Consider the following 115,343-nt stretch of genomic DNA (forward strand, 5'->3'; position numbering starts at 1 on the left):
GTGGAGGCGGCGCTGGCGCGGCCGCGGTCCATGTCGCGTTGCGCGGCGTTGCCGCCGCCTACGCCCTGGAACGCATTGTTTCGGTCGCTTTGCCGCGCGCTCGCGTGGTCGGCGCGGCCGCCGGCGCCGGCGCCCGCGCCCGCGCCCTCACCACGGCCATCACGGCCATCACGGCCATCGCGGCCATCGCGGCCAGCCCCGCCGTCACGCCCGTCGCGTCTGTCGCTGACAGTGTCACGCCCGTCGCGTCCCTCGCGTCCCTCGCGTCCTTCGCGGCCATCTCGTCCGTCACGGCCATTGCTCCCTTCCCGCCCACGAAAATCGTTCCGGCGGTCCGCCCCCGCGACGTTGTTGCCATAGCGCTCCCGCGTGGCGCCGTCGCGATACGCGACGCCCTTCCGGTGGCTGGCATCGTGCTTCCACTTGCCCCCCTCCACCTTGGTCCCATTGAAGCTGCGATCGATGTTGGTCGCGCGGTTGACGTCTATGTTGACGTCCCCGCCGCCCCAGTTGCAGTTCGAGAAAATCGCCCCCGCCGCCGCGAGGCCGACGCCCCAGGCAAACCCCGTCATCAGCGCCCCGCCGGGGTAGTACGCGGGATACGGCGGCCAATAGTAAGGCGGATACGCCGGCGCGCTCCATCCGCCGTACACCACCGTCGGGTTATACGCCGGCACATAGATGACCTGCGGATTGGTCGGCTCGACCTTGATGATCGTGGGCGTCGCACTCGCGGGAGGCGCGCTTTCGACAACGACCTTCTGCTGCTCGTTCGACTGCAGACTCCCGGCGTCGCGCGCCTTCGCGCGCAATCGCTGCACGGCGGCCAGCACGTCACTCTCCTGCCCCAGGAACGCATCACCGAGTTTCTGGGTCCAGTCGAGCTTGTCGCTCATCGGTTCGAGGATCTGCGGAAACGCGACCAGCGACTTCACGCTGACATCCCACGGCTGGTCCTGCGCCGCCTTCACCGCGGCATCGCCCTTCGCGTTAGGATTGGCCTTGACCCAGCGTGCCGCCTGCACGATTTCCAGCGGATACGTCGAAGCCATGAGCACCTGCGACAGCACGCTGTCCGGATACAGGGCGATGGGCGCAACGAGTGCCTCCAGTTCCTCGGGCTTGAATGGACGCGACGCGGCGTCCGCGGCCTGTCCATGCGCGGCGCCGATAGCGAACCCGATGGCGATCGATACGTAACCAAACAGGCAACGCCGGAGCCATCGCATCGCGCACGATGATCGAGTCAGCCCCGCGTGATTGAACGCCATGGCTTCCGCTCCTCTCCTCTATTGGATGCGTCCATGTCTCGCATGGGGCACGGTATTGTTGGAATTACATATAGGTGTCGCGTCCGCAATGGACAATGGAACCTTGGTCCAATGGGAACGGCGCGAGGCGATGTCGGCCGCTTGGTCTGCTTCCGCACAGAACCATGGGAGGCATGCCACTAACCTGACTCGCCAACGAACTGCCTGGGGGCAACCCGATGCGCGAGAAGCCACGCCGCAGCATGCGTGAGGAAGGTGTGTTCATCCGGCCGGAGGCGATGACGATGCGGCCCAGCCCCATCGAACCGGGCTGGATCCATCGCGGTACGCCGGTAACGCGCAGCGGCGACCACTCCGCCGCACGCGACAACTTCGCGTGGACATCGGTATGGGATTGCACGCGTGGCACGTTCGAGTGGCATTTCGATATGGACGAGACCGTCTATATCCTCGACGGCAGGGTCCGCGTGACGGACGCGTACGGCAGCACGCACACGCTTACCGCCGGCTCGATCGGTTACTTCCCCGCGCACACCACGTGGCTGTGGGAGGTGGACCACTACGTTCGCAAGGTGGCATTCCTGCGCCGCGAAGTGCCGATCGGCCTCCGTTTCGCCACGCGTCTGTTTTCGAGGCTGAACCTCGGCAAACGCGTGCGGAGCCGCCCGCGCGATCCGGACGCTCCACGCTTCCGCCGCTCCACCGCGGCACTCATCCTGATGTCGCTGGCGCTATAGCCAGCCGCCGACCTCGCTGTCAGACAAACGCCGACATCAACTTGTAACGGCCACGCCTACGATGGGTCCATTGTTACCCACTGCCCTCCGTCCGCGCAGTTGCCCGGGCCTTGGAGCGTCACCTAGGATCGTCTTGGACAAGACAGAAGGGCATACCTCGCAGCCCTACCGGGGCTACACGCTCCGTGTACTGGTGTACCGGCCCGCTTCGCAGCAGGATCCGAACTGGGGCTACGAAGTCGTCGTACTGGACGACGAGGGCAGCCTCATGAGCGGTCCGCACTTCCCGTTGTCCGGCTATATCACCCGAGGCGCCGCCGAAGACGCCAGCAGCCGCCGCGGCCGCCTTGCCGTCGACGTGCTGCTTGGCGAGTTGTAGCGCTCGACCCTGCTCGCCCCCCGGCGCCGCTCACCGGCGTTGCTCACCGGCGTTGCTCACATTCGGCAGCGCTTGTCCTCTCCGCGGTGTGCATCGACCATGGTCATCTCTACCGGTCGAAGATCGCCTGCAGTGCCGCGGCATCGCGTGTTTCCTGCAATGCCAGCATCAGGAGGATGCGGGCCTTCTGCGGGCTGAGGTTATCCGCGAAGACGGCGCCCGCCGCCTTCAGGGTCTGTCCGCCGCCGACGAAACCGTATGACGGCTGGACGCGTCCGTTCTGCACGCGCGTGGAAATCACCACCGGCACGCCAGCATCGATCGCTTCGCGAATCGCCTCGTACATGGGCTCGTTCACGTTCCCGAAGCCCAGTGCCTGGATGACGAGCCCCCTGGCCCCGAACCCCACGGCGGCCCGGATCAAATCGCCACTGGCTCCGCCGAACATCGGAATGATCTCGACGCGCGGCAGCGGCGCCGCACCGATCTCCATATACTGCCGCCGCGTGGTCGTACGCGAGATCACGATGCGGTCTGGATCGATGAGGCCGAGCACGCCAAAATCCCCGGACTTGAAGGTCTCCACGTCGGCCGTGTGGGTCTTGGTGACCTCCCGCGCCGCATTGATCTGATTGTTCATGGCGATCACCGCGCCAAGCCCCCGCGTATTCGGCGCCGCGCAGATACGCGCGGCGTTGAGCAGGTTGCGCGGCCCATCGAAGTCCGGCGAGGAGGCATTGCGCTGGGCGCCGATCAGCACGAGCGGTTTGTCGCCCCGCACCGTGAGATCGAGAAACCAGGCGGTTTCCTCGAGCGTATCGGTGCCGTGCGACACGATCACGCCCGCCACCTCCGGCCGTGCCAGCGCGCCTTCCACGGCCCGCTGCAGCGACACCCACCGCTCACCATCCATATAGTCGGATGGCACGTTGGAGAGATTGTTGACCTCGAGCCGCACAATCTGCGAGATGCCGGGCACGATGGCCACCAGATCGTCGCCGGACAGCGCGGGCACCGGCGCATTCCGGACGGGATCGATCTTCATGGCGATGGTGCCGCCGGTCGAGATCAGTTGGCACAGCGGCAGGCTAGTGGAGGCAGAGGTCATGGGAGGTGCCAATCGGGTAGAAGGACGGATGCGCCGCAATGTGTCGCGATGTGGGGCACAAGCGCGCATGCCAGGGGCGATCCTACATGGATCACAAAAAAATATCTGCTCGAACGCATTCGCAAGATCCGCACAACGCTCGCCAGACCCGCTGCACTGACAACCTGGCGAGCTATCAAAGTTCCAGCTGCACGTCTCCCTCCGGCTTTGCGCAGCACAGCAGGACCGTGCCGTCGGGCGGTGGAGACAGCGGTTGAGGCGCGTATCGGATCTTGCCGTCCAGCAGGTTGGCGCGGCAATTGTGGCAGACGCCGGTGCGGCATGACCATCGTACGGGGACCGCGCAGGCTTCGGCGAGGTCCAGCAGGGCCGTGTAGCGGTCGCTCCAGTTGACGCGCAGGCCGCTGCGGACGAAGGCGATCGTGGGACCGTCGCCGGGGGGGCCGTCGGGAAGGTGCGGGGCGATGGATGGCGCGCTCGCGGGGTTGTCCACGCGCGCGTTGCGCCCGATCTCCGCGCCGAAGATTTCCTCGTGGATGTGTTCGTCCGGCACGCCCCATGCGCGCAGTTGCGCGCGCATGTCGCGCAGAAACGGCAGCGGTCCGCAGAGATAGAAGTTCGCCTCGCGCGGCACGCCATCCGCCTGCATGCGGGCGACCGACAGACGGCCTTCGAGGTCGAAGGCTTCCCCGGCGCGGTCCTCGTCGCCCGGGCGGCTGTAGGCGACATGCGTCCTCATGCCGGGACACCGGGCCGCGAGCGCGCGCAGTTCTTCGCGGAAGGCGTGGTGCCGGCCATCGCGCGCGCCATGAAACCACCAGACCTGGCGCGCCGGGCCGGCATCTTCCGCCAGCGCATACAGCATCGCAAGCATCGGCGTCACGCCGATTCCCGCGCTGACGAGTACCACGGGCGCCTCGCCCGCCGCAAGGCCGAACGCGCCGCGCGGAGCGCTGACGTCAAGCGTCATGCCGGCGGCCGCATGTGCGTGGAGATAGCGGCTGACCACGCCGCGGTCCTCGCGTTTGACGCTGATGCGGTAGGCGTTCGCGAACGGCGCATGCAGCGCCGGATCGCCCGATAGCGAGTACATCCGGATCTCGTCGGCGCCGCCCTTGCCCGCTCCCGCCCTGACCGCGATATGCTGGCCGGCGCGCCAGGGCGGCAACGCCGCGCCATCGGCCGCTTCGAGCCAGATCGATGTCACGTCTTCGCTTTCGGGCACCGTGCGCGCGACGCGCATCGCGCGGAATCCCGCCCAGGCCAGCGCCGGCTCGCTCGGATCGAGCCCCGCGTTGCCGCCCGCGCTCTTCCCCTGCGCGGCGAGCAACGACTCGAACGATTGACGCCATCCCGGGCTCAGCGCGGCAATCCGCAATACCTTGCGCAGCGACGCTTCGGGATGCGCGTCCGTATAGAGCAGGCGGTCCACCTCCGTCACGGACATTTGCCCGGGCCCTTTCGCGAGCAGCACGATCTCGTCCCCCGCGCCAATCTCGCCCTCGCGGATCACGCGCATGTAGAAACCGGGCCTGCCATGCGTGACCACCAGCGCGGGCAACTCGGGATGCGCCATGCGAATGCCGAGCCGATAGCAGGTCACGCGCGGCTGCGACACCTCGAACTCGGCGGTGCCGATGCGATAGCGGTCGCCGATGCAGACCTCCGCATCCTCGAGCCCCTCCACCGTGAGGTTCTCGCCGAACTGGCCATATTCGTACTGGTCGCGCCCCAGAAACTCGTTCCAGAAGCGGTACGACGACATCTGGTACACCATGACCGCACGCTGCTCGCCGCCGTGCCCCTGCAGATCGGTCTGCGCATCGCCATCGATGTTCAGACGCCGCGCCATGACGCGGCCGGACACGGGCGACTTCCAGATCGATGTGCGAACCGTGCGGCCCTGCCACGCGACCTCGGTCGTCTTGCCGACATTGACGGATAACAACGTGGACATGGCGCACTCCAGAACTCGGACCTTGGACCGCAGCGGCGGCGTCAATCAGTATATGTACAGCGCCCGATTCCCATGCACGGAGATTTACAGAAGCTTGACACCGGAAGCCCGCCTCTTGACACAGGTTCTACCCGCACGCGCATAACCTCGATGCAAACCACTCTCGAGACAGTCATGGGCGCCACCGTCCTCTGGTATCGACTTCTGCTGGCCGGGCTTGCCGTGGTCTGGCTGATCGTCCTGCTCTTCTTCCAGTATCGCCTGATGGACAGCCTCGGACGCCGCGAAAAGGAGGCGCTCCCCACGCCCTCATCCATGCCGCCGACGCCCGCCCGCCCACCCGCCCGCCACGGAGATTAGCGCGCAAAGTGACGTTCTGCCGTCTAAGATGGAACATGGTGGGCGGGCTAGTCGGGTCATCGCAGACTCATCGGCCCGCCCGAATGTTCAATCGCCGCAGTGGCCACAGTCGCCACAGTTGGCGCAGACGCAGGACGCATGCATGGATAGACAGGCTCCCGTAGCAGCTTCACCCACCCAGGCGCATTCGCGGCTCGTCATCGGCGCCGTCACGCTCTGGACCGTGTCGATGGTGTTGGTCATTACGTTTCTGTTCGATACCTGGCCACACGAGTGGCTCGACGACGAGCAGCGGGAACCGTGGTTTCATGCGGTCGTGGTCATCGTGCTGACGCTGCTCGCGTTCTTCTGCAGCCATCTGCATCACCACGTCGTGCATGAACGCGAACGGCGGGCGCATGCGAAGGACGGAGACGAGCGAGAGCAAAAGGACGAGCGCGAAACCAGGGGCGAAGGCATCGTTTTCAAGATTTTCGGCTCATGGTGGGGCATCGCCATCGTCTTCGTCATTCCCACCGCCGCCTATTTTGGCGCCCACACCCTGCATTCCCCGCTTCCCGAGCCCGCCATCTTCGTCATGGCGGTGGTGGCCATCTACGTCGCCGCGGAACACTACGCCTCGTTGGACAAGCAGCGCGAAGATCTTCGCTGGGTCACCGACGAACTCGGCAAGCAGGTCACGAGCATGCAGAACGCTCTGGGCGCGCGCGATGGCCGCACGCGCATCTACGCCGCCTATTGCCAGCCGCCCGCAACGGGCGGGCATGGCGGTCCGATTCACGCGATCTACCGGTCGTTCGATATCGACAGCGAATGGCTCGCGTCGGGCGACTGGGCCGCCTACATGGCATCGCCGCAAACGACATCGCTCGTGGGCGCTCTCCGCAGTGGCGATCGCCGCGCGGTGCGGATCGTCACGCCGCCCATTGCCTCGGCGGTCCGTGACGCGGTGGAAGCCGCGGACCGCTTTCACAACGTCATCGGCCTGCTTTGGCACTGGCTCGCCCTGCACCGGTTTCAGGTCGAGCGGGCAGCGGCCCCGGAAGGCGGAACATTCGACTTCCGCGCGGCCATCGCCGATACGCCACACTGGGTTCACGCGGTGGACGGCAAGGTGCTGCAGATCGCCGGCGAGTATCCGCACGAATTGCGCGTCAAGGACATGACCTTCGACATGGGGGACATGGCGCCGCGATTCGCGGCGTGGGTGCGCGAGGAGATCGACACGCTGTGCGCGCGCGGACAGGACGCGCGGGCATATCTCGGCACGATGCTGGATGGGGGCGCCACCGACGCCGATGCCATCATGGAACGGCTCGGCTGGCCGCAGTGGGCCATGCACGCGGGCACGCGATACGGCATCGGGCAAAGCCCGGAAGAACTCCAGCCCAGGTTCAGGAGCCTCATCGAGGCGTTCCAAAACATTGCCGGCGGCACGGCGCGCGGATGAACGTCAGCCGCGCTGGGCAAACACCTGGCGAATCGTACGCGCGAGGTCCTCGATCGAATACGGCTTGCTGAGCAGCACGACGCCCTCGTCGAGCCGCCCGTCATGGAAGATCTCGTCGCGCGTGTAGCCGGATGCGAAGATCACCCGGGCGTTATAGGGCGGCCCGCCCGCGATGCGCGCCAGTTCGCTGCTGCGCACGGTGCCGGGCATCACGACATCCGTAAACAGCAGATCGATGCCCTCGGTCTGCTGCAACACCGCCAGTGCGGCGTCGCCATCCTTCGCCGACATCACGCGATGACCCAGTTGCGCCAGCATGTCGATGGCCGATAGCCGCACGTCCGCATTGTCTTCGACGACGAGCACCGTCAGTTCGCGCGGCATATCGCTGACCACCACGCCCTCATCGTCCGGCGTGTCTTCCCTGTTAGTGCGCGGGAAGTACAGCGACACGGTCGTGCCCTTACCCACCGCTGTCCGCAGGTCGATATGACCCTGACTCTGCTTCACGAAGCCAAAGACCATGCTGAGCCCAAGGCCCGTACCATGGCCTTCGGGCTTGGTCGAGAAAAAAGGTTCGAACGCACGCGCCTTGACGTCTTCGGTCATTCCCGGACCGCCGTCGATCACGGAGATCCGGACGTACTCGCCGGGCGGCAGATCGGGGCCACCGTTGACGGGATCGTCCTCGGTCCGGACGAGATTGGCCACCTCGATGCGTATCGCGCCCGCATCGCGCAGCGCGTCGCGCGCGTTGATGACGAGGTTGAGCAGCGCGCTTTCGAGTTGCGTCACATCGGCGTAGAGGTTCCATGCACCGTCGGGAATGCTGACGTCTAGCTGGATGCTTTCGGGTACCGCGCGCCGCAGCAGGTCGGACATGGCCTCGGCCATGCGCGCGGGGCTGACGACCGTCGGGCTGAGCGGCTGCCGCCGCGCGAAGGCCAGCAGTTGCTGCGCCAGCTTGGCGCCACGGGCCACCGCCGCGTTGGCGGCCTTGATGCGGTCCTGCGACCGTGCATCGTCGCCTACGCAGAGCTTGAGCAATTGCAGGTTCGAGGAGATGACCTGCAGCACGTTGTTGAAATCGTGCGCGACGCCGCCGGTGAGCCCACCGACAGCCTCGAGCTTCTGCACCTGCCGTAAACGGTCTTCCGCGGCGGCGCGCGCCTTCACTTCGAGGCCGACACGTTCTTCGAGGTTCTGGTTCAGCAGATACAGTGCCTGCTCGGCTTCCGTCCTGGCCTGCTCCGCCAGCACGCGCTCCGTCGTCTCGAACACGATAGCGATGACACCCGCCGGCACACCGGCCTCGTCGACGACGGGGCTGTAATGCAGGTCCATCCAGACGTCTTCCGGCTGCCCGTTGCGGTGAAGCACCAGCGGCTTGTCGCGATACGACAGCACGCCGCCCGCGAGCACGGTGTCCACGACATGCCGGTTGAATGCCGCGACCTCCGGCCATCCTTCTTCCACCGGCTTGCCAAGCAGGAACGGGTGTCGTCCGCCCGCGAAGACCGAATACGCGTCGTTGTAGATCATCGTTCCGGCCTTGCCCCACAGCATGACGAGAGGCACCGGACAGCCAAGCAGCATCTGGATGTTGGCGTTGAGGCTGCCCGACCACCCGCTTCTAGCGCCGAGTTCGGTGTCCTGCCAGTCGAAGGCGGCGATACGCCGGGCCATCTCTCCGTTCCAGCCCGGCGAAACGGTCTGGGAGGAAGGCCAGGCTGCGGGTACGGTCATGGTCGAAAGTCGAGGCGTGGATCCCCGCACTATACCGGCTCCAGGCGCCGCAGCCTGTCGGAACACCGCCGATAACACGCCATCAGTCGTTGCCGACCTTCTTGTTCAGGTCGCGCGCCATCTGCAGATGGTGTTCCAGTTCGGGCAGATGCTTGGCCGCAAAGGCCTTCACATCGGTGTCCTTTGCGTTCTGCGAGGCTTCGCGGAACATCTTGACGGTGCTTTCGTGCGCCGCGACGCCGATCCGGGTGCTGTAGAGCTTGTCGAACTTCGCGCCGTCCAGGGCGCCGAGGGCCTTCAGTTCGCCCTTCTGCACGAGCGACGGCTCGGTCGGGGGCGTGTAGCCCTTGGATTTCGCGAGCGAGGCGAGTTCGTCACCGACCTTCGTGTGGTCCTGGATCATGCGTGAGGCGAATGCCTTGACGTCGGCGTTCGAGGACTTTTGGTTCGCAAGCTTGCTGCCCTCGATCTCGGCATGGCCGCCCTGCGCCGCATTTTCTAGGAACGTGCGATCGCCGCGCGCGAGTTCGCTGGATGCGCTGGCGCCGGAAGACGACATCGCATTGGGCGATCCCGTTCTCGGCGTGGTGCTGCCGGTGCCCTGGGCGCCCGCCGTGGCGGTGAACATGAGCGCGCTGGCCGCGACGATGGATGTGATCACGTGGGATGCTGTCATAGGAGGCTCCTTTGTCGGTATGAACGTGAGACGCACGTCATACGCAAAGGCCGTTCCCGCCACTGCGGCCTCGCAAGCTGGCCCCGCAGCGCGGTGAAACGCTGGGCAACCGCCCGCATGGCCCGTCAACGTGGGCCAGTAAAAATTTCACCGGCCCCGTTGCAATCTACACGCGCGGGGCCTGAGGCCTTGCCCGCCGGGGCTTCCTGTCAGGACGCCTGCCGGGCGCCACGGCGATCAAGCATATTGCGCGCCGCCGGCGGCATCGACCACGACCCCGCTCAGGTACGACGCGCGCGCCGAAGCCAGGTAGACCACGAGGTCGGCCATCTCCGAAGCACGCGCCGCGCGGCCGAACGGCAGGTGTTCCAGCATCTCCTGCCAGCGCGATGCGTCGCCGAACTTCTCCTGCGCGCGCGCCTTGTAGAGCGTCACGAGCCGGTCCGTTTCCGTGGGCCCCGGATGGACGCCGACCACCCGGACGCCGCGCGTTGTCGACCGCGCGCCGACCGCCTTGGTAAAGGTCGTCAGCGCCGCGTTGCCAGCGGCGCCGCACAGATAGTCGTAGCGCGGCATCTCGGCCGCGATGCCAATGACGTTGACGATGACCCCCGACCCGCGGTCCATCATCTTCGGCAGCGCCATGCGCGTCGTTTCGATGTAGCCGAAGACCTTCAGCTCCCACGCCTGGCGCCACTGGGCATCGCTCATCGCGGTGAGCCCGCCGCCGGGAATCGCGCCCGCATTGTTGACGAGCACGTCGAGCGCCCCGAGGCGCGCGTCCAGCGATTGGCGGACATCCGCGTCGGACAGGTCGCCGACGAACGTATCCACCTTTGCGCCATGCTTGTCCGCGAGCGCGCGTTGCGCGCGCGTCGTGGATTCCGCCGAGGTGCCGGCGATCGTGACATCGGCGCCCTCCGCGGCAAACAATGCCGCGCAGGCGAATCCGATGCCCCGGCTGCCGCCGGTAATCAAAACGGACTTTCCCTTGAGTTGCAGATCCATCGTGGCGTCTCCTGTGCCGGGTCGAGAGCCGACATCATGCCTCGATCGCCCGCATGCTGCAGGGCGGCCCCCTGCAGGGCGCCTCCCTGCAGGGCGCGCCCCCAATGCTCAGGCGGGCGAGCGCACCGACGGGCGGTCGTCCACGCGCGCCTTCCACGCATGCAGATGTCCGTACGACTCGGCCACCGGAATCTGCGCGAACCCTGCGAACAGCAGGCCCGCCCACACCGTGATATCGGCCATCGAGAACGCTTCGCCGGCCACATAAGGCTGACGGCTCAGCACGTCGTCGAAGTACCGCATGCCGGCCTCCGCCCGCTCGCGCTCGCGGCGGCCCCAGACCTCCCGATCGGCCCATTCGGGACTCTTGTACGCCCGCAACGCGTCGCCCAGGCCCGGCGTTGCGTGGTGGAAATAGACGCCCACGGCATCGATCAGTTGCGACTCCGCGCGCTTCTGCATCATGTGGATCACGCCCTTGTCGCGGGGCGTGCGGCCCGTCAGCACAGGATTCCCGTCGAGGTTATCAAGGTATTCGGTGATCGCCGTGCATTCCGAGAGGTACGTGCCATCGTCGAGCTGAAGGACAGGGACGGTGCCCGTGGGATTGATGGCGAGGAAAGGCGGCTGCTTGTGTTCGGCGGCGGGCAGGTCGACCTTGACGAATTCGACGCGATCGGCGAGGCCTTTCTCGGCGAGGACGATGCGGATGCGTAGCGGGTTCGGGAAACCGGGAATGTCGTAGAGTTTCATGAAGTGCCTTTTCGTTTACTTTGATATTGATACTTACCTATCGATAAGTCGGTAAACAGCGTAAGGGCAAATTCCGTCACGCGTCAAGCTTACTTAGCGCTAAGTCATTCGCTACAATGCCGCATGGCTACTAGCGATACAAAGCAACGCATCCTCACGATCGCCCGCGGAATGGTCCAGGCGCACGGGTACAACGCGCTGAGTTTTCGGGACATTGCACAGGAAATCGGCATCAAGGGACCGGCGGTCCATCACCACTTCACGACGAAGGGCGACCTTGGCGCCGCGCTTGCGCGCACCTACACGGATGACGCGATTGCCTTGCTGGAAGACCTCCTCCTCACTTCGCATTCGCAACGCGAGGTGTTCGATCGCTATATCGCGGTGTTTCGCGCCGCGCTGGAAAACGGCAACCGGATGTGCCTGTGCGGCATCATGTCGGCCGAACTCGAGGACCTGCCCGAGCCGGTCCGGGTGGAGGTGAACCGCTTCACGGACGTCAACATCGCGTGGCTCACGCGCCTGCTGGCGCTCGGAGGGGACGCGGGCGCCGACAAGGTCCCCGAGGATGCCCGCCGCCGGCGCGCGCTGGCGATCTTCACGGCGATCGAAGGCGCGCAACTGGTGGCGCGCGGCCACCGCGACGTGGCCATGTTCGACCGCGTGATTGCAGCGTATCGGGAAGCCGGCCTCTGCCCGTAGCGCGCCGCCGTTCGTTTTGCAGGCTGCCGCGCCTGCCGCGATGCGTCTTGCTTTGTTGCATTCGCATGGATGTATCGGCTTGGCGCTCTGGCGTGGCATCGCGGAAGCGCTCAACCTAGGCAGGCCGCCTATCTACGACCATTATCGCTCGCCCATGCCCCCCAACCGTCCGTCCAGCGATGTCCGCCGATCCGCTTTCCCAATGGCTGCTCTTGCTGGCGGCCCGGTGCACGCTTAGCGGCTCGCTCCACGCGAGCGGCGAGTGGGCGGTGGCGTTCAAGACGGAGACCGCCCAGATCAATGTCGTCACCGAGGGCGAGGCGTGGCTGGTCCATGAGGCGCTCGAGACGCCGATCCGCCTGCGCACGGGCGACGGCTTCATGCTCACGCGCGTAGGCGCCTACGGGATCTGCAGCGATCCAACGCTGAGCCCCCAGCCCGCCGCCGAAGTGTTCAAGGCTCGTCGCGGCGTCATCGAAGGGGCCGGGGGGACGACACGCGGGTCCCGGTGCCATATGGTCGGCTGCGGGCTGACGCTCGATACGCTCGACATCCAGTTCCTGACGTCCACCCTGCCCGAGGTGGTCGTGGTACACGGCGCGGACCCGAGCGCGGCCTCGATGCGCTGGCTGATCATGCGGCTGCGCGACGAACTCGCCTCGCCCACGCCCGGAGCCGACGCCAGCCATGCCCTGCTGGCGCAGATGCTGTGCATCGAAACCATTCGCTACTGGTGCCGCCACGCGGCCGAGACCGGTTTGCTCGCGGCATTGCGCGACGACCGTATCGCGGCCACGTTGCGCGCGATGCATAGCGACCTCAAGCGGCCCTGGCATGTGGACGAACTCGCCGCCATCGCGGGGATGCGCCGCGCGGCGTTCGCGACCCGCTTTCGGCGACTGACGGGCGTGGCGCCGCTCGAATACCTGCTGCGCTGGCGCATGCGCGTGGCCGCGCACGCGCTGAACGGGCGGGCGACCCCGATGCAGCGCATCGCCGCGTCCGTCGGCTACGTCTCCGACAGTGCATTCCGCCTCGCCTTCCAGCGCGTCTACGGCGTCCCGCCGTCGGATTACCGCCTCGTTGGCGACGACCCCAACCCTGACGAACTTCCGCCATGACCGAATACCTGCTCGACCTCGCCACCCCAGCCGATGCCGATGACATCGTCCGCATCGTCAACGGCGCGTATCGTGGTCAGAACGGCACAGCCGGCTGGACCTCCGAAGCGGGCCTGATCGCGGGCCAGCGCACCGATGCCACGCAGGTCGAGCGGCTCATCGGCGCCGGCAATCCGACCGTGCTCGTCATGCGCGATGGCGACACCGGGCGCATCGTCGCGACGGTATGTGCGGACCGGCTCGCGGCGGACCGCACCGAACTCGGCATGCTATCGGTCGACGTGGCATGGCAAGGCGGCGGCGCCGGCAAGCGGCTGATCGCGCTGACGGAAGCGTGGCTGCGCGAGCGGGGTGTCACGATGGCAAGCATGACGGTGGTCCATGCGCGCACCGAGTTGATCGCCTGGTACGGGCGCCAGGGGTATCTGCCGAATGGCGAGACCGTAGCGTTTCCGTATGACGACCCTGCCGTGGGCCGGCCCCTGCGCGACGACCTCTACTTCGTCGTGCTCGAAAAACGGCTGTAGCCATTGTTCGACTCGCATCGTTCGATTTACTTAACAATGTGTGAAGCGTTCGTGCATTGAATGCACCCCCCGGCACTCATACACTTGGGCCATCCACCGAGAGGAACCCAGTCATGAGCGTCACCGCCTACACCGATAACCGCCAGGTCGGCCACTTCATCAATAACGAACACGTGGCCGCGCTGAGCGATCGCGCCCAGCCCGTGTTCAATCCGGCCACAGGCGAGACCGCGCGTACTGTCGCGCTCGGCGGCAGCGCCGAGGTGCAAGCCGCCGTGGCGGCGGCCTCGGCCGCGTTCCCGGCATGGGCCGATACGCCGCCGCTGCGCCGCGCCCGGGTGATGCAGCGCTTTCTGCAGTTGATGAACGAGAACCGCGACCAGCTGGCCGCGATCATCACCGCCGAGCACGGCAAGGTGTTCTCCGACGCGCAGGGCGAAGTCACGCGCGGCATCGAGGTCATCGAATTCGCATGCGGCATTCCGCAACTGCTCAAGGGCGACTACACCGATCAAGTCAGCACCGGCATCGACAACTGGACGATGCGCCAGCCCCTCGGCGTCGTGGCCGGCATCACGCCGTTCAACTTCCCGTGCATGGTGCCTTGCTGGATGTTCCCGGTGGCGATCGCCACGGGCAATACGTTCGTGCTCAAGCCCAGCGAGCGCGACCCCAGCGCCAGCCTGTTCATGGCGGACCTGCTCGCCCAGGCCGGCTTGCCGAAGGGCGTGTTCAACGTCGTACAGGGTGACAAGCAGGCCGTCGATGCGCTGATCGATCATGACGACGTGCGCGCCGTCAGCTTCGTTGGCTCGACCCCCATCGCGCAGTACATCAGCGAGCGCTCGGCCGCGCGCGGCAAACGCGTGCAGGCCCTTGGCGGCGCGAAGAACCACCTCGTGGTGATGCCCGACGCGGACGTCGAGCGTACCGTCGATGCACTGATCGGCGCCGCGTACGGTTCCGCCGGCGAGCGCTGCATGGCCGTTTCGGTGGCGGTACTCGTGGGCGATATCGCGGACCGCATCATGCCCGTGCTCGTGGAGCGCACGCGCGCCCTCGCGATCGGCAACGGTATGGACGACAAGTCCGAAATGGGCCCGGTCGTCACGCAACAGGCCAAGGAACGTATCGAAGGCTATATCGGGCTCGGTGTGGAAGAAGGCGCGCGGCTGCTCGTGGATGGCCGCAACCTGCGGATTCCCGGCCATGCGGATGGCTTCTTCGTTGGCGGCACGCTGTTCGATCACGTCACGCCGTCGATGCGGATCTACAACGAGGAAATCTTCGGGCCGGTGCTGGGCTGCGTTCGCGTGAAGGATCTCGGCGAGGCGATCGACCTGATCAATGCGCACGAATTCGGTAACGGCGTGTCCTGCTATACCAGCGATGGCGGCGTGGCGCGCGAGTTCTCGCGCCGCATCCAGGTGGGCATGGTCGGCATCAACGTACCGATTCCCGTGCCGATGGCCTGGCACGGGTTCGGCGGCTGGAAGCGCAGCCTGTTCGGCGACATGCATGCCTATGGCGAAGAAGGCGTGCGCTTCTACACGAAGCAGAAGTCGATCATGCAGCGGTGGCCGCAGAGCATCGACAAGGGCGCCGAGTTCGCGATGCCCACGTCCAAGTAAGCCATACGCGCGACAAACACATTGACGCACTGTTCAGCAGAGCGAACAATGGGCGAATGGCAAACGATAACAAAGACATCGGCGGGTCGCATGTCGAGACCCGCTGGTCGCTCGTCTATTCCCTCGTCGTGCTGGGCGAACTCGGCAGCTACACGGCCGCCGCCGCGCGCCTTGGCCTCAGCAAAAGCGCGCTGAGCCAGCGCATCGCGGAACTGGAACGCGCCGCCGGCGTGGCGCTCGTTCGACGGACCACGCGCAGCATGCGGCTGACCGAGGCGGGCCAGCAACTGGCCGATAGCACGCGCGCGTCGTTCGAGGACATCGAGCGGAGCTTTGCCGGCGTGCGGGATCTCGTGGGGGAACCGCGCGGACTGGTGCGGGTCACCGCGCCGGTCGCGCTGGGCCGCCAGCAGATCGTGCCGCGCATACCCGCGTTCCTGAAGACCTGCCCCGACGTCCGCATCGAACTCGAACTGTCGGACCGGCTGTCCTCCCTCGTGCAGGAAGGCTTCGACCTCGCCATCCGCCATACCGCCGCCGCGCCCGATACGCATGTTGCCTGGACCCTGTGCCGCACGCATGCGGTGCTCGTGGCCTCGCGCGAATATCTGAAGCGTCATGGCACGCCCACCTCCCCCGAGGCCCTGGCCGACCACGTCTGCCTGCCCTACTTCCGGCGCGGCGAAACGCCCGCCTGGAGCTTCGAGCCCGTGCGCGGCGGCGGCGCGCGGCGCAACGTGCCGATCCGCGGCAGTTTCTCGGCGAACAACAGCGAAGTGCTGCGGGAAGCGGCCTTGCAGGGGCTCGGTATCGCACTGCTGCCGGACTTCTCCGCTCAAGAGGAGTTGCGGGCGGGACGGCTGATTCAGGTGCTGCCCAACTGGCGTTCGGCGGGCGCGTTCGGCAACCACCTCTTCGCGATCCGCCCGTACAGCCCCTATGTGCCGCTGGCCGTGCGCGCGTTCGTCGACTACCTGCGGCAGGCGCTGAAGGACGGCTTCAAGACCTCAAAATAAATTTCGCGATCGATGGAATAGGCGGTTTCGACGGTTCGTCCTACTGGCAGACAGCGCAAGACACGACTGTTTGCCGACTCTCGAAAGGAACGATCATGAACCTCCAACGCTCGCTTGTGTCCACCGCGGCCACCTTGGCCGCACTCTCCGCCTTTGGTGTCCTCGGCTTCACGCAAGCCGCCTCCGCGCAGGAAAAGCCCGCGCCGATCAAGAACGTGGTGCTGGTGCACGGCCTGTACGCCGATGGATCGAGCTGGGAAAAGGTGATTCCCATTCTCCAGGCGAAAGGCCTGCACGTGACCGCCGTGCAAAATCCGACCACCTCCCTCGACGCCGACGTCGATGCCGTCAAGCGCGCGCTTGCGCTGCAGGACGGTCCGACCGTGCTGGTGGCCCACTCGTATGGCGGCATGGTCATCAGCGAAGCGGGCGTCGACCCCAAGGTGTCCTCGCTGGTCTACATTGCGGCGCGTGCCCCCGATGCCGGCGAAGACTACCCTGCACTGACCAAGAAATTCCCCGCCGCGCCGGCCGGTGCGGGCCTGCAATGGTCGGGCGATTATGCAAAGCTGTCCGAACAGGCCTTCGTGAAGGACTTCGCCGGCGATCTGCCCGAGGCGCAGGCCCGCGCCTACTATGCGGTGCAGCAGCCGATGGGACGGCCGATCACGATGGCAAAGACCACCGTCGCGGCATGGCGCCAGAAGCCGTCCTGGTATGCCGTCTCGACCGAAGACCGCACGATCAACCCGGATCTCGAGCGCTTCATGGCCAAGCGCATGGGCGCCCATACGATCGAGCTCCCGGCCAGCCACGTGTCGCTGCTCTCCCGCCCGCAGGAGGTCGCCAACCTGATCCTGCAGGCGGCGGGCCAGCCGGCCAATTGAGCCGCCTTCCCGCGCCGATTATGAAGCTGGCTTGCTAAGTCTTTGAACCGGGTAACCACTTCCCAGTGCCGTGACAGTCTCGTAGGATGCCGGGGGGCCCGAATGTGGCCCTCCCATCCCTGCACGAGACACCATGACCACCACACTAAAAATCAACGGTCAGGTCCATGAGGTGGACCTTTCCCCCGATACGCCCCTGCTGTGGACGCTGCGCGATTCGCTCGGCTTCACGGGTACCAAGTTCGGCTGCGGCATGGCGCTCTGCGGTGCCTGCACCGTCCATGTCGACGGCCAGCCCACGCGCTCCTGCGTGACGCCGATCTCGACGATCGCCAACAAGTCCGTCAACACGATCGAGTCCGTCGAGAACGATCGCGTCGGCAAGGCCGTTCAGGATGCCTGGGTCGAACTCGGCGTGGCGCAGTGCGGCTACTGCCAGGCCGGTCAGATCATGACCGCGACCGCCTTCCTCAAGAGCAACCCGCGCCCCACCGATGCCCAGATCGTGTCCGCGATGAGCGGCAACATCTGCCGCTGCGGCACCTATACGCGCATCAACGCGGCCGTGAAGCGCGCGGCCGCCACGCTGAACGGGAGGAAAGCATGAGCACCGTCATGACTCCCGAGCGCCCGTCGCGCCGTGCCTTTCTCCAGGCTGGCGCCGCACTCACGCTGGCCGTACAGGCCGGCGGACTGGTGTCGCTGGCCCATGCGGCGGATGCCAAGAGCGGTCCCAAAAAATACGGCGGCGACGCCATGCCCGGCGGTGTGGTCGATAACCCGCTGGTCTTCGTGTCCATCGCGACCGACGGCACCGTGACCATCGTCGCGCACCGCGTGGAAATGGGCACCGGCGTGCGGACCAGCCTGCCGATGGTGGTCGCCGACGAAATGGAAGCCGACTGGACGCGCGTGAAGATCGTGCAGGCGGACGCCAACGAAGCGCGTTACGGCAGCCAGAACGTCGATGGCTCGCGCAGCATGCGCCATTTCCTCACGCCGATGCGCCGCGTGGGCGCCTCCGCGCGGCAGATGCTCGAAGCCGCCGCGGCCGCTCAATGGGGCGTGCCCGTCGGCGAGGTCCAGGCCCGCAATCACGAGGTGCTGCACACCCCCAGCGGCCGCCGCCTGGGCTTCGGCGAACTGGCCGAAGCCGCCGCGAAGCAGCCCGTGCCGGCAGCGAACACGCTCGTGCTCAAGAAGCCCGAGCAGTTCCGCTACATCGGCAAGGGCAAGATCCTGCCGACCGACAGCCGCGACATCACGCGTGGCCGCGCCACGTATGGCATCGACGTACGCCTGCCCGGCATGGTGTACGCGGTCATCGCGCGCCCGCCGGTCTACGGCGGCAAGGTCAAGAGCTACGACGCCACCGAGGCCCTGAAGGTGCCCGGCGTGCAGCGCGTGGTCGAGATCAAGCCGTACGACGGTCCGCCGCTGTTCAACCCCGTGGGCGGCATCGCCGTGGTGGCGTCCAACACGTGGGCCGCGATGCAGGGCCGTGCCGCGCTCAAGATCGACTGGGATAACAGCGGCACGAAGAACGCGGATTACGAGTCGGCCGCGTTCCGCACCGCGCTGCAGGCCGCCGCGAGCCAGCCGGGCAAAGCCATGCGCAACGACGGCGACGCGCTCGCGACGCTGTCGGCCGCGCCGGCCGCGCGCAAGGTCTCGGCCGAGTACTACATCCCCCACCTCGCGCACGCGTCGATGGAATCGCCGGTGGCTACCGCGCGTTTCGTGGATGGCAAGTGCGAGATCTGGGCGCCGTCGCAGGCGCCGCAGGGCGCGCTGGAGAGCGTGGCCAAGCACGTGGGCCTCGACCCGAAGGACGTCACGGTCCACCTGACGCTGCTCGGCGGCGGCTTTGGCCGGAAGTCGATGGCCGACTTCATCTCCGAGGCCGCGCTGGTGTCGAAGGCGCTTGGCGGCACCCCCGTCAAGCTCCAGTGGACGCGCGACGACGACATTCGCCACGACTACTACCACACGGTATCCGTGGAGCGGCTCGAGGCCTCGCTCGACAACGGCGGCAAGCCGACGGCGTGGCTGCATCGCTCGGCCGCGCCGACCATCGCCTCCACGTTCGCGGTGGGCGCCGAAGGCAAGGCCGACTTCGAAGCGGCGATGACGGCCATCAACGTGCCATACGTGATCCCGGGCATCCGGCTCGAATCGGCCAACGTGCCCGCGCACGTACGGATCGGCTGGTTCCGCTCGGTCTCGAACATTCCGCATGCGTTCGCGGTGCAGAGCTTCGTCAGCGAACTCGCCTACAAGGCGGGCCGCGATCCGAAGGACTATCTGCTCGATCTGATCGGCCCGCCGCGCCGCATCGATCCGACCACGCTCTCGGACAAGTGGAATTACAACGAATCGCCGGAGGTATATCCGCTGGACACCGGCCGCATGCGCCGCGTGGTCGAGGAAGCCGCCCGTCGCGCGAACTGGGGCCGCAAGCTGCCGAAGGGCCATGGTCTGGGCATTGCGATGGCGTACAGCTTCGTGACCTATGTGGCCACGGTGGTCGAAGTGGCCGTCGATGCCAAGGGCGAGATCACGATTCCGCGCGTCGACATGGCCATCGACTGCGGCCCGCAGGTCAACCCCGAGCGCATCCGTTCGCAGGTCGAGGGCGGTTGCGTGATGGGCGTGGGCCTGGCGATGCTGGGGGAGATCACGTTCAAGGACGGTAGCGTGCAGCAGAGCAACTTCCACGACTTCGAGGTGCTCCGCTCGCATATGGCCCCGCGCGCCATCCATACGTGGCTCGTGGGCGGCGACTTCGACGTGCCCGCCGGCGGTGTCGGCGAGCCGCCGGTGCCGCCCGTGGCGCCCGCGCTCTGCAACGCGATCTTCGCGGCGACGGGCAAGCGCATCCGCTCGCTGCCGATCCGCGACCAGCTCACCCGGACCTGACACGGCTCGAATATGGGTCCGAGAACGCCGCGGCGCACCTGCCGCGGCGTTTTTTTTATGCCTTTTTGCAATGTTGCGTGTCGTTCGGGCCGCCAGATACAAAGGGACACAGGGACCCGCCCAACGTTGTCCATAATCGCCTCAACCCCTGTCATCCATGAGGCAAACCATGAAGCGAACCCTGATTCTGGCCAGCATGATCCTGTCGGCATTCACCGGCGAGCTGCGCGCGACCGCCGCGTGCCGCTGGGTGCCCGCCAGGGCGGCGTCCGTGCAGCCGCGCCGCGACTATCGCAAGGAGTCCCATCATGCGTAACGCCATCCGTGTCGCGCTCGCCGCCGCCGGCGTGGCCGCGCTCTATATCGTTGGCGCCGGCGCCAGCATCGGCAGTCCTACCGTCGGCGATCAGGGCAAGGCGCCCGAATTCGCCGGTATCGAGAAGTGGCTGAACTCGCAGCCGCTCACGATGGCGCAACTGCGCGGCAAGGTCGTGCTCGTCGATTTCTGGACGTACTCGTGCATCAACTGCGTGAACACGCTGCCGTACGTCAAGCAGTGGAACGAGAAGTACAAGGACAAGGGGCTCGTGGTCGTCGGCGTGCATACGCCCGAGTTTCCGTTCGAGAAATCCACGGCCAACGTGGAAGCCGCGATCAAGCGCTTCGGCATTACGTATCCCGTCGCGCAGGACAATAACTACGCGACGTGGTCCGCCTATCGCAACCAGTATTGGCCCGCCACTTACCTGATCGACGCCGATGGCAAGATCGTCTACAAGCACTATGGAGAAGGCGCGTACGGCGAAACCGAATCCGCGATCCAGAAGCTCTTGTCCGAACGCAAGCCGTAGGCTACCGCGGGGGCGTCAGGGCTCGCCGAGGGCGCCGCTGGGCCGCATGGTGGCGCTCTCGAGCAGCTTTTCGTGGATGTACGCGTGCAGCAGGATCGCCTCGCGTTCACCGCAGCCGTCGAACGCCACGCCCACGCAATGGAACGGCGCTTCGGCGATCCCATCCGTGTCTTCCCGCGTAAACCCCGTGATGGAGAACTTCGACTTGATGCCCGCCGCGCGCAGCGTGAAGTCGAGCCGCACCTCGCGCCCCGGCTCGGACAGCGCATTGCTGGCCGTATTGATCGATGCGCCGCCGAGGCTGATGTCGGTGAGCAGCACCGTCTGCGGCGAGAGGCTGCCATCGGCGACGGTCAGCTTGGCCACCACGCGAACGGGCACGCGCACACTGCCGCGCATTTCGCGCGTATCGACGTTGACGATGTCGGCCAGCATCCAGTAAGGAAATGGCGTGCGCGACGTCGCATGGACGCGCGCGGAGAAACTCAGGATGCTCGTACCGGTGAAGCCGCGGAACAGGACGGTGTCGCCATCGGTGACGTCGGCCGGCTTGCCCGTCAGGTTCGGCCACGCGATGAAGGCGGCGCCTTCGGCAAACCCGATCAGCCGGCTGACCGCCGCGCGGCTGGCGTCACCGGGGCGCTTCACGTGCAAGAGCGTCCCCACGGGCAGCCCATAGCGGTCGTGCCACGGCGAGGCGGCCTCGTCCGCGCCGAGGGGCGCCATATCGTCCGCCCAGAAGCAGCGGCCGGCCTGAAGCACCATCCGGCGTTCTTCGTCGGTCTGGAAGACGGTGCCCTCGTCGGCCACCGGAAACCCCAATTCGTCGACCAGGGCTGATTTCAGGGGCTTGCCCAGTTCGATGTCGTCCGCCTGAACCTCTTTACGCATAGAAAGCATCCATTCGCCATTCGTGCCGCGCCCGCGTGCGCCTCATCCATAACTCTAGCAAACTCGGATGGCCGTTTGGGCCAGCTTGAAGTGGGGGGACCGGTCACCGGCCGGCCATGCCATCGAGCACCTTCGCGGCGGCGAGGTGCTGCGGAATGGGCAATCCCTGCCGGGCGTTCTCGGGCGCGATCTGCACGCCCTGGGCGCTCCCGCGTGCCGCAAGATCGTTGCCCTTGCCATAAACGTCGCGCGTCACGTTGCCCACCTCGGTATCGGAGAGGTCCGCGCCGGCCAGCAGCACCGCGGCAGTGGCGATCGTCGGCACGGGCTCGTCCTGCTCCGAATACGCGCCCTTGACGATCGTGTAGGGAAAGTAACCGCGCTGCGTCGCGGCCAGCGCGTCGATGCCGGCCTTGTTCAGCGGCAGCAGCCGGATGCCGTCATCGGCGAGCATGTCGCGCACGCTATCCGCTGGCACGCCGATGATCTGCACCACGGCATCGACCGCATTGGCGCGCAGCGCCACCAGCGCATCGCCGATGTCGAGATCCTGCGGCACGATGTCGGGCAGCGCGAGCCCATGCGCCTGCAGCACGCGCACTGCCGTGGTCCGCGACGCCGAGCCCCGCGCCCCGATCGCAATGCGCTTGCCGCGCAGGTCCGCCATCGCCCTGACCGGCCCGCGCGCGCTGACGAGCACATGTACGGCCTCCGGATACAGGCTGCCGATGGCACGCAGCGCGCTGTACGGACCGCTCTCGGCGAACGCGCCTTTGCCCTCGTAGGCATCCAGCGCGGCGTCGCCCTGCGCAAGCGCGAGGGAGACGCGGCCATCGCGCAGCAGACGCAGGTTCTCTTCGCCGCCATGCGTGACCAGCGGCACCGCTCGGACCTTCGACGTCGCGGCCATCGCCTGCGCCAGGCGCAGGTACTGGCCATGCTCGGCGCCCGCCGCGATGGCATAGCCCGCGTCGAGGCGCGCACGCCGCGCCTGGATCGTCGCGTAGGCCGCCTGCAATTCCTGCTGGATCACAGCCTGTTCCGCCGGCGAGGCCGATTGCTGCGCGGCATCGACAACCTTGCGCATCGCGTCGAGGATAGCGGTGGGGCCCTGCGTGGCGTTGGTCGCGTACGCCGGGGCTTCCGCTGGGCGGTAGCCACCCGCCGCCACGGCCACCCAGCTATCGCCTTCGCGCCGATACAGCGCGGTGCCATGCGCGCGGATGATGTCGCCGGCCTTGTTGCCGCCGGAGGTGATGCCGCTGATGCCTTTGGGGCCCGCGCCGAGCGCGGAGACCAGTCCAGCCACGCCGGGTGCGTCCCATGCGCCGAAGTCGAAATCGCGCTTGAGCCGCAGGTCGGTGTCGAAATAGACGATGCGCCGCGTTTCGCCGGACGGCGCCTTGATGTCGGCCTGCGAGCCACGCCGCGCGAAGTCGGCGACTTCGAGGGTGCCGGGCGGCAGCGCCTGCGCGAGGCGTTCGTCCATGCCCTTACGCAGCGCGCCCGTATCGGGACCCCCGCCGCAGGCCGCAAGCGATAGGGCCACCGCGACGAAGGCCACGCAACGCAGGACGGTGGCTGGCATGATCAACCTCCCATGAACGGCAGCGCGAGCATGACCGTCAGCACGAACGCGTTCATCAGGTCGACGAAGAACGCGCCGGCGAGCGGCGCAATCAGATAGCTGCTCGGCGCGGGACCATGGCGCGCGGTGATCGCGGCCATGTTGGCCATCGCGGTCGCCGTGGAACCCATGTTGAAGCCGATGAACGCGGCCGACGTGACCGCGGCCTCGTAGTCGCGCCCCATGAAGCGAAAGCACACGAAGATCACGTAAAGCACGATGAAGACCACCTGCATCGCGATGATCAGCAGGAACGGCCCTGCGGAACGCGCCACGTCGACGACGTCGAGCGCCATCATCGTCATGACGAGGAACAGCGACAGGCAGGTGCTGGAGATCAGATCCGCCGCGCGGTCGTCCCACCGCACGCCGACGAACGGCAGCAGGTTGCGCAGCGCGATACCGGCCATCATGCACCACAGGAAAGACGGAATCGTGATGGCGCCACCGGAGAGCCGTTCCGCGAGCCAGCGGCTGGCGACCACCGCCGCCAGAATGCCGGCAAGCGCGCCGACGACCGCCACAGTCGAGATTGGCGAGGCGGACTCTCGCTCGCTGGCGACGGCGGCGTCGTCGGCCGCGGACCGCAGGCCGTACTTGCCGATCAGGTACTGCGCCACGGGTCCCGCGATGATGCCCCCGACAATCAGGCCGATCGTCGCCACCGTCATCGACAGCTCCATCACCTGCTGCAGGTTGTTGATCTCCGCGAAGCGCTCCGCATACGCGGCGCCGGTGCCGTGCCCGCCGACCAGCGTGATGGACCCGCCGACCAGCCCGAAGATCGGATGAAGGTCGAGCGCCTTCGCCATCGACACGCCCACCAGGTTCTGCACGAGGATGTACGGGAACAGGATGATGAGGAAGATCACGAGCGCGCGGCCGCCCCGACGCAGCATGCGCAGGTCCGCGGTCAGCCCCACGCCGCCGAAGAACATCAGCAGCAGCGTCGGCTTGATGCTCTGCTCCATCGTGATCTGGAACCCGCTGGTGGCATAGGCCAGCGACGCCAGCACCGCGAACAGCAGCCCGCCCGTGATGGGGTCCGGGATGTTGTAGCGGGACAGCACACCGACACGCCGATTGATCAGCGCGCCGATGAGCAGCATGACGAGTGCGGCCAGCAAACTGGCGACGGGTTCGAGTTTCATCGGGAAATCTCCCTTGTTCTTCGTTCTCGAACGGCGCATCAGTCTGGCGGCGCCGCGTGTGGACCCTATGGTGACCATAGGGCGCATGCGCCGTCTTTGCAACCCGACTTTATTTGACCGGATCAGCGATCCAGAGGTCAGGCGAGCATCGGTACCGCGCGGCCAACGGGCAACTGAAACGATGCCACCGTGCCACGCAGCACGCCTGCCTGTTCCTCCAGCGCCTGCGCCGCCGCCGCGGCCTCTTCCACCAGCGCGGCGTTCTGCTGCGTGACCTGATCCATCTGGTTCACGGCATGGCTCACCTGCTCGATGCCGGCCGACTGCTCGACTGACGCGGCGCTGATCTCGCCCATGATGTCCGTCACGCGGCGGACCGCCTGCACGACCTCGCCCATCGTGGTGCCGGCCTGATCGACCTGACGCGTGCCCGCCTCCACGCGGCTCACGGTGTCCTGGATCAGCGTGACGATCTCCTTGGCGGCCGTGGCGGAGCGCTGCGCGAGCGCGCGCACTTCGCCCGCCACCACCGCGAAGCCGCGGCCCTGTTCACCGGCCCGCGCAGCCTCCACCGCGGCGTTGAGCGCAAGGATGTTGGTCTGGAACGCGATGCCTTCGATCACGCTCGTGATGTCGCCAATTTTCTTCGACGCGGCATCGATCTCGCCCATCGTGTCCACCACGCGACGCACCGCCTCGCCACCGCGCGCGGCGGTATCGGACGCATCGACGGCAAGCTGGTTGGCCTGCTTCGCGTTGTCAGCGTTCTGCCGCACGATCGAGGTCAGTTGTTCCATGCTCGACGCCGTCTGCTGCAGCGCGCTGGCCTGCTCTTCCGTGCGTTGCGACAGGTCCTGGTTGCCGGCCGAGATCTGCCCGGTCGCCGTGGCAATCGCCTCGCTGCCCCCGCGCATGGTCTGGATCGTCGAGATCAGGCCCTGCTGCATCTGTTGCAGACCACGCAGCAGGCGGCCCATTTCGCATTGCGTGGTCGCGTGAATCGACCGCGTCAGATCGCCGCGCGCGATCTCGTCGAAGCTGTCGAGCATGCGTGCGAGCGGCACCGAGATCGCGCGCTGCAGGCCAACCGCGCAGGCAACCGCGGCCAACAGGCCGATCGCGATCGCTGCGGCCACGAGCCAGAGGAACTGCTGCGTGCGCGAAGTGGCTTGCGTGTAGAGCGCCTCCGCCTGCTTGCGCTGTTCGCCCTCGAGCTCCTCCATGACGGCGGAGAGGCCCGCGTTGCGCGGCGGCACGATGTTCATGATGATATTGTCGGCCGTGGTCGTGTCGCGCGCGCGCAGCGCCGTGAACAGCGGATCCAGCCCTTCCCTGAAGTACGCGGCACGAATGCCGTCGACCTTCTCCGCGAGCGCCTCCTCCGCCGGCGACATCGGCAGCGCCAGGTAGGCCTTCCACGCTTCGTCCGACTTGGCGCGGTACGCCTGCGCCTTGTCCACGGTGGCCATCGCGTCGGCGGCATCGGGATGCAGCATCACGCGGTCGAGCGTGGTGCGCACCACGGTCAGGTTGAGCTGGGCGCGCGCGACGTACGCCATCGCGGCCATCTCCTTGCCGTAGATCTCCTTGATATCGCGGTCGGCGGATTGCATGCCGACGGCACCGATGACACCGACGCTGGCCAGCAGCACCGCCAGCAGGACCAGCGCCGCGTTGAGTCGAAGCCGAATGGAAAACCTGTTGAACATGATGAGCACCTGTTACGTGGACTTACGTGCGTAACGGCGTAAAACGGGCGCACTTTAGCGCCAACGTCTGTAATGTATGGTCGGCAGCGCGAAATCGCGCCGCTCGGGGTACGATGGCAACCATTTCTGACCGCCGCCCCGATCATGAAGCGCCAATTCGACGACCTCCAGCTCGGCAGCATCGAACTCTTCAATCTCGCCGCGGAACTCAGCAGCTTCTCTGCCGCGGCCGTGGCCGCCGGCGTGACCCCCGCCGCGGTGAGCCGCAGCGTGTCGCGGCTCGAGGAACGGCTCGGCGTCCGGCTGTTCGTGCGGACCACGCGTCAGATCCGACTGACCGACGAAGGCCGCGCCTATTACGAACAGGCCCGCGTGGCGCTCGCCCAGCTCGTCGATGCCGAACGCATGGTCAGCGGCCAGCATGCCGCGCCGTCCGGCCGGCTGCGCATCAGCCTGCCGACACCCTATGCCCACTATCGCGTGCTGCCGGCCCTGCCGGAATTCCGCAAGCGCTATCCGGATGTCGAGATGGACGTCCACATCAGCAACCGCAACGTGGACTTTGCCGATGACACGTTCGACCTGTCGATACGTGGCCGCGCGCCGGACGATTCGACGCTCATCGCGCGCAAGCTGGAGGATGCCGAGATGGTCGTCGTCGGTACGCCGGCCTACCTGAAGAAGGCGCCGCCGCTGAGGTCGCTCGACGACCTGGCCGCGCACGAATGCATCGGCTTCGACATGCCGAGCAGCGGCCGCCGGCTGCCGTGGATCTTTCAGGTGGATGGGGAAACCATCGAAGTCGCCACCACCGGCACCTACCGGACCGGCGAGGACGCCCTGGGCGGCGCCACCCTGGCGCGCGCGGGCGCCGGGCTGTTTCAGACCTATCGCTTCGTGGTCGAGCAGGATCTGCGCGACGGGACGCTGGTGGAGGTGCTAAAGGACTTCGGGGGCAGTTCGCGGCCATTCGTGCTGCTCTATCCGCACGCGCGCCATCTTTCCAGCCGCGTGCGCGCGCTCGTCGACTTCCTCGTCGAGAAATTCTCGGACTAAACTTCGCCTTGACTTAAGTATCTCGATATACGAATATAAATTCCATATCGATCTTATTTAGAGATCATTATGGACCTCACCGAAGTCGAGATCTTCCGCGCCGTGGCGCAGGAACAGAGCGTCACGCGTGCCGCGGCGGTACTCGATCGTGCCCAATCCAACGTGACCACGCGCGTCAAGCAGCTCGAAGAGTCGCTGGGCGTATCGCTGTTCCGCCGCGACAGCAAGCGGATGATCCTCACGCCCGAGGGGCAGCGCTTTCTTGGATATGCCAACCGCCTGCTCGCGCTGGCCGAGGAAGCGCGGCAATCGATGCAGCAGGTCGTTCCCACGGGGCGGCTGCGCGTCGGATCGATGGAAGCGGCGGCCGCTAGCCGCCTCACCCATCCGCTGGCCCGCTTTCACAAGCAATGGCCCGACGTGGAGATCGAACTCCAGACCGGGACCACGCAGTTCCTGACCGACGCCGTGGCCGCCCATCGCGTCGACTGCGCGATCGTCGCCCATGCGCCAGCGGATACCGACAGCGATGGCGACACCGACAGCGCGCCGACATTCGCATCTGGCCTCGCGGGCACCTACCTGTTTACCGAAGACCTCGTGCTCGTGGTTCCGGCCAGCCACAAGCGCGTGCGCCGTCCATCGGACCTGACGATTCGCACGCTCGCCGCGTTCTCGCGCGGCTGCACGTATCGCCAGTGCGCGCTCGACTGGCTCGCCAGCGAAGGCGACCGCCCGCAGCACGACATCAAGGTGCTCGAGATGTCTTCGTATCACGCGATGCTCGCCAGCGTCAGTGCCGGTGCCGCGGTGGCGATCGTCCCGAAGTCGCTGCTGGACCAACATCGGTATGCGCTCGACGTACAGACCGTCAGCCTGCGCAAGGTGCCGTCGTACCTGATCCGCCGCGAGGGCTATGACACGGTCGCGTACACGGCATTCCTCGAGGAGCTGCAGCGTGTCTAGGCTCCCGTCCGTCACGCGGGCCGCGTCCGGCGCGGCCTCCGCCCCCGCCAAGGCGTCCCAACTCGGCGCCACCATCGCCGCGATGCTGGCATTGTCCGTGGCCATGGGCTTCGGCCGGTTTGCCTTCACGGGCATGTATCCGATCATGGTGCGCGACCATCTGCTGACCGTCGATGGCGGCTCGTGGGCGGCTTCCGGCAACTACGCTGGGTATCTGCTCGGCGCGCTGCTCGCGTCGCGCATGCCGACCGCGCGCGCGGCGGGCATCGCGCGCATTGCGCTCGTCGGCACCGTGCTCGCCCTGCTCGCGCTGGCGCTGCCGATGCCGACCGGCGCGATCATCGTCATCCGTCTCGTCGCGGGCGTGCTCAGCGCATTCGGCCTCGTCGCTGCCGCGGTCTGGCTGTTCTCGCACGTCGGCAACCATCGCGGCGCGCCCCTGCTGTTCGCGGGCGTCGGCGTCGGCATACTCGCCTCCGCTGAAATCATCGCGGGCGGCAACGTCGCGGGCTGGTCCAGTCCCGCGATGTGGATCGCGTTGTCCGTCGCGGCCGCCGCGTTCGTGCTGATCGCCTGGCCCGCCCTCGGGCGGGCGTATCCGCAAACCGGCGACGCGGCCGCGCACCACGCCGGCATCCCCGGACTCATCGGTCCCTGGGCCCTGATCGCCGCGTATGGGCTGGCCGGCTACGGCTATATCGTGACCGCGACCTATCTGCCGCTGTTCATCCACGATGCGCTGGGCCATATCGACCCCATTCACGTGTGGGCAGCCTTCGGCCTCGGCGCGGCCCCGTCCTGCTTCGCCTGGCATGCCGCGCACGAACGCTTCGGCACGCGGCGCGCGCTGTCGGTCAATCTGCTGCTGCAGGCGTTCGGCGTCCTGCTGCCCGTGCTCGTACCGTCCTCCGCGGGCTACCTGGGCAGCGCGGTGCTGGTCGGCGCCACGTTCGTGGGCACCACGACCATCGCGCTGTCCGCCGCGCGGCATGTCGCCCACCGCGTTAACTTCAACCTCGTTGCCGTGCTTACCGCCGCCTATGGCATCGGCCAGATCGCGGGGCCGCTGGCGTCCACCGCGTTGATGAGCCAGTCGCACAGCTTCACGTGGCCGCTCGTCAGTGCCGCCGGCGCGCTCGTCGGCGCCATCGTCTTCTGTTTTCTCTGATCCTGCATCGCTTATCGCTCGCGAGTCCATCATGTCCCTGCCCAATCCCCTGCTCTCCCGTCTCGGCATCGCGCTGCCGATCATCCAGGCCCCGATGGCGGGCGTCAGTACGCCGGCCATGGCGGCCGCGGTGTCCAACGCTGGCGGTCTCGGATCGCTCGGCGTGGGCGCAACCAATGCCGCGGGCGCGCGCAAGGTCATTCGCGAGACGCGCGCGCTGACCGGCAAGCCCTTCAACATCAACCTGTTCTGCCATCCGCCAGCGGTCGCGGATGTGGCGGTCGAGCGCGCATGGCTCGATTACCTCGCTCCGGAGTTTGCGAAGTGGGGCGCGGAGCCCCCGACGCGGCTCGCGGAAATCTACAAGAGCTTCGTCGCGGACGAGGAGATGCTGGAGATGCTGCTCGAGGAAAAGCCCGCCGTGGTCAGCCTGCATTTCGGGCTGCCGCGTCGCGAATGGCTGGACCGCCTGCACGCGGCCGGCATCTACCTGATGGCGAGCGCGACCAACCTCGCGGACGCGCGGCGGATCGAGGACGCCGGTGTCGACGCGATCGTCGCGCAGGGCGTGGAGGCCGGGGGTCATCGCGGGATGTTCGATCTGAACGCGGTGGATGAAGGCCTCGGCACGATGGCGCTCGTGCGTATGCTCGTGAAGAACGTCGGGCTGCCCGTCATCGCCTCGGGCGGCATCATGGACGGCGCCGGCATCGCGGCGGCGCTCGCGCTGGGCGCGCAGGCCGCGCAACTGGGCACGGCGTTCGTCACGACGACCGAGTCGGCGGCCGATGCGGCCTATCGCAACGCGCTGCTCTCCGGCGCACCGTTCCGCACGGCGTTCACGCGCTCGATCTCGGGCCGCGCCGCACGCGGCATCCACAACCGTTTGATGGCGCTCGGCGAGGCGCCCGGCCATCCGCGCGTGCCCGACTATCCGATCGCGTACGACGCCGGCAAGTCGCTGCATGCGGCGGCCAAGGCCAAGGGCTCGGCCGACTATGCGGCGCAGTGGTCAGGACAGGCTGGTTCGCTCGCGCGCGCCATGTCGTCGGCCGAACTCGTGGCGACGCTCGCCTCGGAACTCGAGGGCACCATCAAGGCCCTGCGCGGCTGACGTGCCCACCCGTGGGCAATGCGGTTGGAGCTAGGCAGGCGACGCGACATGAAAAGCGGGCAGCACGTCCCGCGCGAGTTCGTCCATGACCTCGCGCGGCGGCCGTGGCGAGTCCGTGAGGTTGAACGCGACGTGATGCGTGCCCGCGTCGCGCATCGCCGCGAGCAGATCGACGAGGGCCCGCGCGCCCGTGCGGTAGCCCAGGGCCATCGGCACGGGCGGTTCGTCGCGGCGATCGCAGAGCTCGAGCCTCGTGGCCACGCCGAATGCCCGGAATTTCCCCGGCGCCCCGCGCTCGGCCGCATTGCGCCACATGCGATAGCGGTCCCGCTGCGCGTCGGGGTCGCGATGGTAGGTCATCCACCCAATGGCATGGCGGGCGATCCAGTCCACGCTCTGCCCGCCGGAGCCCACGGCAAGCATCGGCACCGGCGCCGGCAGCCGCGGCAGGAGGTGGAAGTCCGGCGCGTCGTCGATCTGCCCTTCCGGCCGCCGGTCGGGCACCACGCGCGAAGGGTGATCCAACGCCGCCGCCACGGTCTCCCAGTGCATGCGAAACAGATCGCGGCGCGCGTCGGTGTCCTGTCCGAACGCCGCGTACTCCGGTGGCCGGTCGCCCGAGCCGAGCCCCAGGATGAAGCGGCCACCCGACAGGTTGCTCACCGAGACCGCTCCTTTCGCGATATGGAGCGGGTGCCGCAGCGTGAGCACCACCGCGCCGCTCACGAGCGCGATGCGCCGCGTGCGCGCCGCCAGCGCGCCAAGCAGGACCCACGGGTCGAGATGACCGACGGGATCGGGATACGCGTCGCTGTTCAGCGGCACGTCCCGGACCCACAGCGCGCGAAAGCCCAGCGCGTCCGCGTGTTCGGCCAGCGCCAGTTGCTCGCCGAAGTCCGCGACGATCTCCCCCTTCCCCAGTAGCGGCAGGACGAGCCCGACGGACAACCGGTCCGGCTGGAAGACCCGCGCCTCGGCGGGTATCGCATCGCGCGCGGTGCTGGACGACACGTTCGACGACATGGTGCATTCTCCTGACGGTGACTCATGGAAGCCTATACCACGAGGTTGCCGCCGAGGTATTCCCATTCCGCGTTGGTGGTGGCATCCACCGGCGGTTCGGACAATGTACCCGGCACGTCGGTCCTCAACCGGAAGTACTCGAAGGTGCGGGCGGTCGGATGCGCGCGCACGAAGACCTCGCCCGCCTTCCCGTCACTGGTGTCCGGCAGCCACGCGCGTATCCGCGCGGTGGCCTCGGCCGCCGTCGGCAAATCGTGGCCGAGGTGTTCCCAGTTCGCGTTGTCCCGCCCGCCGATGGGCAGGTAGCCGTACTGCCCCTGCCGGTCGAGCGCGGCCAGACGGGCGAATTCGACGCGGTTCGTGTGCGGATTCACGTACGCGTAGATGTCGCCGACCGTACCCTGGCGTCCTTTCTCGCCCCACCGGCCCGTGCCAAGCACCTGGCGGGCGAGCTGCAGCGCTTCCGCCTGCATGCCGTACCGCTGCAGCATGGCGAACACCCACGGCCAATATTCGCTCTGGCGCGCCTGCATTTGCGTCCCTAGCACAGTTCCCACTAGCCATTCGCGCTGTTCGGCGTCGAGCACGAACACACCGCCGCCCCGATCTTGCTGGCGCAGCGGGGACGCGATGCCCATCCGGGCGTCCGTCGCTAGCCCCGACGTCAGCAGGACCTGCTCGTCCAGATCGCGATCGCCGTGCAACAGTGCGCGGGCGTCGCTCGCCTGCCGCCGCCGGTGCGGATAGAACGCGCGCATGACCAGTGCATTGAACAGCTGGTGGGGGCTTCGGCCATCGATGCGCTGCGGCTCCGCCCGCCGGTAGCCCGCGACGGACCGGTAGACGAGCGGGCGCGCCGAGGTGGCACCGGCGGCGATGGTCCCACTGCCGGGCGCCGGATGACGCAGCTGATAAGCATCCATGCGCCGCGCCTTCCGGCTGCCGGTCTGGGTGGAGCGGGATTCCGGCGCGCTGCCATACGCCACGAGCCGCGCGCCCTCGGTCATGTCGTCAGCGCCATCGACAAGCGCGGACTGCTCCTGCCGGTAGCTCGGCACGGGGGCCATCTCCCTGATCGCGGCACCCGGCAGCGGCCTCTCCAGCAGCATGATCGCGACGTCGCCAACGGGGCCGATGCGCCGCGGATATCGCACGAATCGGGCGCGCACGGCGCCGGCATCGGTCAGGACGAAGGCGGAGCGGCGGTGGGAGACGCGCGGCGCGCAGGAGCCCGCGGTCAGCATCACGCGCGGGGCGATGAGCGTGCCTCCGCAATGGGGCTGGCTCAACGACCACCGCACGATTTGGCCTGGCGGCGGCCCGACGGGGGACCGCGCGGAGGGAGGCGTGACTGCGTGCCGCTGCTCCTGCTCCTGGGCATGCGCCTGCGCCCCGACGGAGACCGGCACTGCCACGCCGCTCATCGATAGCAGCCATGCAACGTGAAATCGTCTGAGTGTCACCACGAATACTCCCGGTTGGTTGGGAAAGCCGTCCGTGGGGAATGCCGGCAGCGTTCTGGGGCTGCGTGCGGGCGACAGTCTGGCACCGGCGTGCGGGCGATCGGATGACGCCGATCAAATCCACCGGCTTACGCGTGCCCGTCTTTCGTTGGGTATGCAGTAAATGCATGCAAATCAGCGGCGTGCGATGCGACGGGTGCCGTGCATCCATCAAACAATCCGGTTACGCCTGCGCGATACAATACGGGCCCTCCCATCGATTCCCATACCGCGATGCCGCTGTCGAATCCTGAAAGCTGGCGCGGCAAGGCGCTGCTCGGGGGCTATCACGATCAGCCCGAAAAGGAGCAGGCGGCGCTGCGGATCGCGCTCGGCGCGGTGGCGCTCGTGCTCTATATCGGCTACACGCTGATGTACCCCACCGCCGCCAACATCGCCACTGTCGCGATGGTCGCGCTGTACGTGCTGTTCGGCGTGCTCAGCTACATCGTGCTGTTGCTCCAGCCGGGGCGCTCGAAATGGCGGCTCGCGGTGACTACCTGCATCGATCAGGGCATGGTCGTCGCCGCCCTCCTCATCGGCGGCCGGTCCGCGCTGCCGCTGCTGTTCGTCGTCTTCTGGTTCCTCGTGGGCGCCGGCTGCCGCTATGGCAAGGGTCCGCTGGCCCTCTCGTGCGCGGTCACGGTATTCGGGATGTCCGCGCTGATGGCAGTCGAGCCCTGGTGGGTGGCCAACCGTCCCGCCGGGATCGGCCTCGTGCTCGGCGTGGCCGCCACCTCGCTTTACCTCTATGTCCTCGTCGACCGTCTCGAACGCCGCGCCGCGACCGATGGGCTGACCGGCCTGCAGAACCGCACGAGCCTGGACCGCGCCATCGAGCGCGCGCAGGCCACGCTCAGGCTGCAGGGGGGCCATGCCGCGCTGCTGCTCATCGACCTCGACGGCTTCAAGGAAGTCAACGATTCGTTCGGGCATGCGGTCGGCGACGAACTGCTGCTGCACTTCGCCCGCATGCTCGCGCGCGGCGCGCAGCGCGGCGACACCATCGCGCGGCTCGGTGGCGACGAGTTCGTCGTGCTGTCGGTGACCGCACAGACCCGCGTGCAGGCGCGCGCGCTGGCCAGCATGATTCACGCGATGCTCGACGGCATGCGCCAGGTCGGCGGCCACGCGGTGACCATTTCGGCGAGCATCGGCATCTGCATGCTCGACGGCGCCAACACGCGGGAAGACAACGATGTGCGCACCGTGATGAAACAGGCCGACCGCGCGATGTACCTCGCCAAGGAGCTGGGCAAGAAGCGCACGGCGTTCGCCGACGAGCTCGCGCAGAACGACGCGAGCATGAACCAGCCGCCGCGGACGCGCTCCGCGGTGCTGCGCCAGCGCGGATGACCGAAAACGCTCGCCTGCGCCTCACGCTGGAGAACTATTGCCAGCGTTTTCGCCTGACGCTGCAGGCGATCGGCGAAGGCGTCATCGTGCTCGATGCCGCGGGGCGCGTCGACTATCTGAACCCCATCGCCGAGCAACTGACGGGGTGGAGTCTCGACGAAGCGCGCGGCCGGCCCAGCGAGGTCGTCTGCCGCCTCGTGGACGAACACACCCGCCTCAGCCTGCGGCGCGCGGTGCGCGATGCCGTTGCCCATGGCACCTCGCGCACGATGCTGGGCCGCGCAATCCTGCAAAGCCGCCATTGCCTCGAACACCGCGTGGAGGTGGCGGCCGCCGCGATTCCCGATGTCGGCGATGCCGACATGGCTTCCCCCGGCGCCTCCCTCGGCGGCGTGCTGACCTTCCGCGACGTGTCGGAGCAATACCGGCTGGGCCGCGAGATGGAATACCGCGCCACGCACGATACGCTGACGGGCATCATCAACCGCGATGAATTCGACCGCCGGCTCAATGCCACGCTCGCGGAGGCGCGCGCCTCGCACCTCCAGCATGCGCTGATGTTCATCGACCTCGACCAGTTCAAGCTCGTCAACGACGCGGTGGGCCACGCGGCCGGGGACGAACTACTGCGCCAGATCGTGCGCGTGATCAGGCGATCGGTGCGCGCCACGGATGTCATCGCGCGGCTCGGCGGCGACGAGTTCGGCGTGGTGTTCAGCCAGTGCTCGATCGAGTCCGCGCAGGCCATGGCCAACAAGATCTGCCGCGACATCGATCAGTTCCGCTTCCAGTTCGCGGGCCAGCGCTTCCACGTCGGCGCGAGCGCGGGGCTCGTGCCCGTCGACGAGCGCTGGACCACCTCGGCCGCGCTGCTCCAGGCGGCGGACAGCGCCTGCTACGCGGCCAAGGCTGAAGGCCGCAACCGCGTCCACACCTACCTGCCGGCGGACGAAATCGTCGAGGCGCATCGCGAGGAAATGCAATGGGCCCGCCGCATCGAGACCGCGCTCGACCGCAACCAGTTCGTGCTGTACTGGCAGCGCGTCATGCCGCTGCAGATCGACAACTGCCTCGTGCATGCCGAACTGCTGCTGCGCATGGTCGATGACAACGGCAACCTCGTGAACCCCGGCGCGTTTCTCGGCGTGGCCGAGCGCTTCCATCTGGCCACGCGGATCGATCGCTGGGTCGTGCGCACCGTGTTCGCATGGATGCATGCCCATCGGGAGGAGCTTGACCACGTCGGCACGGTGGCGATCAATCTGTCGGGGCTGTCGATCGGCGACCGCGACTTCCATCGCTTCGTCAAGGCGCTGCTGGAGACGACGGCCTTCGACCACCACAAGATCTGTTTCGAGATCACCGAAACGTCGGCGATCATGAATCTGGCCGAGGCCTCGTCCTTCATCGGCAGCATGCGCGTGCATGGGGTGCGGTTCGCGCTCGACGACTTCGGCGCCGGCGCCGCGTCGTTCGGCTACCTGCGCAACCTCGACGTCGATTACCTGAAGATCGACGGGCAGTTCATCCGCGGCCTGTCGAGCGATCGCGTCAATCAGGCTACCGTGCGCTGCATCCGGGACGTGGCCAATATCACCGGGCAGTTCACCGTGGCGGAGTTCGTGGAGACGGAGGCCGTGGAATCCCTGCTGCGCGAGATCGGCATCGACTTCGCGCAGGGATACCTGCGGCACCGGCCGGCGCCGCTGGCCGACATCTTCGCGCTCAGGGTCTGACCGCGCCGAGCAGCCACGCGCGGAACAGCGCGAACGGCGCGTAAGCTTCCCGGTTGTTCGAGACCACGAGGTAGTAGCCGTTGCCGCTCAGGTCAGCCTGTGCCGCGAACGCATTGACGAGCGTGCCCGCACGCAGTTCGTCCTCGACCAGCACCTTGGGCACGAGCCCGATGCCCATGCCCGCGGAGACCGCCTGGATCAGGTGCGACGTGACGTCGAACTGCGGGCCGAGCTTGAGGGCGTCGCCCGTATAGCCATGCTTGGAGAACCAGTCGCGCCAGGCCGTCGGCCGCGTCACGACCTGCAGCAGCGGATATCGCAGCAGGTCGTCCACGGTGCGGATCGGCTCCTGGCGCGCCACGCGGGGACCGATCACCGGCACCATTTCCTCGTCCACCAGATGATGGGCCCGCACGCCGGGCCACTTGCCGTCTCCCACGACGATCGCGGCGTCCATGCCGGACTCCTCGAGGTCGAGGTAGGTCCGCGCGTGGACGTGCACAAGCACCTCGGGATGTCGCGCATGGAATTCCGGCAGCCGCGGCATCAGCCATTTGCTGCCGAACGTCGGCAGGACGGCGAGGTGAAGCGTACCGCCGCCCGCCTGGAACGCGATGGCCTGCAGCGTCGCGCTGCGGATCCGTTCGAGCGGGCCCGCCAGTTCCCGCCGGTACATGCGGCCGACGTCCGTCAGCACCACGCGCCGGCCGATGCGCTGGAACAGCGGGACGCCCAGCAGTTCCTCGAGTGCCTGGACCTGACGGCTGACCGCGCTCTGGGTCAATGACAATTGCTGCGCCGCACGCGTGAAGCTCTCGGTGCGGGCCGAGGCTTCGAACGCGAGCAGCGAGGACATGGAAGGCGTGAGCCGTCGTGGATTCATTTCCATGGGTTCATTCCAAAAACTCATCAACAGGGCAACAATTTGTCGCTTGTTGCCGGTCCCGCAAGGCTCGCAAAATGCTCGCACAGTATAAGACGCCGAGACATCCCCCTTCCTGCTCCCCGATTCTCACCCCATCTCTCACCCCCATCTCTTACCCCCAGCCAAGAGGCCCCTCACATGAACGCACCGCATGAAGCCAGCGCCCTGGGCGCGTCGCGCCCGCCGTCCGACTTCGACCCCGTGGAATGGCAGACCCGCGTCGACCTCGCGGCCTGTTACCGCCTGGTCGCGTTGTACGGCATGACCGATCTGCTCTACAACCACATCACCGCGCGTATCCCGGGCACGCCCGACCATATCCTCATCAATCCGTATGGCCTGATGTACGAGGAGATCACGGCGTCCAGCCTGCTCAAGATCGACCTCGACGGGAATATCCTCGACGGCGGCAACGGCTCCTATGGCGTCAACCAGGCCGGCTACGTGATCCACAGCGCCGTGCACGCGGCACGCCACGACGTGCAGTGCGTCATCCATACGCATACGCGCGCGGGCTGCGCGGTCTCCGCGATGCAGTGCGGCCTGCTGCCGCTGACGCAGACGTCGATGCGCTTCGCCCATATCGCGTACCACGACTACGAAGGCGTGGCGCTAGACCTCGACGAGCGCGCGCGCATCGTGCAGGACCTCGGGCAGCTCGATGCCATGATCCTCCGCAACCATGGCCTGCTGACCGTCGGCGCGAGCGTCGCGCGCGCGTTCAACGCGATGTACTGGCTCGAGATGGCCTGCAAGATCCAGCTCGACGCCATGCATGGGACCAAGGACCTGATCATCCCCAGCGAGGCGGTGGTCGAGAAGACCTACAACCTCTATCAGCCTCATGTCCGGCGTCCGTTTGGCGAGTTCGAGTGGCCGGCGATGCTGCGGCAGCTCGACCGGCGCGATCCGTCGTACCGCACCTGACGGGAGGCTGCCGATGGCCAAGGTCTATCCCGAAACGCCCGACGCACCGCGCTGCCTGGCGCCGTCGGCTGACGTCGCCCCCCCTTCGTTCGAAATCCCCCATCTGGCGTGCGATACCCACGCGCACGTGGTCTCCGACGATCCCGATGCGTATCCCGTGGTCCCGTCGCGCAGCTACACGCCGGTGCCGAGCCCCGAGTCCGCGTATCTCGGCATGCTGGCCGCAACCGGCATGACGCGCGGCGTACTTGTGCAGATCAGTGTCTATGGCACCGACAACCGCTACATGCTCGAGGTGCTTGCCCGGCATCCCGGACGCCTGCGCGGGGTCGCCGTCGCCGCGCCGGACGTGTCCGAGCGGGAGCTGGCACGCATGCACGACGCCGGCGTGCGCGGGCTGCGGCTCAACGTGCTGTTCGGCGGCGGCGTAAGCCTGGATGCGATGGAGACGCTCGCCGCCAGGATCGGGCCGATGGGCTGGCATTTGCAGCTGTTGCTCGACGCGCGGCAGTTACCCGAGCTGATGCCGCGCGTACGCAAGCTCACGCTGCCCGTGGTCGTCGACCACATGGGGCACATGCCGGTATCGCTCGGCATGTCGCATCCGGGCTTTCAGGCGTTGCGCCATCTTGTCGCCGACCACGGCTGGTGGACCAAGCTGTCAGGCGCCTATCGCACTGGTACGCGCCCGGGCTTCGATGACGTCACGCCGTGGGCGCAGGCGCTGATCGAGGCCGGGCCCGACCGCGTGGTGTGGGGCAGCGACTGGCCGCATGTCGCCGTCGCCGATATGCCGGACACCGGAGCGCTGCGCAATCTGCTTGCGAAGTGGGCGCCCGACGCGGCGATGCGCCACCGCATCCTGGTCGCCAATCCACAGCGGCTCTACGACTTTCCGGAGGCCTGACACCCGAACTAGCAATGCCGTACCCGTAGCGCACACATAACGACAAGGAGCAGCACGTGGAGACAACCGAGCATGTGGAAACTAACGGCGCGCATCCCGCGGCGCAGCGTTCGCAGTGGAACCTCGCGTGGTATCGCGGGCTGAACCTGGAAGGCAGGCGCGCATTCCATGCCGCGTTCGGCGGCTGGGCCGTCGATGCCTTCGATTTCATGGTGTTCAGCTTCGTGATTTCGTCGCTGATCACGGTCTGGGGCATCGATCGCGGCACGGCGGGCCTGCTCGGCACGGTAACGTTGCTGTTCTCGTCGATCGGTGGCTGGATCGCCGGCATTCTCGCCGACCGGTATGGCCGGACGCGCGTGCTGCAGGGGACGATCCTGTGGTTCTCCGCGTGCACGGTGGCCATCGGCTTCGCGCAGAGTTTCGAGCAGGTGTTCGTGCTGCGGGCGTTGCAGGGACTCGGCTTTGGCGGGGAGTGGGCGGTGGGCGCGGTGCTCATCGGCGAGATCATCGCGCCAAAGGATCGCGGCAAGGCCGTGGGCGTGGTGCAGAGCGGATGGGCGGTGGGCTGGGGGCTGGCCGCCATCGCGTACAGTGTCGCCTTCTCGCTGCTGCCGGAGCAGATGGCGTGGCGGTGCCTCTTCTGGATCGGCGTATTGCCTGCGTTCCTCGTGCTGTACGTGCGGCGCCATGTGAAAGAGCCGGAGATCTTCCTGCGGATCAAGGCCGCCGAGCGTGCTGGGGGCGCCGGCGGTGCCGAGGGGGATGACACGGCGCGGAAGTCGTCCGCGTGGGCCATCTTCTCGCCGTCGCTGCTGCGCACGACGATCGTCGCGTCGATTCTCTGCACGGGCATGCAGGGCGGCTACTACGCGATGTCGACCTGGCTTCCCACCTATCTCAAGGTCGAGCGCCATCTGTCGGTGCTGAATACGAGCGGCTATCTGCTCGTCATCATCCTCGGGTCGTTCTGCGGCTACGTCGGCGGCGCCTATCTGACCGACTTCTGGGGCCGGCGCAAGAATTTCATCGTGTTCTCGGCGCTGTCGGTGGTCAGCATCTATCTGTATCTGCGGCTGCCGCTGACCAACACGCAGATGCTGTTCCTGGGCTTTCCGCTCGGCTTCTCGGCGTGCGGCGTGTTCAGCGGCGTCGGCGCATACCTGACGGAGCTCTATCCGTCCGCGAACCGCGCGAACGGGCAGAGCTTCACCTACAACTTCGGACGCGGCATCGGCGCCCTCTTTCCAAGCCTCGTCGGCATGCTCAGCCAGACCACGAGCCTCGCCACCGCGATTGCCATCTTCGCCGGCACCGCCTATGGGGCCGTACTGCTGATGACGCTGTTGCTGCCGGAGACGAAGGGACAGGCGCTCGAGTAGCGCCGGGTAGCGTCGGGTAGCGCCGGTGTGTCGCGATCAGGCTGCGAGCGCTTCCTGCCCGGCCTGCTCGCGAATGCGGGCGGCGAGGTATTCGGCGTCGCGGGCGATGCCCGAGAAGCGGCCGGATCCCCAGGTGTGAAGCCACGGCAGGCCCAGGAAGTACAGGCCCGGCACGGGCGTCACGCCGCGCTTGTGGCCGGGGTAGCCCTTCCCGTTGAACACCGGCGCGTCCAGCCAGCCGAAGTCCGGACGGAAGCCGATGCACCAGACGATGGCGCCGATATTGGCGCGCGACAGGTCCAGTGCGGTGCGCTCCTCCGGTGGCGTCCACACAGGCTCGTAGACCGACCCCGGCGGCGCATCGATGTCGTGTCGCGCGATGTGCTTGTCGATGCCGGCGTTGATGCGGTTGTACGTGGCATCGGCATCGTCGAGATTCTCCCGCAGGTTCGGCGCGAATCGCAGCATCCCGTACTGATAGTCCTCCAGCGCGCCAAAGAGCTCCATGCCTTCGCTCGCGAACTTGCGCAGGTCGATGTCGCGCCCGCCGTCGCGGCCCGTCACGTAGTGATTGGTGTTGTCGCGCACGCCCTCGCGCAGCGGATGCTCCTCCACGGGCATGTCGTAGTACTGCATGTCCGCAAGCCAGTCCACCACGTCGCGGCCGCGGTAGAAGCGCGCGCAGCGCGGCGCCTGCCCCACGGCCAGATACACCTTGCGCCCCGCGAGATGCAGGTCCTCCGCGATCTGCGCGCCGGACTGCCCGGAGCCCACCACCAGCACGGCACCTTCCGGCAGCGCCTGCGGATTGCGATAGTCGGCGGACTGGATCTGCCTGATGCTCGACGGCAGCCGCTCGGCCATGCGCGGCACGATGGGCGTGTGATAGCCGCCCGACGCCACCACGACCTGATCGGCCGTGAAGTCGCCACCGCTCGTGCTCACATGGAAACCGCCGCCCTCGCGCCGCGTGACGCGCTGCACCGCCGTGTGCTCGCGCACGGGCGCATCGACCTTGCGGATGAAGGCGTCCAGGTACTCGACGATCTCGTCCTTTTTCATGAAACCGTGCGGATCGTCGCCGTCGTACGGATGCCCCGGCAGCGCGCACTGCCAGTTCGGCGTGACGAGGCAGAACGCGTCCCAGCGCTGCTCGCGCCACGTATGCGTGACGGTCCTGGCCTCCAGCACGAGGTGATCGATCCCCGCGCGCTGCAGGCAATAGCTCATCGAAAGCCCAGCCTGTCCTCCGCCGACGATGATCACGCTGTAGTGATCGCTGTCTTGACTCTGATTCGTTGCGGACATGTCCCGTCCTCCCTTGTTTGTTGATTGGCGTCCGGTATCAGCGACCGAAACCGAGAAATTTCACTGTGGCATCGGGCTGCGCGGCATAGCGCTCGGCCGTCGCCTCGATCTGTGCGAGCTGGTCCATCGCCGACGAGCAGGAATAGCCATAGCGCTGCCGCACACGCTCGGACGCGGCACCGAGCGCGGCGCGCGCCCGCGCCAGGAAATCGTCGAGCGGGTATTCGGCGCCAGCCTCGAAGTGGGACTCGACGACCGTCGAGGGCGAATAGCAGGTGGCCTCGGTCTGATCGGGCCAGGCGATGCGAAAATAGGTCACAGGCATGAGAAGTTCCTCAAGGGGCTCAGTCGTGGTGCTCGGGCGGGACGATGAACGGATCGCGCGCGAAGTCCCAGAGCAACGTCCGGTCGTCGTCACCGTCATGGACGGTCACGCGCGCGCCATGGTCGATCGCACCGATGTCTTCGCAGGCAAGCCCCCGCGCGCGAAACCGCGCGGTCACCGCCTCGACGTGCGAAGGCGACACGGCAAGCAGAAAGCCGTAGCTCGGAAACGCCGCCAGCCAGCGCGCCATCGGCACATCGTCCGGCCGGGGTATGCGCGACAGATCGATGTCCGCGCCGACGCGCGAGCATTCGAGCAGCATCAGCGCCGTACCCAGCGTGCCGGCCATGCTGATGTCCTTGGCCGCCGCGCAGAGGCCCGCTTCGGCAATCTCCGGCAGCAGTTCCAGATCGTCGCGCAGGCGCCCGGCGGGCGCCTCGGTCGAAGCATTCCAGTACGGGTACGGCTCGGCGAACGCCCCGCGCAAGTCCACCGTCATCAGCAGCCGGTCTCCGGGACGCGCGGCAAAGCTCGACAGCAGCCGCTGCGCGCGGCCGAGGATGGCCACCGCGAGCTGGCCGTGATCGCTGCGCGCATTACTGTGTCCGCCGACGATCGGCACGCCATAGGCGGCGGACGCCGCGGCCATGCCGGCCAGCACCTCCTTCGCGCCATCGATCGTCTCGCTCCAGATCGCATCGACCACGGCGAGCGGGCGGCCGCCCATCGCGTAGACGTCGCTGATATTGACCATGACCGCGCTGTAGCCGGCGAACCACGGCATCGCGCGAATGAAATCGCTCACCATGCCTTCGATCGCGAAGAGCAGATAACCGCCGGCCCCATCGTCAATGGCCGCGCAATCGTCGCCAACCGCAACGGCCTGATCGAGATCGGCCACGCCACCGGGCAGCGCGCGGCCGAGCGACGACAGCATGCCCGCGATATCGGCCTTGTGGCCGAACCCGCGGCTCGCGCGCAGCGTGGACACGATCTCCTGCACGTTCATGCCGCGCTCCGCCCCGGCGCGGTAAAGCCGACATGCGGCGTCGTGCACGGCGGATAGTACGCAAGGTCCGCCTCCATCCGATGATGCGGACGGCCGAGCAGCGTCTCTTCCCCGAGCGACTGCCAATGCAGGCGGCGGAACAGCGGCTCGTTCTGGCTCTGCACGTGCGCGAGGAAGCGGCGGCAGCCCATCGCGTGCGCGCTGCTCACGGCCAGGCGGATCAGCGTGGCGCCGATCTTGCCCTGGTTGCGGAACGCCGTATCGACGGCAAGCCGGGAGCCGTACCACACGCCGGGCTCGCTTTCGTGAATGCGCACGGTCCCGACCACTACGTCTGCCTTGCCCGTTTCGCTCTTGACCGCCACGAGGAGCTGCGCCATCTCGTCGATGTCGTCGCGATCATCGCTATCGAAAATGCCCTGCTCCGCGCAGAACACGGCGCGGCGCAGGCGCATGGCCTCGTCGGCTTCCCACCGCGACGTGGCCCAGCGAATGCGAAACACCGTTTCCACGGCTGCCGGTGCCGCTGTGGGTGCCGGCGTCAATGCGGATGCGGGCACCTCCACACACAGATCTTCCATCATGCCGCCATCTCCTCGTACGACGAAAGCGACGAGCACGCGCCGCACTTGCCACAACCGGCCTTGATATCGGCCGACCGCATGCCGCCCGCGCGCACCATCGCGCCGAGCGGTTCCAGCACCGACTTCATGAACGCGGGCGTCGGCGCGGGATGATCCTCGAGCGGCGTCCCGCTGATCGGCACGAATGGCACGACGAACGGATACACGCCGATCTCGATCAGTTCGCGCGAGATGTCGAGAATCGCCTCGGCGGTATCGCCGAGGCCTGCGAGGATGTATGTGCTGACCTGGCCGCGGCCGAACACGGCCACCGCCGCGCGGAACGCTTCCATGTAGCGGCTGATCGGCACCGCGGCCTTGCCGGGCATGATGCGTTCGCGCACGGCCGGCGTGACCACCTCCAGATGCATGCCGAGCGTATCGACGCCGGACGCCTTCATGCGCTCGAACCACACGTCGTCGTCGGGCGGCTCGCACTGGGCCTGGATGGGCAGGTCCACGGCCGCCTTGATCGCGAACGCGCTCTCGCACAGGATCGCGGCGCCACGGTCCGGCGTCGGCGGTGTGCCCGTCGTCAGCACCATGTGCTTGACGCCGTCGAGCAGCACCGCCGCGCGGGCCACCTCGGCAAGTTGCTGCGGCGTCTTGCGGGCGATGGTGCGCCCGGCGGCCAACGACTGCCCGATCGCGCAGAACTTGCACGTCTTGCGGCGGCTTTCGTAGCGAATGCAGGTTTGCAGCACCGTCGTCGCCAGCACGTCGGCGCCGTGAAGCGTGGCGATATGCGAATAGGGCACGCCATCGAGCGTCTGCAGGCGCGAGAAGCGCGGCGCCTTCGGAAAGCTGATGTTGGCGATGGGAATGGTCCCGCGCATCAGTGCCGTCCTGCCCTCGGCATCGGGCGCCGCGGCGATATACGGCGAGTTCCACGCGGTACTCGTATGCACGGGCACCATGATCGTCACGCCATCGATGGTAACCGCCTTGTGGTCGGACGGCCCCGCTCCGCCACGCCGGCTCGATGCGCCGGCGCTCGGGTCCACGAGGCGCAGTCCCGACGACTGCAGTTCAGTCATCAACTGCCGGCTCGAGGCAGGCGTCATCTCGCTGATACTCATGTTGGGCGCTCCCGTGGAAGTTGGCGAATGCGGTGGACATCGGCGACGCCGTCGTGGCGGGCCGGTCGTTGATCGCAAGGCTCAGCAGTTCCGGCCGTGCGTAATGCCCGACCGAATCCATCATGCGTTTGCGCTTGGTGATCAGCGACATGTCGAGGTCCGCGATCACCATGCCCTCGCCCTCCTTGAGCGGCGCGGCCAGATGCTGGCCTTCGGGCGAAATGATGGCGGTGTTGCAACCGCCGCGCAGCGCCTTCTGCAGCGCGGGGTCTGTGGTGACGGAATTGATCTGCGCATCGGTCAGCCACCCCGTCGCGTTGACGACGAAGCAGCCCGACTCGAGTGCGTGATGGCGGATGGTCACCTCGATCTGTTCCGCGAAGATTGGGCCCACCAGCGAGCCGGGGAACTGGCTGCAATGGATTTCTTCGTGCTGCGTCATCAGCGCATAGCGCGCCAGCGGGTTGTAGTGCTCCCAGCAGGCCAGCGCGCCGACGCGGCCGATCGCCGTGTCCGCCACCTTCAGTCCCGCCGCGTCGCCCTGGCCCCAGATCATGCGTTCGTGGAACGTGGGCGTGATCTTGCGGCGCTTGAGCGCGAGGCGGCCGTCGGTATCGAACATCAGCTGCGTGTTGTACAGGCTGCCGTGATCGCGCTCGTTGACGCCGAGCACGATCACCATGCCATGGCGGCGCGCGCGCTCGGCCATGGCATGGGTCACGGGTCCGGGCACCACCACGGCCTGCTCGTACAGCCGCATGTGCTCGGCGCCCGACTGCACCGGGGGGCGAACGAACGAGAAATACGGGTAGTACGGCACGAACGTCTCCGGAAAGACGATCAGCTGTACGCCCTCGAGCGCCGCGCGGTCGATGGCCTCGCACACCTTGGCCAGCGTGTTCTCGCCGTTCTCCAGATCCGGCGAAATCTGCACCGCGGCAGCGCGCACTATGCGTTGTCGTGACATCTTGGGGTCCTCGTGGTGGTCAGGCTCGAACGGTGCGATCAGACAGTCCAGGTGTCGATGATCACGGCGTTGTCGCGGACGTGAAGCAGCTTGAGGTCCAGCACGTCGAGGGGATTGATCGCACGGATGCCTTCGATCAGGGACGGTTCGCCGTGACCATACAGCGCCTGCAGCGCAAAGCGGCAGGCGTAGACCTTACCGCCTTCGGCCATGAACTTGGTCAGCTGGTTGTTGAAGTTCAGATGGCCGGGGAACGCTTCGTCGCCGAGCGTGGGAAAGCCGCGCTGCACGCCGAGCGTGACGCCGGGGCCATACAGCAGGATCGATGTTTCGAAGCCCTTGCGCTGCAGCCGCGTCGCCTGGAGCATGTTCACGAAACCGATCGAGCCTTCGAACGCGACGGTGTGGAACGTGACAAGCGCCTTCTGGCCCGGCTCTGCCTTCACGTCCTCGAAGACCTTCTCTTCGTAATCGACAAAGTAGTCGCCTTTCTTGTGAAGCGGGGCGCTGACTGCGGGCATGGTGCTCTCCTCTGATGGTAGGGGTCGGATGACGATCGGCCAACGGTGCCGACGGCATGCCATTTCGCAACGCGCGTGCCATCTTCGGGCCGCAATCATGCGATCAAGAGCCGATCTTCCGCATGCGGCGGGATTGATTGCATCGGTGATTTTTCATGTCGCGGAAAGGTGCCGACATGGTCCATACATGCGCCCCGGAAATCGCCCGAAACCGGCCCGCACCAACGTGGACGCGGTGCGCAGCGACGGGGCATGCGGGACGGCGCGCACAGCACGCACGCACCATCATCGAGCCGATAAAGATGCGATCAAGATCGCGTGGATGATGGAATCAAGCGGCCTTGATCGCGCAATCGCTGGGGACGCGTTGCGGGCATGAAACCTGCACGCTGCGATCGCATTGATCCTGCCGTGGAGTGCATCGTGTCGAGTCTTGCCAATCATTGGCTCAAGCGTCTGGCGGAGAGCGACAAGCCCGCCTATCTGATGATCCCCGACATGATCGAGGAGGATCTGGCCAGCGGCCGCCTGCGCGCGCGCGATCGGCTGCCCGCGCTGCGAGACCTGGCCGACGCGCTGCGGCTCAACTACACGACGGTGGCGCGTGGCTATGCCGAGGCACGCAAACGCGGGCTGATCGATGCCAAGGCGGGCAGCGGCACCTTCGTGCGCGGCCGCGCGCCCGCGTTGCCATTGCAGGCGGGCACCGGCGCAGAGATGAGCATGAACATGCCGCCGGAGCCGCCAAACATGACCGTGCGCCTGCGGGAGGCCGCGGCCCGCATCCTCGGCGATGCCGATCCGTATACCTTGCTGCGCTATCAGGACTTCGGCGGCACGCCGGCCGATCGATCGGTGGCCACGGCGTGGCTGCGGCAGCGGCTGCCCGATTGCCGGCCGGATACCGTGTTGATCTGCCCCGGCATCCATAGCGCGCTCGTGGCGCTGGTCTCGCAACTCGCGCGGCCCGGACAGACCATCTGCCTCGATACGCTGGCCTACCCCGGCATCAAGGCGATTGCCGCGCAGCTCGGCGTGCAACTGCAGGCCCTGCCCTCCGACGATGAAGGTCCCCTCGGGCCGGCATTCGAGGCGCTGTGCCGCACGCAACTGCCGAGCGCGTTCTACATCAATCCGACCCTGCAGAACCCGAGCACGCGGACGATGCCGCAGGGCCGGCGCGAGATCCTTGCCGATATCGCGCTGCGCTATAACGTGCCGATCATCGAGGACGATGCCTATGGAATGCTGCCGCGCGAGGCGCCTGACCCGATGGCGCGGCTGGCGCCCGAGCTCACCTACTACGTGACGGGAATGTCGAAGACGTTCGGCGCGGGACTGCGCATCGCGTTCCTGTCCGCGCCGACGCCGCGGCAGGCGCAACGGCTCGCGGGCACGCTGCGCGCGACCACGGTCATGGCCAGCCCGTTCAACATGCTGCTGACCACGTCATGGATCCAGGATGGCACCGCGTCGGACATGATCGCGGCGATTCGGGCGGAGAGCATCGCGCGGCAGGACGTGGCGCGCGACGTGCTCGCGGGCCACGCCTACGATGCGGACCCCGAGGGCTTCCATCTATGGCTGCCGATTCCCGCCACGTCGGGCTGGCGTCCATCGGAGCTTGCGCTGCATCTGCGCTCGCGCGGCATCGGCGTGGTGTCGAGCGCGGCGTTCTCCACGGACGGCAACCCGCCCGATGCGGTACGCATCTGCCTGGGCGGCCCCAACGACCTCGAGGAAATGGAGGAATGCCTGCAGATCGTCGTCGATACGCTCGACGATCCGCATCACCTCCATACGGCCATGTTGTGACCGCTCATGCAGCGATCAAGCAACGATCATTCGCGTCCGGATGACGGTGGGATCTTCCATCAGCGACTGGACCCAGCCCGTCGGCGGCACCACGTTGATGTCCGTGATGGCATAGCCGATATCGCCTTCCGTCTGCAGTTGCTGCGCGACGATATTGGCGCCGATGTCCGCCACCGCCTGATTGAAATGCGACAACGCGCCCGGCCGATTGTAGTGAATGTTCAGGATGCGCGCGGGCGCCTGCAACGGCGCGGGCTGGATCTGCGGCAGGTTCACCGCGCCCACCGTCGCGCCCGTCTGGAGGAAGCCGATCAGTTTGGTCGCCACCTCGACGCCGATGTTCTCCTGCGCCTCTTCCGTGCTGCCGCCGACGTGCGGCGTCAGGATGACGTTTGGCTTGTCCTGCAGCGGCGACACGAAGGCATCGGCGTTGCTGCGCGGTTCCTCGGGGAACACGTCGATCGCCGCGCCGCCGATATGGCCTTCGTCGAGCGCGCCGGCCAGCGCCTCGATGTCCACCACCGAGCCGCGCGAGGCATTGATCAGGATGCTCCCGCGGCGCATGCTCGCGATGGCGGCGCGGTCGATCAGCAGCCTGGTCTGCGGCGTGGCCGGGACGTGCAGCGTCACGACGTCGGCCTGCGCGAGCGCGTCCGCGAGCGACGGCGCCGGAACGGCGGAGCCCAGCGAGAGGCGCGGTCGAATGTCGTGAAACACGACACGCATGCCCATGGCCTCGGCAAGGATGCCAACCTGCGCGCCGATATTGCCGTAGCCGATCACCGCCAGCGTCTTGCCGCGAATCTCGAACGAACCCTTCGCCGTCTTCTGCCATTGGCCACGATGGGCCGCACGGCTTTTCTCGGGAATTCGGCGCATCAGCATGATGGTCTGGCCGATCACCAGTTCCGCGACCGAACGCGTGTTCGAGAACGGCGCGTTGAACACGGGGATGCCCGCGTGCGCGGCGGCGGGCAGGTCGACCTGCGAAGTACCGATACAGAAGCAGCCGACGGACAGGAGATGGCGCGCGTGCGCGAACGTATCGGCGGTCAGATGTGTCGCGGAGCGGATACCCAGCAGCTCGTGCCGTTGCACGGCTTCAACGAGCGCGTCGCCGGCCAGCGCCTTGGGCTGGGTGGCGACGGTGAGCTGGGCCTGAGCCAGCGCTTGCTGCGCGCTGGCATGGATGTTTTCAAGAAGCAGGGCGCTGGTCATGGTGTTCCGGGAATCGATGTATCAGGAGAGGGGCGCCTGACAGAACATACCACCGACCGGTATCCGCGTTGGTGACAGGGGCATGGCGATCAGCGGCATTTCGCGGACGCCTCGCCCACATGCGCGCCCGGTCCCTGCGTGGCCATGATGTCCTCGGGATTCCTCAGCGGACACGCGCGCAGCGACAGGCAGCCACACCCGATGCAGCCATCGAGCTGGTCACGCAGCATCGTGAGCGCGCGAATCCGCGCATCGAGGTCGTCCCGCCACGCGGCCGATAGCCTGCGCCAGTCCGCCACCGTCGGCGCCTTGCCCTTCGGCAACTGTTCCAGCGCCTGCGCGATAACGGCCAGCGGCACGCCCATCCGCTGCGCGACGCGAATCACCGCGAGCCGCCGCAGGATGCCGCGCGCATACCGCCGCTGGTTGCCCTCGCTGCGCGTACTAAAAATCAAACCCTTCGACTCGTAGAAGTGCAATGCCGAGACGGCGATGCCGCTGCGCGCGGCGACCTCGCCCACCGTCAACGGATCGCGCGAACGCAGCTTGATCGACACCATGACAATCCCCTCATCCCGCAAAGTCGCAAAGTCGCAAAGTCGCTATCCTAGGCTATCGGCCCGCTTGACCTCAAGTGCGCTTGAGGTTCAATACTGCCTGATCGTCGTCAACACCCGGTCGCCCCCGGGCCCGTCATGAACGCATTCACGCCCCTGCCCCCGGCCTTCATGGACTTCATCAACCCGCCAGAGCTCTACGACCCGCGTCCCAACGGCTATTCCCACGTCGTGGTGACGCACACCCCCGCGCGCATCGTGCATATCGCCGGCCAGGGCGGCGAGGACGCGTCGGGCGCGCTGCCCCCCGACTTCGCGTCGCAGGTCGACCAGGCACTGCGCAACCTCCGCCATGCCCTGCAGGCCGCCGAGGCGGACATCGCCGACGTGGTCAAGATCACGGTGCTGATCGTCGATCATTCGATGGACCGGCTGCGGACGTTTTCCGCCGCATGGCAGGCGCTGCTGGGCGACTGGCCCGCCCCCGCCTGCACGCTGATTCCTGTGCCGCGTCTCGCACTGGATGGCATGTTGTTCGAGATAGAAGCGACCGCCGTGCTGCCAGTTTGAGGTTTTCCGGCACGATATGCCGGAAAGAGACAGCGCCTCAGACCAAAGCGGCAGTTTCTGCCGGCCATGCTTGCCTAGAATCGTCTGCACTACCAATGCATTCGACAATCAGGAGACAGGCATGGGCCATGCTGATCCGTTCGGGCTGCTCAAGCTCGACGCCGCCGAGGCCGCGCACGCCGCGCAACCCACGCAGACCGATAGCGATCCGCTGGAAACGCGCGAATGGACCGATGCGCTCAGCGGCGTGGTCGAGCATGCCGGTCCACAGCGTGCCGACTACCTGCTTGGGAAGCTCGGCGAGCATGCGAGCCATCTCGGTCTCGGCAAGCGCCCGCACCCCTACTCCGCGTACCAGAACACGATTCCGTCGCACGCGCAGCCGCCCTATCCCGGCAACCGCGCGATGGAGGAACGCCTGACCGCGATCATCCGCTGGAACGCGCTGGCCATGGTCGTGCGCGCGAACAAGGCCTACGGCGAACTGGGCGGTCACCTCGCCAGCTATGCCTCGGCCGCCGAGATCTTCGAAGTCGGCTTCCATCATTTCTTCCGGGCGGATAGCGAGGGCAGCAAGGGAGACCTCGTCTTCTTCCAGCCGCACTCGGCGCCGGGCGTCTACGCGCGCGCGTTCCTCGAGGGCCGCCTGTCGGAAGCCCAGCTCGGCCGCTATCGGCAGGAGGTCGATGGCGGCGGCCTGTGTTCCTATCCGCATCCATGGCTGATGCCGGACTTCTGGCAGTTCCCGACGGGCTCGATGGGCATCGGCCCCATCAGCGCGATCTACCAGGCGCGCTTCCTGCGCTATCTGGAGCATCGCGGCCTCGCGCGGACCGAAGGACGGCGCGTATGGGGCGTGTTCGGCGATGGCGAGATGGACGAACCCGAATCGCTCGCGGCCCTGTCGCTGGCCGCGCGCGAGAAGCTCGACAACCTCACGTTCGTCATCAACTGCAACCTCCAGCGCCTGGACGGTCCCGTGCGCGGTAACGGGCAGGTGATCAACGAACTGGAAGCGCTGTTCTCGGGCGCGGGGTGGAACGTGATCAAGGTGGTCTGGGGTTCGGAGTGGGATGCGCTGTTCGCCCGCGACAAGCATCACGCGCTGCTCAAGCGGTTTGCCGCGATGGTCGATGGCGAATATCAGACCCTCGGCGCGAAGGATGGCGATTACAACCTGTCGCGCTTCTTTCATCAGGACCCCGAGCTCAAGGCGCTGGTCGCGGGCATGAGCGCCGCCGACATCGACGGCCTGCGCCGTGGCGGCCACGATTTCCGCAAGCTGCACGCGGCGTTCCAGGCGGCCGCGGCCCATCCGGGCCGCCCGACCGTCATCCTCGCCAAGACCAAGAAGGGCTATGGCATGGGCGACGCGGGCGAGTCCCGCATGACCGCGCACCAGCAGAAGAAGCTCGACATCGATGCCCTTCGCGCGTTCCGCCAGCGCTTCTCGCTGCCGATCGACGATGCCGCGCTGGAATCGATGTCGTTCTACAAGCCCGCGGAAGACAGTCCCGAGATGGCGTATCTGCGCGAACGCCGCGCGGCGCTCGGCGGCTACCTCCCGCGCCGCTCGGTCGCCGCGCCGAGGCTCACGGTGCCGCCGCTCGACAGCTATGGCCGTTTCGCGCTCGAACCCGATGACCGCGAGGTCTCGACGACGACGGGCGTCGTGCGGCTGTTCACGAACCTCATCAAGGACCGCACGGTCGGGCCGCGCGTCGTGCCCATCGTCGCGGACGAGGCGCGCACGTTCGGCATGGCGAACCTGTTCCGCCAGATCGGTATCTATTCGCCGATGGGCCAGCTCTACGAGCCGGAGGACGCGGGCTCGATGCTGTACTACAAGGAATGCCGCGACGGCCAGTTGCTCGAGGAAGGCATCACCGAAGCCGGCGCGATGGCCTCGTGGACCGCGGCCGCCACGTCCTACAGCGTGAACGGCGAGCCGATGCTGCCGTTCTACATCTACTATTCGATGTTCGGCTTCCAGCGCGTGGGCGACATGATCTGGGCCGCGGCGGACCAGCGTGCCCGTGGCTTCCTGATCGGCGCCACCGCGGGCCGCACGACCCTCTCCGGCGAGGGGCTCCAGCATCAGGACGGCACGAGCCAGCTGGTCGCGGCCACCGTGCCGAACTGCCGCGCCTACGACCCGGCGTTCATCAGCGAGGCGGCCGTGATCATCGACCATGGCGCGCGGGCGATGCTCGACGAGCAGCGGGACGAGTTCTACTACATCACCGTCAACAACGAGAACTATGCGCAGGCCCCCTTGCCGGCTTCGGCGCATGCGGACGTCATTCGCGGCATGTATCGCTTCGGGGAGCGTGGCGCCGACACTGGCCGCGACACCGACGGCGGGACCCACGCCAGGGCGCGTGTACGGCTGCTGGGGTCGGGCCCGATCCTGCGCGAAGTCATCGCCGCGGCGGACCTGCTCGCGAAGGACTGGAACGTGCACAGCGAGATCTGGAGCGTGACGAGCTTTCCCGAGCTTGCGCGCGACGCCCGCGAGTGCGAACGCCAGCAGCTCTTCGGCGGCAATGCGGAAGCCCGCAGCCACGTGGCGCAATGCCTCGACGGCACGGCGCCGATCGTCGCGGCCACCGACTACGTGCGGGCGTATGCGCAGCTGATCGCCCCGTATGTCGAGGCGCGCTATATCGCGCTGGGCACCGATGGCTTCGGCCGCAGCGACACGCGCGGCGCGTTGCGCCGCTTCTTCGGCATCGACCGCCACCATATCGTGGTCAGCGCATTGCAGGCGATCGACCCCGCGCTGCACGCGCGCGCCATCGCGCAGTATGGGCTGCGCGCGGACGCGGCGGCGCCGTGGGAACGCTGACCGGCGCGCGAGGCGGCCGCGTCGGTACTAGAACTGATCGAGGGCGTCGCGAATGACGCCATTGCGCAGTTCGGCGGCCACCTCCAGATTCCTCGGCTGCAGCGAGGCCATGAGGTCCGCATAGACCAGTACCGGCGGCGCGAGGCCTGGCCGCGCCGGATCCTCGATCGCCGGATCCCAGAACGCCTCGAGGATTTCGATGGGTCCGTTGGGCTGAGGTTTGAGGCGATAGCGCGAGGCCAGCGCCTGCGTGCCCTGCCCCATGCGCGCAGGTTGCATGTAGATCGTCTGCCGCTGCTCCACGAGGCCCGCCAGATCGGTGGCGGCGCCCATCGCGAGCGCGGCGACCTCGCTGCCCCAGCATGCATCGAGCGCGGCCAGATCCTCTGGCGGAAGCGCCTGCCACCAGTCCGCCGCGGATGCCGCGAAGCGGCGCGGTTGCAGCCGTGGCCGCAGAATCGTCGGGAAATTGGCGACCCATTCGTCGAGCAGCCGGTCCGGCGCCGTCAGGCGGCGCTTCTCCTCCGCGCGGCCCTCGGTCCGGGCTTCCGGGCGGGTCTCGCCGCCCTCCGCGGGCGCTTCGGTCCGCGTTTCCAGCAACCAGCCGCGCGCGGCCAGGCCGTTGAACACCGCGCCCACCGAGCCGAGCGCGATGCCGCTGAGGTGCGCAATCTCGCGATACGTGGCCTGCAGCAGCGCGGGCCGGGACAACAATGCGAACACCATGCGCTGCGAACTGGGATTGCCCGTGGTCCGCATTGGGGGGCGGACGAGGCTGCCCGGCGGCGTTTGCCCGCACACGAACACGAACATGCCGGCCGCATCGAGGTAGGCGTTGCCGGCGGTATCGATGAACTGGAGCCCCATTTCGCGGCACTGCACCGCGAGTGCCGGCGTCAGGTAGGTCGTGATCAGCAGCCCGGCATCGTGGCTGTGCCCGCCCGGATGCATTCCGTGAGGTATCCCCTGAGGTGCCCCCTGAGGCGCCATGAGCTGGGCGTGAACGACCGAGAGGTCGGCCGAAGTGCGGACGGCGCGGCGGCACACCACGGCGAGGCGGTGCGAGACGTCGCCGTGGCGCAGGCCGACGGCGGCCGCCGACGCGGGCGCCGCGCCCTCGGCGGACTCGCCGCGGCTGGCACGGCGAATCCGCCGGATCCGGCCGTGAATGCCGGTGATCCGGTGCAGCGCGGCCAAGGCCGCCTCCACCCAGTCGATGTCGCCCGTGTTTTGCTCCATGGCTGCTCCCGCAGACTCTGTCGCCTGCCGGAAATCATGGCCGAAACCGGGCCGGTGTTCAACATTTACGCGTGTTCATATTTTATGAACAGCGTAAATTCCTGAACAAGTCTCGGGTGCGCGACATTTGAAGCGGACAACCGGCGCGGGATCAGTCCGTGATGTCCGACGTACGCGGAATGATCACGGCCTGCCCATGGAGCCGCCCCTCGTCATCGAAGAGCTGCCACAGCGTGGCCTCCTCGATCATGAAGCGCTTGCCGCTCTTGGTGATGCGCACCCCTTTGTAGCCGCTCTCGTAGCCGAGCGCCTGCACACGCTCGAGGAATCGCTGCCGCTCCTCGCGGTTGGGCGCCTCGGCCGACAGGCGCGAAGGCAGGCGTGTGATCTCGTCCCAGTCATAGCCGAACCGCGCCTGCGCGGCGCGGTTGCCATAGATGAACACGGGGTCCGGATCGGTGTTGTGGGCCAGCACAGCAAACGGTGCGTCGTCGTAGAGCCAAGCCGCGCCTTCGGCGGGGCTCATGTCGGCAGGCACGAGCGGCTTGCCGAGCAGGCGGGCATAGCTTTCCGTCAGGAGCCGATAGAAATCGAGGCTGTGAGGCAGCGGGACCTCGTGAAGCGGAAATTTTGAAGACGATTGTGAAGATGAAGACATTATGCGTGCGACCTGCGCGCCCGGTCAGTAGACAGGCCGCTACCTTACCAAATCCTGCAAGCGCGCCGCGCTGACGCGAGTGTCAGACAAACGCCGATCCCGCTATCGCCGTGCCTTGCCTAAAAATCCGGTATGGCGCCCAGCGAGGTGGCCCCTAGAAGAAAGGAGCGGAATCATGGCCAGGAACTATCAAGTCGTCTTCAACGACGGCTACTGGGATTTGCGTGTGGACGGCGTGCCTCGCGCCATCAGCCGTCACAAGTCGCGCGAGGAAGCTATCCGGGTCGGCACCGCCGCCGCGGAGCGGCTGAAGGTCGAACTGATGGTGGAACCCGACGACGACGGTTCCGACGATTCGGTGTCGGATCCCACGCTCGCCGCCGCCTGAGGTTTCCCCGAGTTCTCCCTCAGGAGTTGTTCTCCACCGGCGGTGCATCGGGATCCCGGTTGCCGGGATCCCGCAAATCGCGCTCGCCCACGCCCGGAGGAAACTCTCCCTTCGGCGCTTCCTTGGGTTTTCCATTGCCTTCGGACGGTTTTTCGCCCGCGGCGCTCTGCGCCCCCGGCGACGCGTTCTGAAGGTCGTCGTGCGCGCGGCGGCGGTCTCGGTTGCGGCGCCTGCGGGTACCTGCATAGGCAAAAGGCATGACTTCTCCCTGTTGATGATGTTATGGGTGGAGATGGCGCGATCCCCTCGCGTGCCGGCGTCCGGCGCCGGAAGGGATCGCGCGTCAGGCTTCGTCGATCAGGTTGCCGACTTCGTCGGCGTAGTGGTGCCGAGGTGCGGGTCGGTGCCTGCCGGCGGCTTGCCGTCGCTCTTGCCGGCCTCCATGCCGCTGCCGTAGCTGCTGGCGGTGGTGCCCGTGGCCGCGCCCGAGCTGCTGACGCCGCTCACGCGGCTCTGGCCCTGGTTTTGACCCGCGCTCTGCCCTTGCGACTGCCCTTGCGGCTGACCTTGCGGCTGACCCGGATTCAGTCCCTGCGACTGCCCTTGTGACCGCTGCTGGCCGCCGCTGCCGAAGCTGCCCTGTCCACCCTGTCCACGCTGACCGCCCTCCTCCCGCTGGACGCGCAGCAGGTTCTGCACGTCCTTCACGCCGAAGATATCGTCGGCGATATCTTCGATGCGGTACTTCTGCGTGCGGTCCGGCACCGTGCCCGTCAGCGTCACGACGCCGCTCGACACATTGACCTCGACCTCGCGGACATCGAGCCGGCTGCTGTGCGTCAGGCGTTCGCACAGGTCCTCGCGCACGCGCTCGTCGGAGCGCTGATAACCCTTCGGCGGCACGCGCTGCGCGCGCGACGCCGCCGAGCCGCCCGCGCCCCCGTAGCCGCGATTGAGGCCGCTGCGTTCGTTGGCGCCCGTGAATTGCTCGTAGGCGCGTTCGTCGTCGTGGCCATAGTCGTGCCCGTAGTCGCCGCGATAGCCGCCGCTATAGCCCCCGCTCGTACCGCCGCCCGAGCCACGGCCGTAGGCACGGCTTCCGCCGCTCATGCCGCCCCGGTCCCACTCACGTCCGGATTCGCGTCCGTAGGCGCCACCATAGCCCTGAACGCCCTGACCGTACCCCTCCCGTCCGCGCTGCCAGCCGCGTTCCTGCCCACGTTGCTGGCCACCATAACCCTGGCTGCCCCACGTGCGATCCTGTTCGAAATCGCTACCGTAATCGGCGTCATCGCCGTAGTCGCTCACGCCATACGCACCGCGATAATGGGTGCGCATATCGGGCTGCTGCCCCTGCGAGCGGCCCCACTGCGATTCGCCGCGGTCCCGGTCCGACCCGCGCTGGCCGGCTTCCCATCCGCCTTGCCTACCCTGCTGGCCGCGCTGACCCTCCCACGAACGGCCACGCTGGCCGCCTGCAATCCCGCCTGCATTCCCCCCTTCGTTCCATGCTTCACGACCCTGACCCCACTCGTCGCGAAGGCTGCCACGCTGACTGGTCCATTCGCTGCCATAGCCGCCGCTGTGGCCTGACGAGCTTGCATAGCGCTGCCCCTGGCCTTCGCCCTGGTGCCAGTCGCCCCACCGCTGGCGCGTGTCCTGCTGGCGCATGTCCTGCTGGCGTGTATCGCCGCCGCGGTCCTGTCGTCCCTGTCCTTCCTCGTACTGGCCATAACGCCCTTCGCCATAGCCCTGCTGCGCGGTGCTCTGTGGCTGCCCGCCACGGCGGTCCTGCTCCATGCGGCGCGGTTCGCCACCGTAGCCGAGGCGCTCCGGATACGCGTGTTCGAGCTCGTTGCCATAGCGCGCGTCGCGCGTCGCATCGTCCCGCGACGCGTTGCCCGCATCCCAATCGGAACCGCCGCCCTGCTGGCGCGCGCTGCTCTGCCAGTCGCTGCCGCCGCCCGGCTGGCGCTGGGACAGCCAGCCGCTGCTGTCCTGTTGCTGCTGCCGCTGCCACGCGCTGCCACCGCTCTGCTGCTGGCGGCCTTCGCGCGACCATTGGTTCGAGCCGCGATCGTCGTCCCGATCGTTGTCGCTGCCGCTGCCGCTGCCGCTTCCGCTGATGTTTCCGTACTGGCCTCGGTCGTTACCTTGGTTCATGAGAGTCTCCGCTGGTTACGTCGGTCGGAATAGCGCTCCCGCGATGGATGCGGGTCACGTCGTTCGTCAAGGCGAACGCAAGTTCCATACCCCGCGCGGCGCACCGCGATACGCCCTCCGATGCGATGCTTCACGCGTCGTTGCGTCCGCATGGCGCGCCGCCAACGGGCCGCGTTTTTACATGCCCGATATAAAAGCTGCATGCCCCCGAGGCCGCTTGCGCAACTGTAGTCACCGTCCTACAGGGGATTCAGGCAACGCCCTCGTGATCGCACAGGGGTGCGGCACATATCGTGGAATCACTGCCAGAACACACATGTTCCACAACAAAGGAGATGATCATGAAACGCATGCTCGCCACCACGGCGCTCGCCGTCAGCACCCTGTTCTGCCTGCCGGCTGTTGCTCAGCAAACCGCTCAGCAAACCGCGCCGACGTCGCCGATGCCGAGCAATCCGCCGGTGGAAGGCCCCAACGCCAACCGCGGCACCAATGCCGGCGTGCCGGGCAACCAGAACGATTCGACGAACATGACCACGCAGTCGCAACGCGATGCGCATGGCAAGTCGAAGAACACCGGCGCCCGCGCCAAGAAGCCGCGCCAGCAGGATGCCGCACCGTATTCGACGGCCGATGCGCCGTCGGGTCCCAAGGGCGATTCGCCCGATCCGGCGCCGAACAACAACAAGCGCTGATGCGTCGCTAACCGCTTCGCCCCTCGCCCCCCCTCGCCCGCCTCCCGCGGGCGATTTTTTTGCCCATTTTTTTTGCCCTCTTCTTGCTCTCTTTGCAACCCCCGGCGCACACGGCACACGAATTGCTCCGCTCACCCTACATGCCTTCCCATGGAGACGATATGAAGACAACCTGGGTCCTCGTCGCTGACGAGGCAATCGCGCGGATTCTCGCGTACGGAAAGTCGAAGACGCTCGAACCGGTGGAGGAACTGACCGATCCCGATGCCCATGCGAACAGCGCGGAGATGCGCCGGGACGCAGTGGGACGGCGCGCGGCAGGCGGCAATCCGCAAGCCGGCGCCACGGCATCCGCCTCGGAAGACCCGCTGCTACAGCACGCGGAAGTGTTCTCGAAGCGTGTGGCCGACGTACTTGGCAAGGCACAGCAGCAAGGGCGCATGGACAGCCTCATCCTGGTCGCGCCGCCGCGCTTTCTGGGCCTGCTGCGCAAGGCGCTGCCCCGGAACGCGGCCGATATCGTCCAGGCCGAACTGGACAAGGACTTCGTGCACTTCACGAATGACGATATCCAGGCGCGTCTGCGGCAGCTTGAACATCTGAAGTAAATAAAAAGAACCGTCCGCTGCCTCGGCGGCGGACGTTCCGCCCACCCTTTGTCGCCTACATTGGAAGTTCGCGGATTCGGAGACCCTCATGGAAGCATTGAGCCCCTCGCTGTCGCGATTGAGTCGTCACGCCCAGGCGTGCGCAGAGGCACTCTCCGCGGCTGCTGCCGCCGCCTCGGACCCGCAGGCGCGCGCCGTGCTCGCGCATCGGGCCAACATGCAGCGCTGCGCGGCCGGTGAACTAGCGACACGCGCATGCGCGTATCGCGACGACGCGGCAGCGGAGCCGTCACCGACGGATGCCAACAGCGCGAGACGGCGCGATGTCGCGCTGACACCGCCCAGCGACAACGGCGAACTGGCCCGTCTCCGCCACGCGGCGCAGCAGGTGGCGCGCGCCGCAGCCGCTTACGGCAGCGTGCTACGTGACCCGTTACCCGATCCGGAACTGCGGCTGCTGCTCGCTCACTATTATCGCGGTGCGACGGAGCTGCAGCGTCTGCTCGACAGTCGCGTCGCGGACTTCAAGCCGGCGCGGCAATCCGCCAGCGGTGTTCGCCGCAACAACAGTCCTTCGCCCGAGCTGACGCATCGCTCAGGCCACGGCGGCCCTCACGCCTGACGCTGCGCCGTCAGTTCCATCTGTGGCTGGTATGGGCGAATGACGAGCGCCACGAAGTCTTCATCGGACGGCGCCACGACTGCGTAAACGAGACCCGACATCACGAGCGCGACGTCGCTGAGCTGCGCGGCGATGCGCGCCGCCATGAAGTGCTGGATCAGATCCGGATCCGCCGATGCATCGATGGCACGCGCCGTGGTGGTGATCGTCTCGAGACAACGCTCCACGGCCTGGCACACAACGATGACCTCGTTGAGCGCGTGCCCCGTCTCCGCGGCCCGCACGAGCACCGACACCCCCGTGCTCGGCGTCGCGCGATGCCATCCCGACTTGATACGGAAGTCAGGCAGGTTGAGCCCCGCGCCGTCCTTCTGCGCCACGGCATTGAACTGCTGCACGAAGTCGCGCGGGCTGATCGACAGCAGTTGCTTTTCGACCGGCGTCGAGGACACGGCCACGCCCGAGGCGAGGCACAACATTGCGAAGATACTGGTGAGATGCATCGCGACTCCTCCTTCGCCTCGTTCGCCACGCCCGATCCTTCGAATTGATCATAGGCCCCATCGCGGATAAGTGGAAACCCTGATCGTCCAGCGGGGTCTATCTTGCATACGTGAGGCACCCGCGCCGTGTGGCATGCAACTTGCCGCTTCGGCCTTCGGTATTACCTTCGTTACAACGACAGCCAATACACAAGGAGAGCGCCATGAGCAAACACCGCCGCCACGACACCGCCGCCGACGTTACCGGCGCCAGCGATCCGGAAAGCATCCCGAGCACGCTCGATCCCAACCTCGATACCGAAGCCTTCGACCTCGAAGACGAGATCGACGAGATCGATCGCGAGAATCACGACCCCGTAGAGCAGGACAACCCGGAAGACGAGATTTTCGCGGATGTGCAGCGGGCCGCCGAAGCGATGCCAGCCGATACCCCCGCGGATCGCGCCGACCAGACCGACAAGCGCATGGAAAAACCGCCGCGTGCCGCCGATCTGGACCTTGACGAGGAGTAAAAAAAGGCCCTCATGACCGAGGGCCGTTGCACTGCGCTCGTTGTACTGCGCTCGTTGTACTGCGCTCGTTGTACTGCGCTCGTTGTACTGCGATTATTCGGAAGCCAGGACGCCGTATGGGCGCACGTGCAGCCGGTTGACCACCTCCGACACGCCGAACGTGTCATCGACGATGTCCTCGATCTCGTACTTCATGCGGCGATCCGTCACGTGGCCTTCCAGCGTGACCACGCCCGACTGCACGTCCACGGAGACCTCGCTCACGTCGAGGTGATCGCGATGGGCCAGCCGTTCGCACACGGCTTCGCGCAACCGGTCATCGCTGCGCACGTAATTCTTGGGTCCCACGCGCCGGAAGCCAGCGCGGTCCAGCGTGTGGCCGGCATACCCGCTGAGCCCGGCATCGCGCTGGTCACGCTCGTAGTCCCCATCGCCTCCGCCATAGCCGCCATACCCGCCATAGCCGAGACTGCTGCGCGCGCGCCTCTCATAGCCATTGCCACGGTCGTCGGCCCGGTCGGCGCGAAAGCCGCCGCCGCTCTGATGGGCGCGCTCATCGTAGTCGGCGCGGTGTGGCGTGCGACTGCCATACTGCCGGGCCGCATAGCCCTGCTCCCACTCACGGCGTCCACCGCTGCCGGCCGCGCCCGGCGCCGTCCGGCGCAGGTCGCCCTGCGCGCGCGTACCCGCCTGGTAGCCGTCCTCGTAGCCGCTGCTATAAGCGCTCACATAACCACGCGATTGCGGAGATTCCTGACGCGGCGCGTCGCCCTCGTAGCGGCCGGGGTAGTACACCGTGCCGCCGCGTCGCTGCGCGCCGGCCTCGTACCGTTGGCGGTCGCGGTCCTCCGGGCTGCCGAAGCGGCCCCGGTCGTTGCCGTATCGATCACGGTTTGGGTTCGATCGGTTCATGGATCTGCTCCTCCTGTTGACGGGATGAACAGTCCTGTGCGGCAAGTTTCGTACCGGCGCGGCCCGCGAAGTCATGCCGCGTATTGGGGCCAGCGATCCGCCGGCGGGCATGCAGTTTCTACATCCGATGCGTGCAAAACCCGTGCGGCCTTATCTATTTGCTCGCGGGCTGCACCGCCGCGCCTTCGCTCTCGTTGGTGATCAGACGCAGCCCGCTGGCGATTGCCGCGACCCCGGCAAAGCCCGCACCGAGTGCCAGCGCCAGCGTCGGACCATGATCGCCCGCGATGCCGAACGACAACGCCACAAGACCCGCGCCCGTCGCCTGGCCGAGCAGACGCGCGGTCGCGATCACGCCGCTTGCGCCGCCCGCGCGTTCGCGTGGCGCGCTCGACATCAGCGCCTTGAGGTTGGGCGACTGGAAAAAGCCGAAACCCGCGCCGCAGATCGACATGCGAATGCCGATATCGAGCGCGCTCGCATCGGCCGGCATCATCGCGAGCGAGGCCATGCCCGCGCACATCACGGCAAGACCCACGCCGCCGAGCAGCCCCGGCGGGTACTTGTCGGACATACGGCCGGCGATCGGCGCCATCAGTGCGACGACGGCCGACCACGGTGTCATCAGGAAACCGGTTTCCACCGGATTGCGGCCGAGCACGTGCTCGAAGTAAAACGGCAGCGACACGAATGCCAGGCCCTGCGCGGCGAACGAGCAGATGGCGGTGAGTGTCGACAGCGCGAACATGCGGCGCTTGAACAGATCGACGGGAAGCATCGGCGCCGGATGGCCGCGCTCGCGGCGCAGCATCAGCAGCAGCGCGACCACGAAGACCGCGGCGGCGATGGCGACATGTTCCGTCGGCGCGCGCTGCACCCCCTCCCCGAGTGCGAAGATCAGCGAGGCGAAGGTGATGACGTTGAGGATCGCGGCCACCGGATCGAAGCCATGCTGGCTGCGCGGCGTCTGCGGCAGCGATTTCCAGGCGATGGCCATCGCCAGCAACCCGATCGGCAGGTTGACCGCGAACAGCCATTGCCACGGGCCCATCGACAGGATGATCGACGCCACCGTCGGCCCGACCGCGAACGACACGCCGACGACCAGCGCATTGAGGCCGAGCCCGCGTCCCATGCGATGGGGCGGGAAAATCGCGCCGATCAGCGCCGCGTTGACGCTCATGACCGCCGCCGCGCCGATCCCCTGCAACACACGCGCCGCCGCCAGCGACGGCAGCGACCACGCCATCGCGCAGACCACCGACGAGAGAATGAACACCACGAGGCCGCCAAGATACACGCGCCGGTGGCCGACCTTGCCGCCGAGCGCGGCAAACGGCAGCAGGGTCGCGACCATCGCGAGCTGGTAGGCATTGATGATCCACACCGACGCGGCGGGCGTGGCGTGGATATCGGCCGCGATCGCGGGCAGCGCGGTGTTGGCGATGGCGGTATCGAGCGTGGCCAGCGAGACCGCGATCATGATGGCCGCCATGCCGCGCTTCTCGCGCGCGGTCATCGGCTTGTCTTCGGGCGTGGGCGCGGGCGTGGGCGCGGAGGTGGCGGTGTTCTGCACGATGGGGGCGAGTGTCGTAGGCGGTGAGGGACGGGAAATCCGTTGTCGGGTCAACGATTCCCAAACCGAACGATACGACAAAATCGGCCGCCTTGCAGGGTCGGTGGCCGGCATTTCCTGAATCTCACGCTTTGTCGCCGAACTCCCGCGAAACCCAGTCCATAAAGACGCGTACTCGTGGCGAGAGCTGGCGGCTGCGCGGATAGAGCAGCGATACGGGCATCAGCGGCGGCGGAAACCGCGGCAGCAAGGCCACGAGCGTCCCGCGCGCCAGGTCCTCGGCCACGCGATACCTCGGCACCTGGATGATGCCGAGGCCCAGCCGGCACGCGGCCGCCACGGTATCGGAGCCGCTCATCGAGACAGGCGATACGAGCATGCGCTCGCGCAGCGCGCCGTCCTCCATGAACTCGAGCGGCAGTACCCCGCCGGTAAGGCTGGACCGGAAGCCGATCATGCGATGGGCGTCGAGGTCGTCGAGCGTCTGCGGCAGGCCAAATCGCGCCACATAGTCGGGCGCGGCGCAGGTGACCTGCTCGAGCTGCGCGACGCGCCGCGCGATCATGTCGCTGTCCTGCGGCGTGCCGGCGCGCACCACGCAATCGATGCCCTCGCGCACGAGGTCGACGAGGCGGTCCCCCTCGCTGATCTGGAGTTCGATGCCGGGATAGCGCCCGAGAAACGCCGGTAGCCCCGGCAGCAGGAAATGCCGCGCGAGCTGGCCATGCACGTCCACACGCAGCACGCCCTTCGGCGTCGCACCCGCGAAGCTGGACTCCGCTTCCTCGAAGTCGGCAAGCAGGCGGCGGCACCGCTGGAAATACGCTTCGCCGTCCAGCGTCGCGCTCACGTGTCGCGTGGTCCGCTGCAACAGGCGCACGCCGAGACGCGCCTCCAGCTGCTTGATCGCATCGGTGACGGTCGACCGCGGGAGGTCGAGGTCCTGCGCGGCGGCCGTAAAGCTGCCGCGCTCCACGATGCGGACGAAGACCCGCATGGTGTCGATTCGGTCCATGCCGTGGGAAACCTTTCGAAGATGCGGCGGTATCAGTACCGCATCTGCACGTCGTCGACGCGATTGGTGCGGATATTGAACAGGCAGGTGTAGCGGAACGACATGGCCTCGTCGCTCGCATCGGGCTCGAAGGTGCCCTCGCCATTGACGCCCGCCTGGGTGGCGGACTGCTGATAGATGCGCTCGCGGTCCGGCATCATCATGATGCTGCCCGGCTGCGGATAACGGGTCTTGACCGCGTTGGCGACGACCTTCTCGCAGGCATTGCCCGCGGCCTCGAGCGTCGCGCGGCTCAGGCCGCCGTAGGCGCCCGAGCTACCGGGTGCCGGCGTGATGGTCGTCGACGGCGCCGGCGCCGGCGAAGGAAGGCGCTGCGGCTGCGATGGCGCGTCGAAGAAAGGCGTCGACGTGCAGGCGGCGAGCATTGACAGCGTCAGCGCCGATGCCAGCTTCAGTGTCGGCGTCAGCGCCGACTGCAGTGTGGACCGCGGTGTTGACCGCAGTGTGGACCGCAGTGTTGACTTCAGTGCCGGAGCGAGGCGGATAGGTGTACGCGGGGTGCGGGACATCTGGTCGTTCCAAGATCGTGGGCGGGAACCCGTGGACGTAAGCCCGGACCCATCGACTGTATGCCAGAAATGCCTTTGGAGCAACCTGACACCCGTTTACCCCCAAATCTTACGAACCCGTCATATGCGTGGCCGCGGAGGCGATGCGCGCGCGCGTACGTTCGCTGGCCGCCGGTCCCGCCGCCACGACATGGCGTCCCATTTTCAGCTGTTCGCCGCTGGCCGCATCGACCAGCACGGGGTCGACGGCCTGTCCCGTCTCGCGATCGACGAGCTGCACGCTCACGCCTTCGGGCGCGAAATACCGGTTACCCCACGCGAGCATCGCGAGCAGCACGGGACGGAAGTCGCGGCCGCACTGCGTCAGCACGTATTCGTATCGCGGCGGACGCTCTGAGTACTGGCGCTTCTCGAGCAACCCTTCCTCCACCAGCGCATTGAGACGCCGCGTCAGCATGTTGGGCGCGATGTCGAGGTTGCGCTGGAACTCGTCGAAGCGCGTCGTGCCATAGAACGCGTCGCGCAGAATCAGGATGCTCCACCACTCGCCCACCCGTTCGAGACTGCGGGCAATGGGACATTGCATGTTTCGGAATGTCTTGCGTTGCATGATGTTTGCGCTCCCCAGCGCGCCGCGAGCGACGCGCGCCTGTCGAAATGTTTTCCCCCGATGATACCTGCCCCGTCAATGCGCATCGGCGGAGGGCATCTTCGGTGGAACGACTTTTTTCATGAAGGGCACGACGAGCAGCGACAGTGCGAAGCCGATCATGATCACGAAGAACGCGTCGCTGAAGGTCTGCGTCAGCGCCTCGCGCAGCGTCAGCGCGGCCAGTTGCTTCCATGCCGCCGCCTGCGCGGCCACGGCGTCGTAGCCCAAGGCGATGAAGTTGCGCGCCACGCTATCGACGAGACCGGTCATCGCCTCGTTGGTGCTGTTGAGATGCTCGGCGAGGCGGAAGTAATGCAGATTCGTCCGATCGTTGATGATCGTCGCGCAGGCCGCAATGCCGATCGCGCCGCCGAGGTTGCGCATCAGGTTGAACAGGCCCGAAGCGAGCTTGAGCCGCTCGGGCGGCAGGCTGCCGAGTGTCAGCGTCACGATAGGCGCCACCGCAAACTGCTGGGCCGCGCCGCGCAGGGCCTGCGGCAGCAGCAGTTCCTGCCAGCCCCAGTCGTGCGTGATCGGCGTGAAGCACCACATCGACAGGCCGAACAGTCCCAGACCCACGACGAGCAGAATGCGCAGGTCGACGCGATTGCCGAGGTACGTGTACAGCGGGATCGATGCCACCTGGAACAGGCCCGTCGAGAACACCGCGAGGCCGATCTCCAGCGCGCTGAATCCGCGCACGCGTCCCAGGAACAGGGGCGTGAGGTAGATCGTCGCGAAGATGCCGATGCCCGTGATGAATGACAGCAGGCAACCGATCGCGAACGTCCGTTCCTTGAGCGCGCGGAGGTCGACGACGGGATTGGCATACGACAGCGTCCGCCACAGGAAGGCGACGCCCGAGATGCCCGCGATCCATGCCGTGGCGAGAATCGTGTCGTCGCCGAACCAGTCCCAGCGCGGGCCCTCTTCCAGCGTGTATTCGAGGCAGCCCAGGAACGCCGCGAGCAGGATCATGCCGAGGTAGTCGGCGCCGCGCAGCAGCTTGAGGTCGGGCTTGTCGATCTTGACGAACAGCGGCACCGCGACGGTCACGAAGATGCCGGGAATCAGGTTGATGAAGAACAGCCAGTGCCACGAGAAGTTGTCGGTGATCCAGCCGCCGACGGTCGGGCCCAGCGTCGGGGCCAGCGACGACAGGCCGCCGACGGTGGCGGCCGCGATCACGCGTTGCGGGCCGGCGAAGAAGACGAACGCGGTGGTAAAGACCATCGGAATCATCGAACCGCCGAGGAAGCCTTGCAGCGCGCGGAACGCGATCATGCTCTGGATGTTCCACGCGAGGCCGCAGAGCATCGATGCCACGGTAAAGCCCGCCGCCGATGCCGCGAACAACCAGCGGGTCGACATCACGCGCGCGAGCCATCCCGACAAGGGGATGACGACGATCTCCGCAATCAGATAGGCCGTTTGCACCCAGACGGTTTCGTCGGTGCCCGCGGAGAGGCCGCCGCCGATGTCGCGCAGCGACGCTGACACGATCTGGATGTCGAGCAGCGCGATGAACATGCCCACGCACATCGTGGCGAAGGCGAAGATCTTCGCGCCGGTGGACAGTTCGCTGGCCGGGACGATCTGCTTGATCGGCGCCAGCGGTATGGGCGCCCGCGGTGGCTGCGATGGCGCCGGCGCGACTGCCGCGCCGCTCATGATTTCACCTTGGTGTCGACCTCGGCGGTGACCGACAGGCCCGGCCGCAGTAGCCCCAGGCGCGCGTCAGCGTCGTCGAGCAGCACACGGACGGGCACGCGCTGCACGATCTTCGTAAAGTTGCCCGTGGCGTTTTCCGGCGGCAGCACGCTGAACTGCGCGCCGGTCGCGGGTGCGAGGCTGCCGAGGTGGCCGTGGAAGACGCGGCCGGGCAGCACGTCGGCGCGGATCGTCACCGGCATGCCGGGACGCATATGCGCGAGCTGGCTTTCCTTGTAGTTCGCGTCGATCCACAGGCCTTCCGCGGGGACCACGGACATCAGTTGCGACCCGCTGGCCGCATAGGCGCCGACGCGCGCGCGGCGGTTGCCGATGGTGCCATCGACGGGGGCGCGCAATTCGGTGTAGCCCACGTTGAGCCGCGCGAGGTCGCGTTCGGCGATGGCCTGGGCAAGCGCGGCCTGTGCCTGCTGTTTCTGCGTGCCGATGACGTCGAGCTGGCGTTCGGCGGCCACCAGCGCGGCTTGCGCCTTCTGGCCGTTGGCCACGGATTGCTTGTAGTCGGCGTCGGCTTTTTCAGAGCTTTGCGTGGAGACCGCCTGCTTGGCGACGAGACTCGCATAGCGGCGCTGGTCGTCTCTGGCCCGCACGGTCTCCGCATCGGTGGCCGCGACACCGGCGCGGGCCTGGCCGATGACGGCCTGCTGGAGGCGCTGGTTTGCATCGAGGTTGGCGAGCAGCGCCTGCTGCGCGGCCACGGCACCCTCGGCCCGCGCGAGCACGGCGCGGTAGTCGCGGTCGTCGATGCGGGCGAGCAGGTCGCCGGCGTGGACCGCCTGGTTGTCGGTGACGGCGACCTCGGTGATATAGCCCGCGACCTTCGTGCCCACGACCGTGACATCGCCGCCGACGTAGGCGTCATCCGTTTCCTCGACGAACCGGCCGGTCGTCCACCAGTGGGCGCCATAGACGACGACGGCGGCACCGGCGATCACCGCTACGGCGATGGTGATGAGGCGCTTTGCGCCGGGCCGGACACGCGAGGCATTGGCAGATTCCGAGGGCGCGCGCTCGGCGGCGGTGCTGGTCGTCATGGGCAGGTTCCTGTTCGGGGTTGCTATCAAGTTGAAAGTTAGTATAGAGTTGTTACTAGCACGATGCAAGTTACTCTATCGGATTGCCCATGAACCTGTCGTCGACCCCGCTTCCGTCCCGCGAGCCGCCTGAGGTGGCACATTGCGTCGCACCTTTCGTTGCACATTCCGTCGCACATGCCGTCGCGCCTTTCGCCGCGCCGGCGCCGGCATCGCCCGCCGAGGCAGACGCGCCGCAGACGTCGGCGGTGCCGACCGGGCCGGCTGGGCGGCCGCCGGGCCGCAACGCCCGCGCACAAGGCGCGTCGCGCGGGCGCGCCGACACAGGTGCGGACATAGGCGCCGATCGTGGCGGCGTGCTGCGTACCTTGCCGTGGCTCGCCGCGGCGGCGCTGGCGCTCGCCGGCTGCGCGGTCGGTCCCGACTATCGGCAGCCGGACCTCGCCCCATCGGCCGCGTACCCTCACGCCTACGTCCTCGCATCGCGTGCGGCGAGCGCGCCCGCGCCGTCGCTGGACACGTGGTGGCTCGGTTTCAACGACCCCACGCTGACCCGCATCGTCCAGCGCGCGCTGAACCAGAACCTCGACCTCGCGGCCGCCGTGGCACGCGTCGAGCAGGCGCGGGCGGTGGCGCAGGAGGCTGGCGCGGCGCTGCTGCCGCAGGGGAGTCTCGAGGCCGGCGTGCTGAAGCAGCGACGGTCGCTCGCCAGCCCGATCGGCAAGATTACGAACGCGCTGCAGGGCGACGGCCGGAGCGTCGCGCTTTATGACGTCGGCGCGGCCGCAAGCTGGGAGATCGACGTCGCCGGCGGGCTGCGCCGCGGCGCGGAGGCCGCCAGTGCGGAGGCCGAAGCCGCGGAAGCCGAGCATCTCGGCGTGCGCGTGACCGTCGCCGCCGAGGCCGCCGACGCCTACTTCCGCATTCGCGGCGCGCAACGACGCATTGCGATCGCCGAAGATCAGATCGCCACCAACGGACGCCTGCTGGAACTGGTGAGGCTGAGGCAGCAGGACGGCCTCGCCGCCATCCGCGAAGTCGCGCAGGCGGAAGCGCTCGTCGCACAGGCTCGCACGACGGTTCCGCCCTTGCGCATCGCACTGCAAACGCAACTGAACCGGCTCGACGTGCTGATGGGCGCGGAGCCCGGCACCTACGCGCGCGAACTCGACTCCGACGGCTCGGTAGCCGCGACCACCGCGGTGGTCCCCGCCATCTCCGCGGCGGAAGGCCCCGCCGCGCTGCTCCGCCGCAGACCCGACGTCATCGCCGCCGAACGCCGCCTTGCCGCGTCGAACGCGCGCATCGGCGTGGCCACGGCCGAGTACTACCCAAAGGTGTCGATCTCGGGCCTGCTGGGGTTCGAAAGCCTGCAGGCGAACACGCTGTTCACCGCAAAAGCCTTCCAGCCGACGGCAACGGCGGGGCTGCGCTGGCGGCTATTCGACTTTGGGCGGGTGGATGCGGAGGTGAAGCAAGCCAAGGGGGCCAATGCGGAGGCCCTGGCCCACTACCGTCAATCGATGCTGCGCGCGACGGAAGACGTGGAGAACGCCATCGTCACGCTGACGCAGCTGGAGACGCAATCCACGGAACTGGGGACCGAGGTAGACGCACACGTACGCGCGCGCAACGCGTCGGAGGACGCGTACAAGGGCGGCGCGGTCAGCCTCTACGAGGTACTGGAGGAAGACCGCCTGCTACTGACGGCCCGCGACGAACAGGCCCGCGTGGTCGCCGACAACGCGAGAGCCGCGGTGGCGACGTTCAGGGCATTGGGCGGGGGATGGTAAGAAGCGGAAGCCCTCTCCCCCGGCCCCTCTCCCCATGGGAGAGGAGAGAAATTCCTAAAACAAGTGGAGGGCCCGCGGCGTGTCGCGTGCTACGACACCACCTTCCTTGCCTCCCCCTCGGCAACTCGCCCCAACACCGGCACGAGCGCCGCCCCCGTATGGCTCGCCGCATTGCGCGACAACGCCTCCGGATCCGACGCGCCAACGATGGTGCCACCCCCGGCACCGCCCTCCGGCCCAAGATCGATGATCCAGTCCGCCTCGGCAATCACGTCGAGGTCGTGCTCGATCACCACCACGCTGTGGCCCCCATCGGTCAACCGATGCAACACGCGGATCAGCCGTGCTACGTCGGCCATATGGAGACCCACCGTCGGCTCGTCGAGCACGTACAGCGTGTGCGGCGCCTTCTGACCGCGCCGCGTGATGTCGTCCCGAACCTTCGACAGCTCCGTGACCAGCTTGATCCGCTGCGCCTCCCCACCCGACAGCGTCGGTGACGGCTGCCCCAGCGTCAGATAGCCAAGCCCCACGTCCTTCATCAGCTGCAAAGGATGCGCAATCTGCGTCAGGGCTCCGAAGAACTCGACCGCCTCGTCGATTTCCATCGTCAGCACTTCGCCGATATTGCGGCCACGCCAGGTAACGGCCAGCGTCTCCGGGTTGAAGCGCTGCCCATGACAAACGTCGCAAGGCACCTTCACATCCGGCAGGAAGCTCATGCCGATCGTGCGCACGCCCTGCCCCTCGCAGGCCGGGCATCGACCCTGCCCCGTGTTGAACGAGAAACGAGACGCGGTGTACCCCCGCGCCTTCGCCTCGAGCGTCTCCGCGAACAGCTTGCGAATCGCATCCCACACGCCGATATAGGTCGCCGGGCAGGAACGCGGCGTCTTTCCGATGGGCGTCTGATCCACCTCGAGCACCCGATCGATCGACTCCCACCCCGTGATCGACTCGCACCCATGCCATGCATGCTCGACGCTCAGCGACCGGGTTGCTGTCGGCTTTCCCGCCTTCTCGGCCGCCGCCCGCGCCCGGCGCGTCGCCGGCGAGGACATCACCGAACGTCCCACCGCATCGAGCAGATTGGCCATCAGCACATCCCGCGCCAGCGTCGACTTGCCCGAACCGGACACACCCGTAATGGCGACAAGCCGCGACAAAGGAATCCGCGCCGTCACGTCCTTCAGGTTATGCAGATGCGCCCCGCTCACCGTCAGCCACTGCTCGGGCTCCGCCACCTTGCCCGCCCGCGCCGGCCGCACGGCCCGCCGCGGCTGCAGCGGATGCACGATCGGATGCGCGAGGAACTGCCCGGTGGTCGAATCCGGCGCCGCGGCCAGCGCATCCGCGCCGCCCTGCGCCACCAGCGTGCCGCCGCGCTTGCCTGCCCCCGGGCCGATATCGATGATGTGGTCCGCCCGGCGAATCGTGTCCTCGTCGTGTTCCACCACCACCAGCGTATTGCCCTTGTCGCCAAGCTTGCGCAGCGCATCGAGCAGAATCTGGTTATCGCGCGGATGCAGACCGATGGTCGGCTCGTCCAGCACATAGCACACGCCCTGCAGATTGCTGCCAAGCTGCGCCGCCAGCCGAATCCGCTGTGCCTCGCCACCGGACAACGAAGGCGCCGCCCGATCGAGGCTCAGATACCCAAGCCCCACCTCCTCCAGAAACTGCAACCGGCTGCCGATCTCCGACACCACGTCACGCGCAATCTCCGCATCGCGGCCCGTCAGCCGCAATCCATCGACCCAGCGCCGCGTGTCGGACACGGTCCACTGCGCCACATCGGTAATGGCCTGCGCATCGAACGTGACCGCTCGCGAAACGGGATTCAGCCGGGCGCCGCCGCAATCGGCACACGGCGTATCGACCACGCCTTCGGGCTCCTGCTCCTCCGACGGCAGGCTCTGCTCGCGCCCGCGCTCATCGCTGCCGCCGAGCACCGTGTCGTCATAGACGGCCCGCTGCTCGCGCGTCAGCGACAGCCCCGTGCCCACGCACGTCGTGCACCAGCCATGCTTGCTGTTGTACGAGAACATGCGCGGATCGAGTTCCGGATAGCTTGTCCCGCAAACCGGGCACGCCCGCCGCGTCGAGAACACCTTGGTATCGCCGACATGACGCGTGCCATTGCCGTCGTGCAGCGCATCGTGCAGCCCATCGAGCGGCGCCAGCAGATGCATGACGCCCTTGCCGAGCTCGAGCGCCTGCCCGAGCAATGCGCGCAGTTGCGCCTCGTTGTCGGCGGAAATCACGAGATCGCCAACCGGCAATTCGATCGTATGTTCGCGGAATCGGTCCAGGCGCGGCCACGGGTCGACCGGCAGGAACTCGCCATCGACGCGCAGATGCGTATTGCCCCGCGCCTTCGCCCACTTCGCGAGGTCGGTGTACACGCCCTTGCGGTTGACGACGAGCGGCGCCAGCAAACCCACATGCTGCCCGCGATGATCGCGCAGCAGCTGCGCGGCAATCGACTCGGGGCTCTGCGACGTCACCGGCGCGCCGTCATGCACGCAATGCTGGATGCCGAGCTTGACGTACAGCAGCCGCAGGAAGTGCCACACCTCGGACGTCGTCGCGACCGTGCTCTTGCGGCCGCCACGCGACAGGCGCTGCTCGATCGCCACGGTCGGCGGAATGCCATACACCGCGTCGACCTCGGGCCGGCCCGCTGGCTGCACGATCGACCGCGCATACGCATTGAGCGACTCCAGGTACCGCCGCTGCCCCTCGTGAAACAGGATGTCGAACGCCAGCGTCGACTTGCCCGAACCGGACACGCCGGTAATCACGTTGAACTTGCCGTGCGGGATATCGACGTTGAGCGCCTTGAGGTTGTGCTCGTGCGCATTGACGATGCGCACCACGTTCTCACCCTCGATCGCGCGCCGCGCGCGAGCGGCCTGCAATGCGGTCTGCAAGGGCTTGCCCGCGTTGGCCGGATCTGCCGCTTCCGCGCGTTCCGCCGCCAGCGTACCGGACTCCCCGAGCGCCGCGTCATAGTGGATCAGCGCCTGACCCGTGTGCGACGCCGCGCACCGCTTGACGTCCTCGGGCGTGCCCACGCATACGACCTCGCCACCGGCATCGCCGCCCTCGGGGCCGAGATCGATCAGCCAGTCGGCCGCGCGAATCACGTCGAGGTTGTGCTCGATCACGATCAGCGAATGGCCGCCATCGAGCAGCTTGCCGAACGCGCGCATCAGCTTGGCGATGTCCTCAAAGTGCAAACCCGTGGTCGGCTCGTCGAACATGAACAGGCGCTTCGGCACCTTCGGCGCCTTTGTCACGCGCCCGCCGCGGCCAGCCGGGGCGGCCTGCGCCGTCTCCGCGAGAAAGCCCGCGAGCTTGAGGCGCTGGGCCTCGCCGCCCGACAGCGTCGGCACGGGCTGACCCAGCTTGACGTATTCGAGGCCCACATCGGCGATCGGCTCCAGCACGCGCAGCACGGCGGGATCCCCCGCAAAGAGCGCGGTCGCCTCGCTGACGGTCAGTTCCAGGACATCCGCCACACTCAACGCGCGCGCGGGTTCATTCCAGATGGCCCGGTTGATCTTGACCTCGAGCACTTCCGCGCGATAGCGCGTGCCATCGCAATCGGGGCAACGTAGGTACACGTCGCTGAGGAACTGCATTTCCACGTGCTCGAAGCCCGAGCCGCCGCAGGTCGGGCACCGGCCATCGCCCGAGTTGAAGCTGAACGTGCCCGCGGTATAGCCGCGCTGCAGCGCCAGCGGCGCCTTGGCAAACAGCTTGCGGATTTCGTCGAACGCGCCCACATAGCTCGCCGGGTTCGAACGCGCGGTCTTGCCGATCGGCGACTGGTCGACGAACACCACATCGTCGACCTGATCCGCGCCCGTCAGCGCGCGATGCGCGCCCGGCGTCTCGGTCGCCTTGCCGAAATGGCGGGCCATCGCGGGATACAGCACGTCCTGCAGCAGCGTGGACTTGCCCGAGCCGGAGACACCCGTCACACAGACCAGCCGCTCCAGCGGAATGTCCACCGTGACGTCGCGCAGGTTATGTTCGGTCGCGCCTTCCAGCATGATGCGGGGCGTCTGGCCATCGACCGGACGCGGCTGCCAGCTGGAGGCGTCGGCCACGCGCCGGCGGCCGCCGAGGTAGTCGCCGGTCAGCGTCCGCTCCTTGCGAATCGCCTCGGGCGTGCCATCGAAAATAATCGCGCCGCCGCGCTCGCCCGGACCGGGGCCCATGTCGATGAGACGATCGGCCGCGAGCATCACGGACGGATCGTGCTCGACGACCACGAGCGTATTGCCCGCATCGCGCAGGCGATGCATCGCTTCCACGATGCGGTTCAGGTCGCGCGGATGCAGCCCGATGCTGGGTTCGTCGAGCACGAACAGCGTGTTGACGAGCGAAGTGCCCAGCGCGGTGGTCAGGTTGATCCGCTGAACTTCGCCCCCGGACAGCGTGCGGCTCTGCCGGTCGAGCGTCAGATAGCCGAGGCCCACGTCGCACAGGTACTTCAGGCGCGTGCGCACCTCCGCCAGCAGCAGCTTGAGCGCATCGTCGAGCAGCGTGCTCGGCAGCGTCAGGTCGTCGAAGAACCTGCGGATGCGCGCGATCGGCATCAGCATCAGGTCATGGACGGTCAGGCCCGGCAGCGACTCCAGCTGGCTGCGGTCCCAGTCCACGCCACGGGGCAGGAAGCGGTCTGCCGGCGGCAGCACCGCGTCGGCGTTCGCCTTCGAGCCCAGGCGCCACAACATCGACTCGGTTTTGAGCCGCGCGCCGCCGCAGGTGTCGCACGGCGTGTAGCTGCGGTACTTCGACAGCAGCACCCGGATATGCATCTTGTAGGCCTTCGACTCCAGATAGTCGAAGAACCGCATCACGCCATACCACTGCTTGTTCCACTGGCCGTTCCAATCGGGCGAACCGTGGATGACCCAGTGCTTTTCCGCGTCGGTCAGCTGGCTCCAGGCCACATCGCGCGGAATGCCCGCCTTGGCGGCATAGCGCATCAGGTCATCCTGGCATTCCTTCCACGCGGGCGTCTGCATCGGCTTGATGGCGCCGTCGCGCAGCGACTTGCGCGCATCGGGAATGACGAGGCCGAGATCCACGCCGATCACGCGGCCAAAGCCACGACACGTCTCGCACGCGCCATAGGCCGAGTTGAACGAGAACAGCGCCGGCTGCGGGTCGGCATAGCGGATATCGCTTTCCGGGCTGTGCAGGCCGGTGGAGAAGCGCCAGACCGGGCCATCGCCCTCGTCAGTCACCACCTGCACGCTCACGCGGCCGGCGCCGCGCTTCAGCGACGCCTCGATGGCTTCCACCGCCCGCGCGCGCTCTACGTTGCCGATGCGGAAACGGTCGGCCACCACATCCAGCATCTTGCGGGCGCCCGTAGGGGATTCCACAATCCGCTGGCCATGGATGCGGGTATAGCCGCTCACCGACAGCCATTGCTGCACCTCTTCGTCGCTGGCCGACTCCGGCAGCTCCACGGGGAACGTCACCACGAGCCTCGCGTCGTGGAACGGCTGGCCTTCGGCCGTACGCGCGACCAGCTCTTCGTAGATTGTCTCGGGCGAGTCGTGACGCACAGGCAGCGCGGTCTGGCGGTCGAACAGTTCGGAGGCCCGCGCGTACAGCAGCTTCAGGTGATCGTTGAGCTCGGTCATCGTCCCGACCGTCGAGCGCGAGCTGCGCACGGGGTTGGTCTGGTCGATGGCGATGGCCGGCGGCACGCCATCGACCTTGTCCACCTGAGGGCGGTCCATGCGGTCGAGGAACTGCCGCGCGTAGGCGCTGAACGTTTCCACATAGCGGCGCTGGCCCTCGGCGTACAGCGTGTCGAACACGAGGCTCGACTTGCCCGAACCCGACGGACCGGTCACCACGGTCATCTGGCCGGTGTGAAGATCGAGGTCGACGTTCTTGAGATTGTGCTGACGCGCGCCGCGGATGCGGATGGTGCCGCCATGGGTGTCGGAATCTGACAATTTATCCACCAAATCAACTGGTTGAGATGAATTTCTGAAGTTGGGTATGAACTTGAAGCGGAGAAGGTTCCGTCCGATATGGGGCGGAATCACCCCGCTACTATACTGTATGTTCATACAGGTATCACGGGTGCCTTTTACGTTTCTTTCGCGCCGTGCAGGCCGGGCCTTGAGTACGCAACAATCCTGTTGCATCATGCCCTGCAACGACCCGGGGCCACATGAGATGCTCTCGGGCATCCGGTCGACCATGAGAATCCCGCCCCTGCTGCAGCGCCCCCTCACGCTACTCGTCCTGTTCGTCCTGATGGTGGCGGGTCTCTGGTGGTGGCTGCTTCGGCCGACCGAAATCATCGACACGGTGCCGGTCGCGCGCGGCGATATCGAATCGAGCGTGACGGCGCTTGGGATCCTTCAGCCGCGGAGCTACGTCGACGTGGGCGCCCAGGCGTCCGGAGCCATCCGGCGCATCCATGTCCAGCCCGGCGATACGGTCGCCAGGGGCCAGCTGCTGGTAGAAATCGACCCATCGGTGCAGCAGGCGCGCGTCGATGCGGACCGCGCCACGCTGGCCAGCCTGCGGGCCCAGCTTGCCGAACAGTACGCCCAGCGCGATCTTGCGCGGCAGCAGGCCGAGCGCCAGCGCAGCATGGCGCGCGACGGCTCCACGCGCGACGAGGACGTCCAGACCGCCGAGGCCGCGCTGCGCGTGGCGCTGGCCCGGATCGACAACCTGCGCGCGCAGATCGATGGCGCGTCGTCGGCGCTCAAGGGGGACGAGGCGCAACTGGGTTACACCCGGATCTACGCGCCGATCGCGGGCACGGTGGTCACGCTCGATGCGCGCGAGGGGCAGACGCTCAACGCCACCTATCAGACGCCGACGATCCTGCGGATTGCCGACCTGTCCGCCATGACCGTCTGGACCGAGGTCTCGGAAGCCGACGTGCGGCGCGTGCGGCCCGGCATGGGCGTCTACTTCACCACGCTCGGCGTGCAGGATGGCGAAGGCACGCCGCGGCGCTGGACCGGCAAGGTCCGCCAGATCCTGCCGGCGCCGCCGACGCCGGCAGGACCGACGCCTGCGGCGGGCGCGCCCGCGCCGGTGTCGCCAGCCGGCAAGGTCGTGTTGTACACGGTGCTGTTCGATGTCGATAACGCGGACCGCGCGCTGATGCCGCAGATGAGCGCACAGGTGTTCTTCGTCGCCGCGAGCGTGAGGAACGTGCTCGTCGCGCCGTTGCCCGCGTTGCAGCCGGTGAACGGCCAGCCGGGACGCTATACCGCCCGGGTGCTCGGCGAGGACGGCAAGGTGGCCGAGCGCCAGGTGTCCACGGGCGTGCGTGACCGTCTGACCGCCGAGGTACTGTCCGGCCTGCGCGAGGGCGAAAAACTCGTGACAGGCGTACGCTACGAGCGGGTGGCCGACGGGAGGTTCCGATGGTGACGGGCGTATGGTGAACACCGCCGAACGAGACCGGTTAGGTGACGGGTTAGGTGACCGGCTGGAGGACCGGCTTGGCCAACGGTCCGACGCCGTGGATAGCGCCGCCGATCGCCTGCGTCCGCCTGCGGCACAGGCGGGCGACGCCGCCCATCCGCCGGGGGCCGCGCCCCCGCCTGTCGCGCCCCTGATTGCCTTGCGCGACGTGCGGCGCGCGTACTCCGGGAGCGATGGCGGCCCCGCCACGGAAGTGTTGCGCGGGATCTCGCTCGACATCGCGGCCGGCGAGTTCGTGGCAATCGTCGGCGCGTCGGGTTCCGGCAAATCGACCCTGATGCATATCCTCGGCTGCCTCGACAGGCCGAGCAGCGGCACTTATCGCTTCGCCGGGCAGGATATTGCGCAGTTGCGCGCCGACGAACTCGCCTGGCTGCGCCGCGAGGCGTTCGGTTTCGTGTTCCAGGGCTATCACCTCGTGAGGTCGCTCGACGCGCAGCGCAACGTCGAAATGCCCGCGGTCTACGCCGGCGCGGGACTGGCCGAGCGGGAACGCCGGGCCGCCGCGCTGCTCGACCAGTTGGGCCTCGCCGATCGCGCGACGTTCCGTCCGGGTCAGCTGTCCGGGGGGCAGCAACAGCGCGTCTCGATCGCGCGCGCGCTGATGAACGGCGGCCACGTGATCCTTGCCGACGAGCCCACCGGCGCGCTCGACAGCCGTAGCGGCGCCGAGGTGGTGGCGCTGCTGCGCGAACTGGCCGATGCCGGCCATACGGTCATCCTGATTACGCACGACCGCGCGGTGGCCGCGCAGGCGCGCCGTATCGTCGAGATCCGCGATGGGCAGATCGTATCCGACAGCGGCGTGCGCGCGCCCGTCGCGCCGCGCGCGATGTTGCCCGCATCGCTCGACCCGCGCCGCTTCCGCGCGGCCATGACGGCGGGCACCGCGCATGGCGCGCGCCCATGGACCGACATGCGCGAAGCCTTCGCCGCGGCATGGACCGTGATGTGGACTAACCGCTTCCGTACCGCGCTGACGTTGCTCGGCATCATCATCGGCGTGGCGTCGGTGATCGTGATGCTCGCCATCGGCGCCGGCACGCAGGAAAAGGTCATCGCGAAGATATCGAGCTTCGGTACCAATCGCCTGTACGTGATACCGGGCGGCGACAACTCGCGGGGGCCGGGCGGCGTGCTGACGGAGGCCGACGTACGGACCATCCGGCAGGTCCCCCATGTCGTGGCCGTGACGCCCATCCTGCGCAACAAGGTCATGCTGCGCGCGGGCAATGTGGACGCGTACGTCAATGCCATGGGCGTGACGACCGACGTCCGGCGCGTGATGAACTGGAACGTGGCGCGCGGACTCTTCTTCACCGAGCAGGATGAACGTCAACTCGCGACGGTCGTGTTGCTCGGCAAGAAGACACGCGAGCGGCTGTACGGCGATGCCAGTCCCATCGGCGCGTATCTGCTGGTGAACAACGTGCCGTTCCAGGTTATCGGCGAGCTGGAGGAGAAAGGCGCCACGTCCGGCGATGCCGATGACGACGACATCGTGCTGATGCCCTATCCCACCGGTGCCCGGCGCGTGATTGGGACGACCAATCTGAACTGGATCACGCTGCTCGTCGACGATATCGACAATGCCGAGGAGGTGACCAAGGGCATCACGGCGGCGCTCGAGGCCACGCATCGCGTGCGGGACTTCCGCGTGTACAACCGCGCGGCTTCGGTTCGCGCGCAAACCGAGACGCAACAGACCATGACGATCATGCTGGGGCTGGTGGCCGCCATTTCGCTCGTGGTCGGTGGCATCGGCGTCATGAACATCATGCTGGTGACGGTGAAGGAGCGGACGCGCGAGATCGGCATCCGCATGGCGGCCGGCGCGCGGCAACGCGACATCCAGCGCCAGTTCCTGACCGAGGCGATTACGGTCACGTTGGTGGGCGGGCTGGCGGGCGTGCTGATCGGCGTGATCATTGGCGTGGCGCTGCTGCACTGGGAGGTACCGGTCATCTTCTCCGCCCGGGCGATGCTCGGCGCGTTTGCCTGCGCGCTGGTGACGGGACTCGTTTTCGGTTTCATGCCCGCCCGTCAGGCCGCGCGGCTCGATCCCGTGACGGCCCTTGCGAGCGACTGACGTGAAGCGACACGCCGATACCCCGCGCCGGTTGCGGGCCAGCATCGCGGCAACCGTCACCACGGCCACCGCCATCGCGCTCGCGGCGTGCAGCACGCCGCCATCCGGCGACGTCCCGGCGCTCGACGTCCCGGCAAGCTGGCGCAACGCGCCGAACGCCACGGACGGGCAGACGCCAGCCGACCCCGCCGCGCCGGCCGCCGCCATCGCCCCCGACTGGTGGCGCGCATTCGGCAGCGTCGAGCTGAGCGAGCTCGTCGCGCAGGCGCAGGCCAACAGCTTCGACGTCGCGGCCGCCGCCGCCCGCGTGCGGCAGGCGCAGGCGCAAGCGCGCATCGCGGGCGCCGCGCTGTTGCCCGACGTCAGCCTCGCGGCCAACGTGCAGCGTTTCAAGGAGCCGCAGGAAACCGTCTCGGGCTTCTACAACCTCCAGCTATTCGCGAGCTACGAGGTCGACATCTGGGGCGGCAACGCGGCGCTGCGAGATTCCGCCCGTGCCGCGCTGCTGTCCACGGCCTATGCCCGCGACGCCATTACGCTGACCGTCGTTGCCACCGTCGCCAACACCTACCTTCAAACCGTCGCGCTACGCGAACGCGTGACGATCGCGCAGCGCAACCTCGATAACTCCGAGCGCATCCTCGCGCTCGTCTCGTCCCGTGCCCGCGCCGGCGCGGCCACCCCGCTGGAGGTGGCGCAGCAGCGCGGCCTGGTGGCAACGCAAAGACAGGAACTCGCCCTCCGCACGCAGCAGTCCCGCGCGAGCCTCGCAACGCTGGCCACCGTGCTCGGACGGCCCACCGAAGGCTTCGACATCGCCGCCACCACGCTCGCCGGCATCGCCGCCCCCACTGCCGCCACCGGTGTCCCGAGCGAACTGCTGGCCCGCCGCCCCGACCTCGCGCAGGCCGAACGCGCGCTCGCCGCGGCGGATGCCGACATCACCGTGGCGCGCGCCGCCATGTTGCCCACGCTCACCCTCACCGCCGGCGCCGGTGCTGGCGCGGAGCACCTGCGGAACCTGTTCGACACCTCGCTCTACAACCTCGCAGCCGGCCTCGTCGTCCCGATCTTCAATGCGGGACGCCTGTCCGCGGGCCGCGACCTCGCCGTCGCGCGTCGCGAAGAACTGCTGGCGGCCTACCGCGGCGCCATCGTGAACGCGTTCGGCGATGTGGAAACCGCGCTTGCCGCCGCCGACGGCGTGGCCGCCCAGCGGGCCGCACAGGACGAAGCGCTTGCCCAGGCGAGTGAAGCGGTCAGGCTGGCGGAATCGCGTTACCGGGCCGGTGCGGAAACGCTGCTGACCCTGCTCGATGCGCAACGCACGCTCTATGCCGCGCAGGACCAGCAGATTCAGCTCAACCTTTCGCAACGGCAGTCGAGCGTGGCCCTCTACCGCGCGCTCGGCGGCGGCTGGCGGACCACGCCGTCCGAGAACACGCCCATTGCAACAGACAGCACGCGCTGCGGGCTTTGCAAATCTTGAGAAATTAATGGCGTGACGGCGATGCTTCGCCATCGCTCGAAGCGACGGCTTTTCCGTCCGGACGTTCACTGGCCCCCTCGGCAACGGCAAGTCGGCCCGCGTGAAGTGGCACGTCCCTTGCAGTAGTTGTAGCGCTTTGCAAACATTTCTGGAGTTCGTCTCACCATGGCATTGCAGTCCCCGATCGCACGCACCGTGATGGCGCGTGCCCGCACCACTCTGAACCTCCTGCTCGCCGCGGCAGGCGTCGCCGGCGCGCTCGCCGCGCCCGCCGCGCTCGCGGAATACCCGGAACGTCCGATCCAGCTGGTCCTCTCGTTCCCGCCCGCCGGCGCCACCGATGTGCTCGCGCGCGCCGTGGGTCAGCGTCTGTCGCAGGTCCTGCATCAACCCGTGGTCGTCGAGAACCGTCCAGGCGCCGGCGGTGCGATCGGGCTCGGTTACGCCGCGAAGGCCGCACCGGACGGTTACACGCTCTACATGGCCGCCGTGAGCAATGCCGCCATCGCCGCGGCGACGTACAGCAATCAGCCCGCCAACCTGTCGAAGGACTTCGTGCCCATCGCGGGCATCGGCACCGTGCCGCATATCCTCGTGGTGCCCGCCACGCTGCCGGTCAAGACCGTGCCCGAACTGGTCAAGTACCTGAAGGCCGCGCCGGGCCAGTACAACTTCGCCTCGCAAGGCTCCGGCACGCTCTCGCATCTGGAGTCCGAACTGTTCCGCCTGCGCGCCGGTGTCGACGTCATCCACGTCCCGTACAAGGGCAGCTCGTTCGCGATGCCGGACCTCATGGCCGGCCGCGCCGCGATGATGTTCGACAGCATCCCGTCCGCCCTGCCCCACGTGAAGTCCGGCAAGCTGCGCCTGCTCGCCGTGGCCTCCGACAAGCGCGTGAAGTCGCTGCCGGAGGCCCCGACCATGATCGAGGCTGGCATCCAGGACTTCCGCGCCGACAATCTGTTCGGGCTCGTCGCGCCGAAGGGCACGCCGCCCGCGGTGATCGAGAAGCTGGCCGCCGCGACCAAGACCGTACTCGCGATGCCCGACCTCGTCGACACCATGGATGCGCAAGGCGTGCAGATCGCCTATACGCCGAGCGACAAGTTCGGCCGCATGATCAACGAGGAAATGCGCGACTGGAGCAAGGTCGCCCAGGCCGCCAAGGTCAAGGTCGACTGACGTTCGACTGATACCGCCTGCAACGATCGCGTATGATCGTCCTTCGGCCTTCCCCCTTCGGGGAAGGCCGCCGCACTGGCCCCGCCACGGGGCCGTCGCCCGTTCATCTTCTCACCGCCACCGTTCATGACCACCTTCTGGGACTTCCCCTATCCGTCGCGCCGCGTCCCGGTGCTCGCCGATAACGTCGTTTCCACCTCGCAACCGCTCGCTGCCGCGGCCGGCCTGCGCATGCTGGCCAAGGGCGGCAACGCCGTGGATGCCGCGCTGGCGACCGCCATCGCGCTGACCGTCGTCGAACCCTGCATGAACGGCATCGGCGGCGACGCGTTCGCGCTGATCTGGGACGGCAAGCAGATGCACGGCCTCAACGCATCCGGCCGCGCGCCGCGCGCGTGGACGCCCGAGTCGTTCTCGAAGTACAGCGCCATGCCGCCGATCGGCTGGGATGCCGTGACCGTGCCCGGCGCGGTATCGGGGTGGCGCACCACGTGGGAGCGCTTCGGCTCGCTGCCGTTCGAAGACCTGTTCGAGCCCGCGATCGAATACGCGCGCAACGGTTACGTGGTCTCCCATACCGTGCATCGCCAGTGGCAGGCGCAGGTGCCCGTGCTCGAGGGTCAGCCCGGGTATCGCGAGGCGTTTGCCCCGCGCGGCCGCGCGCCGCTGCCCGGCGAACGCGTCATCTGCCCCGGTCAGGCGGAGACGCTCGAGCGCATCGCGCGCTCCAAGGGCGACGACTTCTATCACGGCGAACTGGCGAAGAAGATCGCCGACCATGCGCGCGCCACGGGCGGCCGCATCGACGAGGCCGACCTCGCCGCGCATCGCGCCGACTGGGTCGAGCCGGTCAGCATGCGCTATCGCGACGTGACGCTGCACGAGATCGGGCCGAACGGCCAGGGCATCGGCGCGCTGATGGCGCTCGGCATGCTGGAACACTGGGACGTGCGCGAATCGGGCCGCGACAGCGCGCGCACGATGCACCTGCAGATCGAGGCCATGAAGCTCGCCTTTGCCGACCTGCATGCCTATGTCGGGGACGTGGACGCCATGCGCGCCGCTGGCCGCGTCACACCCGAAGCGCTGCTCGATCCCGCTTACCTTGCCGAACGCGCCAGGGCGATCGACCCGGACAAGGCGTCGTACCCGGGCCCGGGCAAGCCGCATACGGGCGGAACCGTGTACCTGACCGCCGCCGACCGCAACGGCATGATGGTGTCGTACATCCAATCCAACTTCAAAGGCTTCGGGTCGGGCGTGGTGGTGCCGAACACCGGCATCGCGCTGCATAACCGCGGCTGGGGCTTCAATCTCACGCCGGGTCACGTCAACCAGGTTGCGCCCGGCAAGCGGCCGTTCCACACGATCATTCCGGGCTTTCTCACGCGCAACGGCGCGCCGCTGGCCTCGTTCGGCGTGATGGGCGGTTCGATGCAGGCGCAGGGACACGTGCAGATGACGAGCCGCATCGCGGACTTCGGGCAGAACCCGCAGGCCGCCAACGATGCGCCGCGCTGGCGCGTGCTCGACGACAACGTCGGCGTATCCGTGGAAGCCCACACCCCGCGCGAGACGCTCGAAGGCCTCCGCGCGCGCGGGCATGCGATCGAGACCGCGGCACCGGACAGCCTCGACTTTGGCGGTGCGCAGATGGCGATGAAGATGGAACACGGCTATGCGGCCGCGTCCGATTACCGCAAGGACGGCTACCCCGTCGGCTTCTAGGCGCTGACGGCTGGCCTCACGCGTGCGTGTGAGGCCAGAAAATCGCCATGACCATACCAAGCATCAGCGCCCACTTGAGCGTGTAGTACACGTTGCGGTTCCACGCCTTGAGCCGCTTGCCGACCATGCGCACCGCATAGATGTACTTGAACGCGCGATTGAGCCCGCCCGTCGCATCGCCGCCCTCGTTCGGCGATGCGGCCGCGCGCATGAGCGTGTCGCTGATCGCGCGATTGACGCGCTGCGCCCAGCCGAACCGCAACGGCCGCTCGATATCGCAGAACAATATGATCCGGTCGTGCGTGGTGCCATTCCGCGCATGGTGCAGGAACGTCTCGTCGAACACCACGTCCTCGCCATCGCGCCACGAGTAGGTTTCGTTATCGACGGTGATCGAGCACAGGTCGTCGTTTGGCGTGACCAGCCCCAGGTGATACCGCAGCGACCCCGCGTACGGGTCCCGGTGCGGAAACAGCTTCGCACCCGGCGGCAGCCGCGCGAACATCGCGGCCTTGACCGAAGGCAGGCTGTCGAGGATCGCCAGCGTGCGCGGGCATGCCGCGAGTGCGGACGGATGCGGCGTGTCGTACCACTTCAGATAGAAGCGCTTCCACCCCTGGCGAAAGAACGAATTGAAGCCGATATCGGTATAACCCTTCGCGGCCTGCAATCGTTCGGCCTCCGCCAGCGCGAGGGCTTCCGCGCGAATGGTTTGCCATTCCCGGCGAATGATCTCGAGCTCGGGGAAATGTTCGCGGCCGATGAACGGTGTGCGGGGCACGCGCGAGAACGCGTACGCGAATCCGTTCAGCGGCGCCAGGAACGTGGAATGATCGAACAGCTGGCGGAAGAAGCCATGGCGCGCCTTGCCCCGGAAGTGGGTGTAAAGGGCGCTGGCAATGAAAATGAGCAGGACGGCCCAACGCATGATGCAACCTCGACGACGGGATTTGCGAAATCCTAATGCCGTCGACAGCATTGCATCCTTGAAGTGCGCAGCTAGCGCGCGACGTTAGCGACGATAGATGGCGTTTTCGAAAGCGTTGCGCGATTGGTGAAATTTTTCGGGTCAGCCCAGCGGCAATGCCGTGCTGTACAGCACCTGCTTGAGCGCAAAACTCGACCGGATATTGGACACCCCCGGGATCTTGGTGATGTGGTCGATGATCAGCCGTTCGAGCGCTTCCACGTCGGGCACGATCACCCGCAGCAGGTAGTCCGCGTCGCCGGACATCAGATAGCACTCCATGACCTGCGGGAGCGCGGCGATGCGGCGCTCGAACGCGTCGAGCGTTTCGCGGCGTTGCTTGTCCAGCGAGATCTGGATAAACACTACGACCTTCAGCCCCAGCCGCCGCGCATCCAGCAGCGTCACGCGGCGCGAGATCACGCCCTGCTTCTCGAGGTTCTTCACGCGAGCCAGGCAGGGCGACGGGGACAGGTTCACGCGGCTCGCCAGCTCGACGTTGGTCAGGCTGCCGTCGCGCTGCAGTTCGCCGAGAATCCGGATGTCGGTGGCGTCGAGGTCGATGTCCAGCATGTTGCGCTTCCGAAATGAGGTTGACCGGCATTCTATGCTGGATTTGCGGTTTCAGGCCTTCGATTGCGGTCAATGCTGCGGTGCAAGGAACCCTAGACTTGCGGTTAAGGGATTTCCCTAACCACTCCACCGCAACGCGTCGTTTCCATCGGAGCCGCATCATGTCCGCCCACACCACCGCCGCCAGCGCCTCGCTGGGCGCCGGTATCCGCAAATTCCTGCCGTTGATCGGCGCCGTTGTCGTCTGGGGCGGCAACTGGCCCGTGATGAAGTACGGCCTGTCGCACGTCAGCCCACTCTGGTTCGCGACGGCGCGCTTCGGGTCGGCGGCCCTGTTGAGCGTGGTGGTGCTGGCAGTGCTCGGACGCCTGCGTTTCCCGACGCGGCAGGAGTGGCCCCTCGTGCTGGGCGTGGGCCTGCTGCAGATGGCCGCCTTCACGGCGCTGGCCTTGTGGGCGTTGCAATACGTCGCTCCGGGACGCGCGTCGGTCATTGCCTATGCCACGGCGATCTGGGTTATCCCGCTGGCTTCGCTGGTCCTCGGCGAGCGTCCGTCGCGGATGCAGTGGGTGGCGACAGGAATGAGCTATGCGGGCATTGCGGTGATCGTGCTGCCTGCGGTGACGCGGTGGGAATTGCACACGGTGGTGGGTCTGGCGATGCTGCTGGGGGCGTCGCTCGCATGGGCCGTGAACATCATCCAGCTTCGCGCGAACCGGGCGATCCGGCTCGGGGCGGACATGATTCCCTGGCAAACGGCGATCGCGACGGTGCCGTTGCTCCTGCTGGCGTTGTTGCGCGATGGCGTCCCAAACGCCGACGCGTTCGTGGCGATCTGGCCCGCCCTCGTGTACACCGGTCCGCTTGCCACGGCCCTGACGTTCATCCTCGTGCTGAACATCACCCAGACCTTGCCTCCGGCGGCCACTTCTATCGCGATGCTCGGTGTGCCCGTCATCGGCCTGGTCATCTCGGCCGCCGCCTGGCACGAACGCATCTCGGCGGATCTGTCGATCGGGCTGGCCTTGATCGCGTTGGGCGTGGTGACGACGGCGCTGGCCCCGAGGGTGAGCCCCTCTCGCCCGGCGGCTTGACGGCGACCGCTCAGGAGGCCAATCAAGGCCGGTTCGTCACCACCACCCGCTTGTAATCCCTCGCCACCACGTACATCGGCAGCTTGCCCGCAAGCTGCTGATACGTGTCCGGCGACATGACCGCCATCGCGGGGCCGTCGTCCCGCCATGCAGCTTCGAAGGCGGCGATGGTGGGCAGCCAGCGCGACGGTTCCACCGTCGTGCCGAAACCGAGCTCGTCGGCCTCCGCGACCATCACAAGGGGATGGCGGACGTAGAACGGCAGCGTATGGTCCAGCATCCGTACGCCATACAAAGGCATCCCCGGCGTGAGCCGATGCGCGACCGCGGGCGCGATGTCGGCGCCCGACAGTGGCCGCCCGATCGTGTCGTAGCCAAGCAGCGCCACGGTGAAGGCCACATACATCCCCACCCCATACGCCGCGATACTCGCCGTCAGCCGCCCGCGCGCGGCGAGCCAGCGCGCGAGGACCACGCCCGCGAGCATGAGCGCGAACGTGATGGCGACCCAGATCGCATACGTGCGATAGAACAGGTTCGGAATGTTGTTGGCATTCAGCGACCCGACAATCGGGCTGGCCATCAGACACACCGCGGCCACGATGCCTGCCCCAACCAGCTGCCGGCGCCACGCCCGCAGGTCCATGCGATCAAGCGCCACCGCCGCGAGGATCGCCAGCGCCGGCACCACAGGGACGATGTAACCCGGGAGCTTCGACCGTGACAGACTGAAGAACACGAAAATCGCGATCGCCCACACGCCGACCAGCAGAAGCGGACGGAATGCAGCCGGCTGCGGCACGCTGTCACGCATGGCCTTCCACATGCGCGGAAACAGCCCGGCCCACGGCAGCATCCCGCCAACGATCAGCGGCACGAAATAGAGCAGCGGCCCCGAACGCGAATGCACGTTGGACGTATAACGTTCCCAATGCTCGTGGATGAAAAAGAACTGCAGGAATTCGGGATTGCGTCGCGCGATCAGCCAGAACCATGGCACCGTCACCGCCAGCAGGATCGCAAGCCCCGCGCCCCAATGCAACCGCCGCAGCAGCGCCCCATCGCGCGCCACGATCGCATAGCACACCAGCACGAGCCCCGGCAGCGCAATGCCGACCAGCCCCTTGGTCAACACCGCCACGCCCATCGTCGCCCAGCACAACAGCATCCACCGCCGCCGCGCGGCAACGCTCGCATCGGGATGCTGCGCGAGCAGCATCGTCGCCAGCGTGCAGGCCATCGCTCCGGCGAGGGTCATGTCGAGCGTGTTGAAGTGCGCCGCCGTGCTCCACATCGGCGCGCCCAGCAGCACGATGGCCGCGAACCATCCCGCGCGCGCGCCGAACCAGCGCCATGTGGCCAGCATCGTCATGCCGATGCCGAGCAGCCCGGACAGCGCGACGCACAGCCGCGCCTGCCAATCGCCTACCCCAAACAAGGTATAGGCCACCGCCGTCACCCACATATGCAACGGCGGTTTCTCGAAGTACTTCAGCGCGTTGTATCGAATCGTGACCCAATCGCCGGTGGCGAGCATCTCGCGGGAGATCTCGGCGTAGCGCCCTTCGTCCGGGCCGATCAGATGCCGCATCGCGAGCGTGCCAAACCATACCGCAAGCACCGCCACCACGGCCGCGCCGATCCATATGGCGGTGCGCCATGACGCGCGCCGGTCGGTGCCTGCCCAGCGCGGGCCGTCGCCCGGCACCGCACCGGGATGCGGAAGCAGCTCGGAAGACTGGGCCGGGGCCGAATGTGACGGAGGATGCAACATAGGCGCGCGAACCCCAAAGGATGATCGCGCAGGTTAAGGGCCGAACCTTAGCGGCACATTAACCGCGATCAAAACTGGTACGCTTGCGCCGTCCGCCATTGGAATACGTCGTAGATCACCTAGAAATGAGAATACTTATCGTCGAAGACGACGCCATGCTGGGCGACGGTCTGCAGCGGGGCCTGAAGCTGCTGGGCCATGTGGTGGACTGGTTTCCCACCGCCGCCGCCGCCGACCACGCGGTGGAGGTCATGGCGTACGACGCCATCGTGCTCGACCTCGGCCTCGACGAAGATGACGGCGGCGACCTGCTCGCGCGGTGGCGCGCCCGCCGCCGGACCACGCCCGTCATCGTGCTGACCGCGCGCGACGCGGTGGAAAGCCGCATCAGCGTGCTCGACACCGGCGCTGACGATTACCTCGTCAAACCCGTGGCCGTCGACGAACTCGCGGCCCGCCTGCGCGCCGTGACGCGACGCGCGGCGGGACAAGCCGAGCCCGTCTGGCGCCACGGCCCGCTGGAATTCAATGCCGCTTCGCGCCAGGCAAGCTGGCAGGGCCAGCCCGTGGACCTGACGAGCCGGGAAGCGCTGCTGCTCGAACTGCTGCTCGCGCATCCGAACCGCGTGCTGACCCGCGACTTCCTGCGCGACAAGCTCTACGCGTGGGACAAGTCCGCGGAGAGCAACACGCTCGAGGTCCATATCCACCACCTTCGCCGCAAGCTGCATCCCGGCATCGTGCGGACGTTGCGCGGTGCCGGCTATTCGCTCGGCACGCTCGAGGCGATCGGGGCCGACGCATGACGCTGCAGCGGCGGCTGATTCTCGCGGTACTGTTCGCCGCGGCCCTCGCATGGGTGCTGACGAGCGCGATCATCTACGTCAGCGCGCGCGAGGAGATCAACGAGCTCTACGACACGGACATGGTCCGCATGGCGCAGCAGATGCAGGCGGTGCTGCCCATCGTCGATATCAGCAAGCTGCCGCGTCCCGCGCCGCCCTCCACCGAGCCCGAACCCGGCGACGAGGACCTCGGCGACCTCGGCAGCGCGGGCCTCGGCGAGCTGGCCATCGCGGCGTGGCGGCCGGGCGGCGAACCATTGCATATCGACCCGGACGGCGACCGCCTGCCGCGCGCGCCGCATATCAAGGGCTTCACCGAAGCGACGATCGACGGCGTGCAATGGCGCCTCTATTACCTCAACGATGCGGCCGTCGGCTGGCGCGTCTGCGTGGGCCAGGTGCTCGCCGAACGGGAAGAACTGATCTTCGCGTATCTGGAAGCGCAGGTGCTGCCGTGGGTGCTCGGGCTGCCGCTGCTGACGCTGCTGATGGTCTGGGGCGTGCGGCGCGCGCTGCTGCCTGTGCGCACCCTCTCGGCGGAACTCGCCACGCGCGCCCCGCACGACCCGACACCGCTCGATGTCTCGCCCGTCCCCGGCGAACTCGCGCCGCTGGTCACCGCCATGAATCATCTGCTGTCGCGCGTCTCCGCGGTGCTCGAGCATGAGCGCCGCCTCACCGCCGACGCGGCGCACGAACTGCGCACGCCGCTGGCCGCGCTCAAGGCGCAATGGGAGGTCGCGCGGCGGTCGCAGGACGATGCGGAACGGGCGCGCGCAAGCGCGATGGTCGAAGCTGGCATCGACCGGTTGAGCCGGCTCGTGAACCAGCTGCTGACGTTGAGCCGCCTGGAGGAGTCCACGCCGATGAGCGTGGCGCCGCGCGCGGTACCGGCCGACTGGCCGGAGATCGCCAACCAGACGCTCTCCGACTGTCTGCCGCTATCCGGAAGCCGCGACGTCGATATCGAGCTCTTGTGGCCGGCCGAGCCCGCGGTGCCGCTGCCCATCACGGGCGAGCCCGCGCTGCTGGGCATCATGCTGCGAAACCTGCTCGACAACGCGCTGCGCTACAGCCCGCCGCATACGCTCGTGACAGTCACCTTCCTGCCCGATCGCATCGAGGTGGCCGACCGCGGACCCGGCGTCCCGCCCGACATCCTGCCGCGGCTCGGCGACCGCTTTTTCCGCGAGGCGGGGCGGCGCGAGCATGGCACCGGCCTCGGCATCTCGATCGCGCGGCGCGTGGCGGCATTGCACGGCCTGCGCATCGATTTCGCGAACCGGCGCAACAAGAGAAGCGAGGGTGAGGGCGAGGGCGAAGGTTCCGGCCTCATCGCCACCATCCGCCGCGATGGCCCCAGTCACAATCCGCCGCAATAATGCCGTCATGACCACCGATCGCCCCTCCACCGCCACGACCGCCGCGCACGAGGTCTCCCGCGACACCTCCGCATGGGCAGTGTTTCTGGTCTTCCTCCGGCTCGGCCTGACCTCCTTCGGCGGTCCCGTCGCGCACCTCGGCTATTTCCGCGACATGTTCGTCCATCGCCGCCGCTGGCTCAGCGAGCAGGCGTACGCCGACATCGTCGCGCTATGCCAGTTCCTGCCCGGACCCGCGAGCAGCCAGGTCGGCATCGTCGTCGGCCTGTCGCGCGCGGGCTATGGCGGCGCGCTGGCGGCGTGGCTCGGCTTCACGCTGCCCTCAGCCATCGCCCTGATCGTCCTCGCACTCGGCCTCGCGGAATTCGGCGCAACCGTGCCAGCGGGCCTGCTGCATGGCTTGAAGATCGCGGCCGTGGCGATCGTGGCGCAGGCGGTCTGGGGCATGGGCAGCACGCTATGCCGCGGCGTGCCGCGCATCACGCTGATGGCCCTGACCGCCGTCGGCGCGCTGCTGTTGCCGTCGCCCTGGACGCAGCTCGGCGCCATCGCCGCCACGGCGGCCATCGGCATGGTCTGGCTGCGGGACCCGAACGTGGCCCCGCACGAGCCGCTGCCCGTGGCCGTCAGCCATCGCGCGGGCGCATGCTTCATCGCGCTGTTCGCGGTGCTGCTGTTCGCCCTGCCGTTCATCGCAACGTCGGGCAGTCCGCTCGCGATGTTCGATGCGTTCTACCGCGCGGGCGCGCTCGTCTTCGGCGGCGGCCACGTGGTGCTGCCGCTGTTGCAGGCGGCGGTCGTGCCATCGGGATGGGTGAACAACGACGTGTTCCTCGCCGGCTACGGCGCGGCGCAGGCCGTCCCCGGTCCGCTGTTCACGTTTGCCGCCTTCCTCGGCGCGTCCATGCGCATCGCGCCATCGGGATGGCTCGGCGGCCTGTTCTGCACGATCGCCATTTTCCTGCCGTCGTTCCTGCTGGTGTTCGGCGCCTTGCCGTTCTGGGAACGTCTGCGCCGCAGCATCGGCGCGCGGGGCGCATTGGCGGGGGTCAACGCGGGCGTGGTCGGCCTGCTGGCGGCCGCGCTCTACGACCCCGTATGGACCAGCGCCGTCCACGCCCCGTCCGATGTCGCGTTCGTGCTGCTCGCCTGGATGGCCGTCGCGGTATGGCGCCTGCCACCGTGGCTGGTGGTATTCGCGTGCGGCGCGGCCGGATGGGGACTGGGGTGGTTCGCCTGAGGGGGCTGGCCACGACGATCGCGCTCGCCGCGACCACTGTGGCCTGCGCGGGCACCACGCCCGCAACACCGCAAGACCCCGTGACGACGACCATCCACGTCGCCGAACGCGACTGGCACACCGACATCTGCCTCGGCATCGAGGACGCCGGGCCCGCGCTCATGGCGCTGACTGGCCGGGGCAATCGCGGGAAGGACTACGACGCGCGCTTCCTGTGCTTCGGCTTCGGGGACCGCGGCTACCTGCTTTCGGCGGACCGCGGCACATGGACAACGCTTCTTGCGCTGCTGTCCGCGCTCATTCCCGGCGATGGCGCGATCCTGCTGACGATGTTGCGCGACACACCCGCCGCCGCGTTCGGCAGCGACAAGACCGTACGCGCGGGCGTCGATCAGGCGGGCCTGCAACGGCTGCGCACCTTCCTCCTTCACGCCGTCCGCACCGATACCACCGGCGCGGCGATGCATCTGGGCGACAGCACCTACCCCGGCGAGATCTTCCTCGCCGCGACGGCCACGTACAACGGGCTCTACACGTGCAATACATGGACCGCCGACGGTCTGCGCGCCGCGGGCATCCCCATCGATGGCCCCGTGCTCTTCCCCCGCGGCGTCATGACACAGGTGCGCGCCTACGCGGCATCCCGCCCCGCGAAATGACAAAAGCCGCCCGGAGGCGGCTCGTTGCGGCTCGCTGCGGCTCGTTGCAGCGCGACCGCGCGGCAGAAGCCGAGGTGTAGAAGCGAGGGGTTTAGAAGCGCGGGGTTTAGAAGCGCGGGGTTAGAACCGATGACGCAGGCCGATCAGCACGCCGGTCTGGTTCGCGCCTGCCACGGCGGTACCCGCACCGGACAGGCCGAGGTTCGAGCCGTCCTTGTTCTTCGTGTAACCCACGTTCAGATAGGCATCGGTCCGCTTGGAGAACGCATAGTCGGCCGACAGCACGAACATCCACGGATCGGCACCGCTGTTGTGGGTATCCGTGTAGTAAGCGGCGCCGGTCAGCGACAAGGCCGGCGTGAAGCGATACATGCCGCCGAGCCAGTACACGTTGTTGCGGTTGGCGGTGGCCGTCGCGCTCGCGGTACCGTCGTCACGCATCCAGCGATAGCCCGCGAACACCTTGGCGACCGTGAAGTCATACGAACCGCCGACGGCCAGGCGCTTGGCCGAGCGATCGGACAGCGCGGTGGTCGCGCCCTGGAACTGGTCGTAGGCCACGCCCACGGACACCGGACCCGTCGTATAGGCCAGGCCCGCGCCGAAGTCGCGCGCGGTCTTGGGGCTGCCGGCGACTTCGCCGTTGTTGTCGCGGCCCGTGCTGTAGAAGCCCGTTGCCGTCAGGCCGCCGAACTTGCCCGTGTACTTCAGCGCGTTGTCGGCACGGCCGTTGAACAGGGAGTCCACCGAGTTCAGCGAGTAACGCGGGCCAACGCCCATCGGGTCATAAGCACCGAACAGGTCGTACAGCGAGTTCTGCTGACGGCCCAGGGTCACGGCGCCGAACGAGCCTTGCAGGCCCACGAACGCTTGGCGGCCGAACAGGCGGCCGCCCTGGCCAGACGTGCCCGTGTCGATGTCGAAGCCCGACTCGAGCTGGAAGATGGCCTTCAGACCGCCGCCCAGATCTTCGGTGCCGCGCAGGCCCCAGCGCGAGCCGGACATGTTGCCGGACGTCACGCGCGCGACCGTCTTGCCGTTGCCACCCGGCACGTGCGTCGCGACTTCGACGCCTGCATCGGCAATGCCGTACAGCGTCACATTGGTGGCCGACTGTGCCAGCGCGCCACCGGAAATGGCGCAGGTACCCGCTGCGGCCGTCAGAGCAAGGAGAGCTTTCTTCACTGTTTTCTCTTTCTGTTAATACGAGGAGGTTCCACCCCGGGTCCTGCGCGGGACCGCGTTTGTACGGAACGCGGCGAATTCTGCCCACGCTTTATGAAATCGATGTGTCGATGACGCCTCCGACGTACCCCCCAAACGGGGCATAAACGGCACAAAGTGCCTCTCCGCGCGGGAATCGTGACAATCTGTGCGCGGCGATTTGGTAGGATTCGTGGTTTTCGTATCGGCGGATTGCCCGGCGGCGCGCGGACCCAAGGGGGTCGCTCGCATGCGGGCGCCAGCCAGCGTCATGCGCCTGGATCAGTTCAAGACCGTAGTCCTTCCCCGCTTTGCGTTCGTTCAGCGCCTGCGCCATCCGACCCGCCGCGGCGTCCTGCTCGCGGCGGCCGCCGTGCCGGCGGCGTTTCTGCTCTATGTGCTGGTGCTGATCCCGTTCACGCCGGGCATCAGCGATATCCGCAAGGCGAAGTCCGAGCAGCCCGCGCGCGTGCTGTCCGCGGACGGCAGGGAAATCGCCGTCTATCGCTGGGCCAATCGGGACTGGGTCAAGCTGTCGGAGATCTCGCCCAATGTCGTCAATGCGCTGATCGCCACCGAGGATCATCGCTTCTACGACCATCACGGGCTCGACTGGCGGCGCACGGCTTCGGCCGCGCTGCATACGTTTTCCGGGGACCGTCAGGGCGGGTCCACGATCACGCAGCAGCTCGCGCGCAATCGCTATCCCGACGAGATCGGCCGCGCACCGACCATGACGCGCAAGCTCAAGGAAGCGATCACCGCGTTCAAGATCGAGGCGCTCTACTCGAAGGACGAGATCCTCGAGACGTACCTCAATACGGTGCCCTTTCTGTACAACGCCTTCGGCATCGAGATGGCCGCGCGGACATACTTCGACAAGCCCGCCGGCAAGCTCGACGTGCTCGAGGCCGCTACGCTCATCGGCATGCTCAAGGGCAACAGCTACTACAACCCGGTCCTCAATCCCGAGCGCGCGCTCGATCGCCGCAATATCGTGCTCGCGCAGATGGTCAAGCGCGGGCGGCTCGATGCGTCGAAACTGGAGGCGCTCAAGCGGCGGCCGTTGCGGATCGACTTCGAGCGCCAGATCGAGGCGCCGGGTCCCGCGCCGCATTTCGCGCAGCAGCTACGCAAGTGGCTGATCGCGTGGGCGGACCGCAACGACTACAACCTCTATACGGATGGGCTCGTCGTGCATACGACGATCGATGCGCGGCTGCAGGCGCTGGCCACGCAGGCGGTGGCGCGTCAGGGCAATCAGCTCCAGTCCATCGCCAATGCTGCCTGGGGACCGCGCGCGGGCTGGGGCGAGAGTCGCGCGCTCGTGCAGGCGTTCGTCAAGGAGTCGGCGGAGTATCGCAATGCCGTGGCGGCCGGGCAGCCTGAGGAGGCGGTGCTCAAGCGTTTGCTCGCAGACAACGCATTCATGCTGGCGCTGCGGCAGCAGAAGACGCGCGTGCAGGCCGGCTTCCTGGCGATCGAGCCGGGCACCGGAGCCATTCGCGCCTGGGTAGGCAGCCGCGACTTCACGATCGATGCGTTCGATCACGTGCAGCAGGCGCGCAGGCAGCCGGGGTCCACGTTCAAGCCGTTCGTCTACGGCGCGGCGTTCGCCGCCGGGGAGACGCCCGACGACACGTTCGTCGATCAACCGGTGGAGATGACACTCGCGGGCGGCGAGATCTGGCGGCCGACCGATGAGTCCGCGCCGACGGGTCGGCCGATGAGCCTGCGCGATGGGCTCGTGTATTCCAAGAACACGATTACGGCCCAGCTCGTGCAACGCGTCGGGCCCGATCGCGTGGCGCGGCTGGCGCGGGCGATGGGCGTGCGGGACAGCCAGCTCGACGCGGTCCCTTCTCTTGCGCTCGGCACGAGTCCGGTCACGCTGAAGGAAATGGTCAGCGCGTATGGGACCATCGCCAATGGCGGACAGTACATCGCCCCGACGATGGTCACGCGCATCGAGGATGGCGAGGGCAATGTGCTCGCCCAGTTCTCCGCGCCGCGCCCGGAACGCGCGCTGTCGCCCGCGGCGACGCAGACGCTCGTCGACGTCATGCGCGACGTGATCGACCGGGGCACGGGGACGGCCATTCGCACGCGCTATGGCATTCGCGCGGACGTTGCGGGCAAGACGGGGACCACGCAGGACAATGCGGACGGGTGGTTCATCCTGATGCATCCGCAACTCGTGGCGGGAGCATGGGTCGGCTTCAATGACAGCCGCGTGACATTGCGCAGCGATTACTGGGGACAGGGGGCACGCAGCGCCCTGCCTATCGTGGGAGATTTCTATCAACGCGCGCTACGCGCGCGGTCGATCGACGGGCGCGCCCGCTTCGCGGAAGCGGACGAGTCGACGTGGTTCTCCTCGATGAGCGGTCAGGTAAAAGGCTGGTTCCAGCGCCTGTTCGCGACGCATCCGGGCGCGAAGGACGACGCGCCTCCCGCCCCGCGCCCGAGCCCGCGGCGGCCAGTGCTGCCGGACACGGAAGCCGACGCGATGCCGCCCCCGGCACCGGCGTCGAACGTGGTAGCGGAACAGAACGCCGCGCCCGACAACGGCGAGGTCGTCGAAGCGGTCCCGGCCTCGGACGCCCAGCCATCGACGCCCGCGGCGGCACCGGCCGAACCCGCCTCCGCGCCTGACGGCGCAGCAAGCCTTTGACGGGGCAGGTGAGCCCTCGCCGCGCTTAAGCAGCGCCCCACCCGCGCCCCACTCGCCCTTCACCCGCGCTCAACCCGCCCTCACCTGCCGCGGCTCCGGCGCCGGCTCCGATACCGCCTCGCCGGGCAACACCGCAATCGGCCCAAGCCGCAACGCCCGCAAAGAAGCCTCCGACAACGTCAACGGCGGCGCGTCCGTCGGTCGGGCCAGCAGGTAGCCCTGCGCCAGATCGAACCCGATGTCGCGGCAAGCCAGCAGGTCGGCCTCGTTCTCGATTCCCTCGGCGATCAGCGCGGTGTCGCTCACCGTCGCCAGCCGCCGCAGCGCCCGCAGAGCCTCGAGCTTGAACGGCGACTCGGCCGCGCCGTCCACCACCTCGCGGGCCACCTTGATGTAATCGGGCTTGAGGGCAATCCATTGCCCGAGGTTCGCATGCCCCGTGCCGTAGTCGTCTATCGCGAACTGCGCCCCGCGGCTGCGGATGCTGGAGATCGCGGCGGCGAGCGTGTCCAGCGGACCCAGCGGCGCCTGCTCGGTCAGTTCGACGACGATGCGCGACGAAGGCATTCCCTGCCCGTCGAGAAACGCCCTGACCTCATCCCGGCTGGCGTCGATTTCGCGCAGGGAATCCGCGCTGTAGTTGATGAACAGCTTCCCCGGCAGCCGAGCCCGCATGAAGGCCGCGATAGCGATACGCGAAGCCAGCCGCTCCAGCCGCACGAGGCAGCCGGCGCGCGCCGCCTCGCGAAACAGCGCGAGCGGACTCTCGAGGGGCGTCCCGGCGGGACCCCGAATCAATGCTTCATAGCCGAGCACCTCGCCGGTCGACAGCGAGCCGATCGGCTGAAATACGGGCCGCAGGCGTTGTTGTTCCAGACATTCCGCAATGCTGGGCATGAGGGCTCGCGAGAAGTCTTGCATCCGTACTGGATATGGATCGTGCTGTGGGCAAATGCCACTCCCACTGTAGGCTATCGGCCCTCCGCCCACGTGACTTAATATCCCACGGGCGAGGGGTACGCCCATCAGATTCCGAAAATCGCCAGCAGAACGCCACCCGACGCCGACAGAAGCTTGCACGATGCGAGCAACGAGGGTGGAAAGAGGCCTCCTGTTTCGGAAGCCCTGCGAACCCGAATAACCCCGGACGCGGAGCCCTCAAACCAGCCCGACGTCGCGCGGCGCCACGCCCGGAAAGACCTGCGACAGCCTGCGCGCGTCGAGCCCATACAGCCGCTGGAACACGCCGCCAAGCACCGCCCGATAGTCGTTTAGCACAGGCCAGTCGCGATCCTGGTTCAACGTCTCGCGCGACACCGCGACCTGTTCCCCGGCCATGCGCCCGCCCTTCACGTTGCCGCCGGCCACCCAGTAGACCGTGCCATGGCCATGGTCCGTGCCGCGCGTGCCATTCTCGCGGAACGTGCGGCCGAACTCGGAGATGACGACGACGGTGGTCTGATTCCACATCGGGCCCATCTCCTCCGCAAAGCCGGCGATGCCGCGGCCGAGGTTGTCGAGCAGGCCCGCGAGCTGGCCCTGCGCGCCGCCTTCGTTGACATGGGTGTCCCATCCGCCGACGTCGATAAAGCCCACGTTGAAGCGGTCGCGCATCAGGCCGCCCATCCTTCTGGCCTCCTGCTCGAAGCCGCGGGCGGAGAGCGAACGCCGGTTGGCGGCCTGCATCTCCTGCATGCGCGCGGCCATCGCGTTATCGCCGCCAGCCATGTCCACACGCATCGCTTCGTCCCGCCGCTTTTGCGCATCGGCCTGTTCGGCCACCGCCTGGCGGATGTCGAAGCCCTCCGCGATGACGGACTCGAATCGCGTGCCCGCGTACATCTGCGCGAGCATGCGTGTCTGCCGCGCGTCGAATGGCGTGCGGCCGGTGCCCTTGAGCGAGACGTTGGGCACGTTGGCACTGCCGGTCAGCACCATCGGCAGGCCATCGGTGAATGCCACAGGTGCGGCCTGCCCGCCCATCGACGTCGCGAGGCGGTTCAGGAAGCCGCTGCCGCGCGGGGCGGCGGTTTGCCCAGCGCCGGCGGGCGGGCCGCCGGCTTCGATGCCGTCCTGCGTTTCGAAGTGGCTGCGGGACAGGTCGTCAGTGCCGGCGAATGGGATGAAGGCGAGTTGCCTCCGCTGCCATAGCGGCAGCATGGTGGCGCCGAGCGCGGGGTGCAGCGCCCACGCATCCGTCCCCAGCGCGAGCGCGGCGGCGGGGTCGGGACCCGCGCCTTCGGCCACGGGCTTGCGGATCGCGATGTTGGGGCGCGACGCATAGTAGAAATCGCTGCCCGCCGGCACCAGCACGTTGGCCGCATCGTAGCCGCCGCGCAGGAAGACGAGCAGGAAGCGCGCGTCGGCCTGCGCGGGCAGCGCGTACGCGCGCGAGACGACGGCCGGCAGCGCCAGCGCGCCGCAGAGCCTGAGCCAGTCGCGCCTATTCATGTTGCCACCCCCCATGGTGCCCCCCCGCATGGTGCCACCCCCATCGCGCTACCCCGCAGCGCGTTGCGTGCTTTGCATCCATGACGCCCTCCCGCATCGTTGTCATCGTTGCATCCATTCCGGCGAACTCAACAGCACCGTATTCCACTCCGCCTGAGACTCGGCCTGCGCCAGCGCGGCGCGCGTGGACGGCCCGAGCGTGCCCTCGATCGTGTCGTAGAACATGCGGCTGTTGGCCACGGGAAATCCGCGCCGCGCCGTGGGCTTGCCGTCGTCGCCCGCGAACAGTCCCGCCGGGCCGCTGCCGATCGCCCGCGCGATTTCGAACCGCCGGACCATCTGGCCCGAACTGGCCCAGGCGCCTTCGGACGACGGATACCCATCGGGCGCGACATGCCCATACAGCGGCTCGCCAAGCTGATTGAGCCAGTTGATCACGGGCCGCAGATTGGTCACCTGCCGCCCGTCATACGCGAGCCGCATCGACGACACCACGAACACCATCGGATCCTTGAACTTGCGCGACCCGGACGCCAGCACACGATCGAACTCGGGTGCCAGGAACATCGTCGTCAACACCGCGCCGATATCGCCATCGGTCCGGGTGAAGGTCGCCACCATGCGATCGACGAGCGCGGGAGGCGGACTGTCGGCGACGAAATACTCGGCCAGCTTGCGCGAAATAAATCGCGCCGTGGCAGGATCGCGGCTAAGCACCGCCACCGCCTGCTCGACCTCGGCGAAGCCCGCCTGCGCACCCCCCGAAGGAATGCGCACACCCAGCAGTGTCTTCCCGCCGAAATCGTGCCGGGCGGGATTGAACTCGAACAACCCATCCGCGCGATACAACGCCGCCCGCTGCGGGTTGAGCTTCGGGGGTTCCCCACGCAGGTTCAGCCCCACGCCGGTCAGCACGCGCGCAAGTTCCTGCACGTCTTGCTGGGTATAACGCGACCCGCTAGCGCCGCCAGAGACGCCGAGCGTATGGAGCTCCATCAGCTCGCGCGCATAGTTCTCGTTGACGCGATTCGCCGCGCTCTGCGCGTTGTCGAGGTAGTCCAGCATCGCCGGCGCGGTGACCGTCGCCATCACGAGGTCGCGGAACCTGCCGAACACATGCGGCCGGATCGCGCGCTCCTCGTACTCCGGCAGCATCCACCGCACCTGCCCCTTGTTCGCGTAGACGTTGAAATGATTGAGCCAGAACCACGTCATCTGCTCGCGGAGCTGCGACGGGGAATACAGCGCGCGCAGCAGATGCCGCCGGCTCGCATCGAGCACGACCTCGCGCCCGTCCCTGTTGAGCGATTCACGCGCCTGCTGCTTTTCATCGCCATCGGGCAGCGCATTGACGCGCTGGCGTGCCGCGCGCAGGGCCGCGAACCGCGTGGGCCCGTCCTGCGTGGCGATCGGCAGCGCGGCGATCATGCCCGCCAGTTCGGGCGGATCCGCGACCGGCTGCTTCAGTTGTTCCTCGAGGTACCGCTGGCGGCCCACGGCCTTGAGTCGCGCGATGCTGGCCTGATCGGCGCCGAAGCTCACGGTATTGAGCCAATGGAGGTCCTTCGTGGAGAGCGTCCCCTCCGGCGCGGCTGGCGCCTGCGCACACGCGGCCAGCAGAGCCGTGGCCGCCAGCAAAAAGACACGTCGAACCATCCGCATGCTTACGCCCCCTGTTTTTCGCCGGCTCGCGCCTCGAATGCTGTTTTGACGGCTGGCCGCCGCTTTGGTTGACGCGGCCGCGGCCGAGAGTGTTACGAAAGATTGAATGACGCACCGCACTCGCGCCCCAGAACGCCCCAGAAACGCCGTCATTGCGTTGTCACACAAGGCGGACACAATGCGCGGCAATCGGAAGGAACGGGCGCAAGTCTCCGCAGTGCAGCACAGGAATTTCTTGACGCCCGCTTTTTCGGGACTTGAATGAAAACGATTTCATTTGCACCAAGACCGTCGCTGGAGCGCCCGTGAGCCCGAGCCAACCGCCGTCACCGCCGTCCCCCACGATGCCTGATCCGGCATCGCCGCGCGCCGCTGCGGACAGCCACGGCGTGACGCTGGCCGACGTCGCGGAAGCCGCCCGGGTCTCGCTCGCCACGGCCTCCCGCGTGTTCAGTCATCCCCAGCTGGTGCGCGAGTCCACGGCGCGACGGGTGCACGAAGCCGCGGAACGCCTGAGCTTCCGCCCCAACCTGCTCGGCGCCAAGCTGCGCGCGCAGCAGACGCGCATTCTCGGGGTCATGCTGCCGACGCTGGAGAACGCCGTATTTGCCGAGTGCTGGCGCGGGATCGAGCAGGCCGCAATGGCCGAGGGCTATTCGCTGATGCTGGTCACCAGCGGCTACGAAGCGGCGCGCGAGCGCGAACGCGTGGAATACTTGCTCCGCCATCGCGTCGATGGGCTCGTGCTCACCGTCGCCGACGCCACGCGCAGCGCCGTGCTCGACCAGCTCGATGCCGAAGGCGTGCCCTATGTGCTCGCCTACAACCAGGCCGCCGAACATGGATCGCGGCATTCCGTGTCCGTCGATAACCGCACGAGCGCGTGCGAAGGCGTGCAGGCGCTGATCGCCGCCGGCCACCGCCGTATCGCCGTAGTGTCGGGCGCGTTCATGGCGTCCGACCGCGCAAGGCAACGCTATGCGGGCTACGAGGACGCCATGCGCGCGCGGGGTCTGCAACCGGCGCCGCCCGTCAACCTGCCTTCGCACATCGCAAGCAACGCGATCCACACGGGCGCGCGGATCGGCGAGTTGATGGGCGCGCCGGACGCGCCCACCGCCTTCTTCTGCACGAACGATCTGCTCGCCATCGGCCTGATCTCCGACCTCAAGCGCCTTGGCCTGCGTGTGCCGCGCGACGTGTCGGTGCTGGGCTACGACGGTATCGCGCTCGGCACGCTGGTCGAGCCGCCGCTGGCCACCGTCGTGCAACCGAACGCCGACATCGGCACGCATGCGGTCAGGCAATTGCTGACGCGCTTGCATGCCGCGGGTGAACGCGCCCACGCCACCATCACGCTCCTGCCCCATGCCCTGCGCGTGACGGGCACCGTCGCGCCGCCCCCAAAGACTGCCACCCCCCTGCTCTAACCACTCCACACTTCAACCGAGGGAGCTCCCATGCCATCCAAGTTTTCACGCCCGCTCCGCTGGCTCGCCATGGCCCTGACGGCCGCGGCCTTCAGCCAGGGCGTCGCCGCACAGACCGCCATCTGCTACAACTGCCCGCCCGAGTGGGCGGACTGGGCCGCGCAGATCCGCGCGATCAAGGAAAAGACTGGCGTCACGGTGCCGCTCGACAACAAGAACTCGGGCCAGTCGCTGGCCCAGCTCGTCGCCGAGAAGGCCAGCCCCGTCGCGGACGTGACGTACCTCGGCGTGACCTTCGGCATCCAGGCCAAGGCCGCCGGCGTGACCGCGCCGTACAAACCCGCGCACTTCGACGAGATTCCGGACGGCCTCAAGGATCCGCAAGGCAACTGGTTCGCGATCCATTCCGGCACGCTGGGTTTCATGGTCAACGTCGACGCGCTGCGCGGCAAGCCCGTGCCGCAGTCGTGGGCGGACCTGCTCAAGCCCGAATACAAGGGCCTGATCGGCTATCTCGACCCGGCCAGCGCGTTCGTCGGTTACGTCGGTGCAGTGGCTGCCAATCAGGCCATGGGCGGTTCCCTCGACAACTTCGGCCCGGCCTTCAAGTTCTTCAAGGACCTGCAGAAGAACCAGCCGATCGTGCCGAAGCAGACCGCCTACGCACGCGTGCTGTCGGGCGAGATCCCCATCCTGCTCGACTATGACTTCAACGCCTACCGCGCACGCTACAAGGACAAGGCCAACGTCGCCTTCGTGATTCCGAAGGAAGGCACCGTGGTTGTCCCGTACGTGATGAGCCTCGTCAACAAGGCACCGCATGAAGCCGAAGGCAAGAAGGTGCTGGACTTCGTGCTGTCGGATGCCGGCCAGGCGCTGTGGGCCAACGCCTATCTGCGTCCGGTGCGCGCGAGCGCCGCGGTGCCGAAGGACGTCGCCGCACGCTTCCTGCCCGCCGCCGACTATGCCCGCGCCAAGCCCGTGGACTTCGGCAAGATGGCTGACGTGCAGAAGGCGTTCAGCGAGCAGTACCTGAAGGAAGTGCGATAAGCCGACGCTCGCCTCACCGCCCCTCTCCCCACGGAGAGGGACAACCACTCTGTCACTGCCATGACTCAGAGATCCAACACGTTATTCCTCTTCGCGCTGCCGGCACTGGTCGTCTTCCTCGCGTTCTTCTGCCTGCCGATGGCAAGACTCATCGAAGTCAGCCTGACCGGCAAGGACGGCGCGTCGGTGTACTGGACCGTGCTCAGCAGCCCGCGCTACCTCCACAGCCTGATGGTGACGGTACTGCTGTCCGCCTCGGTGACGCTCGTCACGCTGGCCATCGCCGGCGTCGCGGGCACCTTCCTGCAACGGCATACCGTGCCCGGCAAGGCCGTGATCGTCGCGATGCTGACGTTCCCGCTCGCGTTCCCGGGCGTGGTCATCGGCTTCATGGTCATCATGCTGGGCGGCCGCAACGGCCTGCTCGCCACGATCGGCGACGCGCTGGCCGGCGAGCGCTGGACCTTCGCCTATGGGCTCACGGGCCTGTTCGTGGGATACCTGTATTTCTCGATCCCGCGCGTGATCCTGACCGTCATGGCCGCCGTCGAGAAACTCGACGCCTCGCTCGAAGAAGCCGCGCGCTCACTCGGCGCGGGACCGTGGCGAGTGGTGCGCGACGTGATGCTGCCCGCGCTGATGCCCGCCATGCTGTCGAGCGGCGCGATCTGCTTCGCGACGAGCATGGGCGCGTTCGGCACCGCCTTCACGCTCGCGACGCAGCTCGACGTGCTGCCGCTCACGATCTACAACGAGTTCACCAACTACGCCAACTTCGGCATGGCCGCCGCGCTGTCGATCGTGCTGGGCGTGGTCACGTGGGCGATGCTGGCGGTCGCACGCTGGTTCTCTGGCGACGCGGTCGCCGCCACGGCATAAGGAGCGAGACCATGGCCCCCTCCCGCCGCTCCGCGCAGTATTGGCTCCAGCTCGCCCTCACGCTGGCGTTGTGTGTCTTCATGGTGATACCGGTCGTGCTCTCCGTGCTGGCCGGCCTGACCAACAACATCTTCGTCGGCCTGTCCAGCGGCCTGACCACGCGGTGGCTCGTCGAGGTCTGGTCGCTCTATCGCGGCACGATCTTCCTCTCGCTCGGCATCGCGCTCGCCTGCCTCGCCTGCACGCTTGTGCTTGGCGTGCCCGCCGCGTACTACATGGCGCTGCGCCGCAATCGCGTCACGCGCATCATCGAAGAATTGCTGATGCTGCCCGTCGCGCTGCCGGGCCTCGCCACCGCGCTTGGCCTGATCCTGCTGTACGGCGGCTGGCAGTCGCTGCGCACGAGCTGGGTCTTCATCCTGATCGGCCACGTGCTGTTCACGCTGCCGTTCATGGTGCGGTCGGTGCTGGCGATCCTGTCCGCCATCGATATCCGCACGCTGGAAGACGCGGCCGCGAGCCTCGGCGCCACGCGCCTCCAGCGGTTCTTCACGGTCGTGCTGCCGAACTGCCGCCAGGGCATCCTCGCCGGCGCGCTGATGGTGGTCACGCTGTCGGTGGGCGAGTTCAACCTCACGTGGATGCTACATACGCCCACCACGCAAACGCTCCCCGTGGGGCTTGCCGACAGCTATGCGTCAATGCGGCTCGAGATCGGCTCGGCCTACACCATCGTCTTCTTTGTCATGATCATTCCCTTGCTCGTCGTCATGCAGGCCATGAGCGCCGCGGGCGCCCGCGCGCGCCGGCATATTGCCGAACCGGCGATCAGCGAACCGACTACCGCCGCGCCGATGACGGGTTCCACGAATAACGCCACGAACGCCGCCACGAACGCCACGACGAACCAGAATGCGGAGACCCGCCATGCATGAACCCACGACCATCCGCCTGCGCCAGTGCGCCAAGACCTTTGCCGATGGCACGCGCGCGCTCCATCCGCTCGACCTCGACATCGGCGCGGCCGAAACCGTCGTGCTGCTTGGTCCGTCCGGCTGCGGCAAGACGACAACGCTGCGCATCATCGCCGGCCTGGAGCAGCCCGACGCCGGTGGTGAAGTCTGGTTCGGCGACAACCGCGTGACGGACCTGCCCATCGAGCGCCGCGGCGTCGGCATGGTGTTCCAGAGCTACGCGCTATTCCCGAACATGACCGTGGCCGAGAACATCGGCTATGGCCTGCGCGTGCGCAAGGTGGATGCCGCGACGCGCAAACGCCGTATCGACGACATGCTCGCAATGATGCATCTGGGCCCGCTGGCGGATCGCCGCATCGACCAGTTGTCCGGCGGCCAGCGCCAGCGGGTGGCCCTCGCCCGCGCCATTGCCGTGCAGCCGCGCGTGCTGCTGCTCGACGAACCGCTGACCGCGCTCGACGCCAAGCTGCGGGACGCGCTGCGTGCGGACATCAACCAGCTGCTGCGCAGCCTCCATATCACCGCCGTGTACGTCACGCACGATCAGGCCGAAGCGATGGCGCTCGGCGACCGCATCATCGTGATGGACAAGGGCTGCATCGCGCAGGCCGGCTCGCCGCAGGACATCTATCGCGCGCCCGCCAACGCGTTCGTCGCGGACTTCATCGGCACGATGAACCACCTGCCCGCCGCCGCCGAAGGCAGCCTCTGGCGCGTGCCGGGCGGCGCGCTTCCGATGGCGGCATCCGTCTCGGGTGGGTACACATCCAACGCGTCGGCACGGCTGATGTTCCGGCCCGAGGACATCGCGCTGGTCCATCCCGACGACGCGCATCTGCAAGGCAGCGTCGTCACCGCGCTGTTCCTCGGCAACCATACCCGCCTGCTCGTCGACGTGGGCGCGGAGGCGCCGCTCATTGCCGATACCTCGCGCCGCGATGGCTGGCAGCCCGGCCAGCGTGTCGGCCTGCGTATCGACACCGATCACATGATTGCCTTGCCCCAGGCCGCCTGATACCAGCATGACCGCCCCCCATCCCCACACTGCGCCCGCCGCGCCCTCCTCCGCCCCCTATCTTCTGGCGCAGATCACCGACTTGCATATCAAGGCCGGCGGCAAGCTCTCGTATCGCATGGTCGATACGGCCGGCGCGCTGCACCGCTGCATCGATTCGCTGCTGGACGCCCCGCAGCGCGCCGATGCGGTCGTCGTCACGGGCGACCTCGTCGACTTCGGCAGCGAGGACGAGTACCGCTTCCTGCGCGACATTCTCGCGCGCCTGCCGATGCCCGTCTGGCTCATGCCCGGCAACCACGATCATCGCGCAACGCTGCGCCGCGTGTTCCCGGACCACGACTATCTGCGCATGCACGGCGATGGCGACGCGCCGGTCCACTACACCGCCGACGCGGGCCCGCTGCGGCTCGTCTCGTTCGACTGCACGGTCCCCTGCAAGCCGCACGGCCGCGTGCTTGCCGACGGCGCCGAATGGCTGGATCGCACGCTTGCCGCGGCGACCGACCGGCCCACGCTCGTGATGCTCCACCATCCGCCGTTTCATACGGGCATTGGGCACATGGACGTGCAGGGGTTAGAGAACAGCGACGTGCTGGAGGCCGTGATCGCGCGCCATCCTCAGGTGGAGCGCGTGATCTGCGGCCATCTGCACCGCCATATCGCGCGACGGTTCGGCGGCACCATCGCGATGACCGCGCCCGGTCCCGCGCATCAGGTGGCGCTCGATCTCGACCCTAACGCGGCCTCGCGCTTTCGCATGGAACCGCCGGGCTACCTGCTGCACTGGTGGCATCCGCGGCATGGACTCGTGACGCATGCGGCCGCGAGCGGCGATTTCGGGGCGGCGCATCCGTTCTTCGATGCGGAGGGGAAACTCATCGACTGAGCGTCCATCGTCCATCGTCCATCGTCCATCGACGATCGTCGATTGGGATAATATCTCGGGCTTGTTCAGTCTCTCGATATCGGACCACGCTTCCGCATGACGGAACGTGCGGCCCCTGCAATCCTCATGGAACTCCTGCTTCTCAGCAACTCGACCAGCGATAACGGCTACCTCGTGCACGCCCTGGATGCCATTCGCGAACTGGCCGACGGCCGCACGGACGCCTTGTTCGTGCCCTTCGCGGGCGTGACGCGCGACTGGGACGACTACACCGCGCAGGTCCGCGAAGCGCTGGCACCGATCGGCATCTCGGTCCGAGGCCTGCATCGGGAGGCCGATCCGCGCGCGGCCGTGGCATCGGCCACGCTGATCGTGACGGGTGGCGGCAATACGTTCCGCCTGCTGAAGTGCCTGCGCGAACAGGGCCTGCTGGAGCCGATGGCCGCACGGCTCCGCGCGGGCGGCGCCCGTTATGTGGGTTGGAGCGCGGGTTCGGTCATCACCTCGCCCACCATCCGGACGACCAACGACATGCCGATCGTCGATCCGGGCGGCCTCGATTCGCTGGGCCTCGTGCCGTTCCAGTTCAACTGCCACTACTTCAACCTGGTGGTGCCGGGCTTCCGGGGCGAGACACGCGATCAGCGGCTGGCCGAGTTCACGGTCCTCTCGCCGGAGATGCCGGTGCTGGGACTGCCGGAGGGAGATTGGGTACGGGTGTCGGGCGACCGTCGCACCCTGCACGGCGAGCATGCCGCGCGCTGGTTCCTTGGCGACCGGACGACGGACATCGCCGCGGGCCCGCTCGATGTGCCACAAGGCGACAGGGCAGCGCGTTAACCTCAGTATCCAGGCGTAAGCGAATCGGAGAGAATGGCGATCGAAAGGGATCGAGCAGCAAACGAACGTAAAAGAACATGCCCGGCCCAAAAAAATACCCACAGCCGGGTGGAGTGGGTATTTGAAGTGGTATGGACAAGTCGCGGAATTCGTCCACGACCGCATCGTGACACCTCGGTGGTTCATCGCCAATAATCTTTCCGGACTAGCCACGCCTCCCGCGCGAACGTGCATGGACATTCGGGCGGGAATCGCGTCAAATCTGGTGTCAGCCTTTCTGCACTTCTCATGCCGCGCGCCCGCCTTCTGCTCATCGACGACCACACGCTGTTCCGCACGGGGCTGCGGCTGCTGCTCGCCGATAGTCCGCATGTCGCATCGATCCTCGAATCGGGGTCCGTGATGGACGCCGTGCAGCAGCACGCGGATCAGGACGTCGACATCCTGCTGCTCGACGTGCAGATGCCCGGTCTCAACGGTATCGAGGGCATCAAGGTCCTGCGCCGGCATTTCGTCTCCGCGCGCATCCTGATCGTCTCGGGCACCTCGGGACTCGAAGCGATTCCGCAGGAGGTTCGCAAGGACATCGCGGGCTTTCTGCCGAAGTCGGCCGACGCGCGCGAGATCGAGGACGCGATCGGCTGCTGCCTCTCGGGCGGCACGCATTTCCACCCGGCCGGCGGCTGCCCCGACACGCACGCCGTCACCTACCAGCAAAGTTCGCTCACCGCGCGGCAGCTCGAGGTCCTGAGCCAGCTCAACATGGGGCGCTCGAACAAGGTCATCGCGCATCATCTCGGCCTCTCCGAGAATACGGTGCGCGTGCATGTGGCCGCGATTCTCGACCACCTTGGCGTGGTCAGCCGCGTCGAGGCGATCCTCGAAGCGCAGCGCCGCGGACTGGTGCAGTCCCAGCGCTAGGCGCGGCCGATCGCTCTGCCCACGTCGATGCTCAACCTGCGCTCCCTGCTTCCGCGCTACGACGAGCCTCGGCTGCTGGCCGCGCAGGTCGCGCTCATCGACCAGAGCCTGGGCATCGCGATGATCGGGTGTTCGCTGGCGTCGATCTTCCTTGCCAGCGGGCTCACGATTACGGGCGGCCATCCGGGCGCACTGCCCTGGGCGGCGGCGATGGTCCTGCTCTGCACGATCACGTACTTCGGCCGCTATGCGATTCCCCATCGGCTAAGCGAGGCCAACGCGCGCCACTATGCGCGTGGACTTACCGCCATGCTGTGCGCGATCGGCATGCTGTGGGGCCTCGTGGCCTGGCTCTATCTGGACATGCACTCGCCCGCGGTGGTCATTTGCGTGCTGTCGCTGATCGCGGGCATGAGCGCGGCCGCGCTTGCCGTGTTCTCCGCGTGCCTGCCCGTCGCGATGGCGTTCTTCGTGCCCGCGATCGTGCCGGTGTGGATCGCGTTTCTGATGACGGGCGACGTCGCGTATCTGCCGATGTTCCTGGCCACGCCGCTCTATCTTGTCGTGCTGATTGTCTTCGCGCGCAATTATGCGAATGTGGCGCGCAACGCCATCGCGCTGCGCTTCGAGAACGTCGAGCTCATCGCCCAGTTGCGCGAGCAGACCGCGCGCGCGGGGAAGTCGCAGCGGGAGGCCGAGCAGGCCAATCGCGCGAAGTCGGTGTTCCTGGCTTCGGCCAGCCATGACCTGCGGCAACCGCTACATGCGCTGGGGCTCTTTCTGATCTCGCTCGGACGGACGTCGCTCGACGATCATCAGCGGCAATTACTCGCGCATATCGAGGCGTCGTCCGGCGCCGCGCGCGAGATGCTCAACACGCTGCTGGACTTCTCCAAGCTCGAAGCCGGGGTGATTACGCCGCGCCCGCGGCCGTTCCGGCTTCAGCCGCTGCTGCACAAGCTCGAGAACGAATTCGCGCCGCAGGCCGACGAGCACGGGCTCGTCTATCGCACGCGCGATACCACCGCCACGGTGTTCGGCGATCCGACGCTTGTCGAGCTGATCCTGCGCAATCTCATCGCCAATGCCATCCGCTATACGCGCGAGGGCGGCGTGCTGGTGGTCTGCCGGCAGCGCCGGTTCCATGCATCGATCGAGATCTGGGACACGGGCATCGGCATTCCCGTCGCGCAGCATCGGGAGATTTTTCGGGAGTTCCATCAGCTCGGCAATCCCGAGCGGGATCAGCGCAAGGGCCTGGGCCTCGGCCTCGCAATCGTCGATGGGCTCGCGCGCACGATGCAGACACGCGTGACCATGTCGTCGCGGCCCAGCCGCGGCTCGGTGTTCCGCCTGCGCCTGCCGCTCGCGTGGATCGCGCCGGAGGAGGCCGCGCTACCGCAATCCGCCATGCGGCTCGACGGGCTGCGCGTGCTCGTGATCGACGACGATGCGGCCATCCGCGAGGCAATGTCGGGACTGCTCCGCGTATGGCATTGCACGTGCCATACGGCCGAATCGGAAGAGGAGGCACTCGCCGCCCTCGACGGCTTCACGCCGGACCTGATCCTGGCGGACTATCGGCTGCGTGGGCACCGCACGGGGCAGGAAGCGCTAGAAGCGATCCGCATGCGACTGGGCGCGTCGCTGCCCGCGATCATCATCACGGGCGACACCGCGGCCGACCGCCTGCGCCATGCGCACGCGGCGGGCACCGCCCTGCTCCACAAACCCGTGGTGCCAGGCGAACTACACGCGGCGATGAGCGCGCTGCTGCGCGAGTCGGAATGGGCTCAGCCGATCATGCGCATCGGCAACAACGCGTAGACGATCGTCAACGCCCCCACTACCGCGGGCGAGCCATACTTGAGCGCAGTGCTCTGCGCCTGCACGCCCAGATAGGCGTACATGCACACCAGCACCATGGCACAGGCAAAGACGAGGCCGTCATAGACTTGCATGGATGTCTCCCAGAGTTCGTTCTAACGACTACTTCTGTGATGCGGCGGGCTTGTTGGGGATGCCCGTCTTACTGCCAACGCTATGTCTATGACTTCATGGTGGTCACTTCACGTGACCAAAGCAATCATGGAAATCCCTTCGTTTTTAAGTGCGTGCTGAATGGTGCGGTGCGGGAGGCATGTGTGGGGTGGGGGTGCGAAGCCCTCCCTCTCCCCTAGGGGGGAGAGGGGCGGCCTTCCTTACCTCTGCCCGAAATGCGCATCCTTGAACAAATCATTCAACCCACGCGGCTGGCACCGCCAGTATTGCTTGGGCGCATGAACCTGCGCCCCAAGCTTGGCCGCCGCATGCCACGGCCACCGCGGGTCATACAGCATCGCCCGCGCGATCGAGATCACGTCGGCCTCGTCGTTGGAGATAATCGCCTCCGCCTGCTCGGGCTCGGTGATCAACCCGACCGCCATCGTCGGCAGCCCAACCTCCGCCTTCACCCGCTGGGCATAAGGCACCTGATACCCCGGCCCGAGCTTGATCGCCTGCTGCGGCGACACGCCGCCCGTGCTCACATGCACCGCGGCACATCCGCGCGCCTTCAACGCATGCGACAGCGCAATCGTCCCCTCGATATCCCAGCCGTCGGGGACCCAATCCGTCGCCGACACCCGCACCCACACCGGCTTGTCCGCGGGAAACGCCCCCCGCACCGCATCGAACACCTCGAGCGGGAACCGCATGCGGTTCTCGAGCGACCCACCGTATTCATCGGTGCGCTTGTTGGCAATCGGCGAAAGGAACTGATGCAGCAGGTACCCGTGCGCGGCATGGATCTCGATGCCATCCACACCCAATCGCGCCGCCCGCTTGGCCGCCGCCACAAAGTCGGCCAGCACCTTGTCCAGCCCGGCACGGTCCAGAGCCACCGGCGCCGCCTCGCCCTCGGCATGCGGCACGGGTGAAGGCGCAAACGTCTGCCAGCCTCGCGGCTGATCGGGCCGGATCTGCGCCCCGCCGTCCCAGGGCGCCTGACTCGACGCCTTGCGGCCCGCATGCGAGATCTGCACGGCCACCGCAATCGGGGAGTAGGCGCGAATTGCCTTCAGCACGCGACCGAGCGCGGCCTCGTTGTCGTCGTTGTACAGCCCGAGATCGTCAGGCGAGATACGCCCTTCCGGCGACACGGCGGTGGCTTCAATGATCATGAGACCCGCGCCGGACAGCGCCAGATGCCCCAGATGAATCATGTGCCAGTCGGTCGCGTTGCCGTCATCGGCCGAGTATTGGCACATTGGCGCAATCGCTATGCGATTGGCGAGCTCGAGATTGCCGATCGCGTAGGTATCGAAGAGATGGCTCATGAGGTGAATTCCTTCAGATTTCCTGCAGATGATGTCGTCGCACCATGCCGGCGCATGTTGACCCGGCGCGCGGACGCGCACCGGGCCTCAACGCGGATTGTAGTGATGCGCGGCAATCTCTGCAGCGCACCGCCTCATGCGCGCGCGGTTTCTGCGAGAGGCTCCCGCACCAGAAAGTCGACCGCGAAGGCGACGGCCATCGCCACCGCGCCGCAGGCAAAGATCAGCGCGTAGTTCTCGTGCGTATGGGAAAACAGGTACGAGTACCCATAGCCGGCCGCCGCCTGGAACAACGCAAACGCCGTGGTCGTGCGGCTCCACGCGATACGCTGCGCATGCGCGTCATGCGGCATCATCGACTGGATGCGGCCGAGCACGATCGGCACGATGCCCGGCGTGGCCAGCCCAAGCACGATCGTCGCAACGACCAGCGACACCGTGTGCCCGGATACGGCGAGCAATGCCACGGCCAGTCCCTGCGCCACCATCGATACGCGATACCCATTGCGATAACCGATGCGTTGGGCGAGCGACGTGCTGACCAGCGGCCCGGCAATCGCCGCCAGGCCATACAGCACCCAGAAATTCGCGCCCACGGCAGTCCCCTGCCCCAGTCCACGCGCCACGTAGTCCACGAGCAGCACCATCGCCGGCACGAGTCCGAGCGCATTGGCCGCGTACTGGACGGCCAGCACGCGCAACGGCTGGCGATAGATCCGCAGCGTCTCCAGATGCGAGACATGTCCCGCCCCGCTTGCGTGGTGCGGCGCGCCGTGCGGCACATCGGTGGCGGGCCAGCCGAACCAGCTGAACGCGGTCAACGCGAGCGACAGCGCGCCGAGACCGAACCATGTCTCCACGAGCCCAAGCTTGAGCAACTGCGGGACGACGGTGCCCGATGCCGCGATGCCGAGGCCGAGCCCCAGGAAAATCATCCCGCTGACGAGACTGCGACGCTCGGGCACGACGTGCGGCAACACGGCCGTGGCCACGAGGACCATGATCGCGCCGCCGGAGAGCCCGGAGAGAAACCGCCACACGAAGAACCAGCTCACCGACAGCGGAAACGCGCACGCGAAGAACGCGGCGGTGGCGGCCAGCATGAGCAGCCGCAGCGACAGCCGATTGCCGAGCTTCGACGCAATGGCGCGCCCATAGATCGCGCCGGCGAGATACCCCGCGAAGTTGGCCGCCCCGAGCGCGACCGTCGCGGACGCGGAGAACCAATGCTCGTGGATCAGCGTGGGGATCAGCGGCGTATAGGCAAAGCGCGCCAGGCCGATCGCGACGAGACTCGCGCACAGGCCGGCCATGGCCGCATAAAGAGTGGGGCCATCGAGCGGCATCCGGCTCGTGCGCGCCATCGCGGTGGCATCTTGTGACATGGGAAGACTCCTGAGGATGCAGGCCGCCACGCCCGGGCAGAATGCCGTGGACGACCGTGATTCGTTCTTGGAAGGTTGTTGGCTACGGCCCGAACGGCCCCGGCCTTAGCGCCATTAGGACGCTTGCGTTCTTACGTCATGAGTCGGGCAACACGAGCCCCAGCATCGCCAACGCCGGTTTCATCGTCGCCCGCAGCAACACGGGATCTGGCATCACACGGGCGAGCACGCGCATGCCGCAATGCGAGGCGAGCAACTGGGCGGAAGCGTCCTCGGGCGCGAGCGTCGTGACGACCTCCCCCGACGCGATCCCGGCCCGAATACATCGCTCGAAGAAGCCGCGCAACTGATCCAGTTCGGTGGCGATCAACGCCTTGAACTCGGGATCGTCCTCCGACGCTTCCAGCGCGACGTTGATGAGCATGCAACCACGGTGCTGCGGATCGGCAAGAGACAGCGCAATGCTCTCCCCGATATAAGCCACGAGCGCTTCCCCCGGCGGCAAGGCGCCCTCATGCCGCCGAATCCGCTCCCGCATGGTCCGGTTGAGGTAGTCGTCGAGCGTCAGCAGAAACAGCGACCGCTTGTCCCCAAAGGCGTTGTACAGGCTCGGCTGCGTCAGGCCCATGGTCTGCGTCAACTCCCGCGTGGAAGTCGCCTGATACCCCTTCGCCCAAAACAACTCTTGCGCCGCCATGAGAGCGGCCCGCTCATCGAACTGCCGAGGTCTTGCCATCGCGTTTTATATCACTCGATACGTAACGAAGCCTCGATTATAGATCGGGCGCTACAAAACGCAAGCGAAGATCTCCCGCGGACCCTCTCCCCACCCCAACACCCCACTTCAAGCCGCTGCACGCGCTGACAGCCATCTGCTACGCTGCGCGTTTTCCTCATTTTTTCTCAGTCCCGCCGGCCGATGCCCCACCCGAACTTCGATCCACGGACCCTGTTGCTCGCGATCGCCGCCACGCTGTTTGCAGGCTGCGCCACCCAGCCCCCCGCCCCTGTCGCCGATCCAGACGCCGCCGCCATCGCAAGCGTCTTCTTTGCCGAGCGCGCGCGGACGGGGCTTGCGCGTGGGTATTGGCGGACCGAGCGCGCCAGTTGGGGGGCGAACTGTGTCAGCGGTTGGGACGTCGGCGAGATGGGGCAGGCGCTCGTTCCCGCGCTGCGGCGGGAGCTGAGTGACGGTGAACTGCGGCAGGCGCACGATTTTCTTGCGACCCTCACGGGCCAGCGTTACGCACAACGCGCGATGTATCGCGCCCCGCGCGCGCCCGCTACGCCCGAGGAAGCCGTAGATCTGCGCAAGTTCTCCGAAACGGCGGCCGGCCGCAAGCTCATGGATACGGGCGCGGCGCTTCGAATGGGCGAGGCCCTGTCGGCGGCGTATGCGGACAAGCTCGAGGCCTGCAGGCAGCAGCACGCCTCGTTCGTCGCCTACAACAGCCCATCGCGCATGAGTCCGCCGGCTCCCGTGCGCAAGGCGACCGACCTCTCATGCACGGCACCCCAGCCGACTTATCCCCGGGAAGCCATCCGAGGCGAGCAGACGGGCAGCGTCACCGTGAGGTTCTGGCTCAATCCGCAGGGCATCGTGTACATGACACTGGTCGTGAAGTCGTCGAACGTCCCATCGCTGGACGCCGCTGCCGAAAAGGCCATTCAATCGGTCCAATGCCAGCCGTTTCTCGCTAACGGGCATGCCATCACCGTCACGGCGGAGCAGTCGATGCGATTTGACCTGCGATGACCTGCCACAGCGTGCGATAGGCGCATGCCGGCGCTTGCAAGTCAGGCGGGAATCGCATGCACGCCTTACATGCCGAGTTGACGCGCCGCCGCCTTTCCTCGCGACGTCGGAGCCGTCGCCCCCCGGGCATTGTGTTTGCATAAGTCGGCCCCATACGCGTTGTCACAGAAACCGCCGCATCCGACAATGCTCAGTTCCCCGGCGGACTGGCCGATAATCCGGATGAACAGCAGCAGCCCCCGGACGCGCTGTTGCCCTCTATAACCTGCTGCATGTCGAGGAGGAGACTGGAAAGTGGGTAAAGCCGCAGCTTCGTTGGTCAGGGATCAAAA

At 67.3% G+C, this 115,343-nt stretch carries 101 protein-coding genes (1 of these 101 running past the window's edge); 54 read left to right on the top strand and 47 right to left on the bottom strand.

Annotation, left to right across the window (positions count from 1 at the left end; translation table 11 throughout):
* The coding region (locus KHP16_RS20050) for a DUF3300 domain-containing protein (protein WP_244835903.1) at positions 1–1,271 on the bottom strand (1,271 nt) is incomplete at its 3' end.
* Positions 1,272–1,513: 242 nt separating this feature from the next.
* Here KHP16_RS20050 and KHP16_RS20055 point away from each other — a divergent pair.
* Together KHP16_RS20055 and KHP16_RS20060 are read left to right on the top strand one after the other, a co-directional pair.
* The gene (locus KHP16_RS20055; RefSeq protein WP_167468495.1) at positions 1,514–2,008 is read left to right on the top strand and encodes a cupin domain-containing protein; all 495 of its coding nucleotides are present in this window, start codon (positions 1,514–1,516) and stop codon (positions 2,006–2,008) included.
* Positions 2,009–2,141: 133 nt separating this feature from the next.
* Positions 2,142–2,387 carry a hypothetical protein gene (locus KHP16_RS20060; RefSeq protein WP_109584146.1) on the top strand — a complete coding sequence of 82 codons (246 nt, stop codon included), beginning with the start codon at positions 2,142–2,144 and terminating at the stop codon, positions 2,385–2,387.
* A gap of 109 nt (positions 2,388–2,496) precedes the next feature.
* Here KHP16_RS20060 and KHP16_RS20065 read toward each other — a convergent pair whose 3' ends face one another.
* Both KHP16_RS20065 and KHP16_RS20070 read right to left on the bottom strand, forming a co-directional pair.
* Positions 2,497–3,495, bottom strand: a complete 999-nt coding sequence (locus tag KHP16_RS20065) for an asparaginase (protein WP_211960977.1) — start codon at positions 3,493–3,495, stop codon at positions 2,497–2,499.
* A 175-nt stretch (positions 3,496–3,670) separates the two neighbouring features.
* Positions 3,671–5,452, bottom strand: a complete 1,782-nt coding sequence (locus KHP16_RS20070; RefSeq protein WP_211960978.1) for an MOSC and FAD-binding oxidoreductase domain-containing protein — start codon at positions 5,450–5,452, stop codon at positions 3,671–3,673.
* Between the two features lie 174 nt (positions 5,453–5,626).
* Here KHP16_RS20070 and KHP16_RS20075 point away from each other — a divergent pair, with 174 nt between their 5' ends.
* Both KHP16_RS20075 and KHP16_RS20080 read left to right on the top strand, forming a co-directional pair.
* On the top strand, positions 5,627–5,812 hold the full coding sequence (locus KHP16_RS20075; protein ID WP_179594295.1) for a hypothetical protein: 186 nt from the start codon (positions 5,627–5,629) through the stop codon (positions 5,810–5,812).
* Positions 5,813–5,954: 142 nt separating this feature from the next.
* The gene (locus tag KHP16_RS20080; RefSeq protein WP_211960979.1) at positions 5,955–7,262 is read left to right on the top strand and encodes a hypothetical protein; all 1,308 of its coding nucleotides are present in this window, start codon (positions 5,955–5,957) and stop codon (positions 7,260–7,262) included.
* Positions 7,263–7,265: 3 nt separating this feature from the next.
* Here the strand turns inward: KHP16_RS20080 and KHP16_RS20085 are convergent, their stop codons facing one another.
* The 4 genes from KHP16_RS20085 to KHP16_RS20100 form a co-directional block, all read right to left on the bottom strand.
* Entirely contained in the window at positions 7,266–9,008 is a 1,743-nt protein-coding gene (locus KHP16_RS20085; protein WP_244835905.1) for an ATP-binding protein, read from the bottom strand.
* A gap of 82 nt (positions 9,009–9,090) precedes the next feature.
* Positions 9,091–9,684 (bottom strand): DUF4142 domain-containing protein, encoded by a 594-nt coding sequence (locus KHP16_RS20090; protein WP_244835907.1) that lies wholly within the window; start codon positions 9,682–9,684, stop codon positions 9,091–9,093.
* Positions 9,685–9,921: 237 nt separating this feature from the next.
* Positions 9,922–10,692: a short-chain dehydrogenase/reductase gene (locus KHP16_RS20095; RefSeq protein ID WP_115954421.1), complete on the bottom strand. Its 771-nt coding sequence runs from the start codon at positions 10,690–10,692 to the stop codon at positions 9,922–9,924.
* A gap of 108 nt (positions 10,693–10,800) precedes the next feature.
* The gene (locus KHP16_RS20100; protein ID WP_121492512.1) at positions 10,801–11,445 is read right to left on the bottom strand and encodes a glutathione S-transferase family protein; all 645 of its coding nucleotides are present in this window, start codon (positions 11,443–11,445) and stop codon (positions 10,801–10,803) included.
* A 123-nt stretch (positions 11,446–11,568) separates the two neighbouring features.
* Here KHP16_RS20100 and KHP16_RS20105 point away from each other — a divergent pair, with 123 nt between their 5' ends.
* From KHP16_RS20105 to KHP16_RS20150, 10 genes are all read left to right on the top strand, one after another.
* Positions 11,569–12,147: a TetR/AcrR family transcriptional regulator gene (locus KHP16_RS20105; RefSeq protein WP_109584138.1), complete on the top strand. Its 579-nt coding sequence runs from the start codon at positions 11,569–11,571 to the stop codon at positions 12,145–12,147.
* Positions 12,148–12,326: 179 nt separating this feature from the next.
* Entirely contained in the window at positions 12,327–13,268 is a 942-nt protein-coding gene (locus tag KHP16_RS20110; protein ID WP_211960980.1) for an AraC family transcriptional regulator, read from the top strand.
* Entirely contained in the window at positions 13,265–13,795 is a 531-nt protein-coding gene (locus KHP16_RS20115) for a GNAT family N-acetyltransferase (RefSeq protein ID WP_211960981.1), read from the top strand. Before KHP16_RS20110 ends, KHP16_RS20115 begins: the two co-directional genes overlap by 4 nt.
* Positions 13,796–13,908: 113 nt before the next feature.
* Positions 13,909–15,426, top strand: coding sequence for a CoA-acylating methylmalonate-semialdehyde dehydrogenase (locus tag KHP16_RS20120; protein WP_109584135.1), 1,518 nt, complete (start codon positions 13,909–13,911; stop codon positions 15,424–15,426).
* A gap of 56 nt (positions 15,427–15,482) precedes the next feature.
* A complete protein-coding gene (locus KHP16_RS20125; protein ID WP_109584134.1) occupies positions 15,483–16,442 on the top strand; it encodes a LysR family transcriptional regulator in 960 nt (319 codons plus the stop codon).
* A 95-nt stretch (positions 16,443–16,537) separates the two neighbouring features.
* The gene (locus tag KHP16_RS20130; RefSeq protein ID WP_211960982.1) at positions 16,538–17,329 is read left to right on the top strand and encodes an alpha/beta hydrolase; all 792 of its coding nucleotides are present in this window, start codon (positions 16,538–16,540) and stop codon (positions 17,327–17,329) included.
* Positions 17,330–17,462: 133 nt separating this feature from the next.
* Positions 17,463–17,936 (top strand): (2Fe-2S)-binding protein, encoded by a 474-nt coding sequence (locus KHP16_RS20135; protein ID WP_115954416.1) that lies wholly within the window; start codon positions 17,463–17,465, stop codon positions 17,934–17,936.
* The gene (locus KHP16_RS20140; RefSeq protein ID WP_244214769.1) at positions 17,933–20,248 is read left to right on the top strand and encodes a xanthine dehydrogenase family protein molybdopterin-binding subunit; all 2,316 of its coding nucleotides are present in this window, start codon (positions 17,933–17,935) and stop codon (positions 20,246–20,248) included. Before KHP16_RS20135 ends, KHP16_RS20140 begins: the two co-directional genes overlap by 4 nt.
* A 169-nt stretch (positions 20,249–20,417) precedes the next feature.
* Positions 20,418–20,564 carry a hypothetical protein gene (locus KHP16_RS20145; protein WP_167468494.1) on the top strand — a complete coding sequence of 49 codons (147 nt, stop codon included), beginning with the start codon at positions 20,418–20,420 and terminating at the stop codon, positions 20,562–20,564.
* Positions 20,557–21,099 (top strand): thioredoxin family protein, encoded by a 543-nt coding sequence (locus tag KHP16_RS20150; RefSeq protein ID WP_115954415.1) that lies wholly within the window; start codon positions 20,557–20,559, stop codon positions 21,097–21,099. Before KHP16_RS20145 ends, KHP16_RS20150 begins: the two co-directional genes overlap by 8 nt.
* 15 nt (positions 21,100–21,114) lie before the next feature.
* Here KHP16_RS20150 and KHP16_RS20155 read toward each other — a convergent pair whose 3' ends face one another.
* The 4 genes from KHP16_RS20155 to KHP16_RS20170 all read right to left on the bottom strand — a co-directional run bounded on the left by KHP16_RS20155 (position 21,115) and on the right by KHP16_RS20170 (position 26,477).
* Positions 21,115–21,990, bottom strand: a complete 876-nt coding sequence (locus tag KHP16_RS20155; protein WP_109584130.1) for a flagellar brake protein — start codon at positions 21,988–21,990, stop codon at positions 21,115–21,117.
* Between the two features lie 103 nt (positions 21,991–22,093).
* Entirely contained in the window at positions 22,094–23,578 is a 1,485-nt protein-coding gene (locus KHP16_RS20160) for a TAXI family TRAP transporter solute-binding subunit (RefSeq protein ID WP_121492510.1), read from the bottom strand.
* 2 nt (positions 23,579–23,580) lie between these two features.
* The gene (gene gltS, locus KHP16_RS20165; RefSeq protein ID WP_109584128.1) at positions 23,581–24,768 is read right to left on the bottom strand and encodes a sodium/glutamate symporter; all 1,188 of its coding nucleotides are present in this window, start codon (positions 24,766–24,768) and stop codon (positions 23,581–23,583) included.
* A gap of 137 nt (positions 24,769–24,905) precedes the next feature.
* Positions 24,906–26,477: a methyl-accepting chemotaxis protein gene (locus tag KHP16_RS20170; protein WP_211960983.1), complete on the bottom strand. Its 1,572-nt coding sequence runs from the start codon at positions 26,475–26,477 to the stop codon at positions 24,906–24,908.
* A 144-nt stretch (positions 26,478–26,621) separates the two neighbouring features.
* Between KHP16_RS20170 and KHP16_RS20175 the strand changes: the two genes are divergently transcribed.
* From KHP16_RS20175 to KHP16_RS20190, 4 genes are all read left to right on the top strand, one after another.
* On the top strand, positions 26,622–27,533 hold the full coding sequence (locus tag KHP16_RS20175; RefSeq protein WP_121492685.1) for a LysR family transcriptional regulator: 912 nt from the start codon (positions 26,622–26,624) through the stop codon (positions 27,531–27,533).
* A gap of 69 nt (positions 27,534–27,602) precedes the next feature.
* Positions 27,603–28,499, top strand: a complete 897-nt coding sequence (locus KHP16_RS20180; protein ID WP_115954413.1) for a LysR family transcriptional regulator — start codon at positions 27,603–27,605, stop codon at positions 28,497–28,499.
* Positions 28,492–29,667, top strand: coding sequence for a YbfB/YjiJ family MFS transporter (locus KHP16_RS20185; RefSeq protein WP_244835910.1), 1,176 nt, complete (start codon positions 28,492–28,494; stop codon positions 29,665–29,667). The genes KHP16_RS20180 and KHP16_RS20185 overlap by 8 nt, the downstream gene beginning before the upstream one ends.
* A gap of 31 nt (positions 29,668–29,698) precedes the next feature.
* Positions 29,699–30,781, top strand: a complete 1,083-nt coding sequence (locus KHP16_RS20190; protein ID WP_109584125.1) for an NAD(P)H-dependent flavin oxidoreductase — start codon at positions 29,699–29,701, stop codon at positions 30,779–30,781.
* 30 nt (positions 30,782–30,811) lie between these two features.
* On the opposite strand, the gene KHP16_RS20195 is transcribed toward KHP16_RS20190, so the two are convergent.
* Both KHP16_RS20195 and KHP16_RS20200 read right to left on the bottom strand, forming a co-directional pair.
* Positions 30,812–31,804, bottom strand: a complete 993-nt coding sequence (locus KHP16_RS20195; RefSeq protein ID WP_211960985.1) for a TIGR03571 family LLM class oxidoreductase — start codon at positions 31,802–31,804, stop codon at positions 30,812–30,814.
* 32 nt (positions 31,805–31,836) lie between these two features.
* Positions 31,837–33,267: a hypothetical protein gene (locus KHP16_RS20200; RefSeq protein WP_211960986.1), complete on the bottom strand. Its 1,431-nt coding sequence runs from the start codon at positions 33,265–33,267 to the stop codon at positions 31,837–31,839.
* Between the two features lie 273 nt (positions 33,268–33,540).
* Here KHP16_RS20200 and KHP16_RS28580 point away from each other — a divergent pair, with 273 nt between their 5' ends.
* Positions 33,541–34,662, top strand: a complete 1,122-nt coding sequence (locus tag KHP16_RS28580; RefSeq protein WP_109584122.1) for a GGDEF domain-containing protein — start codon at positions 33,541–33,543, stop codon at positions 34,660–34,662.
* Positions 34,659–36,398, top strand: a complete 1,740-nt coding sequence (locus tag KHP16_RS20210; RefSeq protein WP_115954407.1) for an EAL domain-containing protein — start codon at positions 34,659–34,661, stop codon at positions 36,396–36,398. The genes KHP16_RS28580 and KHP16_RS20210 overlap by 4 nt, the downstream gene beginning before the upstream one ends.
* Here KHP16_RS20210 and KHP16_RS20215 read toward each other — a convergent pair.
* Entirely contained in the window at positions 36,388–37,287 is a 900-nt protein-coding gene (locus KHP16_RS20215) for a LysR substrate-binding domain-containing protein (RefSeq protein ID WP_244214767.1), read from the bottom strand. The two genes, KHP16_RS20210 and KHP16_RS20215, sit on opposite strands and share 11 nt — an antisense overlap.
* 174 nt (positions 37,288–37,461) lie before the next feature.
* Between KHP16_RS20215 and KHP16_RS20220 the strand changes: the two genes are divergently transcribed.
* The 3 genes from KHP16_RS20220 (at position 37,462) to KHP16_RS20230 (ending at position 40,539) form a co-directional block, all read left to right on the top strand.
* The gene (locus KHP16_RS20220; RefSeq protein WP_109584120.1) at positions 37,462–38,250 is read left to right on the top strand and encodes a class II aldolase/adducin family protein; all 789 of its coding nucleotides are present in this window, start codon (positions 37,462–37,464) and stop codon (positions 38,248–38,250) included.
* 13 nt (positions 38,251–38,263) lie between these two features.
* A complete protein-coding gene (locus KHP16_RS20225) occupies positions 38,264–39,157 on the top strand; it encodes an amidohydrolase family protein (protein WP_211960987.1) in 894 nt (297 codons plus the stop codon).
* Between the two features lie 140 nt (positions 39,158–39,297).
* Positions 39,298–40,539, top strand: a complete 1,242-nt coding sequence (locus KHP16_RS20230) for an MFS transporter (protein ID WP_244835955.1) — start codon at positions 39,298–39,300, stop codon at positions 40,537–40,539.
* A gap of 36 nt (positions 40,540–40,575) precedes the next feature.
* On the opposite strand, the gene KHP16_RS20235 is transcribed toward KHP16_RS20230, so the two are convergent.
* From KHP16_RS20235 to KHP16_RS20265, 7 genes are read right to left on the bottom strand one after another with little or no spacing between them, the layout of a single operon-like run.
* Positions 40,576–41,847: an MSMEG_0569 family flavin-dependent oxidoreductase gene (locus KHP16_RS20235; RefSeq protein WP_109584118.1), complete on the bottom strand. Its 1,272-nt coding sequence runs from the start codon at positions 41,845–41,847 to the stop codon at positions 40,576–40,578.
* 37 nt (positions 41,848–41,884) lie between these two features.
* Positions 41,885–42,172 (bottom strand): MSMEG_0570 family nitrogen starvation response protein, encoded by a 288-nt coding sequence (locus KHP16_RS20240; protein WP_211960988.1) that lies wholly within the window; start codon positions 42,170–42,172, stop codon positions 41,885–41,887.
* A gap of 19 nt (positions 42,173–42,191) precedes the next feature.
* Entirely contained in the window at positions 42,192–43,181 is a 990-nt protein-coding gene (locus tag KHP16_RS20245; RefSeq protein ID WP_109584116.1) for a sll0787 family AIR synthase-like protein, read from the bottom strand.
* On the bottom strand, positions 43,178–43,765 hold the full coding sequence (locus tag KHP16_RS20250) for an MSMEG_0567/Sll0786 family nitrogen starvation N-acetyltransferase (RefSeq protein ID WP_109584115.1): 588 nt from the start codon (positions 43,763–43,765) through the stop codon (positions 43,178–43,180). Before KHP16_RS20250 ends, KHP16_RS20245 begins: the two co-directional genes overlap by 4 nt.
* On the bottom strand, positions 43,762–44,883 hold the full coding sequence (locus tag KHP16_RS20255; RefSeq protein WP_208648270.1) for an MSMEG_0568 family radical SAM protein: 1,122 nt from the start codon (positions 44,881–44,883) through the stop codon (positions 43,762–43,764). The genes KHP16_RS20250 and KHP16_RS20255 overlap by 4 nt, the downstream gene beginning before the upstream one ends.
* Positions 44,834–45,850: a Nit6803 family nitrilase gene (locus KHP16_RS20260; protein ID WP_109584113.1), complete on the bottom strand. Its 1,017-nt coding sequence runs from the start codon at positions 45,848–45,850 to the stop codon at positions 44,834–44,836. Before KHP16_RS20260 ends, KHP16_RS20255 begins: the two co-directional genes overlap by 50 nt.
* Before the next feature lie 38 nt (positions 45,851–45,888).
* On the bottom strand, positions 45,889–46,371 hold the full coding sequence (locus tag KHP16_RS20265) for an MSMEG_0572/Sll0783 family nitrogen starvation response protein (RefSeq protein ID WP_109584112.1): 483 nt from the start codon (positions 46,369–46,371) through the stop codon (positions 45,889–45,891).
* Positions 46,372–46,794: 423 nt separating this feature from the next.
* Here KHP16_RS20265 and KHP16_RS20270 point away from each other — a divergent pair, with 423 nt between their 5' ends.
* The gene (locus KHP16_RS20270; RefSeq protein ID WP_211960989.1) at positions 46,795–48,186 is read left to right on the top strand and encodes an aminotransferase-like domain-containing protein; all 1,392 of its coding nucleotides are present in this window, start codon (positions 46,795–46,797) and stop codon (positions 48,184–48,186) included.
* A 15-nt stretch (positions 48,187–48,201) separates the two neighbouring features.
* Here KHP16_RS20270 and serA read toward each other — a convergent pair whose 3' ends face one another.
* Together serA and soxR are read right to left on the bottom strand one after the other, a co-directional pair.
* Complete coding sequence (gene serA / locus KHP16_RS20275) at positions 48,202–49,404, bottom strand: phosphoglycerate dehydrogenase (RefSeq protein ID WP_109584111.1); 1,203 nt, start codon at positions 49,402–49,404, stop codon at positions 48,202–48,204.
* Positions 49,405–49,493: 89 nt separating this feature from the next.
* Positions 49,494–49,964, bottom strand: a complete 471-nt coding sequence (gene soxR / locus KHP16_RS20280) for a redox-sensitive transcriptional activator SoxR (protein WP_121492501.1) — start codon at positions 49,962–49,964, stop codon at positions 49,494–49,496.
* A 135-nt stretch (positions 49,965–50,099) separates the two neighbouring features.
* Here soxR and KHP16_RS20285 point away from each other — a divergent pair, with 135 nt between their 5' ends.
* Both KHP16_RS20285 and mdeB read left to right on the top strand, forming a co-directional pair.
* Entirely contained in the window at positions 50,100–50,531 is a 432-nt protein-coding gene (locus KHP16_RS20285; protein ID WP_109584109.1) for a RidA family protein, read from the top strand.
* 121 nt (positions 50,532–50,652) lie between these two features.
* Positions 50,653–53,379 (top strand): alpha-ketoglutarate dehydrogenase, encoded by a 2,727-nt coding sequence (gene mdeB, locus KHP16_RS20290; RefSeq protein ID WP_211960990.1) that lies wholly within the window; start codon positions 50,653–50,655, stop codon positions 53,377–53,379.
* Positions 53,380–53,406: 27 nt separating this feature from the next.
* Here the strand turns inward: mdeB and KHP16_RS20295 are convergent, their stop codons facing one another.
* Together KHP16_RS20295 and KHP16_RS20300 are read right to left on the bottom strand one after the other, a co-directional pair.
* On the bottom strand, positions 53,407–54,618 hold the full coding sequence (locus KHP16_RS20295; protein WP_211960991.1) for a type IV toxin-antitoxin system AbiEi family antitoxin: 1,212 nt from the start codon (positions 54,616–54,618) through the stop codon (positions 53,407–53,409).
* A 151-nt stretch (positions 54,619–54,769) separates the two neighbouring features.
* Positions 54,770–55,276: an MEKHLA domain-containing protein gene (locus tag KHP16_RS20300; protein WP_109584106.1), complete on the bottom strand. Its 507-nt coding sequence runs from the start codon at positions 55,274–55,276 to the stop codon at positions 54,770–54,772.
* Between the two features lie 175 nt (positions 55,277–55,451).
* On the opposite strand from KHP16_RS20300, the gene KHP16_RS20305 reads away from it, so the two are divergent.
* The gene (locus KHP16_RS20305) at positions 55,452–55,664 is read left to right on the top strand and encodes a DUF2188 domain-containing protein (protein ID WP_109584105.1); all 213 of its coding nucleotides are present in this window, start codon (positions 55,452–55,454) and stop codon (positions 55,662–55,664) included.
* Positions 55,665–55,683: 19 nt separating this feature from the next.
* Here the strand turns inward: KHP16_RS20305 and KHP16_RS20310 are convergent, their stop codons facing one another.
* Together KHP16_RS20310 and KHP16_RS28420 are read right to left on the bottom strand one after the other, a co-directional pair.
* Positions 55,684–55,923, bottom strand: a complete 240-nt coding sequence (locus KHP16_RS20310) for a hypothetical protein (RefSeq protein ID WP_115954400.1) — start codon at positions 55,921–55,923, stop codon at positions 55,684–55,686.
* Positions 55,924–56,021: 98 nt separating this feature from the next.
* The gene (locus tag KHP16_RS28420; RefSeq protein WP_244835912.1) at positions 56,022–57,827 is read right to left on the bottom strand and encodes a BON domain-containing protein; all 1,806 of its coding nucleotides are present in this window, start codon (positions 57,825–57,827) and stop codon (positions 56,022–56,024) included.
* A 341-nt stretch (positions 57,828–58,168) separates the two neighbouring features.
* On the opposite strand from KHP16_RS28420, the gene KHP16_RS20320 reads away from it, so the two are divergent.
* The 3 genes from KHP16_RS20320 (at position 58,169) to KHP16_RS20330 (ending at position 59,752) form a co-directional block, all read left to right on the top strand.
* Positions 58,169–58,522, top strand: a complete 354-nt coding sequence (locus KHP16_RS20320) for a hypothetical protein (RefSeq protein WP_121492497.1) — start codon at positions 58,169–58,171, stop codon at positions 58,520–58,522.
* Between the two features lie 161 nt (positions 58,523–58,683).
* Positions 58,684–59,130 (top strand): host attachment protein, encoded by a 447-nt coding sequence (locus KHP16_RS20325; RefSeq protein ID WP_121492496.1) that lies wholly within the window; start codon positions 58,684–58,686, stop codon positions 59,128–59,130.
* Positions 59,131–59,218: 88 nt separating this feature from the next.
* The gene (locus tag KHP16_RS20330; RefSeq protein ID WP_179594278.1) at positions 59,219–59,752 is read left to right on the top strand and encodes a hypothetical protein; all 534 of its coding nucleotides are present in this window, start codon (positions 59,219–59,221) and stop codon (positions 59,750–59,752) included.
* On the opposite strand, the gene KHP16_RS20335 is transcribed toward KHP16_RS20330, so the two are convergent.
* Positions 59,743–60,255, bottom strand: coding sequence for a malto-oligosyltrehalose synthase (locus tag KHP16_RS20335; protein ID WP_115954395.1), 513 nt, complete (start codon positions 60,253–60,255; stop codon positions 59,743–59,745). The genes KHP16_RS20330 and KHP16_RS20335 overlap by 10 nt on opposite strands.
* Before the next feature lie 203 nt (positions 60,256–60,458).
* Between KHP16_RS20335 and KHP16_RS20340 the strand changes: the two genes are divergently transcribed.
* Positions 60,459–60,767, top strand: a complete 309-nt coding sequence (locus KHP16_RS20340) for a hypothetical protein (RefSeq protein ID WP_109584100.1) — start codon at positions 60,459–60,461, stop codon at positions 60,765–60,767.
* A 93-nt stretch (positions 60,768–60,860) separates the two neighbouring features.
* Here the strand turns inward: KHP16_RS20340 and KHP16_RS20345 are convergent, their stop codons facing one another.
* The 7 genes from KHP16_RS20345 to KHP16_RS20375 form a co-directional block, all read right to left on the bottom strand.
* Positions 60,861–61,679: a BON domain-containing protein gene (locus KHP16_RS20345; RefSeq protein WP_211960992.1), complete on the bottom strand. Its 819-nt coding sequence runs from the start codon at positions 61,677–61,679 to the stop codon at positions 60,861–60,863.
* Between the two features lie 154 nt (positions 61,680–61,833).
* Positions 61,834–63,198 carry an MFS transporter gene (locus KHP16_RS20350; protein WP_115954505.1) on the bottom strand — a complete coding sequence of 455 codons (1,365 nt, stop codon included), beginning with the start codon at positions 63,196–63,198 and terminating at the stop codon, positions 61,834–61,836.
* Positions 63,199–63,379: 181 nt separating this feature from the next.
* Positions 63,380–64,270 carry a LysR family transcriptional regulator gene (locus KHP16_RS20355; RefSeq protein WP_115954392.1) on the bottom strand — a complete coding sequence of 297 codons (891 nt, stop codon included), beginning with the start codon at positions 64,268–64,270 and terminating at the stop codon, positions 63,380–63,382.
* Between the two features lie 32 nt (positions 64,271–64,302).
* The gene (locus KHP16_RS20360) at positions 64,303–64,839 is read right to left on the bottom strand and encodes a short-chain fatty acid transporter (RefSeq protein ID WP_244835914.1); all 537 of its coding nucleotides are present in this window, start codon (positions 64,837–64,839) and stop codon (positions 64,303–64,305) included.
* A gap of 109 nt (positions 64,840–64,948) precedes the next feature.
* Positions 64,949–65,425 (bottom strand): winged helix-turn-helix transcriptional regulator, encoded by a 477-nt coding sequence (locus KHP16_RS20365; RefSeq protein WP_375153835.1) that lies wholly within the window; start codon positions 65,423–65,425, stop codon positions 64,949–64,951.
* A 99-nt stretch (positions 65,426–65,524) separates the two neighbouring features.
* Positions 65,525–67,033: a DHA2 family efflux MFS transporter permease subunit gene (locus KHP16_RS20370; protein WP_244835956.1), complete on the bottom strand. Its 1,509-nt coding sequence runs from the start codon at positions 67,031–67,033 to the stop codon at positions 65,525–65,527.
* Positions 67,034–67,158: 125 nt separating this feature from the next.
* Positions 67,159–68,256, bottom strand: a complete 1,098-nt coding sequence (locus KHP16_RS20375) for an HlyD family secretion protein (RefSeq protein ID WP_109584092.1) — start codon at positions 68,254–68,256, stop codon at positions 67,159–67,161.
* 356 nt (positions 68,257–68,612) lie between these two features.
* Between KHP16_RS20375 and KHP16_RS20380 the strand changes: the two genes are divergently transcribed.
* Entirely contained in the window at positions 68,613–70,049 is a 1,437-nt protein-coding gene (locus KHP16_RS20380) for an efflux transporter outer membrane subunit (RefSeq protein WP_244835916.1), read from the top strand.
* 89 nt (positions 70,050–70,138) lie between these two features.
* Here KHP16_RS20380 and uvrA read toward each other — a convergent pair whose 3' ends face one another.
* A complete protein-coding gene (uvrA, locus tag KHP16_RS20385; protein ID WP_211960995.1) occupies positions 70,139–76,039 on the bottom strand; it encodes an excinuclease ABC subunit UvrA in 5,901 nt (1,966 codons plus the stop codon).
* A 250-nt stretch (positions 76,040–76,289) separates the two neighbouring features.
* Here uvrA and KHP16_RS20390 point away from each other — a divergent pair, with 250 nt between their 5' ends.
* The 5 genes from KHP16_RS20390 (at position 76,290) to KHP16_RS20410 (ending at position 84,028) form a co-directional block, all read left to right on the top strand.
* Positions 76,290–77,486, top strand: coding sequence for an efflux RND transporter periplasmic adaptor subunit (locus tag KHP16_RS20390; RefSeq protein ID WP_109584419.1), 1,197 nt, complete (start codon positions 76,290–76,292; stop codon positions 77,484–77,486).
* Between the two features lie 7 nt (positions 77,487–77,493).
* Positions 77,494–79,629, top strand: a complete 2,136-nt coding sequence (locus tag KHP16_RS20395; RefSeq protein ID WP_109584089.1) for a MacB family efflux pump subunit — start codon at positions 77,494–77,496, stop codon at positions 79,627–79,629.
* A gap of 1 nt (position 79,630) precedes the next feature.
* Positions 79,631–81,118 (top strand): efflux transporter outer membrane subunit, encoded by a 1,488-nt coding sequence (locus KHP16_RS20400; RefSeq protein WP_244835921.1) that lies wholly within the window; start codon positions 79,631–79,633, stop codon positions 81,116–81,118.
* Between the two features lie 165 nt (positions 81,119–81,283).
* On the top strand, positions 81,284–82,300 hold the full coding sequence (locus KHP16_RS20405) for a Bug family tripartite tricarboxylate transporter substrate binding protein (protein ID WP_109584088.1): 1,017 nt from the start codon (positions 81,284–81,286) through the stop codon (positions 82,298–82,300).
* A gap of 126 nt (positions 82,301–82,426) precedes the next feature.
* Complete coding sequence (locus KHP16_RS20410; RefSeq protein WP_211960996.1) at positions 82,427–84,028, top strand: gamma-glutamyltransferase family protein; 1,602 nt, start codon at positions 82,427–82,429, stop codon at positions 84,026–84,028.
* Between the two features lie 16 nt (positions 84,029–84,044).
* Here KHP16_RS20410 and KHP16_RS20415 read toward each other — a convergent pair whose 3' ends face one another.
* Together KHP16_RS20415 and KHP16_RS20420 are read right to left on the bottom strand one after the other, a co-directional pair.
* A complete protein-coding gene (locus KHP16_RS20415) occupies positions 84,045–84,956 on the bottom strand; it encodes an aspartyl/asparaginyl beta-hydroxylase domain-containing protein (protein ID WP_109584086.1) in 912 nt (303 codons plus the stop codon).
* A 141-nt stretch (positions 84,957–85,097) separates the two neighbouring features.
* Positions 85,098–85,568, bottom strand: coding sequence for an Lrp/AsnC family transcriptional regulator (locus tag KHP16_RS20420; RefSeq protein WP_109584085.1), 471 nt, complete (start codon positions 85,566–85,568; stop codon positions 85,098–85,100).
* Between the two features lie 161 nt (positions 85,569–85,729).
* Between KHP16_RS20420 and KHP16_RS20425 the strand changes: the two genes are divergently transcribed.
* Positions 85,730–86,662: a DMT family transporter gene (locus KHP16_RS20425; RefSeq protein WP_121492486.1), complete on the top strand. Its 933-nt coding sequence runs from the start codon at positions 85,730–85,732 to the stop codon at positions 86,660–86,662.
* Between the two features lie 22 nt (positions 86,663–86,684).
* Here KHP16_RS20425 and KHP16_RS20430 read toward each other — a convergent pair whose 3' ends face one another.
* Positions 86,685–88,436 (bottom strand): glycosyltransferase family 39 protein, encoded by a 1,752-nt coding sequence (locus KHP16_RS20430; protein ID WP_211960997.1) that lies wholly within the window; start codon positions 88,434–88,436, stop codon positions 86,685–86,687.
* Between the two features lie 125 nt (positions 88,437–88,561).
* Here KHP16_RS20430 and KHP16_RS20435 point away from each other — a divergent pair, with 125 nt between their 5' ends.
* From KHP16_RS20435 to KHP16_RS20450, 4 genes are read left to right on the top strand one after another with little or no spacing between them, the layout of a single operon-like run.
* Positions 88,562–89,242: a response regulator gene (locus KHP16_RS20435; RefSeq protein ID WP_115954384.1), complete on the top strand. Its 681-nt coding sequence runs from the start codon at positions 88,562–88,564 to the stop codon at positions 89,240–89,242.
* The gene (locus KHP16_RS20440) at positions 89,239–90,663 is read left to right on the top strand and encodes an ATP-binding protein (protein ID WP_211960998.1); all 1,425 of its coding nucleotides are present in this window, start codon (positions 89,239–89,241) and stop codon (positions 90,661–90,663) included. The genes KHP16_RS20435 and KHP16_RS20440 overlap by 4 nt, the downstream gene beginning before the upstream one ends.
* Positions 90,664–90,670: 7 nt before the next feature.
* The gene (gene chrA / locus KHP16_RS20445; protein WP_109584080.1) at positions 90,671–91,903 is read left to right on the top strand and encodes a chromate efflux transporter; all 1,233 of its coding nucleotides are present in this window, start codon (positions 90,671–90,673) and stop codon (positions 91,901–91,903) included.
* On the top strand, positions 91,891–92,562 hold the full coding sequence (locus KHP16_RS20450; protein ID WP_244835922.1) for a DUF2459 domain-containing protein: 672 nt from the start codon (positions 91,891–91,893) through the stop codon (positions 92,560–92,562). The genes chrA and KHP16_RS20450 overlap by 13 nt, the downstream gene beginning before the upstream one ends.
* Before the next feature lie 120 nt (positions 92,563–92,682).
* Here KHP16_RS20450 and KHP16_RS20455 read toward each other — a convergent pair whose 3' ends face one another.
* Positions 92,683–93,747, bottom strand: coding sequence for a porin (locus KHP16_RS20455; RefSeq protein WP_109584078.1), 1,065 nt, complete (start codon positions 93,745–93,747; stop codon positions 92,683–92,685).
* Between the two features lie 289 nt (positions 93,748–94,036).
* Between KHP16_RS20455 and KHP16_RS20460 the strand changes: the two genes are divergently transcribed.
* The gene (locus tag KHP16_RS20460; RefSeq protein ID WP_211961000.1) at positions 94,037–96,439 is read left to right on the top strand and encodes a penicillin-binding protein 1A; all 2,403 of its coding nucleotides are present in this window, start codon (positions 94,037–94,039) and stop codon (positions 96,437–96,439) included.
* 69 nt (positions 96,440–96,508) lie between these two features.
* Here the strand turns inward: KHP16_RS20460 and KHP16_RS20465 are convergent, their stop codons facing one another.
* The 3 genes from KHP16_RS20465 to KHP16_RS20475 form a co-directional block, all read right to left on the bottom strand.
* Positions 96,509–97,336 (bottom strand): EAL domain-containing protein, encoded by an 828-nt coding sequence (locus KHP16_RS20465; RefSeq protein WP_244214761.1) that lies wholly within the window; start codon positions 97,334–97,336, stop codon positions 96,509–96,511.
* A gap of 261 nt (positions 97,337–97,597) precedes the next feature.
* Entirely contained in the window at positions 97,598–98,890 is a 1,293-nt protein-coding gene (locus KHP16_RS20470; RefSeq protein ID WP_109584075.1) for a DUF1501 domain-containing protein, read from the bottom strand.
* 102 nt (positions 98,891–98,992) lie between these two features.
* On the bottom strand, positions 98,993–100,546 hold the full coding sequence (locus KHP16_RS20475) for a DUF1800 domain-containing protein (RefSeq protein ID WP_244835923.1): 1,554 nt from the start codon (positions 100,544–100,546) through the stop codon (positions 98,993–98,995).
* 350 nt (positions 100,547–100,896) lie between these two features.
* On the opposite strand from KHP16_RS20475, the gene KHP16_RS20480 reads away from it, so the two are divergent.
* The 9 genes from KHP16_RS20480 (at position 100,897) to KHP16_RS20520 (ending at position 110,380) form a co-directional block, all read left to right on the top strand.
* Complete coding sequence (locus KHP16_RS20480; RefSeq protein WP_109584073.1) at positions 100,897–101,982, top strand: substrate-binding domain-containing protein; 1,086 nt, start codon at positions 100,897–100,899, stop codon at positions 101,980–101,982.
* Between the two features lie 30 nt (positions 101,983–102,012).
* A complete protein-coding gene (locus KHP16_RS20485) occupies positions 102,013–103,032 on the top strand; it encodes an ABC transporter substrate-binding protein (protein WP_109584072.1) in 1,020 nt (339 codons plus the stop codon).
* 60 nt (positions 103,033–103,092) lie between these two features.
* Positions 103,093–103,911, top strand: a complete 819-nt coding sequence (locus KHP16_RS20490) for an ABC transporter permease (protein ID WP_211961001.1) — start codon at positions 103,093–103,095, stop codon at positions 103,909–103,911.
* An 11-nt stretch (positions 103,912–103,922) separates the two neighbouring features.
* Positions 103,923–104,846 (top strand): ABC transporter permease, encoded by a 924-nt coding sequence (locus KHP16_RS20495; RefSeq protein ID WP_211961002.1) that lies wholly within the window; start codon positions 103,923–103,925, stop codon positions 104,844–104,846.
* Positions 104,839–105,903 (top strand): ABC transporter ATP-binding protein, encoded by a 1,065-nt coding sequence (locus KHP16_RS20500; RefSeq protein WP_121492476.1) that lies wholly within the window; start codon positions 104,839–104,841, stop codon positions 105,901–105,903. Before KHP16_RS20495 ends, KHP16_RS20500 begins: the two co-directional genes overlap by 8 nt.
* A 7-nt stretch (positions 105,904–105,910) precedes the next feature.
* Complete coding sequence (locus KHP16_RS20505; protein WP_211961003.1) at positions 105,911–106,792, top strand: phosphodiesterase; 882 nt, start codon at positions 105,911–105,913, stop codon at positions 106,790–106,792.
* Positions 106,793–106,918: 126 nt separating this feature from the next.
* Entirely contained in the window at positions 106,919–107,632 is a 714-nt protein-coding gene (pepE, locus tag KHP16_RS20510; RefSeq protein WP_211961004.1) for a dipeptidase PepE, read from the top strand.
* A gap of 288 nt (positions 107,633–107,920) precedes the next feature.
* On the top strand, positions 107,921–108,553 hold the full coding sequence (locus KHP16_RS20515; RefSeq protein ID WP_109584067.1) for a response regulator: 633 nt from the start codon (positions 107,921–107,923) through the stop codon (positions 108,551–108,553).
* A 27-nt stretch (positions 108,554–108,580) separates the two neighbouring features.
* Complete coding sequence (locus tag KHP16_RS20520) at positions 108,581–110,380, top strand: ATP-binding response regulator (RefSeq protein WP_211961005.1); 1,800 nt, start codon at positions 108,581–108,583, stop codon at positions 110,378–110,380.
* On the opposite strand, the gene KHP16_RS20525 is transcribed toward KHP16_RS20520, so the two are convergent.
* From KHP16_RS20525 to KHP16_RS20540, 4 genes are all read right to left on the bottom strand, one after another.
* The gene (locus KHP16_RS20525) at positions 110,347–110,514 is read right to left on the bottom strand and encodes a hypothetical protein (RefSeq protein ID WP_167468493.1); all 168 of its coding nucleotides are present in this window, start codon (positions 110,512–110,514) and stop codon (positions 110,347–110,349) included. The two genes, KHP16_RS20520 and KHP16_RS20525, sit on opposite strands and share 34 nt — an antisense overlap.
* A gap of 240 nt (positions 110,515–110,754) precedes the next feature.
* Positions 110,755–111,870 (bottom strand): NADH:flavin oxidoreductase/NADH oxidase, encoded by a 1,116-nt coding sequence (locus KHP16_RS20530; protein ID WP_109584065.1) that lies wholly within the window; start codon positions 111,868–111,870, stop codon positions 110,755–110,757.
* A 134-nt stretch (positions 111,871–112,004) separates the two neighbouring features.
* The gene (locus KHP16_RS20535) at positions 112,005–113,255 is read right to left on the bottom strand and encodes a YbfB/YjiJ family MFS transporter (protein ID WP_211961006.1); all 1,251 of its coding nucleotides are present in this window, start codon (positions 113,253–113,255) and stop codon (positions 112,005–112,007) included.
* Positions 113,256–113,391: 136 nt separating this feature from the next.
* Positions 113,392–113,991, bottom strand: coding sequence for a TetR/AcrR family transcriptional regulator (locus KHP16_RS20540; protein ID WP_109584063.1), 600 nt, complete (start codon positions 113,989–113,991; stop codon positions 113,392–113,394).
* A 183-nt stretch (positions 113,992–114,174) separates the two neighbouring features.
* On the opposite strand from KHP16_RS20540, the gene KHP16_RS20545 reads away from it, so the two are divergent.
* Positions 114,175–115,011 carry an energy transducer TonB gene (locus KHP16_RS20545; protein ID WP_211961007.1) on the top strand — a complete coding sequence of 279 codons (837 nt, stop codon included), beginning with the start codon at positions 114,175–114,177 and terminating at the stop codon, positions 115,009–115,011.
* A gap of 315 nt (positions 115,012–115,326) precedes the next feature.
* Positions 115,327–115,343 carry the 5' portion of an NUDIX hydrolase gene (locus tag KHP16_RS20550; RefSeq protein WP_115954371.1) on the top strand. The gene runs 394 nt beyond the window's last position, so the window shows 17 of its 411 coding nt (coding positions 1–17); its start codon is at positions 115,327–115,329; the stop codon falls past the right edge of the window.

It is taken from the genome of Cupriavidus plantarum, assembly GCF_905397285.1.
Taxonomy (GTDB): Bacteria; Pseudomonadota; Gammaproteobacteria; order Burkholderiales; family Burkholderiaceae; genus Cupriavidus; species Cupriavidus plantarum.

Coding starts and splice junctions, on each gene's coding strand:
- KHP16_RS20055 (WP_167468495.1), top strand. CDS start 1,514: ATGCGTGAGGAAGGTGTGTTCATCCGGCCGGAGGCGATGACGATGCGG.
- KHP16_RS20065 (WP_211960977.1), bottom strand. CDS start 3,495: ATGACCTCTGCCTCCACTAGCCTGCCGCTGTGCCAACTGATCTCGACC.
- KHP16_RS20070 (WP_211960978.1), bottom strand. CDS start 5,452: ATGTCCACGTTGTTATCCGTCAATGTCGGCAAGACGACCGAGGTCGCG.
- KHP16_RS20075 (WP_179594295.1), top strand. CDS start 5,627: ATGGGCGCCACCGTCCTCTGGTATCGACTTCTGCTGGCCGGGCTTGCC.
- KHP16_RS20080 (WP_211960979.1), top strand. CDS start 5,955: ATGGATAGACAGGCTCCCGTAGCAGCTTCACCCACCCAGGCGCATTCG.
- KHP16_RS20085 (WP_244835905.1), bottom strand. CDS start 9,008: ATGACCGTACCCGCAGCCTGGCCTTCCTCCCAGACCGTTTCGCCGGGC.
- KHP16_RS20090 (WP_244835907.1), bottom strand. CDS start 9,684: ATGACAGCATCCCACGTGATCACATCCATCGTCGCGGCCAGCGCGCTC.
- KHP16_RS20095 (WP_115954421.1), bottom strand. CDS start 10,692: ATGGATCTGCAACTCAAGGGAAAGTCCGTTTTGATTACCGGCGGCAGC.
- KHP16_RS20100 (WP_121492512.1), bottom strand. CDS start 11,445: ATGAAACTCTACGACATTCCCGGTTTCCCGAACCCGCTACGCATCCGC.
- KHP16_RS20105 (WP_109584138.1), top strand. CDS start 11,569: ATGGCTACTAGCGATACAAAGCAACGCATCCTCACGATCGCCCGCGGA.
- KHP16_RS20110 (WP_211960980.1), top strand. CDS start 12,327: ATGTCCGCCGATCCGCTTTCCCAATGGCTGCTCTTGCTGGCGGCCCGG.
- KHP16_RS20115 (WP_211960981.1), top strand. CDS start 13,265: ATGACCGAATACCTGCTCGACCTCGCCACCCCAGCCGATGCCGATGAC.
- KHP16_RS20120 (WP_109584135.1), top strand. CDS start 13,909: ATGAGCGTCACCGCCTACACCGATAACCGCCAGGTCGGCCACTTCATC.
- KHP16_RS20125 (WP_109584134.1), top strand. CDS start 15,483: ATGGCAAACGATAACAAAGACATCGGCGGGTCGCATGTCGAGACCCGC.
- KHP16_RS20130 (WP_211960982.1), top strand. CDS start 16,538: ATGAACCTCCAACGCTCGCTTGTGTCCACCGCGGCCACCTTGGCCGCA.
- KHP16_RS20135 (WP_115954416.1), top strand. CDS start 17,463: ATGACCACCACACTAAAAATCAACGGTCAGGTCCATGAGGTGGACCTT.
- KHP16_RS20140 (WP_244214769.1), top strand. CDS start 17,933: ATGAGCACCGTCATGACTCCCGAGCGCCCGTCGCGCCGTGCCTTTCTC.
- KHP16_RS20145 (WP_167468494.1), top strand. CDS start 20,418: ATGAAGCGAACCCTGATTCTGGCCAGCATGATCCTGTCGGCATTCACC.
- KHP16_RS20150 (WP_115954415.1), top strand. CDS start 20,557: ATGCGTAACGCCATCCGTGTCGCGCTCGCCGCCGCCGGCGTGGCCGCG.
- KHP16_RS20155 (WP_109584130.1), bottom strand. CDS start 21,990: ATGCGTAAAGAGGTTCAGGCGGACGACATCGAACTGGGCAAGCCCCTG.
- KHP16_RS20160 (WP_121492510.1), bottom strand. CDS start 23,578: ATGCCAGCCACCGTCCTGCGTTGCGTGGCCTTCGTCGCGGTGGCCCTA.
- gltS (WP_109584128.1), bottom strand. CDS start 24,768: ATGAAACTCGAACCCGTCGCCAGTTTGCTGGCCGCACTCGTCATGCTG.
- KHP16_RS20170 (WP_211960983.1), bottom strand. CDS start 26,477: ATGTTCAACAGGTTTTCCATTCGGCTTCGACTCAACGCGGCGCTGGTC.
- KHP16_RS20175 (WP_121492685.1), top strand. CDS start 26,622: ATGAAGCGCCAATTCGACGACCTCCAGCTCGGCAGCATCGAACTCTTC.
- KHP16_RS20180 (WP_115954413.1), top strand. CDS start 27,603: ATGGACCTCACCGAAGTCGAGATCTTCCGCGCCGTGGCGCAGGAACAG.
- KHP16_RS20190 (WP_109584125.1), top strand. CDS start 29,699: ATGTCCCTGCCCAATCCCCTGCTCTCCCGTCTCGGCATCGCGCTGCCG.
- KHP16_RS20195 (WP_211960985.1), bottom strand. CDS start 31,804: ATGTCGTCGAACGTGTCGTCCAGCACCGCGCGCGATGCGATACCCGCC.
- KHP16_RS28580 (WP_109584122.1), top strand. CDS start 33,541: ATGCCGCTGTCGAATCCTGAAAGCTGGCGCGGCAAGGCGCTGCTCGGG.
- KHP16_RS20210 (WP_115954407.1), top strand. CDS start 34,659: ATGACCGAAAACGCTCGCCTGCGCCTCACGCTGGAGAACTATTGCCAG.
- KHP16_RS20215 (WP_244214767.1), bottom strand. CDS start 37,287: ATGGAAATGAATCCACGACGGCTCACGCCTTCCATGTCCTCGCTGCTC.
- KHP16_RS20220 (WP_109584120.1), top strand. CDS start 37,462: ATGAACGCACCGCATGAAGCCAGCGCCCTGGGCGCGTCGCGCCCGCCG.
- KHP16_RS20225 (WP_211960987.1), top strand. CDS start 38,264: ATGGCCAAGGTCTATCCCGAAACGCCCGACGCACCGCGCTGCCTGGCG.
- KHP16_RS20235 (WP_109584118.1), bottom strand. CDS start 41,847: ATGTCCGCAACGAATCAGAGTCAAGACAGCGATCACTACAGCGTGATC.
- KHP16_RS20240 (WP_211960988.1), bottom strand. CDS start 42,172: ATGCCTGTGACCTATTTTCGCATCGCCTGGCCCGATCAGACCGAGGCC.
- KHP16_RS20245 (WP_109584116.1), bottom strand. CDS start 43,181: ATGAACGTGCAGGAGATCGTGTCCACGCTGCGCGCGAGCCGCGGGTTC.
- KHP16_RS20250 (WP_109584115.1), bottom strand. CDS start 43,765: ATGATGGAAGATCTGTGTGTGGAGGTGCCCGCATCCGCATTGACGCCG.
- KHP16_RS20255 (WP_208648270.1), bottom strand. CDS start 44,883: ATGAGTATCAGCGAGATGACGCCTGCCTCGAGCCGGCAGTTGATGACT.
- KHP16_RS20260 (WP_109584113.1), bottom strand. CDS start 45,850: ATGTCACGACAACGCATAGTGCGCGCTGCCGCGGTGCAGATTTCGCCG.
- KHP16_RS20265 (WP_109584112.1), bottom strand. CDS start 46,371: ATGCCCGCAGTCAGCGCCCCGCTTCACAAGAAAGGCGACTACTTTGTC.
- serA (WP_109584111.1), bottom strand. CDS start 49,404: ATGACCAGCGCCCTGCTTCTTGAAAACATCCATGCCAGCGCGCAGCAA.
- soxR (WP_121492501.1), bottom strand. CDS start 49,964: ATGGTGTCGATCAAGCTGCGTTCGCGCGATCCGTTGACGGTGGGCGAG.
- KHP16_RS20285 (WP_109584109.1), top strand. CDS start 50,100: ATGAACGCATTCACGCCCCTGCCCCCGGCCTTCATGGACTTCATCAAC.
- mdeB (WP_211960990.1), top strand. CDS start 50,653: ATGGGCCATGCTGATCCGTTCGGGCTGCTCAAGCTCGACGCCGCCGAG.
- KHP16_RS20295 (WP_211960991.1), bottom strand. CDS start 54,618: ATGGAGCAAAACACGGGCGACATCGACTGGGTGGAGGCGGCCTTGGCC.
- KHP16_RS20300 (WP_109584106.1), bottom strand. CDS start 55,276: ATGTCTTCATCTTCACAATCGTCTTCAAAATTTCCGCTTCACGAGGTC.
- KHP16_RS20305 (WP_109584105.1), top strand. CDS start 55,452: ATGGCCAGGAACTATCAAGTCGTCTTCAACGACGGCTACTGGGATTTG.
- KHP16_RS20310 (WP_115954400.1), bottom strand. CDS start 55,923: ATGCCTTTTGCCTATGCAGGTACCCGCAGGCGCCGCAACCGAGACCGC.
- KHP16_RS28420 (WP_244835912.1), bottom strand. CDS start 57,827: ATGAACCAAGGTAACGACCGAGGCCAGTACGGAAACATCAGCGGAAGC.
- KHP16_RS20320 (WP_121492497.1), top strand. CDS start 58,169: ATGAAACGCATGCTCGCCACCACGGCGCTCGCCGTCAGCACCCTGTTC.
- KHP16_RS20325 (WP_121492496.1), top strand. CDS start 58,684: ATGAAGACAACCTGGGTCCTCGTCGCTGACGAGGCAATCGCGCGGATT.
- KHP16_RS20330 (WP_179594278.1), top strand. CDS start 59,219: ATGGAAGCATTGAGCCCCTCGCTGTCGCGATTGAGTCGTCACGCCCAG.
- KHP16_RS20335 (WP_115954395.1), bottom strand. CDS start 60,255: ATGCATCTCACCAGTATCTTCGCAATGTTGTGCCTCGCCTCGGGCGTG.
- KHP16_RS20340 (WP_109584100.1), top strand. CDS start 60,459: ATGAGCAAACACCGCCGCCACGACACCGCCGCCGACGTTACCGGCGCC.
- KHP16_RS20345 (WP_211960992.1), bottom strand. CDS start 61,679: ATGAACCGATCGAACCCAAACCGTGATCGATACGGCAACGACCGGGGC.
- KHP16_RS20350 (WP_115954505.1), bottom strand. CDS start 63,198: ATGACCGCGCGCGAGAAGCGCGGCATGGCGGCCATCATGATCGCGGTC.
- KHP16_RS20355 (WP_115954392.1), bottom strand. CDS start 64,270: ATGGACCGAATCGACACCATGCGGGTCTTCGTCCGCATCGTGGAGCGC.
- KHP16_RS20360 (WP_244835914.1), bottom strand. CDS start 64,839: ATGTCCCGCACCCCGCGTACACCTATCCGCCTCGCTCCGGCACTGAAG.
- KHP16_RS20365 (WP_375153835.1), bottom strand. CDS start 65,425: ATGCAATGTCCCATTGCCCGCAGTCTCGAACGGGTGGGCGAGTGGTGG.
- KHP16_RS20370 (WP_244835956.1), bottom strand. CDS start 67,033: ATGTGCGTGGGCATGTTCATCGCGCTGCTCGACATCCAGATCGTGTCA.
- KHP16_RS20375 (WP_109584092.1), bottom strand. CDS start 68,256: ATGACGACCAGCACCGCCGCCGAGCGCGCGCCCTCGGAATCTGCCAAT.
- KHP16_RS20390 (WP_109584419.1), top strand. CDS start 76,290: ATGAGAATCCCGCCCCTGCTGCAGCGCCCCCTCACGCTACTCGTCCTG.
- KHP16_RS20395 (WP_109584089.1), top strand. CDS start 77,494: ATGGTGAACACCGCCGAACGAGACCGGTTAGGTGACGGGTTAGGTGAC.
- KHP16_RS20405 (WP_109584088.1), top strand. CDS start 81,284: ATGGCATTGCAGTCCCCGATCGCACGCACCGTGATGGCGCGTGCCCGC.
- KHP16_RS20410 (WP_211960996.1), top strand. CDS start 82,427: ATGACCACCTTCTGGGACTTCCCCTATCCGTCGCGCCGCGTCCCGGTG.
- KHP16_RS20415 (WP_109584086.1), bottom strand. CDS start 84,956: ATGCGTTGGGCCGTCCTGCTCATTTTCATTGCCAGCGCCCTTTACACC.
- KHP16_RS20420 (WP_109584085.1), bottom strand. CDS start 85,568: ATGCTGGACATCGACCTCGACGCCACCGACATCCGGATTCTCGGCGAA.
- KHP16_RS20425 (WP_121492486.1), top strand. CDS start 85,730: ATGTCCGCCCACACCACCGCCGCCAGCGCCTCGCTGGGCGCCGGTATC.
- KHP16_RS20430 (WP_211960997.1), bottom strand. CDS start 88,436: ATGTTGCATCCTCCGTCACATTCGGCCCCGGCCCAGTCTTCCGAGCTG.
- KHP16_RS20435 (WP_115954384.1), top strand. CDS start 88,562: ATGAGAATACTTATCGTCGAAGACGACGCCATGCTGGGCGACGGTCTG.
- KHP16_RS20440 (WP_211960998.1), top strand. CDS start 89,239: ATGACGCTGCAGCGGCGGCTGATTCTCGCGGTACTGTTCGCCGCGGCC.
- chrA (WP_109584080.1), top strand. CDS start 90,671: ATGACCACCGATCGCCCCTCCACCGCCACGACCGCCGCGCACGAGGTC.
- KHP16_RS20460 (WP_211961000.1), top strand. CDS start 94,037: ATGCGCCTGGATCAGTTCAAGACCGTAGTCCTTCCCCGCTTTGCGTTC.
- KHP16_RS20465 (WP_244214761.1), bottom strand. CDS start 97,336: ATGCCCAGCATTGCGGAATGTCTGGAACAACAACGCCTGCGGCCCGTA.
- KHP16_RS20470 (WP_109584075.1), bottom strand. CDS start 98,890: ATGAATAGGCGCGACTGGCTCAGGCTCTGCGGCGCGCTGGCGCTGCCG.
- KHP16_RS20475 (WP_244835923.1), bottom strand. CDS start 100,546: ATGGTTCGACGTGTCTTTTTGCTGGCGGCCACGGCTCTGCTGGCCGCG.
- KHP16_RS20480 (WP_109584073.1), top strand. CDS start 100,897: ATGCCTGATCCGGCATCGCCGCGCGCCGCTGCGGACAGCCACGGCGTG.
- KHP16_RS20485 (WP_109584072.1), top strand. CDS start 102,013: ATGCCATCCAAGTTTTCACGCCCGCTCCGCTGGCTCGCCATGGCCCTG.
- KHP16_RS20490 (WP_211961001.1), top strand. CDS start 103,093: ATGACTCAGAGATCCAACACGTTATTCCTCTTCGCGCTGCCGGCACTG.
- KHP16_RS20495 (WP_211961002.1), top strand. CDS start 103,923: ATGGCCCCCTCCCGCCGCTCCGCGCAGTATTGGCTCCAGCTCGCCCTC.
- KHP16_RS20500 (WP_121492476.1), top strand. CDS start 104,839: ATGCATGAACCCACGACCATCCGCCTGCGCCAGTGCGCCAAGACCTTT.
- KHP16_RS20505 (WP_211961003.1), top strand. CDS start 105,911: ATGACCGCCCCCCATCCCCACACTGCGCCCGCCGCGCCCTCCTCCGCC.
- pepE (WP_211961004.1), top strand. CDS start 106,919: ATGGAACTCCTGCTTCTCAGCAACTCGACCAGCGATAACGGCTACCTC.
- KHP16_RS20515 (WP_109584067.1), top strand. CDS start 107,921: ATGCCGCGCGCCCGCCTTCTGCTCATCGACGACCACACGCTGTTCCGC.
- KHP16_RS20520 (WP_211961005.1), top strand. CDS start 108,581: ATGCTCAACCTGCGCTCCCTGCTTCCGCGCTACGACGAGCCTCGGCTG.
- KHP16_RS20525 (WP_167468493.1), bottom strand. CDS start 110,514: ATGCAAGTCTATGACGGCCTCGTCTTTGCCTGTGCCATGGTGCTGGTG.
- KHP16_RS20530 (WP_109584065.1), bottom strand. CDS start 111,870: ATGAGCCATCTCTTCGATACCTACGCGATCGGCAATCTCGAGCTCGCC.
- KHP16_RS20535 (WP_211961006.1), bottom strand. CDS start 113,255: ATGTCACAAGATGCCACCGCGATGGCGCGCACGAGCCGGATGCCGCTC.
- KHP16_RS20540 (WP_109584063.1), bottom strand. CDS start 113,991: ATGGCAAGACCTCGGCAGTTCGATGAGCGGGCCGCTCTCATGGCGGCG.
- KHP16_RS20545 (WP_211961007.1), top strand. CDS start 114,175: ATGCCCCACCCGAACTTCGATCCACGGACCCTGTTGCTCGCGATCGCC.